Below are 107719 nucleotides of genomic sequence, written 5' to 3'. Positions count from 1 at the left end.
TAACATCAACCCTGAGACGAGGCCCGCACTCCGCTAATTTACGCCGCGACTTGTGCCAAATGTTCTGACGACGGACACCATTCAACCGTGTCCGAGAGAACTCCCCGCACTTGGGAAACAGGAACGCCCTTGCGAATGAGGCCGGCTGCATGCTCGCGGACTTGTCTGTAGCCTTCGTCGAACTTTGCCTTGTTTCGAAGGTCTGCTTCGTACTCAATCGTGGTCGAGCCGATGAGATTGTCGATGAAACGGTTTGCGTCCGTCCCGGCTCCTGTGGCGATCTTAGTGAGTGCCTCAGCGCCCTCGCCGTAGTGATCGATCCAGCGTTCATCGGCCTGCTCAGGAAAAATTCTTCTGAGCCAGGAATGAAACTCGCCTCTTAGGACCGCTTCCACCTTGGCTTGCTGACGTAGCGCCGAACAGCGAGCGATTGCTTGCCGCGCCTGTTCGATATCCGCTGTCATGCCACCCCCTTGAGTCGACGATCAATTGAATATGCCAAGCCTTCGTAAAGCGCGGCGGCAATTTCTGCCCTTTCGGTGTCCGTTGCCGAGGGGAACACCGCGGAAAGCACCAGCTTGTCGATCGCGTCCAGCGCGTCACGACTTGGACGTGGCTTCCAAAGTGCCGCGAGGTCTCGGGTGGCGGTCTCGCCGAGTTTGGGAAGGCGCAATTTACGGAGCTGAACAGCTTCGAGTTTAAGGGCGCCACCTCCGAGCGGCGTTCCGAGCGCTTCCATATTGGCGCGGCACCATGCGCTGTTTAGAAGCGAAGCCAACGCGCCGGTCGGCCACTGCATGCCCTTCGACCAAAAAGTGGAAAAGTTGGCATCGATAAGGACGACCGGCTCCACGTTGGCGAAGACAGATGGTTCATCGTGATTAATTCTGGGGGCGAAGGCCTGCGGCATATGACGCGGCTGAAAATCCGGAAGCATGTACCAAAAGCGCGGCGCAATTCCTGGGCGTGCGGCCCGGACATTAGTTCTGACGGCGGATAATTTCGGGATCGGTTTCCCGCCTGCGATTTGCTTGTGTGCAGCACTCGCAACATAGCTCGCGAGTGTTGGTGGCATCTCCTGCGGCAAGGCATCCCCCGCAATCGGACTTGCGCGCTTGAGCGTTTCAAGGTCGTCAGGATGAGCCCACTGGCGCAGATCGAGAACACGGGTGTCTGGCATGTGCCCTTTACAAAATTGCGGAAGGTCAGCCTGGCGATGCATAACCGGACGAAGGGAGGCCTCCGGGACTTCAATCACATCTCCGCCGAAGGCTGGGTCGATTTTGACCGCTTGGGTCCCGTTGCGGGGCTTCCCGACCGCACGAACGTAGAAGAAGCGGTTCCCCCCTGTTCTTAATCCTTGCCCTACCGAAACCCCTGCTTCCTCGAGCGATATAACAGCGGGCTCGGGCTTGTCCGCGAGAAGTGCGGCGATCGCTTCGGGAATGAGAATGGGCGTGGAATGGTGGCTGGCGGTCCCAGCCTGCGAACTAAACGGCTCAAGATGAGCCAACCAGCTGCGGCGCGCGTCTTGGTGCTTAAGGTCAAGCCACTCTTTGGTAAGATCGAATGGTCGTCGCGCTATCCCAAGCGGCAATTCGCAGTCAGCGGCGCGAACAGCAAACTGAGCTTCCGGGAAATCTCCGGGAAATGCGGCGCCCAAGAGCGAACTCTCTGCGGCGGCCTCTGGAGAAACTTCGAGCCATGGGATGGTGCCAAGATGCGTCCTTTCGCTAATTGGCACAGCAGCCTCATCGTCGGTCAGCCGTCGCGCAACGATCAAGTGAGTGCGTACTAAAGCGTCGGAAAACCAGCCGGACTGCGTATCTTCAACGACTGCCTCGATCCGGAAGCACCTGAGCATGAGATAGCGAATAATGTCCGCGTATTCCCGCGTTCTCCAGGTCGCCGGCACCACAAGGGCGAGGCGTCCGCAAGGCCGAACCAGCATCGCCGAAAGGAGCCATGCGGGAACAGAGAGGTCCGCTAAGCCGGAGTATTTTTCCGACAGGGCCGTCCAGACTCCTTTTGACGCCGACGGCGCCAAATCCTCGACACGTTGGGCAAGATTTTTCCGGACGCCCTCGGCGCGACCATTGAGCGATTGATAACGGACGTAGGGCGGGTTGGTAATGACAAGGTCATACTGTCGCACCGGCAAGCGGAGCGTGTTAGAAAAGGCGTCGCCGGTAACGGTGTCGCTCTCGAATGTGCCGCCGGGAAGAAGGGCGCATAACCGCGTCTTACAAAATGTCGCTGTCGATCGATCGTACTCGATTGCGTCCAAGCGCTCGATCTCAATATTGCGCGCGGCTGCCGCCTCTTGAACTGCGTCAAGAAGATCGCCCGTTCCCGCAAAGGGGTCGAGGATCGTGCGCGTCTCCGGCTCCAATGCGAGATGTGCCAGTACGCGACCTAACGGAAGGCCGGTAAAGAACTGGCCGAGGCTTTTGCGCTGAGCGCTCGGTAGCTCCGCCTCATGGTGACGGGCTTGCTCACGGAACTCGGCTATTTCACTAGGCACTGACAAATTCGCTCGCTTTCGTTGTTTCGCGTGCGTTGTGCCACCGGTAGAACTCGTCGGCATCGAGTGGGATGTCCTGGTCGCGTGTCAGGAAGTGGCTCACCAACCTCGAATAGAGTCGCTGCGCACTTTGCTCTCCCACCCCGAGGCTGGACGCCGAAACGCTCAGGCGCTCAGCGACGGTCCAAACGCAATCCTCATCAATCGCCGCGGCACTTCGTGCCTTGGCGAGAAGAAGAACAGGATCGCCTCTGACAGCGCCGGCGGTCGTGACCTGCTTGAAGCTGCCCTGGGTCTTGTCGAGAACGCCCGCGCACTCGACGCCAAGCCCGGCATCCGAATAGGCGCCGCGGAGCGCGTTCCACACCTCGGCAGATGCAGAATGAAAGACCAGCGTAGCCTTACCCTCTGGCTTGAGGATGCGATTGGCCTCAGAAAGCGCGTCGGTCAGCAACTCCTGATATTCACGAATGGACTTTTTCTGGCTGCTGCTGACGATTGCTTCGTCACGGCGGTCGGTAAACTCTCCGAGCCAGGCCTCATTGATGAAGTTGATTTCGGCGTAGGGGATGTTTCCTCCGAAGGGCGGATCGGTGAAAACATAGTCGATGCTGCCGTCCGGCAAATCGACCTCGCAGCTCGAATGCTGATGGACGCTTACGCGCCCACGCCTGCCATAGACCACTCCAAAGGCATCGGATATTGTTTTGAGTTTGCGGCGGAGTCCGGCAAACAGGTTTTTCTCGACCGGTAAACCGCTGACGTAGAGCACCCCCGGTTGTGCGCTGGTCACGACCAGATCCTTCTGGCCGGATTTTGCGACAACCCGCGTCATGATGGTTGCATGCGCCGCATTGTAACTGAGCAGCCAGAACCGCAGAGCCCCCCGGATCGCTTCGGGATAGCGACCTGCGGCCTCCCACAAGCGGCCAAAGACGATCAGGTTGCGGCGCGTGTAAAATTGATGAAGGTGGGTGATGCCCTTGTGATAACCGCGGCGGTACAGATCGCCCCAAGGGATCAATTGCTTTGGCACGCAATCGGGAATGGGCTCCGCTTCGATCTGAGCAATCAGCTCAGAGTCGGCCTTGCTGGCCGGCCGAGACCACCGCGATTTTCCAGTCGATCCGTAAATGCGGGCAATGGTGCGTGACCGCCTTTCGACGCTCGCGTCGATGACGTCGTCCCAGGAATTCTCTACGCTCCGCGTCGCCTCATCCAAAGGCGCTTCACAGCCGCACATCTGGCAACTGAAAGTGGAGCGGATTCTGGCGGGAGCCAGTGACACGCTCGAATCCCAAAGACTTGTCTCGCCCTGGCAATCTGGACACGTCAGGAAATCACTCCAGACGGCATGTCTCAGAGCACCTTGGCGTCCCTCGGGGTCAAGCGCGCCGTACATCCAGCCGCAAGCCGCTTCGACTGATTTTAGAATGTCGGCGGCAGCTTTTCGAAAGGCGCGGGGCTCTGGGGGGTTGCTGAGTGTACGTCCTACGAAAGAGCCAAGCGCTCCGATCTCATAGAGAACCGCATTCCGGGCGCCCCATTCGACGTTGAGTCCCAACCGATCGGCCTCGGCTCGCAGCTCATCTGACGGGTTTTCGCACAGAAGGGCCGCGAGGCCGGTGGTGCCGCTCCCTGCGAATCCATCAAAAACGGTGTCGCCCGGACGCGTGTGAGCGGCAATGAACAGGGCAATGGCCTCGGGGGAAATCTTTGTCGGGTAAGGGAAGGCACCGTAGAGAGGACCGCTCCGGCTGGCCGGCAAAGCGCGCTCGTATAGAGCGGTAATTTTGGGGAGCACGTCTGCTGAATTAATCTTACTCTTGGCGCACCTCATCTGACCTCCACGCGGCTTCTTGCTTTTAATGTTCATTTTGGCGCCCCTATTTGACTTTTTGATCCCGGAGAGACGCAAGTTCCGGACGCTGTCTCACGAGAGCGTCTTCCCTGCCTCTACCCATAGCAAGATAAACGCCTCCCGTTTCCCCATTTTTCTCTAGGCCTGCCTCGTTGGGCGTTCTCTATATGTTCAAACTGACACAAATTTGTGCCGCTATCAATATATTGATTTCCCTTCCTTTCACGCAGGCGGGACCGAGGGTGCCGTAGCGGCGTGCCTTCTGTAGAGCTAAAGAAGTTTCGCTACCACAGCCATCGCGGGAGCGAGGGTGCTTCTGTTAGCAGGAGCAAGGCTATACCCCGAAGTCGATTGCCCGGACCTTTTCGCGAGACAATTCACGCTCGGATTCACGCGCCGGCTGCTCGCCACGACCCTTCGAAACTCCCAAGGCTGCGGCATCTCGCAGGCGTTCGGTCACCTCCAGCGCAGACGCCTTCTCTCCCTTGTTGCGTACCACCGCGCCTCCCAGCTTCGCCGCGCTGTCGACTACCAGCGTCAGGTGATCGCGCAGACGGGTGACGGTGACCAGGAATGTCTGCTGGTTCGAGAGATTGCGCTCGCGGCTGTCCATGACGGCAATGCCGCGATCGGATGTCAGCCCTTGCGCCATGTGCGCGTTGAGCGCGTAGGCGAGATCGGCCCGCCTCAGCATCGGGTCCCCCTCTTGCAGCTGGAGGTGCTCGCCCTTGGATGTCTCCACCGTCACCCGACCCCGCTCGATTGAAACGACTTTGGCGCGGTCGGCGTTGAACAGTCCGCGTCGGTGATCGTTGCGAGTCCAGCGGATTCGGTCGCCCCGATGAATCTCTAGCTGACGTTGCTCGAAAAGAGCCAGATTGTCGTCCTTGCCGGCCTTCCGCATTCGTGCGGGCCTGAACGCATGCTGCCGACCGCGCTCATCCTCAAGCCGAACGATGCCTTTCGCCTCGTCGATGTCGCCAACAGCATATTCGCCGCGTCTGAGCCCCAGAGTACGCTCGGGCTTTGCGACCTCGAGCACCATGCCGGGCCGGTAGGCGGCAAGATACCGCAGCTCCTCGCGGGTCAAGTTCACCCGATCGAGCACTTCGAGCGCGATCTTCTTAGGGCCGATCTCCCCGTTCGCCTGGAGGCCGCGCTGGACCGCCTCGTTGACCGCAGAGCGAAGGTTGCGGCCCGAGGCATATATCGCCGTGCGCTCGCGCTCGGAGGGCGGCAGCGAGAGCCAGCGCTCGGCAGCCACGATCGCGCCATCACCTTGGGTTTCAACGGTGTGCCCCTTGAGATGGTCCAGCGCCGATCGCACGAGACCTGCCTGCGCGGCCGCCTGCGCCTGCCGCAGAACCGGGTCGCGGCCGCGCAGATTGGTGTTCATCTCCGCGCGGGCGATTCCGCCCTGCTGGAGAAGCGCGAAGGGCTTGCCGGCATCGACCGCACCGAGTTGGCGGCGGTCGCCCATCAGGACCAGGCGGTGCACGCCGGCCAGATTGGCGATACGGATCAGCTGTTCCTTGTCGGCGTTCGAGACCATCGAGGCTTCGTCGAGGACCAGGACATGGTCCTTTAACGCCGCCTTTGCTTCGATTTGACGGGCGTCATTCCCCGGCTCGTCGATCAGCGTGCCCCAGTCCTTTAGGAAGCGGGCGAGCGTCTGCGAGCGAATGCCCGTGTCGCGCTCGAGCATCTGCACCAGCGTGTTCTGAACCGCGAGGCCGATCACCGGATGTCCTTCTTCGCGCAGCACTTCGGCTACAGGCTTCAATACGCTCGACTTGCCCGCGCCAGCCACGCCCTGGATGGCGATCGTGCGGTCGGTCGAGGACAGGATGAGTCGCGCGGCGCCAAGCTGCCCCTCGTTGAGCTTGAATCCATGGTTGATTTCGGCGGAAGCCTGAACGCGGCTTTCCGCTTCGCTGGCCCCGGTACCTGGCTTGATCGCGCCACTGCCTTCGGCCGCCCAGGCAAGGATGCGCGTCTCGAGTTCAACTGCCTCGCGGCTCGCGACCCAGCCCCGGTGCTCCCCGGTCCCCTCCAGGAGATACCCCGAGCGAACCAGCGAGCGGACTGCGGTTTCAACATGACCGATCGTCGTGGGCAGCCCGAAATCGAGCGCGGCCTTGTAGAGCGCTTCGCGCTCGAAGCCGGCCTCGCGCTGCGAGAGATGGCGCACACCCGAGGCGACCGCCTGCGCCGCCGCGATGGCTTCGGGGCCTTTCTTCCAGACATGGCTCGGCACCAGCGGGTCGCGCTCTTCGCCAGAAATGCGCGCGGCAAACGCCCGCAGGCGAGCGATACCCCGCTCGACCAGTGTGACCGGGCGCGCGGCCTCGCGCTCCTGCCGCGCGGCCCGCAAATGCGAGACTTCTACCAGCGGCTCGAGGTCGAGTCCGATCTCCTTCGCCGCCTGATCCCAGCAAACGGCGAGCGCGCCGCGGTCCTTGATCGCCGCCTTGGCCGAACGGGTGGCGAGAGCGGCAATCCGCCCGGCCTCCAGTCCGGAGCCACGACGCGCATCGAGCACCTCCTGCCGCCGGGTGGAGAAGGCCATCAGCTGTTCGCGACTGATCCCGCGCGCCTCGAAATTGCCGTGCTTGAGCGCCGGACCAGCCTCGTAGCCGAGCTTTTCGACGCTCGTGCGAAAGCGCGCCATCGCGATCGAATTGAGGAGCGTGTTCAACGACCACAGCCGGTCGTTCTTGAGCGTGCGCCACACTCCGTCGGGCCCGCGGGTCACATTGGCGACGACCGCATGAAAATGGAGGTTGGGCTCCTGGTTGCGGTTGGTGTCGTGCTGAAAGAGACCGATGGCAAGGTTGCCGGTGGCGACCGTGCGCACCTGCCCCTTCTCGACGAGCCGGGTTTCGGCAGCGTTCTTCTCCGCCCAGGCGAGCGTCTCGATGACCGCTTCGCGGTAGGCTTCGACGATCCGCTCGTCCTTGCCGAGGAGAGCCAGCAGCGACCAGCTCTTGGGCAGCGAAAAGGTGAGGTCGGTGCCCGGCCGATGCCATTGGCCGGGATTGCCGACGCTCGATCCGTCGGGCAGCTCGCCGCGCAGTAGCGCATTGAAGGCTTTGGCCTCGACGCGGCCCTTCAGGCCCAGCAGATCGGCGCCTTTGCCGATCCACTGGCCCGACCGGTCGGCATCGGCTCTGGCGTAATAGTTGTCAGCGGCGAAGTAGCTCGCCGCAGCCGACGGCGAGCGAACATTGGCGACAGAGAGCATCGGCGGCGGATCCCATTTGGCCCCTCGAGCCTCCCGCCAAGCGATCAGATATCGGGCCCGATGTCGCCCAAGTCGCGCTCCTGCTGTTCGCGCGCGGCGCCTCCGAGCAGCGCACGCTGCTGGTCCTCCTGTTGCCGGTGGTCGGTGCGGTTACGGTCCCGGGCCGCGTCCTGCGCTGCTTGCGGATCGGGGACATCCGGGCGCGACGGCTTGTCAGTCATGCTGGGCCTCACCCCTGAGCTCTCCCTGGCTTCGCCGAGCGGCAATTCGGATTGCGCGTGGGTGGGGTTCTCCGGCCTGGCGCTCGACCTCGATGCAAGCCGCGCGACAATTGCCGGATCGGTGGGCAAGAACGGCCTGGCCGAGGCTTGCTTGCCATCTCTGCCCGATTTCGGCGCGTTCGACTGTGCCGCTCGCTTGCTTCGCGAACGAGCCTTCTGCGGATCGTCCGATGGTCCATCCTTGCGCGCCAGACGGCGCGGCTCACCGCCCTCGTCGTCGCTCCCTGCGCGATGCTCCGCGTCTTCCTGAGTATCAGGACGATCGGCGTCGCTACCGTGTTCCGCGCGGGCTCGCGGCAGCATCTCTCGGGCGATGAAGCCTTCGGCGACCCGGGGCCACTCGCGCGGTGTCAGCGTAACCGGCGCTGCCGGGAATCCGTCCGGAAACTTGATGAAGCCCGAGAGGCTGGGAAGCTCCATGAACTCGTCGGGAAGGAGGAGCGGAACGACCTGCCGGCGCGGCGTCAGGCTAACCGCGTCGCGGGCGTTGTTGTAGCCATAGCTGTAGCCTTCTTCCATCTCGCGGACTTCGCGGTGCCCGACGACATCGGAGCACCAGGTCGCGGTTTCGCGGTCTGCCGTTGCGAGAATCAGCTTGGTTCTGGCGAGCGAGGACAGGGTCATCGCCATGTTCTCGCCGTAGACCTCCTTGAGCTTGGCGAAGGCATGCACGCCGGTGACGATCGCGCCGCCGAAATTGCGCGCGGTCTGCAGACCCTTCTCGAGCGACGGCAGGCGGTGCAGCGCCCCGAGCTCGTCGATCAGGAACCATAGCTTGAGGTCGCGCGTCCGCCGCCCGGTCATCAGCGTGTTGATCGCGGTATCGAGCCACAGCGTGAGCAGCTGAGAGAGCACGCTCATGTCGACATAGCGCGCTGAAAGGAACAGCAGCGAGCCCGGTTCGCATGTCCCCCTGACCCACTTGCGGATCGAGAACGGCTCACCGTCCGATGGCAGCATCTGCATCGCCTTGGCGTTGACGTTGAACACCGCGCGCACCGATTCTGCCATCTTGGCGGCGCTTGGCGTCGTGATCGGCCCGGCCATCGTGTCTTCTAGCAGCTTGTGCAGATCGGACAGGTCGGCGTTCATCAGCTCGTCGGCAAGCGCTTGGTTGCTGCCCCGTCCTTGCTCGGCGAGCTTGATGCAGGTCTCGACGAACATGGTGCGCGCGGCGAGCACCCAGAACTGCTCAGAGCCGCCCCCGTCGTGGGGCACGAGCGATTCAGCCGCGGAATGGAGTTCGGCGCGCGAGGTACAATCGTTGAACACGCTCCAGGCGGGGCAGCGGGCGTCGAGCGGGTTGAGGATGACGTCGCGATCCGCTTCGTAGAACGTCTCGATGAAGGCCCCGGTGAGGTCGAAGATCACCGCGCGCTCGCCCCGCTCGCGGATTTCGTCAACGAGTTCGGTGAGCGCCACAGTCTTGCCGGTGCCGGTGGTCCCGACAAGCATCGCATGGCTCTGCTCGCGTCGCCACGGCCAGCTCACGCCGCCGAGATGCGCGGGGGTATAGAGGCCCGCTTCGCGCAATGATGCGCGACCGGCCAGACGCCATGACCAACCCATTTCGCTGCCATATTCGCGCGCCCGTTCGCGGGCGTTGTGGCGGGCGATGTCGCGCTCCAGTTCGGGCAGCGTTGCGAGCGAAGAGCCGCGCACATGCTTCTTCTGTTTCGAGCGCTCGCCGAAGCGTTCGGCAATCCACCAGAAGGCGATGAACAGCGGGACGAGGACCATGCTTGCAACCAAGAACGTACTCCGCAGGGCCTCCCCGAATGCGGCGACCGCGGCGCGCATCGGCGGGTACTGGGTGACGACCGACATGGGAAAGGCGGCGGTCTCGCCGTTGCCCAGTTTGAGGTGCACGAGCTTGCCGGGATCGAACTCCATGAAACCGTAGGCGGAGGCGTAGAGATGCATCCACAGAAGATAGACCTCTTGCTCGCTGAGCGAGGATTGGACCTCCCACCAGCCAAGACCGAGAATGACGAGCACGGTGACAAGCAGCGGTCCCTTGAGGCCCGCCGCAAACATGAAGCCGAAGTGGCCCAGCAGCTGGCTACCGCGGGTGAAGTTGACGAGATTATGCTTCATGCTCGCCTCCCTTGCCGGAAGCCGGAATGAGACCGAGCCGCTCGAGCCGGCGGTGATAGGCAGCCAGCGTACGCTCCCTCAGAGACCCGTCGGAATGGTGGGTCAGCAGCGCGTCGAGCGCGACTGTGGCGAACACCCTCTGCCGCTCCGGATCGGCCCCGGTGGGGCGCAGAAGCGCATCGTTGTCACGGGTCCAGGCGGCGACCAGCAGGTCGCGCACGACGATGCTGACGCTGACCTGCTTGAGGCGCACCTGGTCCCTGATCCAATCCGCGATAAGCGGCGGAACATAGCTCTGCAGACTTTGATGACGTTGCACTTTTCCAAGCTCCTTGAACGATAAGGAACCTGGTTCACCCTGCGGAAGGCGAGGATCAGACTAAATCACGGGCAGCCTGTAGGAAAACGGAAAGTTCGCCCATCTGTTCAGAGGCTTATGGCAGAGTGATTTGCCCGCAAATTGCGAATCCGCTTCATGCATCACCGGCAAATCAGTTGCTGCATCTCGCGAAATCGAGATGTATCCCATTGAAGAGACAGTGAAACATCCGGCAGCACCGCTGCGTACGGTGTGCCTGTCAAGTTCCAATGTGTGCGGGGCTTTTCAGGAGGCCCTGAGTTCCGTTCAATGGGTTGAATTCTAATCCTTATTCTTGGAGCGCGAGCAATTGTGTCCTCGTAGGGAAAAGCGAGATTCAGGGCGAAAATGCCGGTGGGCTACCAACTGGCCTTAGTTATGTGAGAATCCCCCTCGGCGGGTCATTCCCCAGGCGGGCCAATTGCCCGGTCGTTTGAGAGGATCATAGGGACCAGATAGCCATCACCGGACTGTCCCAAGATCGAATGGAGATGAGGTGCAGAACGATCGGGAATACCCATCTCTCCTAACCCTGCGAACAAGAAAAAAGGCAGGAACCGTTCCCGGTCCCCGCCCTGATCCTACGGTCAGAACTCATCGAGCATTGCCCCATGAACCGTATGCACCACGCGCGCTGCAAGATGCGCAGGAAGCGCGTTGTAGTCACCCTCATCCAAAGCAAAGTATCCGAGTTCTCGGTCCTCAACGATATGCTGATCGAAGAAGCTGTGCAACGCCCGACGCTCTGCCACAGCCAGCGCGGCAAAGTAGCGTTCCGAGTTCGAATTGATCCGAGCAATTGAAGCCATTGTATCCTCCTGATGTCTGCCGTTGACGGCAGGAGCAGGACGGATGGGCGTGCGGCCGGCGGGTCAGGGATCGCCCACTTGGGCGACCGCGAAGCGGCGGTAGGGGTAACGATTTTGTCGGACCGTAGCGTAGCGAAGGGGAGTCAAAATGGTGGGACCCTGCCGTCCTTGACGCGCCTGTTGCACGGCCATCAGAATGGGAGAACGTGAGCCAGGCCCCTCCCCTCCGGTCCCAAGCTAGATAGCTCCCGAGACCTTCTGCGCGACCTCTGTCAGCGTCGCCTGCAGGCGGTTGATCTCCGATAGGCTGGTCCCGCTGGGCACGTATCGCGTCACAAGAAATTCGCGCGACTGCGACATGGCATGCAGGTGTTCCCGCGTCCGCTTCCGCAGCACCAGCCCAAGCTCGACTGCGAGGTCCGCCCTTGCCGCGAGGTTGTGCTGGAGACCCCGGACCTCGCCCGCGCTGTGACCCGATCGGAGAAGGAATGCGTTGAGGTAAAGCTCGACCGCATGAATCGCGACCATGCGAAACGGCGCCCGCGACCTGGGTTCTCCGGGCCGTCCATTCTGCACGAGAAGCTGGGCCGCGATCCGATACTCATTTGCAAGTGCCACAACCTCGGCTGCAGTCGCGGCCTCACCCGGATAGCAAACGATCGCCTGGTCAGTCATGGCGCTCTTCGTAGCACCGCTTTTGCAAACGATTACTGAAAGTTCTTCGGCGTTCCATACGCGAGGAAGGGGCCCTGTCCGGCTGGGACAGGACCCCTTCGGGAGGCGAGATCGAGGTGAGAGTTCAGTCGATCTCGGGAGCGTCCTGGTTGTCGTGATCGTCACCGCTGCCGTTGCCGCGCGAGAGGAAGTCGACCTTGTCGGCGAGGATCTCGCTGCCGTAGCGCGTGCCCCCGTCCTTGTCCTCCCACTGGGTGTAGTGGATGCGGCCCTGAACACTGACCAGCTGGCCCTTGGAACAGTACTGGCCGACGGTCTTGGCGAGGCCGTTGAAGCAGGTAACCCGGTGGAACTCGCTTTCCTTGGCGGTGTAGCCGTTCTCGTCCTTGTAGGTCTTGCCGTCCTTGTCCCGCGCAGGGCGATCGGTGACGACAGTGATCCCGGTGACATTGGTGCCGCCCTTGGTCTCGCGGGTGTCGGGATCGCGGGCGATGCGGCCGGTAATGATGGCGATATTGGTCATGATGGTAGTCCTTCAGTTCCTTAAACCGGAGACCATCTCCGGCTTGCGAACATCCAGAAGAAGCAGGGCATGGGAGGACTGCACCGCAGGGGCAAAGCTCCAAGGGAAACCTGTTCATGACGGGTGGTGCGGGCAGGCAGCGCAGCTGCCAACACGGCCGGAAAGGAACGGGTTGCCGTCCTCAGCTGACCTGGTTCAGGACTGTTCGCGACTAAAGCCGGATGGGTATCGGGTGTGGGTCTGCAGGCTCACTTGACCTTTCCTGCAATCAGCTAACGCCATCGCCCTCCGATGCCTCCAGGAGATCCATGAAGTTGCAGGCTGCTTCTCGGTCTTGCTCGTTCTCGAACGCCACATCGAGATCGGGGGCTGACCCGAACATGTGCAGGAACGATCACAGGGCAAAGTGCTCAGCGGCAGCGTAATTTGAGGCAGATAAGTCCGTACTGCGCCCTCTAGGTAGCCTTTCGACATGGCTCGCATCGTCCTTAAAAGTGGTCGTCCGTCGGGCCGATGGACCGCAGTGCAGGAGCAGGATCAAAACGCCGTCGCTGCTGGTGAATCGGAAGTCGCGGTTGGCACGCGCATCGCTGCATAGTTCAACGATGACCTGGGGCTCGTACTAGCGGCCTGTCCAACATGCGCTGCCACTTGATCACATGGCTACCGCGCTGGCCCCGAAAAGCGCCTCGATTTTGGCATGGGCCCCAACCCCGAGGTCAGCCACAATCAGCTTGTCTTTGGCGCGCGAGCAACAAACATAGAAGAGGTGGCGGGTTCTCCGCTCCCGGCTTTCGCTGGTGTCGGTTCCTGCCAGCAGCTTGCCAAACGAGTATTGGTTCCAGTTCGCGCCAGCGTCATCCAAAACCACGATCACGTTCTGAAATTCATCGCCTTTCACGCCGTGTTTGGTTGAGAACGGCATGCTGTTTTCCAGCACGGCGCGGTAACGACTGACTTCCAGATAGGGCACCGCCAGAAGAAGATCCAGAAAGGCCTGATGCGCTGCCTCGGGCGATCCTGCCTCGGCAGCCACCACAGGGCCTGCCACGGCCGCTTCCAAGTCATCAAGGAGTGTGACCAATTGCGCTGCCCGCAGATGCATTAAGATTGCTTCAATCGTTCCTCCGGCATCAATTAGTTTGATGAGGTCATCTAGGGCCGCCTTCACTCGCGCCTTCTCGGCTGCCCCCGCGATCGGGATCGGGCGTTCCTTCAATGAACTGATAGCGCGCCCCACCCGCCCTTCACGCCAAGCAGTAATAAATGGCTCGACTTTTTTAAGGAAGAAGGCTGCAATCGGGTCTTCGCCGCTCTGAAACTTATCTTGCGTAAAGCTTCCCCGACTGGCGAAGGCTGCCAATAGATCGGCATATCCGGCCTTGCGGGCGATAAGGCGGTGAGTGAGGAATAGAACCTTCAACTCGCCCTGTACACTCCAGCCGAAGACATCCTGCGCTTTCTGGACGGCGAGTTCGGCAATGTCCGCGTCCGGAGCCGTGCCGGTGAGACTGACATACACCGCGCCCCCCGGTAAATTGGCACCCGCTGGCTCCTGCTGAATGTCAGTTCGGACCTTGTTGAGAACGTCGATCACCGCCTTGGAGCACCGATAGTTCTCCTCCTTCTTGATTTGAACCAGCTGTGCCTGCTGATCGGCCGACAATTCGCCGACCCCTCCCGAATAGATGTTCTGCATCTTGTCGCCAAAGAAACCGATCAGCGGGGGATGCTCTGTCTTAAGAAGATGATCCAACAGGGCGGAGACAACCAGCGGATCAGTGTCCTGGTATTCGTCTACAAATATGAACGGGAATCGAGCGGCGACCACTTTCGATAAAAGCGGATGGTCGTGGAACATAATGTGAGCCACGCCCAAAAGGTCGTCGTGAAAAATTCGGCCTTCCAAGAAGTTTGCGCCGCGATCGGAGTAGGCGATCGTCGGTACCGTCTTTAAAGCTTCTGCCAATTCCTCCTGATCTTGCTTTCTGCGGCTGCTTGCAGGCAACCGGTCATTGAACGCAAGAAGGGCGGGCCTCAGCTCTTTCTGAAAGTTTTTGATCGAGGCCCATAAGAAGTCGTGGATCGTTGAGACCACAAACAAGGGGTCGTGCTCTGTACGCTCGATGATCTCATTCTTTGCTACATTCGTGAAAGTAATGCAGGCCACACGCTGGCCTTCCCCGATAACGCTCGAACGGTCCGGTCCTCGAATGAAATCAAGAGCGCGAATGAGGGACGATGTTTTGCCCGAGCCCGCCCCGGCGTCGATCAGGAAGCTCTGTCGCGTGTGCAGACAATCCAGGATTTTTTCGTCCGCTTCCGTCATCATTTTGCGGGATGCTCGGCCAGCCATTGGAGGCCTTGTTGAATATAGAGGGGAATCTCCCAGCCTGGTGCGCCCATCAGATCGAGGGCGAAATCGACCTTCCCGAGCTTGCCGCTCAACTCCCACGCTTGTGCTGTCAGGCCTGCGTCTATCGCTTTCTTGACGGCAGCCTTAGTCGTGCTGAGCTTGGCATGATTGTCAGTCAGCCAAGTGATGTTGGCGTAGATGAATGCTTCCTCGAATGAACGACCACAATGCCCGTCCTGGGTGACCTGATAGGCAACCCGAATGCAGCCTTGCGTCTTGGCCGCATTATCGCAGGCTTGCAATTCTTCGACGGTTTCCTTCTCGGGAATCCATTTGCGGAGACAGGCGTTGCTAGTGCTTTTCCCCGTCGCGACCGGGCATTTTTTTCCTCCGTCATCGACCGAGTCCAGGTCGGTAATGATCAGGCTCGGAATGCCAAGAAAGTCGATGATCGGCTTAAACTTATGGGCGTGCCCCCCGCCCACCTCAGAAATGCTGACATACTGACTTCCGAGCGTCTCGCAGCCAGCCACCTTGGCTTGCTCCTCAATCATCATTGGGAGCAGCAGCCGCTCGACCTGGCCTTCCACGAAGATGGCCTTGTCCGCGAAAAACAGATCGCAATGAGTCAGTCGAACATAGCGGCGCAGGAAGTCGAGAAGGTCGGGGTTGTGTGGTGGCAGCGGTAGCTGCGAAAGGTCCTGCATGACGACCTGACGGCCAACCCTGCGGAAATAGCGCACGGGCTCGAACTCAGAATGAGCGATCATGTGGGACGAGTGTGTGGAGAGCAGAACTTGTGCTGTCGTCCCTCCGTCCGTTTCCAAAACCTTCGAAATCTCGCTGATGAAAACCGTCTGCATCTGCGGGTGCAGGTGCGCCTCGGGTTCTTCAATCGCGATTATATGAACGCGCGGCTTGTCGCCCATCGTCGCGTCGATCGCAGCGCGGAAGGACTCCAGCTGCAGGACAATGTAAATCAGGTTTTTGTAGCCGAGCCCGTTATATTTTTCGGGCAGCTCGAACTCCTCCATTACTCCTTCTTTTTCGGCGTGTTCGCTGGCATAATATATTCGCGCATTGTCACGGTAAATTGTTTCTGCGCTCAGTTCAGCACGTACCCTCAGGTCCGGCGCTTTTTGGCCTGGCGGATAGCCAAAACTCTGAAGGCGCTTCGTCAAACGGCCAAAGGCTTTGCCGTACATCCCCGTAAGGTCGCCTGCGCTCGCCGTGAGTGCATCTTCGATCGCTTGATAACCGGCAGCGTCATCGACCCGATAGAAGCGTTCGTAATGATCGTGGAGAAGTTTTGAGAGCTTCGCGGACCGGCTTCCCTCATCGTCATCGACGTGCCGCTGAGCGGGCACGATGTCGATGCGCAGTAGGGATTTCAGCAAATTGCCGTCTTCGAGTTGTTCCACTTCTTTGCCGTCAGGGGACACTTTGAAGAAAACGCGTTTGAAATGATCTCTGAACGTCTCTTTCAGATAGTCGCACAGCGAGACGTCTTTGCGAGGCCTGGCCCCAAACTCGTCGAGAAGCTTTTTCGCGTTCTCCAGTCGATAGTCGATCCGCATGCGCACTCTGCTTGTGCCAGGCGTAAGGTCCATCAAAAGCTTGGTGGCTGCAACGAGGTCGGCGGGATCTTCGCCATAGGAAAAGGTCAGATCGAGCCGCATACGCGGTGTAAGCCGCCTAAGCAGCTCAATCTTCTTTTCTGGATCAGCTTCAGCCGCAACCTTTCGCTCGATCCGCTTCAGGTCCCGGTGGCGAAGCTGAGAGAGGTCGTGGAAGGAGATTTTAGGAGCCTCGGCTCCTTGCCCGATAAACAGCCGGAGAGCCTCCATTACTGAGGTTTTCCCGCTATTGTTCGGCCCCACCAAAATGGTCGTCGTTTTGTCCTGGGCGAGATCGATTGAGAGTCGGCGCAGCAACCTGAAGTTTCGGATCTTAATGTTCTCAAGGCGCATGCGGTCATTATCTCAAATGGCTCGAAGATCTCGAAGGTGACTGTAGGGCCATCCTGACACAAGGGGGAAGTAGTTTGCTATCGAATTGAACCGGAATCGCCTGTCACTCGATCCCGGGTGGCTTGATGAATTCCGTGATCAGCCGGCGAGCGCGGTGCACTGATCGCTAAACGGGTCACCTGGCTACGGTCCGCTTTCGGTCCAAGGCGTGGCATATCCCGCTCGGGCTCCTTTCCTCTGGGCTTCGAGGCAGACCTTGGGCGTGGGACGCGGTCGTTCATTGTGCATGACAATCACAGTTTGGGTGTAAGTCGATGTAAGTTCGGCTACTCCACTCAAGGTATGGAGGGTCTTAGTGTTCCAAGGCGCATTGTTCACTCGTGATTGGCTGAAGCAAGGGGTCACCGAATCCCCTGAGTGGCAGAATCTCGAAATTAGTGAAGTTGAGCAGCTCTACGAAAGCGCCCAGCATTTGCTGCATGAACATTCAGGCCACAAGAAGCCAACCGAAGCAGAAACCGAAGACCAACTTATTTATCCGCTGCTCGAATTGCTGGGCTGGCAACACAAATCCGTTCAACAGAACATGACGACAAAGGGACGCAAGGACGTTCCCGATGCCTTGCTTTTCGCCGATGGCGACGCCGCAGAAAAGGCGAAGACACTCGAGCCATGGCAACGCTTCCGTCATGGCGCTGCTCTTGTCGAAGCGAAGCGCTGGAACCGCCCGCTCGATCGCGAAGGGCAAGGCGACCAGGGTGTTCCGTCGACCCAAATCATGCATTATCTGCGCCGCGCTGCCGTCGTGGCAGATGGAAAGATGCCGTGGGGCATTCTGACTAACGGACGGCACTGGCGGCTCTACTACCAAAACGCTCTTTCTGTCGCTGAGGACTTCTTCGAAATTGACCTGGGCAAGGTCTTTGGTCTGCCCGGATGCGAACCGGATCTACTCGACGAACCGATCGATCCAGATTACGCATTCCGATTGTTCGTGCTGATTTTTGGTCGCGAAGCGTTTCGTCCGAGCGAGCAGGGCCGCAGCTTTCACCTGATCGCGATCGAGGATGCGCGCCGGTGGGAGGAAAGGGTCCGCAAGGATCTGGCAGATACGGTGTTCGAAACCGTCTTTCCCGAACTGATTACTGCCATCTCGTTGGCAGACCCGGATCGCCCCGAGACGCTCGATGATGGCTACGCCGAGCAGGTTCGCCAAGCGGCCATGTTCCTTCTCTATCGTCTATTGTTTGTGCTTTATGCCGAAGATCGGAATCTGCTCCCCGACGAGCGCGGTCCCTACGCGGACTATTGCCTGACCCGTCTTCGAGAGGAGATCAAGGAACGGCATGTGCAAAGGCAAGCACAGCTCGCCCGCAGCACTGCCTACTGGTCGCGCCTCGAGACAATTTTCGGCGCAATTTCCGAAGGCGACGATGATCTTGGCATTCCGCCCTACAACGGCGGCCTGTTCGCAGCGGAAGGCAATTCGCTACTCAGTCGCATCAAGCTGTCGGACGAGACGCTAGCCAAGGCTATATTACCGCTCTCACACCGCGAGGAAGAAGGGCGGCTTCGCTACATCAACTACCGCGACCTTTCGGTTCAGCAGCTCGGCTCGATCTATGAATCGATCCTCGAATACGGTGTCGAGATCGAGGAAACCGGGACCGTCCGACCGCGCTCGGACAACGAGGCACGGCACCGCTCGGGTTCGTATTACACACCAGAACCGCTCGTATCGCTGATCATCGAAAAAACGGTCGGCCCGGTCGTCGAAGAGAAGCGCGAGGCATTCGAAGCCGCTCTAGCAAGCGGCGCAAAGGGTGATGACCTTCGCGCACACGATCCGGCCATGGCACTGCTTTCGCTCCGCATCGTCGACCCCGCAATGGGAAGCGGGCATTTCCTCGTCAGCTTGGTCGATTGGCTTTCGGACAAGGTCTTGACCGCAGTCGGCGATGCCGAAAGCATGGCCGAGGGCGATTATACTTCTCCTCTCGTGAAGCTCATTGCCGAGTTGCGAGAGGGGATCGTCGCCAACGCGCGGGAGCATTACTGGCCGATCGTCGAAGACCAGCTGGATGACCGCCATATCGTGCGCCGCATGGTACTCAAGCGCTGCGTCCACGGGGTCGATCTCAACCCGATGGCCGTGGAGCTCGCCAAGGTCGCGCTCTGGTTGCACAGCTTCACCGTAGGTGCGCCGTTGTCGTTCCTCGACCATCATTTGCGGTGCGGTAACAGCGTGCTTGGCGCGTGGGTGCGCCCGACGATGGACTGGATGCAAGAACGCGGTGCCCTTATTTCCAACCGCCACCTCGCCCCGCTCGCCAACATCGTGCGCGAGATGGAAAAGATCGAAGGGCTGACCGACACCGACATTGCTCAGGTTGACCAGTCGAAAAGCCTCTTCACCACCGTCTCCGAAGCCAGCGCTCCGCTCGAAGCGATCCTCGATCTGGCAAAGGCGGATGATCTGATGGGCGTTCTGGAAACGAATGTCCGCCGACCCCGCGAACCGGCTGATGCCATTCGCAAGGATGGTGACAAACGCCTCGCCGACATGCGCAAGGCGCTGGCCGACAGCACCGACGAAGCAAAGGCGGAAAAGGCGCGGGTCGCGCTCGAAAAGGAATCTGCGAAGATTGACCGCGCGGTCGCCAAGGCGCGCGAAGCCGAACGCAAGTTCGACCGGGCTGAAGCGATGAAGCTGGTCCACGAAGGAACCTTCGGCGATCCCAGCCGGATCGCAAGCGGTGAAATCGAAGTGCTCGCAGCCGACGCGCGAACCGAGCTAAGCTTGGATGCACCAGAGCCGGTCCAAGGCAGTCTGATGCCGAGCCATAGGCCCGATGATCGCCGCCGCGCGCTGGCAGACAGCCTAGTGCGCGAGGCGCGCGCAATCGCGGCTGAACAGCGGTTCTTCCACTGGGAAGTGGCCTTCCCCGGCGTATGGCGCGACTTGTCCTCTTCGGGTCGGTCAGGCGGGTTCGATGCGGTCATTGGCAACCCGCCTTACGTCCGGCAGGAAGAAATCTCCCCGATCAAGCCCGCCCTGTCGAAAGCCTTCGACACCTATGCCGGCACCGCCGATCTCTACGTCTATTTCTACGAACAGGGGACCAAGCTGCTCAGGCCCGGCGGGCGAATGGGCTATGTCGTCACCAACAAGTGGTTGAAGGCTGGCTATGCAGAGAAGCTTCGGCGGATGTTCGCCGAGGATGTGTGGGTCGAATTTCTGGCCGATTTCGGCCACGCGCCATTTGTTCCCGGATGCCGACGTCTTTCCATGCGTCATCGCAGTGCAGAAGCCCGATGCAGACGCTGTGCCCGAGCAATACGATCTTGCGGTAATCCCGCGTGACGATGTTCCGCGTGAGGGTCTGTCGGCAGCAGTCCACGCCGCGACCTATCGTGCCGAACGCTCCGACCTGACCGAAGAAGCATGGGTGCTGGAGCCGCCAGACGTAGCCGCCCTGCTCAAGAAGATTCGTGAGCGCGGCGTATCGCTTGAGGAATATGCCGGGGCTAGTCCGCTTTACGGCGTGAAGACGGGCTTCAATGAGGCATTTCTGATCGACACCGCCACACGCGATCAGCTTGTTGGCGATGACCCGAAAGCAGCCGACATCATCAAGCCCTACCTGCGCGGTCAGGACATTGGCCGCTGGCTGCCGGAGTGGAACGGGCTCTGGATGATCTTCGCTCGGCGAGGTATCGACATTGAAGAATATCCGAGCGTACTTCGGCATCTCGAGTCTTTCCGAACACAGCTAGAACCCAAACCAGCTAATTGGCAGCCTCCGAAGAAGGATGCGAAATGGCCAGGTCGGAAGGCCGGAAGTTATCGCTGGTATGAGATTCAGGATGCTGTCGACTACTTTGAGGATTTTGACCGCCCGAAGGTCCTTTTGCGGCGCATCGCTTTCTATGCCCAAGTCTGCACTGACCAAGGCCAATACATGGTCAATGACTCAGCTTTGATACTGCCGACCGTTGATGAATGGATCGTCGCCTGCCTCAACTCACCGATCGGCTGGTATTTCCAATTCAAAAAGTTCCCGCACAAGAAGGATGAGGCGCTCGCTTTTGATATTCCTTATATCCGTGAGTTCCCAATTCCGCAGCTTGAACACGGAAAGCGGGAAGCGTTCCAAGATAATGTTGAGTGCATTAAGACGAACACCGCCATCGTGGAAAAAGCGGATCGAGCCATTGCTGACTGGCTTGGGTTCGAGTTCCCAAGAGTTACTAGCACCGCCCTTTCCGAGGCCAGCAAGCTCGACAGCGACGGCTTTGTCTCAGCGGTCCGCGCCGCCCTGCCCAAACGTGAAGGCTTGACCCCGACCCAACTCCGTCGGCTGCGCGAAGCGTTTGCCGAGACCGCCGAGCCTGCCCGGCAGGCACGGATCGAATTGCTGGCCCATGAGCGCAGCCTCGCTGCCATGGTCGAGCGCGCCTATGGCCTGACCGACGAGGAAGTTGCTCTCATGTGGCGCACGGCCCCGCCCCGCATGCCGCTGGCCCCTCCACCCGGGTTAGATCTAAGCGATGACACTGGTGACTGAACTACTCTAGGTTTTTGCTGTCACTGCTAAAGTCCGCAACCGGCGCACTTCCTGACCTTTCCGCAACCGAACTCCATTGGCTGACTGTGGGCCGGAAGCAGAATGGCGGCTCTAGAGCGGCCAAACCCAAAAAGCGGACTTAGGATGCGCCGACTTACACGCACACTGTTGGAAAAGTTCGTCAGTGCTCGCTATCGGGCTCTATGGCCACGACACCAACAGCAACAAACGCAACGAAGAAGGGGCACTGTCCCACCTGCGATGGCGAGCGCACCTGCGAAATCCACGGCTCGATCTACAAGGCTTGGGACTGGGAGGACAAGCAATATGGCCATTCGGTCAACGGCGGTGTCGACCACTCTCTGCTCGAATGTCAAGGGTGCGAGACGGTCTTCTACGAAACTTCCAGCTGGAACAGCGAAGACACCGATCACTACTACGATGCGGCGGGGCAGGAGCAGTATGAGCATCCGAGGGAGATACAAACTTATCCGAAGCCAGAGGCCAAGACGAAGCCGGTATGGTTCGACGCCATGCAAAAGGCTGACCCCCAGCTGCGCAATATCCTGAGCCAGATGTACGTAGCGCACGACAACCAGGCACACATCCTCACGGCGATAGGACTCAGAACGGCACTGGACCGTGCAACCGAAGTCATCGGCATCGACCCGGCCAAGACATTTGATGAGAAACTGAACGAGCTGCGCAACGGAGGGTGGATCGGGCAAACTGAGCGGGACATCCTCGGCGTTGTTACGGATGCGGGTAATGCGGCTGCGCATCGCGGCTGGGAGCCCGACAGTCAGGAGGTTTCCGAACTGCTCTCATCGCTAGAGGTGTTCCTCCATCGCGCTTTTATCGTCGGCCAGAAGGCATTAGGCATCAAGAAAAGTATTCCCGCAAAACCCGAGCGGCTGCTCGCCGTTGGGAAGAAGACTACTCCCTGACCACAATTGGGGCCGGAAGCGGAAAGGCAGCTTTTATATCTTTGAGCGGATTAAGCGGACAGCGACTGCTGACCGAATCGCAAGCCGGTGCATTAGAGAATGGTCTGGAGAAACCCCTCTTGGAATAGACTTTTGCCGTCGTTAAAACGCACTTGCAGGACAGCCAACACGGAGCCGAGAGCCACAAAGTAAATCGGTTTACTATTTAGCGCGCCTTTCCTACCATCCAGTGATGGCGAGAGAAACCTTTACGATTGAGGGCGCAGGCGCAATTTCTCTTACAGCCGAGGCTGAGGGGGATGCCTACGCCATACCCGTCCTTCTTGCGCACGGCGGCGGGCAGACACGGCGCGCGTGGAGAAGGGTGGTCAGCGAGCTGGCTCAAGCCGGCTTTCGCGCAATCGCCTTCGACATGCGCGGTCACGGAGACAGCGATTGGTCGCCATGCGGAGCTTATGAAATGCGCGACTTCGCGGCGGATCTGGTCGCTGCAGCGTCGCGCCTGGACCAGAAGCCAGCGCTGGTCGGCGCTTCACTGGGCGGGCTCGCCGGACTGATTGCCGCAGGGGAGCTTGCTCCAGGTAGCTTTGCTTCACTCACATTGGTCGACATTGCCCCGCGCATGGAGCCTAGCGGTGTGATGCGCGTGGTTGGTTTCATGGAAGAGCATGTCGATAGCGGCTTCGCCTCACCAGAGGAGGCGGCCGACGTGATCGCTCGCTACATGCCGCATCGTCCCAGGCGGGGCGCGAGCGATGGTCTGAAAAACTATCTGAGGCAGAAGCCGGATGGGCGCTTCTATTGGCACTGGGACCCTGTGTTTATCCGTAATATAATGTCAGCCAGACAAGGCGACCCAGACAGCCAAGAACGTCAATCGGCAATGCTGAGCCAAGCTGCGGCGAATCTCACGCTTCCGCTTCACCTCATCCGAGGCGGCTCTAGCGATCTTGTTTCCGAAGAGGCCGTTTTGCATCTGCGACAACTCGTCCCCCATGCAGAATACACCGATATTGCCGATGCCACGCACATGGTCGTGGGCGATGCGAACGATGCCTTTTCCGCCGCTATCGTCGATTTCCTAGGGCGCCATCACTCTCGCGATACGGCTCAGCCACAGGGGACGAGGGAGCTATGATCGATCGAGAGCGCTTGCAGGAAATGCTGCATATAGCGCCGTTTCACCGATGGCTTGGGCTGGAGATTGCAACATGCTCCGACCAGGGAATCGCGATCACCATGCCATGGCGCGAAGAGATCGTGTCGAACCCTATGATTGGGTCGGCGCATGGAGGGATCCTGGCTTCACTGGTCGACCTCACCGGGCTTTATACTCTGCTTGCGGCGGGCGTCGCGGCGAGAGCGACGGCCGATCTGCATGTCAATTACCACCGTTCTGCAACCTCAGGACCTCTCACTGCTCACGGACAGATCGTGAAGCTCGGGCGACAGATTTCGGTGGCGGAAACCCGGGTTCTCGAGCCCGACGGCAAGTTGGTCGCCAGCGGCAGGGGCGCCTACTTCTCGTCAACCGGATCAATTGATCAGCGCGGCGGGACTATTGATCTCGAACAGGCTCTTGCCACCCAAGGCCCAGCGACTTCTGCAGCGCAATCCACGCCAGCGTAAGGGCGCCTTTTGCCCGGACGAGGTCTGCTGAGGCCTGCTGCTGTTCTCGCAGGGCCCGGTTGAGGTCAGCCTTCGAGATCGCTCCTGCAGCAAAACGTTGGCGGTTCAGGTCCGCCGCGACGTCAGCCTGCTTCTTGATTTGCATACTGGCAGCGAGCGCAACACGCTGCTGGCCGAAGCGAGCCAAGGCACGTTCGGCGTCTTGCAGTGCCAGAAGCACCGTCTGCTGGTAATTGGCGACTGCTTCGTTGCGCGCCGCCCCGGTTTGGTCGATCGCAGCGTCTACCCTGCCGAAATCCAGAAAATTCCACTGGAGGCGCGGGATCGCGAGTGCGGAGAATTCGCCGACATCGACAACGTCGTCCAACGAGGATCCGCCGAGGCCCAGGATCCCTGTGAAGGACAATTTCGGGAACCGCGCCGCCTCGGCCACCCCGATCCGCGCCGTCGACGCGGCAAGAGACCGTTCGGCCGCCCTTATGTCAGGCCGACGCGCCACCAGGCTTGCCGGATCGCCAATCGCGACCTGCTCTGGCGGCATGGGAATGGAGCGCACAGTCGTGAGCGCTGCATCAGCTGATCCCGGCACCTGTCCGGTCAGTATAGCGAGCGCATCAGACAGGACTGCGATATCCGCTTCAGCTTCGGCAAGTTGTGACTTGAGCACCTCCAGTTCGGCATTCGCGGTGCCTACCGGGAAAAGCGGCAATGCACCGCGCTGATAGCGTTGGTATGTCAGCGCCAGGATCTCTTCCTGCAACGAAATCTGCGCCTCAAATTGCTCTGCGCGGAATTGGGCCTCCCGCAAATTGACGTAGGTGCTGGCCACTTGGGCAGTCAACTGGACCTTTGCGTCCTCTGCATTGGCTACCGTTGCAGCAGCTTGGGCATTGCTGGCCTCAATACGCCTGCGCGAGCCACCGGCAAACTCCAGCTCCCAGTTCGCGTTAAGGCCCACATTGTAAAAGCTGAGCGAGTCATCGGTTTCTGCGTCAGGATTGGTTTGCTCTGACGGGGGGGGCGCCCCGCCTTGAAGGTCGAGACCAGGAAGCCGGCCCTGCACGGTAGTGGCCTGTGCCCCAAGCGTTGGCATTCGACCCGCACGGTCTTGCCTGATGGATGCCCGTGCCTGAGCAATGCGCGCCTGCGCTGCGGCGAGCGAGGGGTTGCCGGACAGCGCAGCCTCCACCAGCCGCGTCAACTCGGGATCGCCGAGCAGCAGCCACCATTGAGCGACAACCGGATCAGATGCGCTCACATCGCTGCCAGCGCGCACAAAGCGAGCGCCCGTGTCTGCTGACACAACTTCCGGGGGGCCTGCATAATCGGGCCCTGCCGTGCATCCAGCTAGCAAGGCGAAAGTGACAAGCGGAGGTAGCAAGTGGCGCATAATCTCGGGCTCAGTGCATCGAAAGGGAGACATTTTTCGGGAGCGGCTTGAGGAACAGGGCAAGCGGGACCGTCGCGAGTGTGAGAAGTCCCATCACCAGAAAGACGTCATTGTAGGTCATGATGAACGCTTCGCGCTGGAGAGTGCCGCCGAGTGCCGCCATCGCTCGTTCCATATCGCCCAGGCTTCGCGCCAGTCCGTCGAGATAGGTCTGCAGCGAAACGCTGTTCGCATTCAGCGTTTCTTCCATGCGCCTCGTATGGTGCCAAATTCGCTGGTCCTGGAACGAAGCGAGGGCCGAAAGGGCGAATGATCCGCCAAGATTGCGGGCCGCGTTGAAAATGCCCGAGGCATCGCCCGCGTCTTCCTTGGCCACCGACGCAACCGTTGCCTGATTCAGGAACATCATCGCAAGTATCATTCCGGCCCCGCGGATAAGCTGACTTTCAGTGAAGACAGCGCCGCCGGATTCGGCAGTCAGACTCGTGCTGACAAAGCAGCTGATCGCCATCAGCAGCATTCCGGTGCCGACGGCAATGCGGATGTCCACCTTGCGGATCATCAGGGGCAGAACCGGCATCAGGAGAAAGGCCGGGACACCCATCCAGAAGATGACCAGTCCCGTCTGAAAAGCATTAAAGTCAGAGATGATCGCCAGAAACTGCGGAATGACATAGGTCGAACCATACATCACCATGCCCAGGGCGAGCGCCATGATCGCGACGCTGGCGAACTGTCGATTGAGCAGAAGCCGAAGTTTCAAGACCGGCTTGCTTGCTTTCACTTGTCCGTAAATCAAACAGGCAAAGCCGATAATGGTCACCACCGTTAGCCAGCGAATGAGTGAGGACTCGAACCATTCCTCATGGTGCCCTTCCTCGAGTACAACAGTCAGACCGCCCAGTCCGAGGATCAGCCCGAGAATGCCAGCCCAATCGGCGTCCGTGAGATATTCCCACTTGGGCTTCTCGTGAGGCAGCCCGATAAACAGCAGGAGCAGCAGGGTTGCGCAGACTGGCACATTGACGAAAAAGGCATAGTGCCAGCTCAGGTTCTCGGTCAGCCAGCCGCCGATCAATGGCCCCATCACGGGGCCAAGAACCACAGTCATGCCGAACAGGGCCATTCCGATTGGCTGTTGGTGCGGCGGCAATCGTTTAGCCACAATAGTCATTGCGGTCGGAATGAGGACACCGCCCGTGAAGCCCTGGCCCGTGCGGCCGATGATCATGGTAGTAAGGTCGGTGGCAACCCCGCATAGCACCGAAAAAGCGGTGAACGCGCTGACCGCTATAATGAGAAGGGTTCGCAGACCGAACAGCCGTTCCAGCCAGGCGCTCAGCGGAATGACGACGATTTCAGCGACAAGAAACGAAGTTGCGATCCAGGTTCCTTCTGTCCCGCTGGCCCCGATCTCGCCCTGAATGACCGGAAGAGCCGAATTGACGATCGAGATGTCCAGCGTGGCGAGCATGGCGCCAAGCGCGCCCGCGGCCACAGCGACCCAGGCGGTAGCGTCTGCGTTCTTTCGGCTCCCGGCCGGCCCGATCGAAGTGTCCTGCGCTGCCAGTATCTCGGTCATTGAGTCCGACTCGAGATCTCTTCCAATTCGCCGGCAGCATTCCGGGTGTCGACAACAGCCACAACCGACATGCCGGGAACGAGCAATCTACGCACTTCAGGGGGAGCATCGATAGCGATGCGGACGGGTATCCGTTGAACGATCTTGGTAAAGTTGCCGGTGGCGTTTTCGGGGGGGAGGATGGAAAATTCCGCGCCCGTTCCTGGCGATATGCTGTCCACTCGTCCCGCGATCTCAAGGTCTGGCAGGGCGTCAACTTCGAGCCTGACGCTCTGGCCGGCCCGGATGAGGCCGACCTGAGTTTCTTTGAAGTTCGCGGTCACGTAGATCGCGCTCACCGGAACAACCGTCATCAAACGTTGACCCGGTTGCACGAACTGGCCCACCCTCACCGAGAGATCGCCGACGCGGCCGGCCTTGCTGGCGCGCAGCAAGGTCGATTCAACCGTAAGGTCGGCTGTTTCCAGCTGAGCGCGAGCAGCGTCCGCCTGCGCCTGGGTCTGGCTGATCTGCTCGAACAGGGTCCCCCGGCGAGCGGTCGCGGCAGCCACCGCCGCCTGCGCAGCGGCGAGTTCGGCCCGCGCCTGCCGCGCCTGCGCCTCATACTGGTCTAGCTTTTCCCGCGGTTCGGCTCCTGTCGCGACAAGGGGCCGATATCGCGCCACCTGGTCGTTCGCGAGGTCGAGTGCTGCGCGCGCGGCGGCGAGTTGGCCCCGCGCCTGGCGAATGGCTGCATCCTGTTCGGCTACCTGAGAACGGATTGTGTCGGCACCGGCCAGGGTCGCAGCGATCTGTGCGCGCGCCTGTTGCGCTTGCGCCTGATAATCCCGCAGATCCAGTTGTACGAGGGCTCCGCCGCGAGCAACTTGCTCGTTCTCCCCCACGAAGACCTCTTCGACGTATCCCGCTACCTTGGAAGAGATAACGACGCTGTCGGCAGCGACATAGGCGTTATCGGTCGACTGCATGTACTGTCCGTAGGTTACGTGCCGGTAGTACCACCAGATCCCGCCAAGCAGCACGGCAAGACCAACGATGATTAGCACGATGCGCAAGCCACGCCGCGATTGCGGTTTCGTTGGGGTTGTGCCCTCCTGCTCCGGTTGGTTGGAGTTATCGGTCATCTGATTCTTTCGGCAGCCTCAGTAAAAGGTGAACGCGTCTCGCGCCCTATGAGCCGTGAGTCAAATAGTAAAGGCGTTTAGCAGTTTGCATTTGGGCATCCGAGGCTATCCGACTACACAGCGCTATGGATGAAAAACCAGATACCATGTCACGGTCTCAGCGTCGGCAGAAGGTCATCACCGATGATGACCGCATTCTCTATCTTATGGACGAGATCAGTCGCGGCGCGCGCAGAGTGTACGATGCGAGGGTCGCCAGGATCGGTCTCAATCAGACACAGTGGAGGATCATCGGACAACTTCTTCGCGATCCTGCCCTTACGCAGGCTGAAATCGCCAAGAAACTGGAACTGGAATCGGCGACCATCGGCCAGGCGGTTGCAGGTCTTTGCGCACGCGGGCTGATGAAAAGGCTTCGAGCTGAGACGGATCGGCGAGCGTGGCAGCTCATCCTCACGGAGCAGCTTGACGATCTGCTGCCCGAACTGAGAGGCTCCGCGGATGGGCTTCATGATCTTCTTTGGCGCGACATTGCCGCCGACGAGAAGCGAACGTTGCAGCAGATTCTTGAAAGGGTATCGAAAAATCTGGACCAACTCCGGGCCGAGGCTGAGTAAAATCATGGCATCGCCCCCGGATAAGCCTATCGGCAGCATCGCTCGCGCCGCGGAGATCGGCCAAATCCTAATGAGGCACGGCGCGAAAAATCTCGCCGGAGCCCTCGGATTTATTCCCTCTTCGAGCAATGTCATCGATCCTCGCGAATTTCGTCCGGCCGCAGTTGTCGCGTTCCTCCGTGACATCGGGCCAGTTGGTATAAAGCTGGGGCAGCTCCTCGCCACCCGAAGCGATCTGTTTACCGAACACTGGATCACGGCATTCTCAACCCTGCACGATCAGGTGTCGCCAGTGCGCTTCGCAGATATCGAGCCCGTACTTGCTTCAAGCTGGGGTGAGGACTGGCGGAACGACTTTGCGCAGTTCGACGAACAGCCTTTGGCGTCCGCCTCGATTGCACAGACCTATTCCGCCAAGCTACAGGACGGTAGCGAGGTCATCGTGAAGGTTCGCCGCCCGGGCACCGCCGCGCGCATGGAAGCCGATGTGCGCCTGCTTGTGCGTCTTGCCGAGATCGCAGAAGCACGCTCGCCTGACATCGCGCGTTACCGGCCAGTCGAGTTTCTGCGGACCTTCGGCCGCAATCTAGCCTGGGAGATGGACCTCGCTGCGGAATCCCGAGCCTGCGAGCGGATCGGCGCATATCTCGATACCATCGGCGTCAGGACCCCGGCCATCCATTGGGAACTGACCGGGCTGCGGGTGAACGTTCAGGAACGCCTGTACGGCAGGCCCGCGTCTTCGCTGGGCAGCCCATCCGGCGACCCGCCGGTGGCGGCTTTCGCTAAAAGCTATGCCAACGCTGTCCTGCGCATGATCATCCTGAACGGCGAATTCCACGGCGACCCTCATCCCGGCAATGTTTTCCTGATCGGCGAGCAGGATGTCGGCTTCATCGACTTCGGATCAGTCGGGACGCTCACCAAGACGAGGCGCGACGAGATCGTTCGGCTCGTGCTTGCGATCGCTGGCGAGGAAACGAGCGAAGTCGCGGATGTCCTGCTCGCATGGGCGGGGGCGCCGAAGGTGGATCGCGATGCGCTCGCGGTGGATCTCGATCATTTGATCGGAGAGTTCAGGGGGACCGTGCTTTCTGGAATCGAGTTCTCGCAAATTTTTTCCCGCGTTTTCGATCTTTTGCGGGATTATCAACTGGTCCTGCCACCCGATCTGGCCATCCTTCTGCGTACCTTGCTTACGGCAGAGGGTGTCGTCCGATCACTGGCACCCGACTATAACATTGCCGAGGACACCCGGCCGATCATGACGGAGCTTTTCGCCGAGCGGTTCTCGCTCGCTAGCGCTCGGTCGGGTTTGAAGAAACTTCGCGGTCAGCTGCTGGGGTTGTCGGCGTCCTTGCCCGACATACTTGCCACTGCGAACTCGATCGCAAAGTCAGGATATGTGCCGGTTCAGCTCGATCCGCTCAGTATCGAGCAACTCGCAGGACTTCGCAATGAGCGTCAGTCCTTGAAAGGCCCTCTAGCTGCCGCATTGATCGTGGCTAGCGCATTGCTTGTCGATCAATCCTGGCTTCTGGCTGGCGGCGCGCTTGTGATTGCTGGGGTGGTGCTCATCCGAAAATCATAATGAAGGAGCAACTTAATTCGTGCACGGTCACGTTACGGCAAAGCCGAACTTAATGAGGATTTCATACGCCGCACTTCAGCGACCAAGACGCATCGCGAAAAAAATTTTTCGACCTATTGCGATTGAAGGCTTATTTTCCTCAATCAGACGAAACTATGGAACGGCAGCTTTCAGGCTTGTCCTCGCCTGACTTTATGGCCGCTATTAGGGCGCATTGCTGCCAAGCGAATTAGACCCCACGACATTGAATTCGAATCTCTGGAGCGCGAAATCTCACTGACGCCAGGGGGCTTCGGATAGCGCCAGTCTGCACGCGATTTCATCACCAATTTCGGTCGCAGCCTCAAGGAGGGAGGTATCATCCAAGTGTGCATACCGAGCTGTTGTCGAAACCTGCCTGTGGCCAAGGAGGCTTCCAATCATCGGCAAAGTCTCGGATGATCGCGCTGCCAGGCTGGCATAGTTGTGCCTCAGATCGTGGAGCCTGACGTCATCCAGACCGGCATCACGCCGAAGCTTGCGCCAGAACCAGTCGATCGCTGAAACCGACTGCCCCTTGAACGGAAACACTAGCTCATCCTTCTTCCCACGCGGCAATCCATCGAGCACCGCCCTCGCCTCCTGGCCAAGCCAGACGATGCGCGGACCTGTCTTGGAATCGGTCAGTTTGAGCTTCCGCCCCTGAACCTCGCCCCAGGTGAGGTTGAGGATTTCGCCGCGTCGGCATCCCGTCAACGTGAGCAGTGTGACTACCGCCGCCTCGACGGGCTGGTCAGCGCGTCGGTCGACAAGGGCTTTCCCGAGCCGCGCCATCTCGGCGTCGCTCAGAAACCGTTCGATCTTGCGCCCCCTGTTCTTCTTCACGCCTCGAAAGGGGTTTGAATGCTCCGGAATATAGCCCCAGGCCTCGGCCTTGGCGAACATGGCTTTCAGAATTTCCATGGCGCGGTTTGCCGCGCCCGGCCCTGCCGAGCGCGTTACCTCCGCGTGCCAGCGCACCGCATCGGCATGATCGATCTCGTCGATGAACTTGCCCGCAAACGCATGGTCGAGATGGGTGCGGCGGTAGATGTCCTGGATCTCGCGCGTGGACTTCTTCCAGGTCGGTGCCGCCACATCCCAATACGACTGAAGGAACGCCGCATAGGTCGGCGTCTTCGTGCCGCGCTTCTTCTTGTCTGCCGGGTTCTGCCCGAGCTCGATCCGGAGGATCAGCCGGCGGGCAACATCCTTAGCGATGCGCTCGGTAAGGATGGCGGCATCGCCGATCGTTATCAACCGCTGCTTGCCACCGATGGTCCGCTGGAGGACGTAGCTCTTGCGTCCTGAGCGGTGGATGCGCTCGCCAAAGCCCGGAAGCACGTAGTCAAACCTCGTCCGGCGCTTCCCAGCCTCTCCCGGAACAACGCGCGCGAGTTCCTCGGCCAGGATATGCTTCAGATCGTATCCGGTCACGCCGCGATGCCCAGCGCACCGGCGAGGCTCGAACAAATCCGGTCGGCGCTCTCCGAGATGATGTCGTCTGCAAGATGCGCATAGCGCGCGGTCGTCTCGGGAAGCGCGTGCCCCAACAGCTTGCCGATGGTCGCGAGTGGAATGCCCTTGGCAATGGCCGCTGAGGCAAAGCTGTGGCGAAGATCGTGGAGCCGGACATCGGGAAGAGCGGCCTTGCGCCTGATCCTGATCCAGTGTTCTCCAAGATTGATTGGTCCCTCCCGATGCAACGCCGGAAAGACAAGCTGGTCGTCGGCCCGGCGGTCGAGGCCACTCAGAATTTCGATCGCTTGCGGGTTGAGATAAATGGTCTTCGGGCCGGTCTTGCTGTCGGGTAGCGCAAGTCGAGGAATCTGGACGTAGCGCCAGCGCAAGGTCGCAATCTCCGAAGCACGTGCACCCGTGTAAACGAGCAAGAGAAGCGCGGGGATCACGAACGGGTTCGCAAACTCGTGATTGGCCAACGCGCGCCCGAGCCTGCGGTATTCGTCGGCGGAAAGGTAGCGCTCCGGGAGCTCGCGCTTGAAGCGGGACACACCGCGACACGGGTTGGAGCATTTGGCGCGATACCCGAGCTTTTCCGCATACTGCATCATGACAGATATGATCGGGATGGTGCGATTGAAGCTCCCTTCCCTCTTTGTCATGGTGTCGCGCCAGCGGTTGATGTCTGACCGTGCGATCATGTCGACCGGAAGTTCGCCGAAATGCGGAATGAGCAGCTGATCGATGCGCGAGCGCGAGCTCGTCCTGGTCGACGGCTTCCAGTGCGGCGAATAGTCGGTCCAGAATTCCTCGGCGAAGTCGACAAAGAGCGGGACCTTTTTCTGCTCGGGCGCAGACGGCAGGTCGGCAAGCGTAGCCCTGATGAGCAATCTGCGCGCGGCAGCGCGCGCGGCGGGAGCGCCCAGCGCACCTGCCGCCACTCCCGCGCGTCCCAGCGTCACCATCCTCTGCACGCCTCGGGGCCTGTACTTCACTATCCAGCTAAGGTGTCCGGACTTGCGCTTGCGCAGTCCGAAGCCAGGCAGTTCATTATCCCATGTAATCCCGAGCGGAAGTGAGGCTCGACGGGCCACATGACCGGTCAGTTTCAGCTTATTGGATTGGCGTTTGTGGGTGACGGCTGTGCCTTGCCCACCCACAGATTGCCGGTGGGTTAGAAATTTCGAACTATCTGTTTTTACTAGGTTTTGCTCCATAAATGCAGCTTAGGCTGCGTACGGTGTGCCCACTGTTCCTCATTGCGCGGCCAGTGCCAGAGATTGAAGGCGCTGTGTTCCTGGGGGGGCATTTGCCGCCTTTCGCCTAAGGAGCGTGAGCAATCCCTCGTCGGCGAGATTTCAGGCAGCAGGAAATGAGTTCGACCCCGGCCCGACAAGAGATCGCACCTGCGAAAGAGGCGGCGGCAAAGGACTATGTGCGAAGCGGCCGGAACGGGGTCTGTCGTTTCGGCCCGCGCGCGCTGGTCCGACCCGCCGCCGGTTCGCAAGTGCGCGCGGGGCCCAGAACAAGAAGATCGCGCCCTCAGGAGCGCATCGCCAGATTCGCGGGACAGAGCGCGTCCACAGCCCCGCTCCGCATCCCCGAACCATCGTCCGGCGAGCATGAAAAAAGGGCGAAGAACCGTCGCCGGTTCCCGCCCTCTCTTCATCCTCAGAACTCGTCAAGCATTCCCCCGCGCACGGTGTGGACCACCCGGTTCGTCAGGTGCGCCGGCAGGGCGTTGTAGTCGCCCTCGTCGAGCGCGAAGTAGCCTAGGGTCTTGTCCTCGACGATATGCTGATCGAAGTAGCTGTGCAGCGCGCGCCGTTCGGCAACCGCCAGTGCTTCGAAGTAGCTATCCGCGTTCGACGCGATTGGAGCAAGTGAAGCCATGATATCCTCCTGATGTCTGTCCTTGAGACGACAGGAGTTCGGCCGATGGTCTTGCGGATCCCGGGTCCAGGATCGCCCTCCGGGCGACCGCGTCAGCGGCGGTGGGGGCAACGATTTTGTCGGACCGCAGCGAAGCGAAGGGGAGGCAAAATGGTGGGGCCCCGCCGTCCTTGACGCGGGAGCCGCAAGACCATCACCATGGACGATCCGTGAGCCAGGACCATTCCCCACCTCTCGAACAAAGTGAGGGCCGACGAGAAGCGCAGAAAGCTCTTTCCTACACCCCGATGAGCCCGGCAGACTGAATGGTGGAGGCATCAAAGAGGGGACGAGGAAAGGACCCCACGAATGCCCACGAAACGAAGCGCGATCGATGCATTGAGGAAGCTCGAAGCCGAGCGGAAAGCTCTCGACGAACGGCAGCGCGAACTGGAAGAGAAAGCCGCTCTCGAGCTGGGGCAGCTGGTCCTCGGGTCAGGTGTCGAGGCGTTCTCGAAAAAGGGCCTCAAACAGGCCAGCGAGATGCTCGGCAAGCTCGGTGAAGCCGAAGCGCTCCGGCGGCTGGGAAGCGAACCGGCTGCATCCGGTCGCAGCGGTACGCCCGCTGGGTCCTGAGCAACACGAGAAGGAGCCCTGCCGCGCTTGCGGCAGAGCCCCTTCGTCGATCGCCGGTTGATCGATGTCAGTCGATCTCGGGCGCGTCGCGGTTGTCTCCGTCGCCATCCCTGGCGTTGCCGCGCGAGAGGAAGTCGACCTTGTCGGCGAGGATCTCGCAGCCGTATCGCTTGACGCCATCCTGGTCTTCCCACTGGGTGTAGTGAAGCCGGCCTTGGACCGAGACGAGCTGGCCCTTAGTGCAGAACTGTCCGACGGTCTTGGAGAGGCCGTTGAAGCAGGTAACCCGATGGAATTCGCTGTCCTTGGCGGTGTAGCCGTTTTCATCCTTGTAGGTCTTGCCGTCCTTGTCGCGCGCGGGGCGGTCGGTGACGACGGTGATGCCGGTGACGGAGGTTCCCCCCTTGGTCTCGCGGGATTCGGGATCGCGGGCGAGACGGCCGGTGAGGATTACGAGATTGGTCATGTGACTGGTCCTTCGGTGTGCCAAACCGGAAACCATTTCCGGCTTGCGAACATCCAGAAGAAGCAGGGCATGGGAGGGCTGCACCGCAGGGCCGTCAGGCCCAAGGGAAACGCCTTTTCAAGGGGTGGTGCGGGCAGGCAGCGTAGCTGCCAACACGGCCCGAAGGCAAAGGCGTTGCCGGCCTCAGCTGACCTGATTCAGGACTGTTCGCGAAGAAGCCGGACTGGGTTCGGGTGGCTGGACGAAGGCGCCCTGGACCCCGCTCTCCTATCCGCCCGGTCCCTCGCCCTCGCTGGCCGCCAGCAGGTCCATGAAATTGCGGGCCGCCTCCCGGTCGTCAGCATCTTTGAACGCCGCCTCAAGGTCAGGCGCGGAGCCGAGCATGTAAAGCAGCGCCCACAGGGCAAAGCGCTTGCCGCGGTCCTTTTCGAGGCCGAGATCGACCTGACAGCGCTCCAAGCCCGCGGCCAGCACATCGGGACTTACCGCCGCAAGATCGGTGGATGAGAAGTATCGTTGCAGCAGGTCGTCCAGGTCCATGATGAAGACATAGCGTCATTTCGCGGAGTCTGAACCCGGGGCGTTTGGAAGAGCCATGTGAAGCGCACGAAAGAGTCGCGGGTCGGCCAGCGAAGCCGTGGGCGCTGAATCTGCGCCTCCGAATACCAGGGAGCTGCTGAGCGTCGAAAACCCCGATGGGGCTACTGATTGACGGTGGGTGCGCATCGGCCGGTGATCCAAACCGCGCCTACCTGCCACCAGTCCGCCCAGCTTCGACATCCACGGCGCACCGTAACCTGTAAAGCGCCTTACCCATCCGCCTCACGACGCGTTGCCGCGAAATGCCGAGCTCCTCGCCGATATCGCCGTAGGTCCAACCATCAATAACGCGCCGCAAGATGATTGCGCGGTCGCGGTGCCTCGACCCAGCCAGCGCCTCGCCAACAACTTGCGGCGTGATCCATGAGAGACTGCTTTCGTCCATGCGATTAGGCTGACGAGAAATCTTTCGCCTGCCTATTCCCAGAAAGGGGGTATTGCCGGGCTCTCCGTCGTCAAGGCATCATCGGCTGTCCAAGTGTGCTCGCTTGGAAGGCGCAGAGATGATGCTGGTGCGGGTAGGCGCGTGAGAACGCCCTCTTGAGTGCGGAGGTGAGCGCTTCCCAAGCCCGGACAGCGTCATCTGCTGCGTCACTCGGCAACGAACTTGGTGTCGTCGGAAATAGCCCAAAAGTGCGTCATCGGGCTATTGGCTTGTAAGCTGCACGATGGCCTTCCAAAATGGCGCAACAGCGGGTGAATTTCCTCGCGCTCAAGCTTCCGGTGCGCGCCAGTGGGTCCCTGCGACGTTAACGCGCACTCGACAGATGGCGACAAGCAGTCAGCGGTCTTCTGGCCGCTACAGCGCGATCGAAGGGCGTGGCCTCAGTCGGTGCCAGGCTTTGTCCCCAGCGGACCGCGGCGATCGACGACCGTGATCCGGCGTGCCTTGGCTTCGATGACGAGACGCTCGGTGACGCCATTACCGGGAAAGGCGATCACGTAGCGCGGGGTCATCGCCAGCATCTGCTCGTTGCGCTTGAACCCGGCCCGGGCACCCAACCTACGATCGAGACCGAAGGTCAGTTGCTGTACCTCGTGGCGTTCGGCCCAGGCGGCTGCAAGCCGATCGGCGCCCTTGCCGTCGCCGCCATGGACGAGGAGCATATCAGGCACCTGCTCGCGCACTCGGTCGAGCGTGGCCCAGATGTTGTTCGCATAGCTCGTCGCCTCCTCGGTCGTGGCGAAACTGGCGCGGCCTCCGGCGAAGACCACGGCGGTGCCTTCGGGCGTGAGCGCGGCGCGCCGACGTTCTGAGCGGATCTTGAGGAAATCGCGCGCATCGATGACCGCAGAGGTCAGGTTCTTTCCGTGCGCTACGCGCGAGCCTGACATCGGCTTCCACGACGCCCCGGTTTCTTCGCGGTAAAGCATCGCCGCGATCTCGCGCATGTGCTCGAAAGCAAGCACGCTGGCTTCGGCCGCCTGCGCGCGCTCGACTTGCTCTTCAAGGTTGCTCGAGTGGACTTCCGAGCCATCGGCCGAGGCAAGCAGCGCCCGGATCTCGTCGCTCGCGCGATCGACCTGCGCGGACTTGCGGGTTGCCGCGCGGTGGAAGAGATTGACGAAGCCCCAGGCGATGTCCTCGGCATCGGCCTCGAGCGCGGTGTCGGCGAACAGAGCGAACATGTCCGACCAGACGGCCGCGAGGGTTTGCTCGCTCGCCTCTTCGGCGGGAAAATCTGTTTCGTTGAAGGGTGCGGGTTGAACCGAAAAGCCGGCCAGATCGAGTCCGGCAAGCTGGGCGGTGAAGCTGTCGTACATGGGTCATTTCCTCCTGAGCGAAGGCGACTGCCGCAGGGGAAGAGAGAAGTTTCCTGCGGCCTGTTCGCCGGGCCCGGAAGGGACCGGGTCAACGGGGTCGCCGCACCGCGCAGCGGGAAACCCCGCAAGGCAAGGCTGGCGCGGGCCACACGGGCCGCAGCCTTGCGCGGGTTGCGGCGGACCCGGACCGGTCCAGGGCCCGCGCGAGCGAACAGGACAGGCAGGAAATCAGACTCCGGCAGGCCGCGCAAAGAGGGACCACGCGATTCGAGCTTCAGCCGAGCGAAGGCAGTCCGAACTGCTCGGCCGTGAAATCCAGCACCTCGCCCGAAGGAAACGCAGCCAGTGCAGTGAGGCGCCGGCCTTCCAGGCGCAGGTGCCAGCCGCGTCCGTGATCGGGCTCGGCCTTGGCAAAGCACGCGGGATCGAACAGCGCGAGATTGATCCCCAGCGGATCGCGTGCCGACGGCGAGCGGATCGCCTGCCCTCCAGCGGCACGAGCAGCGTCGGCGAAAACCTGACACGCGGAATAGTCGAGCGGGTCGACCCAGCGTTTGCTGTCGCGCGACAGAGGGGGCCGCGTGGTGTCAAGAAGTCGGGTGATGGAGACAGGAACGGAGAAGCTCAGATACTCGCTTGTGCGGTTCCCGGGGACAAAACCCGGCGAGCGGCTGATGAAGCGAAGCCGCCAGTAGGCGGTTTCGGTGATCGCGGTCTGCTCGGTCTCGCTGGCGTAGAAGATGCCGGGGCGCTCGTTCGCGCGCCGAAATCGGCTGGCCACCCCGTGGCCGTAGCGGAAGGGCGAGGCGAGAAGATAGTGCAGCCCGCGCGCTGCCCTGGGCAGATCAGGTTTGGCCGCATCGGCGAGTTCCTCGAGCCGCTTTTGGTCATCAAGGTTGGCCGCAAGCCGATTGGTCGAGATGCGATGCTGCGCCTCGACGACACGCCAAACAGTCCTGCGGTAACGGCGCAGCTCAGACGCGAGCGCGGTGGGCGTCCACATAGTCGCAAACCGTCATGAGACCCTTGAAGCTGTCGATCAGGTCAAGAGGCCGTGCCTCTAGGTCGAGATTCGGGGTCGCGAGCCAGGCTCGCGCAGCCAGATCGTCGCTGCCGAGCAGCGCATCGAGCGAGCGGAACAGGCGCAGCAGAAACTGGCCGGCTTCGAACGACTTGCTGGCCGGATCGAGCTCGGATTTGCCCGCGCGCAAACGCGAGACGGTGGCCTGAGACAGCCCGAGAACCGACCCAAGCTTGGCATTGGTCAGACCCCAAAACTCCGCAATTCTGGCGATCGCGGTGGTCAGGACCTTGCTATCTCCCACCTCAACTTCAGCGGCTCTCGTCGCCATTGGCGCATCCTTTCATATGCACAATATAGCACCTAACTACTCATTTGAACAGGCTTGCGCTCGAAGATCGCATCGCCATTCGAAAGCTGCCCAATCATGCGGAGCTCGCCGAATGTCGCTTCGAACCGGCTCGCTACCTGCGAAAGCCAGCGCTGTGCCCGCCCGGATCGCGGATGATAGGCATCGGCATCCCGGTACTCACCGTCGTCGCGCTCGACGAGCCAGATGGCGACAAGGTCGCAATAGGTAGAGATCCCGCAATCGGCAAAGGAGTTGCGCAGCAGGATTCGATCTTCGCGGCCGCGCCACCCGTCGCAGGGTGCAACAGAGGGGAAGGTGCTGCGCGCAGTCTCGATAATTTCCTCGACCAGATACTCATATTCCCATTCCCAATTATCCTCGTCTTCGATCTCTAAAGTGCGGAAGGCGACAACTGCGTCGGACGGATAGCTGACAGAACGTCCCATCATGCACCCCCTCAAGCCGCTTCGGCGAGATCGGCTGCCGCAGCCTCGCTACCGGTACCCGAACGCCCTCCGAGCCTCAGGATGAGGCTCGCCGCCTCCTCTGCTTTGGCAGCGGCGGTCAGGATGGCCCGATCGTCGGATTTCAGAAGCTCGAGCCAATGCGCGATGTAGCTCGCATGATGATCGAGATGCGCAACCGGCAGACCGAGCTCGGCGCCCAGGATCGCGGCGGACAACTCCGCCACCAGTTCCTCGGCCGCGTAGGACTCGCTTCCAAAGCGATTCTTGAGATTCCGGCCGAGGCGAGAGCCATGCCCGGTCCAGTGCGAGAGTTCGTGCGCCAGCGTTGCGTAGTAGTGGTCGTAGCCATCGAACAGCGCCGCCGGCGGCATCGTAATCCGATCCAGGATGGGCTCGTAGTAGGCTTCGGCCCCTTGATGCCGAAGTTCGGCGCCGACCCCTGAAAAGAAGGTGTCGAGCCGCCCTTCCCGCCCGGCAGGTTCGACCGGTTCGAGTTCATGCTTGGCACGATACATGCCGGGCAAGCCGTCGCACTGATCGGCGTTGAAGACCGCGTAGGCCTTGAGAACGCGTCGCGTCTCAGTGCCTTCTTCCCCATCATCGCCTTCGACATGCTTGTCATAGCTCTTGTAGAAGATCGCGATCGTCGATTTCTCGCCCTTGCGGACCTGCCCACCAAGCTTCTGGCACTGCCGGTATGTCATCCAGTAGGGCGACAGGAATCCGGCAGCTTCGGCGATCATCCACAGCCAGAAGGTGTTCATGCCCCGATAGGGTGTGCCGCAGCTGCGCAGGGGTCGTGCTACCGGCACCCCGCGCCATGGCTTTACCCATGGCCTGGTTCCCCGCTCGAGTTTCTCGATAATCGCAGAGGTGATTTGTGCGGCAGGGGATTGCCCGCCGCTGCGGCGTTTAAACCTGGACATGAGATGTCTCCCGATTGCCGGAACGAGGTTGTCCCGTGGCAATCAGGAGAAGCCTTCTTTCCTCTCATCTGGACGTCGTGTCAGCTTTGCGCTCTGCGACGAATAGTGCGGAGAGACTGTAGAGCTCGCCTATGAGTACCCTGTGTGAGGCCGGCGCTCCGCCTTGAGCGGCGCGGCGCGGGGAATATCTGCTATCCAGCCCCGCAGCATCCGGACGGCGAGCCGGATTGTTGGGCTTCCTGAATCGGCGGGCACGGAACATCTGCGAAGGAGCAGAAGACGCAACAATCGCCGGAGAGCGGTCTAAGCTTCACGCCGCAATGGCGACAGTCGTAAAAAAACCAGCAGGCATCGGTCGGCATCGTTTCGACTGAGGTGCCGCCGCACTTGGGACATGTGATGGTAGAGGTGGTCTGCATCACGCCCCGCCCAGCACGCGCATCAGCGGCTGCTCGATAAAACCCCACAACGCGCTGATAACGACGATCACCGTCGCACCCACGAGCATCGCCAGCGTGGCTCGACTTGGCGCCGGCACCGCACAGTCCGCGTAAGCAGAGCAAGCGCGATGCTTGCGCAGGTAGAGCATCCAACCCGCAATGATCAGAACCGAGGCGATGATTGTCATCGGCCATCGGTAGGGGACGAATATAGCGAGACCGCCTGCTCCGAGCCCTAGCCCGGCGAGCGCGAGAGGCAGCACGCAGCACGCAGCAGCAGAGAACAGGGCGGTCAAGCTGGCCACCGTTCCCACGGCAGCGACGCCTCGCTCGGATCCCTGCAGTCGGATAACGGAAGGGGCACTTCGATCAGTCAGCTCTCGTCTCCAGCGCGATTCGGCGCTATGTGCCACCTGTAGTCGCTACAGGATCAAGGAGTTTCTGCGTGGGCGGTCTTTCGATAGGCGAACTCGCCCGCCGCACAGGCGTGCATATCGAGACAATTCGCTACTTCGAAAAAGTTGGCCTCCTCGCCGAGCCCGATCGAACCGAAGGCGGCCACAGGGTCTTTACCGACCAGCATGTCAGGGCACTGAGCTTTATAAAGCGGGCGAGGGAGCTGGGCTTCACGCCTGGCGAAGTGCGCGCCATCCTTGAACTGGGCGGCCCCGAGGAGGCGTGCTGCGACGAAGTTCGCGAAATCGCGGTTCATCATCTGGACCAGGTCAGGCGCAAGATGGCGGATCTCGAACGACTGGAGCGGCTGCTCGCCTCGACGGTCGAGCGCTGTTCGGGTGGGCACGTGCCCGACTGTCCCGTCATCGACATGCTGGATGGCGTTGCCCCCTAGAGCATGTAGCCTACGTCCGACGCCCCGGTAGGATAAGCAAACATGGTGCTCTTCAGATCATCGGCGGTGAGGTTGTGCCGAAGAGCCAGGGCGAAGATGTTGATGATCTCGTCCGCGTGAGGACCGACGAGGTGCGCACCCAGAATTCGACCGGTGCCTTCCTCGACGAGCGTCTTGTATCCGTAGACCGGCTCGGCAAGCCGCCTCGCCGTGTACCAGCGCGAAGCGCGCTCGCATTTCAACCGGAATTGCGCTCCCGATCTGCGCGCCTCGTCCTCGCCCATGCCCACAGCGGCAATCGGCGGAAGCGTAAAGGCAACACTCGGCACGCCCCGATAGTCCGGCGTTCGCTGGTTGCCTTCGAGCAGGTTGCCCGCGACCACCTTCGCATCATGGCTCGAAACAGGCGTCAGCGGCGGTCCCTGCTGGGCAGCGTCGCCTGCCGCATAAACTGCCGGGTTGGTCACGCTTTGCAGGTACTCGTTGAGTTTGAGCCGGCCTTGAGCGACAGCAACACCTGCGGCTTCGAGGTTCAGGCGGTCGAGTGCAGGGGTCCGGCCGGCGGCGTGAACGACCAGGTCCGCCTCCACCGCGATGCTGTCGTCACCCCTTTCGCCATGCACGACAAATCCGCTGTCTTTGCGCTCGATCGCAACCACAGTCGTATCGGTCATGACTTGCACTCCGATACTGTCGAACGACTCCGTCAGCCAGCCGACAAGCTCCGGCTCGAAATGCGTCAGCATGCGCGGACCGCGCTGGATCACCGTCACCTTGGCGCCAGCGCGTGCGGCAATGTGGGAAAACTCCGCTGCAATGTAGCCGCCGCCGACCAGGACGATCCGACGTGGCAGTTGCTCCATGGCCAGGAAGAACTCATTGTCGACCAGATGGTCCTCGCCCGCGATACCGAGCGGCACGGGTGCGGCGCCCGAGGCGATCAGAACATGACGGCCGCTTAGCTCTGCTGCGTCGACCTTGAGGGAGTTCGGGCCGGTGAACTGGGCCGCACCGTGAAAAGTGTCGATGCCCTTATCGCGGTAGCGGTGCTCGTGCTTCTCCGGCACGGGATCGGTAAAGGTGCGCTTGAAACCGATCAATTCCGGCCAGTCGATCCGCAAATCACCGTCGACGCCGTGTCCGCTCATCCGGCGCTCCGCATCGATGACCTCCGCGCCCGAAACGAGCATCTTCTTGGGGTCGCAACCGCGCAAGGCGCAGGTGCCGCCAAACGGCTTCTCGTCAATTACAGCAACCGTCCAACCTGCAGCGCGGACCCGCGTCGCTGCGACCATTGCCGCCGTGCCAGTGCCGATGATGATCAAATCGTAGTGCATTTGCGCGCTCCTCAAGAAGAGAACAATGCTGTAGTTGGTACGGGTTCCCTCAGAGGATCAAAGACTGTCCGCTTACATGCATCGCGCTCGTCGATTGCGGGTGACCTTGAAGGCCGGCGCTGCAATCAGTTTTGAATGAGGCGAATGAGGGTTCCGTCCGGATCGATCAGGGCTCCGATCAGGAGACCGCCATCTTCCTGCTGCGGCGGCTGAGCCCGGGGGTGACCCCAACATTGCTCTGGCACGCCAGCGTCTAAACACACCGAGTAAAACGCGGCTACGTCATCAAGCCGAAGACAGCAGCTGAACCAGCTTTCGGCTGGTTTCAGGTCTGGATGTGGGAAGAACTCCAGGATCACGCTGTCGCGCTTCAAGATCATCCAGCCGTCATCCCGCCAGCCCTGCTCGAACCCCAACTTGGTGTAAAATTCGGAGGTGACCTCAAAATCCCTCGACGGCAGGTTGGCTGTGGCGTGATCGATCTCACATCCCCTCGCTGCTCATCATGGAGCTCTAGGCAATGGTTCGCAACGGTTCTCCTGCTGAATATCTAGCGAGGACGTTTCATCCACTAGGTGGAACTGCTGACGCTTCAAAACTTGGCGAAAACGACTAAAGGCGGCCCGTCCAAAAATGGACGGACCGCCGACCGCGCAAGCCGATCTGTCAGGAGGTTCAGGCAGCTTGCTCGGTCAATTCGTCGTTGGCGTCTTCCGACCGAGCAGACGTTTCATCGTTGCCGATGGCTTCTTCCTTGGGAGTGCCGAAACGCATCGCGGCCGGAACCCAAGCCAAAGCCTGCTGCTTCACCTCCGCCTCGCCGATGAACTCGCCCGAGAAGATGCGTTCGGCCGCCGATGCGAGATCGGCCTTTTTGGAACCGGCATACCGGCTGACAAGCTCGGGCCCGCCCACGGCATCGAAGGCTTCGAGGATGCGCGCTTTCGGCACGCGATCGAAGAAGTTTGCCGCTGTCGGCCTCCACCAGTGCGCCATCTCGATCTCGAGCAAGGCGCCCAGCGCGTCGTGAAGAGGAAGTCCGCGATCGCCGTCGCTGTTGAGGCTGGCAATGAGCGTACGGGCGACCACGAAGCCAAGCCACAGGCTGCGCGCATCTTCGGGGAGTGCCCGAAAGGCAGCAAATCGCTCGACGTCCGAAGCGCCGGCGCGCCAGCTTTCGTCGAGCGAACCAGTGAACTCCGCCAGCGCCGCACTCGCCGGAGCATCCTTGGCTTCAAATCCCGAGACCGGGCCGCTCTCAGCCGGCCCAGAGATCGTGACCGCCTTTTTGGCGCGCCAGTCGTGACCATCGGCATCGGCCAGCGTGAAGATCATGAGGTCGAGCGCCAGGCCGGGGTCGTTGGCGAGATGGATGGCGAGGACATCGCGGCGCTGCATCGCCAGTTCGTCGAGCAGTCGCTGCGAATAGGTAGCAGGCTTGCTCGACGCCTCACCGCCATCTTCGACGGGCTCGATGATGCCCTCGTCGGACTGCGCCACCTCGCCTTCCGTGTAGTACTGCGGAACAAGAGTAGGCTCGCCACCGCGCGACAGGACCAGGAATGCCCCCGCTTCTTCCTTCAGATCGTCGGCAAGCACCGGCGGGCGATCGTTGAGCGCTCGCATGGCCCGATCGATGCGAGCCAGTTGCTCCTCGGCTCTCGCGACCTCCTCCTCGCTGCTGTCCTCGTCCTCGAGGACTGCCGCTTCACGGTCGTAGTCCGCCTCGAGTACTGAAAGTTCCTCGGCTTCCGCTTCATTCAGCGGGGCCGGCTCGGCGGAAAGGCGGCTGAGTCCCTCGATCAGATCGTGGCAGACATAGGCCCCCAGCGTCGGACGGACCCACGCTAGGCCGAGTTCCCGCGCTTTGAAGCTCGCTGCCTCCTCCATTTTCTTTTGAGCGAGACCCTCGAGCAGCGCGATATCGACCCAGCTCTCGCTGGCATCGTCGTCGAAAAGCTCGCGCTCGATCCGCCCGCCGGCTTGGAGATAGGCCTCGCGGCCAACCAGGATCGCGCGCGGGTCGCTGCCGCGCACGGTCGCGTCCAGCACCATTCGCCGGATCGTGTCGGGCGTGACCTGATACCAGGCGTCCTGCAGCTCGGCGAAGACATGCGCTTGCCGCTCGGTATCCGAGACCGCGCCATAGGCCTTGGCCATGTCGAGGGTGATCGCGCCTTCCGCCAGCGCTTCGAAGACGCACGGCGCAAGCGAAGCGAGCCGCAGTCGGCCCTCGACGAAGCGGACGGTCAGGCCGAAGCGCCGGGCGACGTCCTCGGTCGTGGCGCCCGCCTCGATGATCGCGGCGAAGGCCTGCGCCTCGTCGGCTGGATTCATGGCTAGGCGCTGGAAGTTTTCGGCCAGGCTTGCTTCGCGCACTTCGCGTTCGTCACCCTCGATGACGAGGCAGGTCACTTCGTGGGTTGTGGGAATTGCGCTGTCCTCCGCAAGCGACTGCAACGCGGAAAGCCGCCGGCCACCGGCCTCGACTTCGAACTTGCCGCGCGTGGCCTTGCGTACGACCAGATTCTGGAGAAGGCCGCGGGCGGCGATATCGGCCTTGAGCTGGGCATCGGCGATGGCATCGCTCACCTTCCGGACGTTGCGGGGGCTCGGAACGAGCTTCTTCAAGGGAATGGACTGGATCATCGATCGTCTCCTGATGGATTGAACGAACCGGTGCGGGTGCATCCCACAAGGCTCGCAAATCCAAGGCACTCTCTTCTCTCTGCTGCGGGACGTGCTGCCGCTGATCAGGGGGCAAGCGCCTCGAGAATGGCCGGCGCATTGGCCACCGGCACGAACAGGCGCGTCCGGTAGCGGATGATCTCGGTGAAGCAGCCCTTGGCCTTGTACCACTCGAGCCGATCGGGCGCGAAGCCAGTCAGCTCGATGCGCTGCTCACCGCCGACGAGACTGCGCTTGACGGTCAGCGGATCATGGCTCTGCAAGGTCTGCGCGGTGCCGCTCGACAGGACGAGAGCGGCCAGCTCACCAGGGGCAGGCAAGACCCGGTTTCCGAGGCCGAAGGTCTGCGACACCTTTGCGATATCCGCGGCCGCGACCTCGCGGCCAATGATGGAGGTGCCGTCGGCCGAGACGATACGGGTCACGCGCACGTGATCGCCGGGCAGGCGCTTCCAGACCGGGAGTAGCAGCCCGGTTGCAAGGTGCATGCGTTCGCGGACCGGCTCCTTGGCAGCTTCGATCTCTTCCGCGCGCCAGAGACGTTCGAACGAAGCCGGATCGATGGCCTCCCAGGCGCTTTCGGCGAGCGCCTCGCGGGTCCAGTTGGCGGATTTGAGCGGACGCAGCAGACGCCGCCGCTCGATCACACTGCCGTCGTCGGCAATCAGGCGTCGCGCGGAGACGCTGAGCGCTACCCGCCCCGAACGGGCATTGTGCAGTGGTATGCCACCAGGCGAGCCAATGTCATGCAGCCGCGCGAGCCGCTCGAAGCGCAGGGGCCGCAAGTGCCGCTCGATCTCCAGAGAGAGGAGGCGGGTTTCAGCGCCGGTGAGCGGATCGATCCGAAGGATCTGATCCGAAACTATTCGACAGCTGTCGACCTTGAACGTTTCGAGCCCGAGATCGAGTGTTCCTGCCTCTCGCGCAGCTTCTATGCGCGCTTCGATCAGTGCAAGATATTCGTCGAAGATCGCGTTCTGCAGCGCGATCGGCAGCGCGAGCACGCGGTTGAGCCAGCGCTGGATCGAGGGCAGGTCGTCCGTAAGACCGCCCTCGGGACCTTCAAGCCGTAGGCCGGTCTGGCGCACGAAGTCGGCGAAGCTCGTCGCTTCGAGCTTGCCGTCATAGAGCAGGTGGAACCAGCGACTGAGGGCATCCTTGGCATAATCGCTTTCCAGATTGTCGGCCGGATCGAACAGGTTCTGTCCACCCGTTTGCCGCTGTCCGCGGGTGAGTGCGCCGAGGCTGTCGAGCCGCCGCGCGATCGTCGAGATGAACCGCCGCTCACCCTTCACATCCGTGGTCACAGGTCGGAACAGCGGCGGGGAAGCCTGGTTGGTGCGATTGGTCCGCCCCAGCCCCTGGATCGCGTTGTCGGCGCGCCACCCCGGTTCGAGCAGGAAATGCACGCGCCGCTGCCGGTTCTGGCAATCGAGGTCGGCGTGATAGGAACGGCCCGTTCCGCCGGCGTCGGAAAAAACCAGGATGCGCTTGGTGCCATCCATGAAGGCCTGAGCCTCGGCAACATTGGCAGACCCGCCGCGGCGTTCGAGCCGCTGCTGTCCGTCCCGCCCCAGGACCAGTCGTCTCGTCCTGCCCGTCACTTCGGCGACGTTGCCGGTTCCGAAGTGTTCGATGATTGCATCGAGCGCGGTTGCGATCGGCGGCAGGGCGCAGAGCTGTTCGATCAGCGCATCGCGCGCGGCGACGGCGCGCGGGCACATGACCGGATTGCCGTCGTCGTTGCTCATCGGTTCGGAACGCAGATTGCCGTCCTCGTCGGTGAAGACCTGCATCAGGCGAGTGGGGAAGCTCTTTGCGAGATAGTCGATGACATACTCGCGCGGCGAAAGATCGATATCGAGCGCTTCGCGTTCCTCGGGAGTGAGATCGGCCAAGCGGCGGTCGAGCATCGCCTCGGCGGTCGAGACCAGCTGCACGACGACCGAGTGGCCGGTCGCGAGCGACTCCTCCATCGCGGGGACCAGGCTCGGGAGTTTCATCGAGAGCAGGAGCTGCGCAAAGAACCGCTGCTTGGTGCCTTCGAAGATGGAAAGCGCGGCGGCCTTCGCGTTGCGGTTGAGTGTGTCGCCGCTGTCCTCATCGACTATCCGCGTCGCCTGAAGCACCTCATCGAGATTGCGATGAATGATCGCCCAGGCTTCGGCATAGGCATCGTAGATGGCGATCTGCGCACTGGTCAGACCGTGCTCGAGAATTTCGTACTCGACTCCCGCGAAGGACAAAGCGCGGGAAAGGTATAGGCCCTGAGCCTTGAGATCCCTGGCGACGAGCTCCATCGCCGCGACACCGCCTGCCCGGATTTCGGTCGTGAACGCCTCATGTGTCGGGAAAGCGGTTTCGGCTCCCCACAAGCCGAGGCGGGTCGCATATCCGAGATTGGAAATGTCCGAAGCGCCGGTAGCCGAGGCGTAAAGAATCCGGGCGCGCGGAAGCCGGTTCTGCAGTCTTAGCCCGGCCATACCCTGTTCGGAGCCTTTAAAAGCGCCGCGCGCATTACGGCTGCCTATGGCGTTGGCCATCGCGTGGGCCTCATCGAACGCGATCACGCCCTCGAAATCATCGCCAGTCCAGGCGAGGATCTGGTCAAGCCGCGTATCGTCTGCGCGGCCCGAGCGAAGCGTCGGATAGGTAATGAAGAGGATGCCCTGGGACCAACGAACCGGTACTCCCAGCTTCCAACCGGAGAGTGGCTGAATGTCGAGGCGCATACCGCCAAGTGCTTCCCAGTCGCGGCGGGCATCTTCGAGCAGCGCCTCATTCTTGGTAATCCAGATGTGTCGACGTTCGCCGTCAAGCCAGCGATCCATGATCACCGACGCGATCTGCCGTCCCTTTCCCGCTCCGGTGCCGTCCCCGAGGAAAAAGCCCTGACGATAACGAGCTCCATCCTCGGCCTGCTCGAGCGTGGTTCCTTCCTGAGTGGCTCGGAAGCGCCCTGGCAGATCGTGCGAAAACGCCTCGCAGGCATAGACGAGCGTTTCGAGTTGGGCTTCGGAAAGCAACTCGCGTGTTCGCCAGTCGGCGGGCATCTTTGGGCGCACTGTCGGTATCGGAGCCGCGACCGACCCCATCGCGATGGACTCCACGAGCGGCGTCGGATGGACCGGCGCGCCTTCGATCCGGATCCGGCTCGGGCGATAGGGAAGGTAGATCCCTGTCTGCTCCGGAACGGGAGCGGGCTCATCGAGGGTAGCATAGCCGAGCTCTTCGAACGGCTCGCCAGGTACGGGGCGAGTAGCAAACGGAGCCGCGGGCCGGGCCTTTGCTGGTTTTCTCAAAGTGCCGGTCGCGGGCCGCGCGGTCAGCACGGCAAGGTCCGGAGTATCGCGAGCGCGCGACGGGAGTCGGCCGATCAGCGTTGCCAGATCGGACAAATCGTCCGCTTCCGCAGTGACCACCGGTTTGTCGTCGATGGTCTTGTCGAACACCACCATGCGCACGGGAACGCCTGTGCCGTTCCTCCGGAACGCGCCGGCGATGCGCACATCGAGCCGCAGCCTGGCATCGCTCGACGAGCTGGCGAAGCGAGACGCATCGAAACCTTCCGGCATGATCGCGACGAGGCGAGCGGCGCTCTTCGAGAGACGGAACGCGCTGCGAAGGTGGCGCAACGCCGTTGCCGCACTGACCCCACGCTCGCGACTGCGCGCAAACGGCGGATTCATGAGGACTATGGTTGGCGGCCTGTGGGTCAGGAGATGATCGATGACCTCACCGTCGTGAGCGGTCACTGCTGCATCGGAAAACAGATGGGCAAGTGACTGTCGGCGAGCAGGATCGATCTCGTTGAGCGTGAGGTCGGAGCCTTGAACAGCCGGCCATAGGGCAAGCGCGCCATTACCTGCCGAAGGCTCGAGGGCCTGATCGGACGAGCGAAGCTGAGCCGCTTGCGCCATGAGCCAGGACAGCATGGGCGGGGTCGAGAACTGCTGCAGCTCGATCTGCGCCTCGCTACGCACATGGCGGGGGGGCAAGGCGGTTTCGAGCCAATCAAAGCGCGCGTCCGCTTCATGGATCGCGGTACCGAGCGTAATCCGGCCGTGAGACTTCAGCCACAGGAGCGCGCCGATCTCGATCGCATCGTTGTAGTCGTCGATGGACCAACCCGTCCCCCAGGTCTGGATCCCGGTCTCTTCGGCAAAGAGCGCAGAAATGGAGCTACGCGTAAGATGGCAACCGTCGGCCAGACGAGAGGCTATCCGTTCGCCGATCGTCACCGCCAAGGGCTGGGCACGAGGTTCAGCATCGGGTTCTAAAAGTTCGAACTGAGGCATTGTTGGTCCTCCTGATGGAGGCATCGGGCACGAAGCCTTCTGCCGATCACGAGGCCAAAGCTTTCTCTTCTCTACGAAGCCCGCTTGCGGGCGAGCCAGTTCACCAGTTCGTCGTTCCAGTCGGTGTCGCGCCTTGAAGGACGCCGGACATGGATGGTCCGGCCTTCGAGCGCATGGCTCTGGAGCGCGCGTTCCACCGCCACTTGGCCGCCTGCATCGTAATCGACAAAGAGATGGAGCTCGGTGACACTCTCGGGGATCGAGACGAGCGCAAAGCGCTCATTACCAAGCGTTGCCCAGCACGGGACGCCGGTGAGTGCGCGAGCTGAGAGCGCGCTTTCAACACCTTCGGCGATGCCCAGCACTCCATCGATCGCAGGGAACAGTCGCACGGCGGCTGATCGGAGCGCACCGAGTGCACGCTTCGGGCCGTCGAATGCCGCGAGCCTGGGCGCCTCCGCATCGAGAAATGTTCGGTGAATAGCGATTGGCCCTTCGTCGAGGCTGACGGCTGCAATCATTGCTGGAATGAATTGCGCGCGGCCTTTGGGCCCTAGAGGCGTTCGGGAGTTGAAGCGCAGCGCGGGCGAGACAGCCGTGATACCCCGCGCTTCGAGATAAGCTTTGGCCGGGCTGTCGTTCAGGGGCGAGGCGCCATGCCATGTCCGGAGCGCACCCCGCGAGGGCAACCGCTCAACCGTCGATTCTCCGGCATTCGGCGGAAGGCCGCCGAACAGCTGCGCGGGCGAAAGCCCCTCCCTTCTGAAAGCGTCAATCACGCTCGCTTGATCGCAGCCGGCAAAGCAATGGAACAGGATAGCACGTCGTCCCAGGGTGACGCCGAGCGAAGGGGTGCGATCATCGTGCGCCGGGCACCGGGCCATTCCCTTTGAACCAGACCAGCGGCCGCCGCGGCTTTTGCAGAGCTGGCGTGCAGTTGCTTCGAGAGATTGTGTGTTCTGACCTTCACTTCGGGACTGCATCGGAAGACTCCGTATCGTCTGCTCGCTTCCCCCAGCGCGGCCTCCCCTCTTTGCGGTGTTCTAATCGCTTTCCTACAGGCTGGTGTTCTTTTTATGTTCTCTTGCGATTCGGTGCAATCGAGGAGAACGCGAAATGGTAAGGCGGTTCATTGCAGGCTTGATCTGTGCAGCGAGTCTGACGGCTGGCGAAGGAGCATTCGCTCAGGATTTTCGAATTTTCGATCACGACCATGGCCTCAAGGAGGAACCGGGCGCGGAAAGCTTCAGCGGCGAGAGCAATCGACGTTCGGAGCAAAGTGCGCTTGCGTTCCGCGCAGTCGTCCCCGGCTATCGGGAGACGATCTACCTGCCGCTCATCCGCGAAGCCGAATTAAGGCATCGGCTGCCGCCGCGGCTACTTCAGGCTCTGATCTGGGCGGAATCCCGCTTCAACCCGCTTGCGGTCAGTCCCGCGGGTGCGGCAGGTCTAGCGCAACTGATGCCGGCCACCGCCCGCGAACTCGGCGTCGCAAACCGGCATGATCCGCAGGAGAATATCGAGGGCGGTGCGCGCTATCTCAGACAGATGCTCGATCGGTTTGGGTCGGTGCATCTCGCCCTTGCCGCATACAACGCTGGACCCGGCGCGGTCGCCAAGGCAGGCGGGATTCCAAGGAATCGCGAGACGCCTGGTTATGTAAGAAGCGTTCTCGGCCGCTGGATGAGTTACGCCAACTGATGACGACCAATCGAAGGCGCATGACCGGCCGGCTCGAACTCGGCCCGCGCGGTTATGCAATCGTGACTGAAGCCGGTGATCACTGGGTGCTCGAAGGTTGCGAGCCCGACTGTGACTTGATTGGCGCCCAGGTTACGGCCGAGGGTGAGAGCCACGGCTTGGATCGCCTGCGGACAGATTGGATCGGCACGGCCAATGGCTAGCTGCCGAGTCGCGATTGCCCGCCTGACTTGGTGAGCAAAATTAGCCGACGTTCAACTTCAGCAAGTCCTGCCGCGCGAACATTCTTAGAATTCACCGGGTGACAATGCGGAACCTGGAAACGTAGCGGTGAATCCTAGGTGAATCCTTTTGCTGCTGCTGATGCTCAGCTTGCTCCGGACAACCCGCCTAAGCCATTGAAAAGAGTGGTGAGCCCTGCTGGGTTCGAACCAGCGACCTACTGATTAAAAGTCAGTTGCTCTACCGACTGAGCTAAGGGCCCGACCATGCGGCGCAGTTACGCAGGCGCGGCGCGTGGGTCAAGACGCTTGCTTCAAAACTCTTGCGCAAAGATGGCCGACCGACAATCCCGACACCGGATCGCGCCAGTCCCGCGCAATATCGCAGGCGGGCCGCAGCACGAAAGCGCGCCCCCGGAATTGCGCATGCGGAATGGTGAGCCGCCGGTCGCTCCAGCGCCCCCCGGACCATAGCACGATATCGAGGTCGAGCGTACGCGCGCGCCATTTTTGCCCGACCCTGCGCCGTCCGAAATCCCCTTCGATTCCATGCAACAGGCTCAGCAACGCCGGCGGGTCTAGCATGGTTTCCACCACCACCGCCGCATTGGCATAGCGGCGAAGCGACGGGCCGACAGGATCGCTCGGCATGATCCGGGACCGCGCGATCACCCGCGTCTCCCCCGTGTTCAGCCGCGCCATCGCGGCCGCGACGACGCGCGGCGGTGCGCCCGTGGCGGCATGCCGCACATTGCTGCCCAGCGCCACGAGATAGCGCCAGGGCGGTTCAGACATCCTCGGCAAGCCGCCGGTAAAGCTCGGGCCGGCGGTCGCGGAAAAATCCCATGCCGGCCCGGTGCCGCGCCGCCCGCGAAAGGTCGAGCGCGGCGGTGAGCACACCGCTTTCCTCGCGCCCGAAATCGGCCAGCATGTCGCCCCATTCGTCGCAGATGAAGCTGTGGCCGTAGAAGGTCTGCTGCTCGCCTTCGCGGCCGATGCGGTTGGCGGCGATGACCGGCATGCAATTGGACACCGCATGGCCGATCATCGCGCGGCGCCACATGCGGCTGGTGTCGAGATCGGCGTCATAGGGTTCGGACCCGATGGCGGTCGGGTAGAACAGGATTTCGGCGCCCATCAACGCCATCGCCCGCGCGGTTTCGGGATACCATTGGTCCCAGCATATGCCGACGCCGATGCGCGTGCCGAACAGGTCCCACACCTTGAACCCGGTATTGCCGGGGCGGAAATAGTATTTTTCCTCGTATCCCGGTCCGTCGGGAATATGGCTCTTGCGATAGGTTCCCATGATGTCGCCATCGGCACCGATCATGGCCAGCGTGTTGTAATAATGGTGGCCGTCCCGCTCGAAAAAGCTGGTCGGGATCGTTATTTTCAGCGTCCGGGCCAGCGCGCGCATGGCGATGACCGAGGGATGCTCGATCGTGGGGCGCGCGAGCGCGAAGAGCGCCTCATCCTCCTCCCTGCAAAAATAAGGCCCGGAAAACAGTTCGGGCGGCAGGATGATCTGCGCACCTCTGGCGGCGGCATTCTCCACCAGCGCGGAAATCTGTCCGATATTCTCCTGCTCGTCATGCGAGGCGAGCGTGCATTGCAATGCGGCGACGGTGATCTGTGTCATGCGCCCTCAGATATGAACCCGCGCGGGCGAAGTCCACCGCCGCCGCGATTGCATCACGGACGCTTGCGGAACAGCAAGGTCATCCGGTCACTCTCGCCGATGGGGCCGAGCTCGGCCTGACGCTCCGATGCGAAGCTCGGGGCGAGTTCCCACACGCCCTTGGGATGATCGGCCGTGTCGCGCGGATTGGCGTTGATCTCGCTCGTCCCGACAAGATCGAAACCATGCGCCTCAACGAGCGCGATCACATCCTGCTGCCGCAGATAGCCCATGTTGCCGTCGGTGTAGGACGCAGGCGCCCACGGTTTTGCCCGGTGCTGAACGATACCGAGCATGCCATCGTCGGCGAGCAATTCGCGGATCCTGGCCAGCTCTCCGTGAAGGACGCCCGAACGGTGCAGATTGTGCATTTCGCGGAAGATCAACGCGCGGTCCACCGTGCCTTCATAGGCGTCGAGCGCCTCGTCATCCGATGCCATGGCCGTCATCGGCGCGCCCGAAAGATTCCATTCCGGCGCGCTTTCGGCGAACTTGCCCGGCAGGCCGGCGAAATATTCGGCAAAGCGTTCGTTATCGGAATTGGACGCATCGGGGGTGAGGCCGATGTAACGCCCCTCCGCTCCCAGATAGGGGGCCAGCACCCGCGTGTACCAGCCGCCGGCGGGCATGTAATCGATCACCGTCATCCCCGGCTTCACATCAAAGAACGCCAGCGTTTCGGCGGGATGGCGATAGGCGTCGCGCGCGCTGTCCTCCGCCCGGACGGGGGCGGACAAGGCCGCCTGCATGGCGGGGTCAGCGGCGGCTGCCATCGTTCCCTCCCCATGATGGTCCGCCATGGCGGGCGCGGCCAGGAGCGCGAGCGGGGCGGCGGCAAGCAGCATTTTCATGGACAGGATCGTCATCGGGTTTCCCTTCCCTCAATGGTTCGGCAATCGTTGCAAGGGCGCAGACTAGGCCCGCCATGCGGCAAGGCAAGCGCCATCTCGGCGCGTGTGCTGGCATTCGTGCGCCCGCGTTCCTATCTCTGCGGCCAAAGGAGACTGACGATATGGCAGAACAACAGGCAATCATCGCGGGCGGATGCTTCTGGTGCACAGAGGCGGTGTTCAACGATGTCATCGGCGTGAGCGAAGTGGAAAGCGGCTATATCGGGGGCGACACCGCCGACCCGACCTATCGCGAAGTGTGTTCGGGCAAGACCGGCCATGCCGAGGCGATCCGCGTGACCTTCGATACCGACACGATCGGCCTTGCGCAGATCTACGACATCTTCCTTGGGACGCACGATCCGACGCAGCTCAACCGGCAGGGCAACGATGTCGGCACGCAATATCGTTCCGCCATATTCCCGCTCGACGAGGCGCAGGAAACCGAGGCACGCGCCGCCATCGAACGCGCGCAGGCCGACCAGTCGGAAAAGATCGTGACCACGATCGAGGAGCCGACCAAATGGTACCCGGCGGAAGATTACCACCAGGAATATTGGGAAGGCGAAGGCCAGCGCAATCCCTATTGCATGGCGACCATCCCGCCCAAGCTCGCCAAGCTGCGCAAGAGCTACGCCAATAGCGTGAAGGCGAAGAACCCGGCCTGAGCGCCTGAGGCCAAGAGCCGGCGATGAGGGAGCCGGCGATCAGGGGGCGGCGAACCGGGCGATGAAAAACCCGTCCATGCCGCCCCCCATCGCGCCGGTTCCCGCCATCGTGCCCGGATCGGTGCGGAGCCAGCCTTCTGCGGTCGGCTCCAGTCCCGCCGGCAATTCGCCGGGCGCGATGGCATCGGTCGCAAGGGTGGAGGCGCGGGCCTGCGCCTCGCCCTCCTCCGGTTCGAGCGAGCAGACCGCGTAGATCATCCGGCCCGCAGGTTTGAGCCAGCCAGCAGCGCGGGCAAGAAGAGCCGCCTGCAATTCAGCGAGTTCCGCGATCTGGTTCGCGCCCACGCGGTGCAGCACGTCGGGATGACGGCGGCAGGTGCCCGTCGCACTGCACGGCGCGTCGAGCAGGATCGCATCGAAGCGGGCATCAGGCTCCCAGTCGAGCGCATTCGCCTTCACCACATCGGCGCCAAGCCCCGTACGCGCCAGATTGCGCTCCAGCCGTTTCAAGCGCCGGTCCGAAATGTCGAGCGCCGTCACCTGCCAGCCATTGGCGGCGAGCTGCATGGTCTTGCCCCCCGGCGCAGCACACAGGTCGAGCACGCGCCGCCCCTCGCCTACTCCAAGCAGATGCGCGGGCAGCGATGCGGCGAAATCCTGCACCCACCACGCGCCATCGCCGTAGCCCGGCAACGCCTCGACCGCGTACCCCCGGGCAAGTCGCAGCCGCCCCGGCGCCAGTACGGCGGCATCCAGACGCTCGGCCCACGCCTGCGTATCGTCGGCAACCGCAAGGGTGAGATCGAGCGGCGGCGGCTCCGCCAGTGCGGCACCGATCGCCTCCACCCGCTCCGGCCACGCCGCGGTCCAGCGCGCCCGCACGCGTTCGGGCAACGTCGGCGATTCGGGGAGACGCCCCTCGCCCTTCAACAGGGCCGAGAACACGCCGTGCGCCAGCCGCCGCGGCCCGCCCCCGAGCAGGGGCAGGCCCGTCGCAATGACGGCGTGGGGCGCGCTCTCCAACCGCCACGCCTGCGCCAGCATCATGCGCAGCACCATGCGCGCCTTCGCATCCTCGGGAAGGGGCTGCCGCGTGGCGCCGTCAATGGCGGCGTCGAGATCGGCGGTCCAGCGCAGCACCTCCGCCGCGATGGCAAGCGCGAGCCCCGCATCGGCATTGCGCAGGTTGCGCGTGGCCGAAAACGCGGCATTGTCGAGCGTCTCCCCACGGCGGAACACGGCATCGAGCATGCGCAGCGCGGCGCGGCGGGCGGGCAATCCGGTGGTATCGGTCATGGCCTCGCCTATCGCCCCGCATGGCAAGGCTGGCAATGATCTTTCGCCGCGGCCCTGCATTGCGCGCGCGCCCGTCGGCACCCATATTGCAGGCATGACCGATCGCAAGACAGCAGCGGCCAGGCCGCCCGAGCCATTTCGCAAGCCCGATTACTGGACCGACGATCCTGCGCCCGAACCCGGCCCCGGTTCGCGGCACGAGGATGCGGAGCGCCCCGATCCGACGCGTTTCGGCGACTGGGAAAAGGATGGCGTCGCGATTGATTTCTGATCGCGGCGCGCCCGACCCTCAACCGTCGATCGTCTTCAGCTCGGGATGATGCTTTTCGAGGTGGCGGCGAATGATGCGCAGGTTCTTCGTGTTCGAACGGAAGAAGAAATCGAACGCATCGCCGACCAGCGGCACCGCCCCCAGCGCCGTATCGATGCCGATATTGCCCGCCATGCGCCATATCTTCCATTTCGGGATACCGAGATTGCGCGCCTCCCAAAGGATATAGCTGCCCATCGCGGCCGCCATGAGATCGCCGAACACCGGGATCAGCCCGAGAATCGCATCCAGTCCGACCGGACGGTTCATCCCCGGCACGGTAAAGCCGCGCTCGAGCATGCGCTCCAACGCCTCCACGCGTTTCAGGACCGAGGCCGCATCGGTGCCGAGCCCCGGCATCTCCATACGCATGCGCTCCGCCCGTCCGGGCCGGTCCGCGCCCGCGCTCTCTTCATAAGGCGTGGGCCTCCCGACGACGGGTGGACCATGGGGCGGAACGGGGCGATCTTCGGTCATGGGTGTTAACTGGGGCCGCGCGACAGCGCCGACAAGGGGTGCACGCCCCAGCGATTGACGGCAAACCCCTCAAGCCCGCCGCGCACCAGCGAAAAACGCACCGGCGGGCCGAACGGCACGAACACGTTCTGCGCGCTCAGCAACGCCTCCGCATTGGCGAGCAGGAGCGCGCGGATGGCCGGGTCCGGTTCCGTTCGGGCCGAGGCGACGAGCGCATCGGCCTCTTCGGAGCAGAGCGCGTCGGTCACCGTGCAGTTGAAGCGGTTGAGATACCAGTCCGCGCGGTCGTAATCGGCGACCTCGTCGATCAGGCGAAGGTCGGCATCCGCATCATCCGCCATGCGCAGGGCGATCCCCACATTGGCGAGATCGCTCCGCAACCTTTCGAACAAAATCTCGCCGCCCCGCCCCGGCGGCAGCGCTACGCTCACCGCCGGTCGCGGCTGTCCCGATGCGCGCCAGCGGGCAACCTGGCCTGCGGCGACGGCCTGCCTTTCCTCGAACGCGAGCCCGTCCCACCGCTCGGTCACCATGCCGGTGTCGCCGGGCAGGCCGGGCGCGACGAGCCGCGTGGTCGGCACCCAGCCGCCCGCGATACCGAAGGGCAGGATCAACCCGTTGCGATCGATCGCCATGGCAAGAGCCTCGCGATTGGCGGATAGCGAAAGAAACCCGTCCTCCCGCCGCGCCACCGACAGCCCGAACAGGCCAACTACCGGATCGAGCCGGATCGCACCCTGAAGCAGACCGCCAAGCTCGACATGCGGCAAGGCATCGATGGCACCGCCGAGCATGACATTGGCGCGCCCCGCCTGGAATATGGCGACCGCCCGTTCCGGCTCGGCGATGAGGAGGTTGAGCGGGCGCGCCTGCTCTTCGGTGCCATCCTCTGCAAGACGGCGCGCCCCGTCGAGCACGAGCATGTCCCGCTTTTCGTCCAGCGACAGCCCTTTGTCCGTGGCGGAAATATCGGCGAGCGACAATTGCGGCTGTGCCATGAGGTTCAGGAATTCGGGGTTGGGCGCGGTCAGGCGTATCTCGATCACGCGGCCGGTGCGCGCGACGACCTCGTCGATGATGGCAAGGTCGAGACCGAAGGCCGTGCCGTCCTGTGCGGCGATGGCCTTGCGCAGCGCATCGGCCACCGCTTCGGCATCGCGGGCGCGTTCGGTATCGGTTTCCCTCGGACCGGGCCGTTCCCCCAGCCGGAAAATATAGCTAAGCCCGTCATCCGTCACGATCCAGCGTTCGGCAAGGCCGGGCTGTATCAACCCTTCTGCGTCAAAGCTGACAAGACCGTCGTGCGTGGCGGCGCGGATCATGCCGCCCGCCGCCGTGAAGCCGCGCGTGTCGGCCAATGTCGCGTCGCGCCCACCCACGATCGCGATTTCGAGCACGCCGTCCCGGTCGGCCCCGCACGCGGCCAGCGCAGCGCAAAGAGCGATCGCGGGCGCAGCATGGAAAAGAAACGCGAGATTGCGTGCGGAGGGAAGATTCATCGCGCCATCGTAACAGCACGCCCCCCACCGGTCAGCAGCCAAATGCACGCATGCGATGCACGCGCCGAGTTGAAAGGGTCAGCTTGGCGAGACGTTGCCGAGCGCGCCTTCGCGCGGGGCGGGTTCGCTTTCGTCGATGGGAAATTGCACCAGCGACGAATCGATTTCCGTGTCGAACGCGATGCCGCAGCGATCGCCGGCGGACCACGCAACCTGTCCCGCGACCCAGCCGATCCGCGGCAGCGTCACCCAGATCGCCTGTCCGCGCGTCACGCGCATCGCCCCTTCGGCAAGGGTACCCGCATCGGAGATATTGCGCAGCTTCACCCGATAGGGCGCACCGTCGCGCTCCAGCCGTACCTCTGTGACGAGGAACAGCGATTCGCGCTCATGACGCCGGGAATTGACGCCCTTGGCGGTCATCTGGGTGCTGTCGCCTTGTGTCATGTGCCTATCCCGAATGCAGCCGCCGTTGCCCGCGGTTTGAAAAGAAGTGTCGCACACACTCCCGCCAAAAGGTTAAAGTAAATTTAACGAAGCGGGATACCAGAGCACAGCGCATTCTGCCTTTCCGATGTGCCAAACAGGCACAGTCCCCGCCGCACCCGCCTGCCCCCGCCGGTTCAGTCGTCGCGGGAGATTTTTTCGCGACGCTCGTGCGCTTCCTGTGCCTCCACCGTCATGGTCGCGACCGGGCGCGCGATCAGCCGGCCTATGCCAATGGGATCGCCCGTCACCTCGCAATAACCGTATTCGCCTTCGTCGATGCGGCGCAGGGCCGAATCGATCTTGGCGATGAGCTTGCGCTGCCGGTCGCGGGTGCGCAGTTCGATGCCCCAATCGGTCTCGCTCGAGGCGCGATCATTGAGATCGGGTTCGCGCAGCGGTCCGTCCTGCAATTGCTGCAGCGTGCCGGCCGATGCGTTGAAAATCGAATTTTTCCATTCGGTCAGCAGGCTGCGAAAGAATTCCTGCTGATCCTCGTTCATGTATGGCTCGTCCGCGCTCGGGACGTAATCGCCCTCCACCTTGCGGCGCGCCTTGGCCAATACGTCCAGTTCCGATCCAACCCCGTCCATTTCACATTCCTCGCCATCGCGACACCGGCCGGGCGCGTGGCCCCGGCCTTCCCCATGGCGCGGCGCTATAGTTACAAGCCATACCGCGCACAAGCATGCTGATGGCCCATCGCGTAGCCCAGCCTCCCTTAAGCTTTCCCGAACGCCGGGAAATCCATCCATTTCGGTCGCGAAAGTGAAATACCGTCACGCCGCGGCAACGCGAGCCGCGTAATCTGTGGGTCATAACAAAGCGTTTTGCCGGAGTAGAGCCCATGCAACGAGCCCGCGTTAACCTCTTCTTGATCCACATGCGCAAGCTTGTCCCTGCCGCGACCCACGGGGTGGCGGGAAGGTTTGGCACTGTTTTACGAGGGGCTGACGACATAGGGTATTCCAACCAATTCGAACCGCACGACACGGCTATCGTTTCGCACATCGGCGGCCGCGGTCCGGGAGTCGCCGTGGTGGTCGATCAATGCCTGACTGCCTATGCGGCGGGCGATCACAATGCGTTGTTCGACCTCGGCGTGGTGTTTTCAACGGGTTCCAACGGTGCGCCCCGCGATCTGGTCGAGGCGCACAAATGGTTCAACATCGCCGCGGCGGCAGGCCATGAAGAGGCGGCGATCAGCCGTTCCGAAATCGCCGAGGAGATGAGCAGCCGCGAAATCGGCGAAGCACAGCGCCGGGCCCGCGCGCACATGGCGACGATGATGAAACGCGCCGCCTGAGGCTCCGATCCGCTAGCCGCGCTTGAACGGGGCCATGCCCTGCAGGGCGGATTTGCTCGCGTCGATGCCCTCGCTTTCCTGGCGCAGGAAATCCGCGACGGCGCGGCGAAAGTCGGGGTGGGGTATGAAATGCGCCGAGGTAGTGCGTACCGGTTCGTACCCCCGCGCCAGCTTGTGCGAGCCCTGCGCGCCGGCCTCGACCCGCGAAAGCCCGCGTGCGATGGCGGCATCGATCGCCCGGTAATAGCAAAGCTCGAAATGCAGGAACGGCTTGTCGACGAGCGCGCCCCAGTAACGACCGTATAACGCATCCGGCCCGATGAAATTGAGCGCGCCCGCCACCGGCGTTCCATCCTCGAATGCCAGCATCAGGAGCACATCCTCGCCCATGCTGGCGCCGATCAGATCGAACGCCTCCCGCGTGAGGTAGGGCGTGCCCCATTTCCGCGCGCCCGTATCCTGATAGAACTGCCAGAACGCGTCCCAGTGTTCCGGGCGGATGTCATCGCCGACGAGGTCGCGGATTTCGAGTCCTTCGACCGCGCGCGCGCGCTCCTTGCGGATGGCCTTGCGCTTTCGCGAGGCGAGCGAATCGAGAAACGCCTCGAAATCGGTGTAGCCGCGATTGGTCCAGTGAAACTGGATATCGTGACGCAGCAGCCAGCCGGCCCGTTCGAACAATGCCTGCTGTTCCGGCGCGACGAAGGTGGCATGCGCGGAGGACAGCCCTTCGCTTTCGCAAAACCGTTCAACCGCGGCGAGCAGCGTGAGCGCAACGTCCTCGTCCGCGGCAAGGACGCGCGGCCCGGTTGCGGGCGTAAACGGGACGGCGATCTGCAATTTGGGATAGTAGGATCCGCCGGCCCGTTCCCACGCATCGGCCCAGCCGTGATCGAATACATATTCGCCCTGGCTATGCGCCTTTAAATAGGCGGGCACCACGCCCAGCATCGGCGCATCGGGCGACTCCCCGGCGTGAAGCGTCATCGGCAAGGGGGTCCAGCCGCTTCGCCCGCCGACGCTGCCCGATTGTTCAAGCAGGGTCAGGAAACGATGGCTGGTGAACGGGTTGCCATCATGGTTCAGCGCGTCCCATGCCGCTGCGTCGAGCGCACCGACCGAACCGTTCAAGCGTATGGTCGCGCTCTTGTTCACGCGATACCCTTGTCTTCCGCGATGGGCGCATCGCAGCTGCGTTGCGCAAGCTTTCGCTGCTTCTTCGTGCGCACGGTCCAGGTGAGCGCGATCATGCCGCGCGCCCTTTGCCGGGCGATGAAGGGATCGGGAAGGTCGCGAATGTCACATGCAAGGAAGTCGGGTCGCGACCGCGTGATTGCAAGCGATCGCGCGGTGCGAAAGGCGAATGCGCCGCCGGATTCGCGATATTCGCGCCGCCCCGTCACAAGCCCGCGCGGACGGTTGGGCACCACATCCGCGAACCAGCGGACGATGTCCCGGTCAAAGCTCATGATCGCCGCCTTTCCGCGATAATGGCGCAGCGCCCGCGCCACCGAGCGGCACAAGCCCTGCGACGGCATGGTCTTGTGCGACTTGATCTCGATCAGCACCGGAACCCGCCCCGCGACCCGGCGCAGCAAGGTTTCCAGCCGCCACAGCGTGCCGCCGCCACGCAGGCCGATCGGCTCCAGCCCGGCAGCGTCGAAATCGCGCAAGGCTCCGGTCCGGTCGGTCAGCCGCTCCAGTGTCCAGTCGTGGAAGACCATGGCATGGCCGTCGCGGCTCGCCTGCACATCGCATTCGATGCCGTATCCGCGTGCGACGGCCGCCTCGATCGCAGCGCGGGAATTTTCCGGGCAGCCATCGCCGTGCAGGCCGCGATGGGCATAGCGCCACTCGCCGAGCCAGCGAAAATCCGCCCGCGTCGCCACGGGTTCAGCCGGCGCGGATCTGCAGAATAGCGTCAATCTCGACCCCGGCGCCCAGCGGCAGGACCGGCACGCCCACCGCGCTGCGAGCGTGGCGCCCCGCCTCGCCCAGAACGTCGAACATCAATTCGGAAGCCCCGTTGGCGACCTTCGGCTGATCCGTGAAATCCGGCGTGGAATTGACGAAAGCGCCGAGTTTGACGACGCGCTCGATCCTGTCGAGAGCGCCCAGCGCCTTTTTCGCCTGCGCCAGGATCATGATGCCGCACGCACGCGCCGCGGCCACCCCTTCGTCGAGCGAAAGCGATTCGCCGAGCCGCCCCTTCACGATATCGCCATTCACGAACGGAAGCTGCCCCGAAATATGCAGCGTGCCATTCGCCTCGACCGCCGGAACGTAGCTTGCGACGGCGGCGGCAGCTTCGGGAAGGACGATGCCGAGCTTGGCCAGCCGTGCCTCGATTTCGGTTTCGGTCATGCGTTTTCCTTTTCCATACGGTCGAGTAGCCAGGGCAGCGCCGCGTCCCAATCATCGATCCGCGCATGGGCATCGCCCGCCTCGAACGCGCAATCGACATGGGCGGCGACACCCGGTTCGCCCACGAAATGCAGGCGCGTCACATGCGGCGCAAGTTTGGCGACCGAATTGTGGTGGACCGAAAGATCGTCGATGAAAAATGCGCGCCTGTCCTCGCCGCGCTCGGCCAAGATCTTGGCGAGGGCTGGACCCTTCGGCCCCTGATTGGTGTAGACCGGCACGTCGAGGCCGAGAGCGCGCAATTGGTTCGTCCGGGCGTCGGCGCGAAAATCGTTGAGATTGGTGAGCACGACGACCTCCGCCTGCTCGGCCAGCGCATGCATGGCGGCGATGGCGCCGGGCACTTCGTCCTGCCGGTGCATCTCGGTATCGAAAAACCCGTTCAGCAAGCGCCACATTTCTTCCTGCTCGAGCGCGGCGTCGCTGCCCCGTCGCCGCATCCCGTCGAGAAACCCGCGTGACAGGTCGAATTCGACATCGTGCGCCTCGTCCAGCCAGTCGCGGAAATGCACGACCATGCGCAGCAGCACCTCATCGCAGTCGGTGATGACCAGCGGCTTGCTCATTCGTAATTCCTTCCACCCAGGGCGTGGCGTGCCGCGATGATGCGTCCCGGTTCGCATTGCAAGGCATCCGCGGCGGCCAGAAGATCGCTTTCGTGATTGGCAAGAAAATCGAGAACGGCGAGCTGCACACCGCGTTCCCGCAATCCCTCGCGAAGGAAATCCGGCGTCAGGCCGGTCAGCGAAAGCAGGCGTTCGGCCCGCGTGTCGTCCGCGAGAACCCAAGAAAGCGCCAGCAACGCCGTCATTTCGGCGTCATCAAGGTCTATTTTCGGATCAATCATTGCCAAAGGTTCATCTGTGGTTCATTTTCGGAGCGAACGATCTTCGCGATCGGCGCGTACCACCGATAGGGGACCGATGTGACGAATAGGGTGTTCGTTGTCGAGGACAACGATCTTAATCGCAAGCTTTTCTGCGATCTTCTGGTCGCACATGGCTATCTCGTCGAATCCAATGCGGACGGCAATGATTTCGTCGAGCGGGCCGCCGCCTTCGCACCCGATCTGGTGATCATGGACATACAGCTTCCCGAGTTGTCGGGCATTTCGCTGATCGAGGCGATGCGCCGCGATGCCCGGCTGGAAAGCGTGCCGGTCCTCGCGGTGACAGCCTATGCCGGAAAGGGTGACGAGGAGCGGATCCGCGTCGCGGGCGCGGAAGGCTATCTGGCGAAGCCTGTTTCGATCGCGGCATTCATGGCGGCCGTCACCCGGTTGCTGCAGGGGTGCGTCGCGGCCTGAACCCCGCGCGATACCCGCGGCTCGCAATGCATCGCGAGGCCTGTCCGCGCGCGCTCCGGATCGCCGCGAAGCTTGACAGCGGCGCCGCGCCCGGCTTTGCCCGTCGGCCAGACGCAGTTTGCCGGAGATTGTCCACGCCATGGACCGCGAAGATACCAAGGCCCGCATCGATACGCTCATCGAGCCGTTCAACAAGAAGAACGTCGAGATCACCGAAAGCACCAGCTTTGCCAACGATCTGGAATGGGACAGCCTGACCGTCATGGATTTCGTCGCGGCGGTGGAGGATGAATTCGACATCATCATCAGCATGAATCAGCAGGCCGAGATCGAGAATTACGGCCAGCTGGTCGATGCCGTGGCCAAGCTGCGCGAAGGGTAATCCCATGACCGAAGCGAGCGCACAGCCGCACAAGCCCGAGCCCGTCGCGGAGCCGGACGGCGCGGTCGCCGATCTGTTCAGCAAGTTCGATCCGTTGATGAAACAGCGCCGCGAACTGCTCGACACCGGGGTGACCGATCCGTTCAGCCTGGTGATGGAGCGCGTGCTTTCGCCGGTAACGGCGGTCTGCAACGGGCGGGAAACGATCCTGCTCGGCACCTATAATTACATGGGCATGACCTTCGATCCCGACGTGATCGAGGCGGGCAAGACCGCGCTCGACGATTTCGGGTCGGGCACCACCGGCAGCCGCGTGCTGAACGGCACCTATAGCGGGCACCGCGAATGCGAGGATGCGCTGCGCGAATTCTACGCCATGGATCATGCCATGGTCTTCTCGACCGGGTATCAGGCCAATCTCGGCATCATTTCGACGATTGCGGGCAAGGGCGATTACATCGTGCTCGACATCGATTCGCATGCGTCGATCTGGGACGGATGCGCGATGGGTCAGGCCGAGGTCGTACCCTTCAAGCACAATGACATCGATGCCATGGAAAAGCGGCTGAAGCGCATTCCCGAAGGCGCGGGCAAGCTCGTCATTCTCGAAGGCGTGTATTCCATGCTGGGCGATGTGGCACCGTTGCAGGAGATGGTTGCCGTCGCGAAGAAACATGGCGCGATGGTGCTCGTCGACGAAGCGCATTCGATGGGCTTCATCGGTCCGAACGGGCGCGGCGTCGCCGAAGCGGCGGGCGTCATGGACGACGTCGATTTCATCATCGGCACATTCTCGAAGAGCGTCGGCACCGTCGGCGGTTTCTGCGTCTCCAACCATCCCAAGTTCGAGATCATGCGGCTGGTCTGCCGGCCCTATGTCTTCACCGCGAGCCTGCCGCCGTCCGTGGTTGCGACGGCCACGACCTCCATCCGCAAGCTCATGCATGCGGGCGAGAAGCGCGAGCATCTGTGGACCAATTCGCGGCGCCTGCATCTCGGCCTGCAGGAGCTGGGCTTCACGCTCGGCACCGATGCGCCGCAGAGTGCGATCATCGCCGTCATCATGCCCGATCTGGAGCAGGGCGCCGCCATGTGGGAAGCGCTTTTGCGCGAGGGGCTTTACGTCAATCTCGCCCGGCCGCCGGCGACGCCTGCGAACATGACACTGCTGCGCTGCTCGCTCTGTGCCGAACATTCCGAAGAACAAGTCGGGCAGATTCTCGCCATGTTCGAAGCGGCGGGCAAGGCGGTCGGGATCATCTGATCCCGGCCTGCCCGGCGTTCATGGTGCGTCGCTGCGTTGTACGCTGGTCGCCGCTTCGCAGGCGCTGGCCGGACCTTCCCCGTCCCCGCCGATGAAGGACAGCGCGACGAAGCCGCCGACCAGAAGCACGATGAAGACGGTGGTGAGAAGCCCCAGATATTTGTCGATGAACCGCTTTATCGGGGCGCCGAAAACGCGGAACAGAATACCCACCGTCATGAAGATCAGCGCCCTGCCCGCGATGCTCGCCAGCACGAAGGGGACAAGCGCCATCTCGATGAAGCCGGCCGTGATCGTCAGCAACTTGAAGGGCACTGGCGTCGACCCGGCGACCAGAATGATCTCCCAGTCCTTTTCCCGGAGATAGCACGCCGCGATCGGGAACTTGTCGGCAAGACCGAGCGCGCCGAGCAGCGCCTGCCCGATCAGCTCATACAGAAAATAGCCGATCGCATAGCCGAACAGCGCCCCGACGACCGAGGCCGCCGTCGTGATCGCGGCATAGCGGATGGCCCGCTCCGGCCGGGCAAGGCACATCAGGCCGAGCAAGGGATGCGGCGGTATGGGGAAAAAGCTCGATTCCATGAAGGAGATCAGCGCGAGCCAGCGTTCGGCATGCCGATGCCGGGCCTTTTCGACCGTCCATTCGTAAAGATCGCGAAGCAGGCGCATGGCTCGTCAATTCCCCAGTGAAGCGTCGCCTTAGGCAATATCGGCTTTCAGTGACAGAGCGAAAACCGGTGCTTATAACCTATATGGCACTTTTATATTGACATCGTCACGCTCTTTGGTTAGGAAAGAAGAACATCGCGATAGACCGAGTCGGCGGCCGGGGGGACGGCGCCGATGTTCACGCGGTGTCAGCAACATCGGAGAACGCCATGCCCAAGGCAAACCAGGACAACACGTCGGTTCCGGCAAAGGACTGGCGCCCGGCTTTTCTCGAAAAGCTGTCGCAATCGTCGAATGTGGCTTTGTCTGCCCGCGCCGCGGGCGTCGATGTCAGTACCGTCTATCGCGTTCGCCGCACCGAGGCCGCCTTTGCACGGCAATGGTTCGATGCGCTGTGCGACGGATACGATGCCATGGAAATGGATCTGCTGCACCGGCTCCGGGCGGGCGAGCTCGACGGGGGCGACGCCAAGACACGCAAGAAACGCCGGTTCGACAATGCCAACGCCCTGCGCCTGCTCGCGGCGCATCGCCAGTCGGTCGGCAAGGCCCGCGCCCTTCGCGACCAGAAGGACGAGGAAGCGACGCTGGCCTCGATCAATGCGAAGCTCGACCGGATGCGCGAACGCATGCGCGCCGCCGACGAATTGCTGGGAAGTGATGGCGAACAAAATGGCAACATTTCGCCGTCCGATCACGGATGAGGCTCGCCGACAGGCTCAACTGGCTGCTCACGCTTCCGGCAAAGGACCGCCTTACCGTCCTCGATCTGTTCGACGATGCAGAGCGGGAGGAGCTGCGCTGGCACTGGGAACTTTGGGCGAGGCCCGAACAATTGCCGCCGCCGGGAGACTGGCGGACGTGGCTCATCTGTGCCGGGCGCGGGTTCGGAAAGACCCGCGCCGGCGCAGAGTGGGTCCGCATGGTCGTCCGCCGCAACCCGGAGGCGCGTATCGCGCTCGTCGGGGCGTCGCTGGCGGAGACGCGGGCGGTAATGGTGGAAGGGGAAAGTGGAATACTGGCCACATCCCCTCCCCATCGCCGCCCCGTTTTCGAACCCTCGCTGCGCCGGCTGACCTGGCCGACGGGGGCGCAGGCGTGGCTTTATTCCGCCGCCGAGCCCGAAGGCCTGCGCGGTCCGCAGCATAGCCATGCATGGTGCGACGAGATCGCGAAATGGGAGATCGCCGGGGAGCGGGCGACGCGGGCGTGGGACAATCTGATGCTGGGGCTTCGGCTTGGCGAGTGTCCGCAGGTTCTGGCGACGACGACGCCGAAGTCCGTCGAATTGCTCAAACGGCTGATGGCCGGCGAGACGACGGGCGAAACCATCGTCACGCGGGGCACGAGCTATGAGAATGCGGCCAATCTCCCGGCCCGCTTTCTGAAGGATATTCGCGCCGATTTCGGCCGCAGCGCCATCGGGCGACAAGAGCTTGAAGGCGTATTGCTCGAGGATGTCGAGGGCGCCTTGTGGACCCGCGACATGCTCGAAAACTGCCGCGAGACGGCGGGGGTCGCCATGGAGCGCGTGGTCGTCGGCGTCGATCCGCCGGCCAGCGCGAAAGGGGATGCGTGCGGTATTGTCGTGGTCGGATTGGGCACCGACGGCATCGCACGCGTCCTGGCCGATTGTTCCGTCGTCAAGCCCACGCCCGAACAATGGGCGCGGGCGGCGGCGGGGGCGGCGCGCATGTGGAACGCGGACCGCGTCGTCGCCGAGGCCAACCAGGGCGGCGCGATGGTGGAAAGCGTCATGCGCGCCGCCGATGTGAACCTGCCGATCAAGCTGGTCCATGCCAGCCGCGGAAAGGTCGCGCGCGCCGAACCGGTTGCCGCGCTCTACGAAGCGGGGCGCGTCCGCCACCAGGGCGTGTTCGCCGAAGTCGAAGACGAAATGTGCGCGCTGGTGTCCGGGGGCGAATATCACGGCCCGGGCCGGTCGCCCGACCGGGCGGATGCGCTGGTCTGGGCGCTGACCGAATTGATGCTGAGTCCATCCGGACGCCCGCGAATCTGGGTGCAATAGGAGCCTTTTATGTCATTTCTCGAAACGCTGGGCGCGGCCTTCAAGGCCGCCCCGGCCGCGCGTCCGCCTCTGGCGCCGCCCTTCGCCTCGCCCTGGCTGTTCGCCGATGCGGGGCCGGGGGCTGCGCCTTACGAATACCGCAATTCGGTAAGCTCTGCGTTCCTGGACAATCCGGTGGCGCAGCGCGCCGTGCGCATGGTGGCCGAAGGGGTGGCAAGCACCCCGCTGGCGCAGACCGACGAGACGGTGATGAAACTCGTCGCCGCGACGAGTGCGGGGCAATCGCTGCTCGAAACGCTGGCCGCGCAGGTTCTGCTTCATGGCAATGGCTATGTGCAGATCATCAAGGATGCCACCGGCACGCCTTGTGAACTGTTCGCGCTGCGCCCTGAACGCATGACGGTGGATCCCGGCCCGGATGGCTGGCCCCGGTCGTGGCGTTATCGCGTGGGCGAAAACCTCGTGACGCTCCCGGTGGAGGATGACACGCAGCATCCCAATGTCGTGCATATCCGCACCTTCCACCCAGGCGACGATCATTACGGCGCAGGCAGCCTTTCGGCGGCGCATCAATCGGTCGCCATTCACAATGCGGCGGCGCGCTGGAACCGGATGCTGCTCGAAAACGCGGCGCGTCCCTCCGGCGCGATGGTCTACGATGCGGGGGACGGGTCGACCCTCACCTCGGAACAGTTCGAGCGCTTGAAGGCGGAACTCGCCAGTGCATTTCAGGGCAGCGGCAATGCCGGGCGGCCCATGCTGCTCGAAGGTGGACTCAAATGGCAGAGCCTGTCGATGTCGCCGGCCGACATGGATTTCGCCACGCTGAAATCGTCGGCGGCGCGCGATATCGCGCTCGCCTTCGGGGTACCGCCGATGCTGCTCGGCCTGCCGGGGGACAACACCTATTCCAACTATCGCGAGGCCAATCGCGCGCTGTGGCGGCTGACCCTGTTGCCGCTGGCGAAGAAGATCCTCGATGCGTTGAACGAGGCGCTCGTCGCCTGGTGGCCGGAGGTTTCGCTGCGGGTCGATCTCGACCGCGTGCCGGCGCTTTCCGAAGACCGGGAGAAGCTGTGGAGCCAGGTCAACGACGCCGATTTCCTGACCGAGGATGAAAAGCGCGCGATGCTGGGCCTGCCGCCGCGCGAACCGGCGGTAGAGAGCGGCAAGCCCGGAAAGGACGGTACCAAATGAACCGTGAAGACATGCTTGCCCGGCTCATCGCGCAGGCAGAGGACACAGGCGGCGATCTGGTGACGATGCGCGCCGTCGTGGAGGAGGCGAGCGAGCTTGGCGCGGCGCGCGTGTTGACCCGCATGGGTCTCGACGATGCGACCGCGCATGGCGATCTTGCCGAATTGCGCGAATTGCTGCGGGCCTGGCGCGATGCGAAGCGCAGCGCGTGGAAGGCCGTGATCGAATGGACGGTGCGCGGGATTCTCGCCCTGCTGCTGTTTGCCATTGCCATGCGTCTCGGCGCGGGGGAGATTTTTCGATGAGACTGGAAACCGCAATTGATGCCTCGGCGCTCCCGCCGGCGCTGACCCGCATGCCGACGGACGATTTCGGCGCAATCCGATTTGCAGGCTATGCCGCGCTCTTCGATACGCCCGATGCCGGCCGCGATGTCATACGCAGAGGGGCTTTTTCGCGCAGCCTTGCGCAACGCAGGCTGAGCGGCGAGGCCGTGCCGCTCCTGTGGCAGCACCGGCCCGACCAGCGTATCGGCTGGGTCGAGAGAATTACCGAGGACGAACGCGGTCTGCGGGTCGTGGCGCGGATCGACAATCCCGACAGCATGGCCGCGAAACTGCTTCGCAAAGGGTCCCTCTCCGGCCTGTCATTCGGCTATCGGACCGGCGCGTCATCGACGACCCGGCTCGACGATGGCGGTGAAGGACGCGAGTTGCAGGTCGTCGATCTTTTCGAGGTCAGCCTCGTGACCCGGCCCATGCAGCACGGCGCCCGTGTGCATTTCGTGACCTGACCGACCGCTGCGACCGCAGCCCGATTTTTCCCCATTCGCTTCGCCAAGCAAGCGATGCCCATGCCGCCCGCCCGCTTGCGAGCGGCACCCCGAACGGCCGCCCCCAAAGGCGGCCTTTTTCACGTGCGAAAGGTTATTTGCCCCATGGATATGGAATACAAGACGGAAAGCCTCGACGCTTCCTTCGACATCGTCGCCCGTCAGGACGCCGCCGACGACAAGATCAAGACGCTGCGCACCGATGTCGACGAGATCCGCAACAGGCTCGAAAAGGTGAGCCGGGCCGCAGCGCGCCCCGTGCTCGACGGCGGGCAGCCCGCCCGGACCGCAGAGGTCGAAGGGTTCGTGGACGGCTATCTGCGCAGCGGCCGTGAAACCGAGCTGAAGAGCATGTCGGGCATGGTGCCGGGCGATGGCGGTTATGCCGTGCCGCGCGAAATCGATGCCATGATCGCCCGCACGCTTTCCAATATCAGCCCGATCCGCCAGATCGCGCAGGTCGTGCAGACCGGCACGGCCGGCTATCGCAAGCTGATCACGGCGGGGGGCACCGCCTCCGGCTGGGTCAGCGAAACTGCGGCACGGCCCGAAACCTCGACGCCGGCGTTCCACGAAATCGCTCCGCCGACCGGCGAGCTTTTCGCCAACCCCGCGGCGAGCCAGGCCATGCTGGACGATGCCGGTTTCGATCTCGAAATGTGGCTCGCCGGAGAGATCGCGGCGGAGTTTGCACGGGCCGAGGGCAGCGCCTTCGTTTCGGGCACCGGTGTCGATCAGCCTTCGGGCTTTCTCAATTCGCCGCTGTCCACGCTCGACGATGCGGCGCGCGGCTTCGGCGCGTTGCAATATATCGGATCGGGTGACGATATCGGTTTCGATGCGGAACCCGAAGCACGGCTCATCGATCTCGTGCATACGCTCAAGGCCTCGCATCGCCAAGGTGCGAGCTGGGTCATGAATTCGTCCACGATGGCGGCGGTGCGCAAGCTGAAGACGACCGACGGCGCCTTCCTGTGGCAGCCCGGCATGGTCGAGGGCCAGCCGGACCGGCTGCTCGGCTATCCGATCGTGGAGGCGGAGGACATGCCCGATATCGCGGCCGGCGAATGCCCGATCGCGTTCGGCAATTTCCGCGCCGGATATCTGATCGCCGAACGCTCGGCGACCGCGATCCTGCGTGATCCGTTCACGCACAAGCCCTTCGTCCACTTTTACGCGACGAAGCGGATCGGCGGGCAGGTGCTCGATTCCGAAGCGATCAAGCTGCTTCGCATCGAGGCTTAATCCGGACCCTGTCGGAAGCTCTCGCTTCTGCCGGGATGCGTGTGTGTCCCCTTCGCGCATTCCGAACTGATGCGCCCGTGCCTTGGCCCGAACGCCAATGCACGGGCGCATTTTTTTGCCCCAACCGACACGAAAGGCTGCCCATCATGAAGCGCGCCATCATCGCGCCCGTGCCATTGCCGGCCTCGGCCCTTGCCGAACTGAAGCAATGGCTGGGCATCAACACCACGCGCGAGGATGCGCTGCTGACCGCCCTGCTCCACTCTGCGCTCGATATTTGCGAAAGTTATACCGGCTTGCGCCCGATCGAAGCCTATTGCGAAGAGATCTGGCCCACCCGGACAGAAACCGCGCCCGGACAGTGGCAGACATTGTCGACACGGCCGGTGCAGCGCATCGCATCCATCGAAACCGTTTCTCCGGACGGGGTTCGCGCCCTGCTTCCATCCGATTCCTGCGCCATGGAACTGGATGCCGACGGAACGGGACGGTTCCGTATCATCGACGCCCATGGCGCGCGCCGCGTGGCTGTGCATTTCACCGCCGGGATGGCCCCGGGATGGAACGCGCTGCCGGATGCGTTGCGCCAGGGTGTCCTGCGGCTTGCGGCGCATCACCATCGCGCCCGCGATACAGGCGACGGAACGCCCGCTCCGCCCATGGCGGTGACCGCTTTGTGGCACCCGTGGCGCCGGATGCGACTCATATGATCCGCGCCGACATCATCTTCGATACGGCGCGCCTTGTTTCGGCGGGCCTGAACCGGGCGCGTGTGCGCCGCAAGACTGGCCGCCGCGTGCCGCCAGAGGAACGCTGGCGCCGCGCTGACTGGCTGTGGCCGGACCTTGCCTTCCAAGATCGGGAGAGTTCCGATGGAAATTGAACTGCGCAGCGTGATGCTCAACGCCTTTGCCGAAAATCCGGTCCTGTCCAGCGAGCTGAACTCGATCACGGAGGAGGCGCCTGCTCGGGCGAGCCTTCCCTAGCTCGCCATCACGACGAGCGCCAGCACCGACTGGAGCCACAAGACCGGGCGCGGGCGCGAAATTCGCGTCGCGGTGGAATTGCAATGCCGCGGCGACGATCCCGCGACGGCGGCACTGCTCGTCCGCCGCATCGAAAAAGCGATCGAGGATATTTCGGAAGAGCAGGACGGCTTCACCATCGTGAGCGCGCATTTCCTCCGCGCCCGTACAGAGCAGCGCCGTCCCGCCGTCCGCGCCATTCTTTTCGAATATCGTTTCCGCCTTCTGGCGCACTGACCCTTTCCCAACGGAGAACACCCCATGACCGCACAAAAAGGCAGCGCATTCCTGCTGAAGATTCGCAATGCCGAAAGTCCGGGAAGCTATCGCACCGTCGCTGGCCTGCGCACGACGCAGATGTCGATCACCAGCGACGCAGTCGTCATCACTAGCAAGCTGTCGGGCGGATGGCGCGAATTACTTTCGGGTGCAGGCGTACGTCAGGTTTCCGTCAGCGCCGCCGGCATATTCCTGGGAAGCGAGGCAGAAAACGCCATGCGGGATCACGTTCTCGCCGGCACCATCGACGATTACGAACTGAGCTTCGAGGATGGCGCGCGCATGCAGGGCCGTTTTCTTGTACAGCGGCTTGATTACGCCGGGGATTTCAACGGCGAGCGCAATTATACCGTCTCGCTCGAAAGCAGCGGGCCTGTCGTCGCGGTGCCGGCATGATGCCCGGCGAAACGGCGAATGCCGCGCGCGGCGAGGCTACGATCGAGATTGCCGGTCGCAAGCGCCGCCTGCGCCCGAGCTTCAACGCTCTCGTCGCAGCCGAGGATGAGCTTGGCCCGCTGTTCGAACTCGTCGAACGTGCGGGCGATGGACGGCTGAAGCTGGCCGAGATGACGGCGCTGTTCTGGCACTGTATCGCCGATCGCGGCGATATCGGGCGCGAGGACGTCGGCGAGGCCATCGCCGCGCAGGGGCTTGCCGCAAGTGCCGGCCCGCTTCGCGCGATCCTCGCACAGATCCTCCAGGGCAGCGGATGAGTGGCGCGCGGGAGGGGACATTCGCCTCGGTCGCCGACCGGCTGTGTGGTCATTGCGCCATGTTGCTTGGCTGGCGACCGGCCGAATTCTGGGAAACGACGCCGGCCGAACTGGCCTGCATCCTGACCGCGATGCGCAGCCCCGAAACGGGCGCGGTAGAGCCGCTTGCACGCGATGAGATGCAACGGATGATGGAGCGCGATAATGGATGAAGAACTCGACACCATGCTGATCGACGTGCGGGCCAGCACGCAGGGTTTCGCCAGCGATATCGCCAAGATGCGCGCCGATTTCGATACCACGCTGACCGCGGGTTTCGACCGGGCGGGGAGCGTGCTCGAACGCAGCCTTCTCGGTGCGATCCGGACGGGCAATCTCGGATTCGAGGATCTGAAACGCACCGCGATGCGGGTTCTCGACGATATTGCCGGGCGTGCCCTGCGCACCGGTCTCGATCAGATTTCCGGCGGGGGCGGCGGCGGATTGCTCGGGATCGGAACGGGCCTTCTGGGCGCCGTGCTCGGCCTGCCGGGGCGGGCGACAGGGGGCAACGTGTCGCCCAACATGCCATATCTCGTGGGCGAGCGCGGTCCCGAACTGTTCGTACCGACCAGCGCAGGGCGGGTGGAAACCGGCACCGCCTCCGCGCCGGCACGCGATGTGCGCGTGTCCATCAATCTCGTGACCCCGCCCGGAAGCAGCTCCGCGCAAAGCCTGCAGCGCTCCAGCCGACAGGTGGCAAGCGCAGTGCGCCGGGCTTTGCTGACATAATGAAAGAAAGGGGGCCATCGTGGCTTATTGGCTCGCAAAGAACCGCAAGGGGCAGGAAACCGACTATATTCAGCGCTTCGATCCCCGTTTCTGGACGGTGAATTTTCCACGCCCGATGATGGCGGCGGTGACGACGACGGCTGTCGATGCCCTGCGCGTCGATTGCACCTTCTACCGGGCCGATGACCTCACCGGGCTGATCTGGGACAGCGTGGATACGATCGATCATCCGCTGACCGCCTATGCCACGAACCGGGATTACCGGCGGCTGAAGCTTTCGTTTCGCTGGCGCTCGACGGGGATCATGCCGCTGGACGCGATAAACGGGCCGACGCTGACGATCGAGGGGCGCGACGCTGGCGGCCAGGCTCGCGCCTGGTATGTGCGCCTCTGGAACTACGCGCAGGGCACGCCGCAGGACGCGCGCATCACGCTCGATTTTTCCGATCTCGCCGGGGGATTTCTGCTTCCGGCGGAGGCGGATCCGGTCCATTGCGCGGATATCGACCGGCTTTTCTTCTCGCTGGTTCCGCCCGGATACGATCCTGCGGGTGGGGATCTGCCGGGCGCGGTCGAAAGTTTTGTCGAGATCAGCGATATTACGGTGGATGGCGCAAACGCCGTTCTGGAAATCGGCGACGTGATGGTCCCGCCGCACGGCATCGGCATGTGCACCGCCTTCGACGATAGCGGCACCCAGACACCGGCGCGCCTGATCCGGAATATCCGGGCTCTCGGCTATCGCGGGGAAATCGTCCACTACATGGGAATGAGCCATTATTTCCGGCTCATCGCAGCAGGAGATGCGCAATATCGGGTGGATGATCAGGCTCCGGCTTTGAACAATGCCGCCGCCGCCTGGCATCTGGCTTTCTTCGCCGAATGTCGACGGACGGGATTCGAACCGATCGCGTCGCTGTCTTACGAATTGCTGGCCATGCATTGCCCGCCAGAGTGGCAGCAGCGCGACGCGGATGGCAATCCGGCTCAGACCGGCTGGGAGCCGCCCTCATCGCTTTTGTCACCGGCCAACGATGAGGCGATGAGCTATCTTCAGCGGGTCGGCCGCGCGGCTGCCGACCTGATGAAACGGGCCGGCGTTCCCGTGCGGTTTCAGATCGGCGAACCGTGGTGGTGGATGTTTTCGGACGGACGTATCTGTCTATATGACGATGCGGCGGTGGCTCGTTTCGGAGGGAATCCACCCCGCATCGACACGCTGACCGCTCCGCTGGACCAAGCCCAGAAACAGCTTCTCGACACGGCAGGTGCGCTGCTTTCTGCATCCACGAAAGCTTTGGGAGAGGCTGTACGCGACGAGGCGGGGGGCGCAGTCGATCTGCGGCTCTTGGCGTTCTTGCCGACCGTGCTGGACCCCGCGATGCCCGAGGCCCGGCGTGCGAATCTCCCCATCGGCTGGGCCTACCCGGCTTTCGACCGGCTCCAGCTCGAGGATTATGACTGGCTCACCGCCGGGCGTGCCAATCTGCGGGAAGAAGCATACGCCGAAACGGATGCAAGGCTTAAATATCCGAAATCCTTGCAAGATTACCTCTCGGGCTTCGTCCTCCTCGCACGCGATGCGTCGCGCATGTGGCCGCTCATCGACGAAGGGCTGGACGAGGCGGCCAAACGCGGCGTGCCCCGCCGCTTCGTATGGGCATCGCCGCAGGTCATGCGCGATGGTTACGTTCGCCTCGCGGGAAGCGGGCCTGATGATGACGAAGGGAAAGATGACATGAAAGCCTTCGACGATATTCCTTACCCTCTCGCACTTGGCAACGGCACAGCCGTGATGCCGGAATTTTCGACCAGCATCGTCGTGACCGCTTCGGGACACGAGCATCGCAATACCTTGTGGTCCGATGCGCGTCTGAAATTCGACGTGGGACCGGGCATTCGCTCGGAACACGAGCTTGGCGTCCTGCTGTCGTTCTTCCGGGCGCGGCGGGGTGCCGCGCGCGGATTTCGCCTGCGCGATCCCAACGACTTCAGCTCCATGGCAATGTCGGGTACGCCGACGCCGTATGACCAGCTTCTGGGTATCGGCGATGGCGTTCGCACGCGTTTCGAACTTGTGAAGCATTACGGCGTGGGAAGTGATGCTCAGATCCGCCGCATCACCCGACCGGAGCCGGGCACTGTCATGGTCAGCGTGGACGGAGTGGAAACCGATGCGTGGACGCTCGATCACCTCGGCGTCATACGCCTGGACAAGCCCGCACCGCGGAATGCCGATGTGCGCGCCGGCTTTCTCTTCGACGTTCCGGTCCGGTTCGCAGAGGACCGGATCGAGGTGAATAGCGCGGTCTTTGCAGCCGGTGAAGCGCCCAGCGTGCCGCTCATCGAATTGCGGGAGGCGGTATGACTCGTCACTGGTTTTCCGGCGAGCTGGAAACGGTCGCGAGCTACTGGCGTGTCTATCGTCGTGACGGGGTGACGCTTGGCTTCACCTCGCATGACCGGGATCTTCTCATCGACGATATTCGACACCGTAGCGCCCCCGGTATGGTGCCATCGGCAATCCGCATGACCGCGCAACTCGACCCGGACAGTGCCGAAGTTCAGGGCGCACTCGATCACCGGGCGATCACTGGCAGCGATCTCGTCGCTGGCCGTTACGATGATGCCAGGGTCGAAATCGGGATCGTCGATTGGGAAAATCTGCAACACGAAATCCTTTTTACCGGCATGATCGGACGGGTTGCGCGCGATGGGGAAGCATTCGAGGCCGAACTGACATCGAGCAAGGCCCGTTTGGCGATTGATCCCATCCCGCGGACAAGTCCGACGTGTCGGGCGCTTTTCTGCGGTCCTGGCTGCAATCTTTCGAGTGCGCGTCATAGCCACGAGACAAAAATCATCGCGGTCGATAGCAGCCAGAATTCCATTTCCATATCCGGCCAGATGACCGCCGCGGACTTTCTCGATGGCACACTGCGATGGCTGGATGGCGATGCGGCCGGCGTCGTTCATCGGGTCATCGCCGTCGATGGCGGCAGGCTTTTGCTCGACCCCGACATCCCGGAGGACATCGGCCCGGGGGCACGCGCACTTTTACGCGAAGGGTGCGATCATCGGCTCGAAACCTGCGCCGAAAGATTTGGCAACGCCATCAATTTTCGGGGCGAGCCATTTCTTCCAGGTAACGATCTGCTCACGCGCTATCCGGTCCCGGGATCGTGATCGGCGAACAGCTTGCGCATGCCGCGATGCAGTTTTTGGACGCCCCGTTTCGAATTCACGGCCGCGATCCGGCCACGGGACTCGATTGCATCGGGCTGCTCCACGCGTCGCTTTCGGCAGTCGGAAGGGCGCCGCAACTGCCCGTGGGCTACAGGCTGCGAAACGACGATATCGAATGCTATCTCGGCTATGCGGAGAAATGCGGACTATGGCCCGCGGATGGAGACACGCCGGGCGACGTCGTTCTGGCCTGGGTTCATCGCATGCAGCCCCACGTCGCGATCCGCGGCTTTGGCCCTGATTTCATTCACGCGCACGCAGGTTTGCGCAGGATCGTTGCCGGCCCGATCGATCCGGGGTGGCGCATAGCCCATCGTTGGCGCCTTTCCCGATAACGAAGGAGAACGAAAGATGGCTACATTGGTACTGACGGCCGTCGGCACGGCTCTTGGCGGTCCGCTGGGTGGGGCGCTTGGGGCATTGGCCGGACGGTCCGTCGATCAGGCGATCATCGGCACGCCTTCGCGGGAGGGGCCGCGGCTCAAGGACCTCTCGGTCACGATGTCGAGCTATGGCCAGCCGCTGTCCCGCATTTTCGGCACGGTGCGCACAGCTGGAACGATCATCTGGGCGACCGACCTCGTCGAACGCAAGGAAAGCACCGGCGGCGGTAAGGGACAACCGGGAGTTACGAGCTATTCCTACTCGGTGTCTCTCGCCATCGCCCTGTCGAGCGCGCCAATCGAAGCGGTCGGGCGGATCTGGGCCGATGGCAATCTGCTGCGCGGCAGCGCGGGCGACCTGAAAGTCGGCGGCGGCATGCGGCTCTATCGCGGATATGGCGATCAGCCGCTCGACCCGCTTATTGCGAGCGACAGGGGAAGCGGTCGTACGCCAGCCTTTCGCGACATTGCCTATGTCGTGTTCGAGGATCTCGATCTTTCCGAATTCGGAAACCGCATTCCCGCGCTTACATTCGAAGTCGTCGAACGTGGCGGCGACATCAGGCTGATTGACATGATCGGCGGTGCTTCGGGCGAGGTGAATGTGGAATTGCCGGGACTGCGTGGATTCAGTCACGAAGCGGGTTCCTACGCCGCACTTCTCGAGGAACTGTCGACTGCCTATCCCCTTGCCTGCGATACCCGCAATGAAACGCTCGCTCTCGTCGATGCGACACCCGATCATTCGCGAACGCCGGTTGTCCTGCCGCCGACCGCGATGGGCACCGACGACGATTTCGGGCGGCGGACCGGCATCTCGCGTCAGCGGGCGGCAAAGTCTGACCGCACGCAGATCGCTCTTCGCTATTATGACAAGGACCGCGACTACCAGCCAGGCCTCCAACGCAGTGGAGGCAGAGCGGTGGCCCAGGGGCCACAAACGATCGAATTTCCTGCCACGATGCATGCGAACGACGCACGACGGCTCGCCGACCGCATCGCGGCGCGAAGCGATGCGCGCCGCGAAACGATGGCCTATCGGATCGCAACGATACATCCTGATATTCGGCCAGGCGCGCATGTCATCGTGCCCGGTGAGCGAGGGCTCTGGCAGGTTCTGTCGTGGGAGTGGCGGGAAAGCGGCATCGAGCTGGAGCTCGAGGCCCTTCGCACGGTCGGTCAGATTGGAAACATGCCGACCGGCGCGACCGGACAGGGAAATCCGGCGGTCGACCGGATCGGTGGATCGACATCACTGGCTGTGTTCGAGCTTCCCTGGGATGGCATCGGGCCATCCGACGTACCGACGGGATACGCCGCGACATCGTCCGATGCGGCGGGGTGGACCGGCGCTGCACTTTATAAAAAAACGGGTGGCGGCGCGCTTGCATACGTTCGGCCGGCGCTGCGCAGCCGCGCGGTGATCGGGACGCTGACAACGCGGCTGCGGGCCGCCTCCCCCCACATCGTTGACCGGGATGGCGGCGTGGTCATCGAATTGCTGCCAAGCGACGAGGCACTTGTTGATTGTGACATGGCGTCGCTTGCCGACGGTGCCAATCGTGCCCGAATCGGATCGGAAATCGTCCAGTTCGCAAAAGCAACCGCCCTTGGCGATGGGCGCTGGCGGATCGAACAATTCCTCCGGGGACGCGGCGGCACCGAAGCCGAAATTGCCGGCCACGAACCGGGAACACAATTCGTGCTTCTGGATGAGCGGCTGACCCCGCTTCCGCCATCCGCAATCGACAACCCGGTGCCCGATGCGATCGTGGCGCTGGGCAATTCGGACCCGGAGCCGGTGGTCGCACCGTTTGAAAATGCGGGCCTGTCGCTGAGGCCGCTTGTCCCCGTTCATGGCCGCGCCGAAACATTGGCCGACGGCTCGATCTTGGTGAACTGGGTCCGCCGGGCGCGAGGCGGATGGCAATGGCTTAATCAGGTCGAAACACCCTTGAACGAGGCAAGCGAGGCTTACGAAATCTCGGCGCGAACAGCAGAGGGCGATACTCTTTTCTGGGAAACCAAGACATCCAGCCTTCTGATTTCACCGCTCGACGCCGAGCGGCTTGCGCCCCTCAGGACGATCGAAATTCGACAGCGCGGGCGCGTTTCGTTGTCGCTGCCTCTCGTGCTCGCATTGCCCGCAGCACCTTGAATTTGAAAGGAATATCCCATGACCGAACCGGTGACGTTCGACGAGAGCACCCCTCGTTTTGCCTTTCCCATGCTCTATGCCGCGCAGGCGCAAAAGGAATATTTCGTCAATGAAGCGCTTTCGCGTGTCGATGCCTTGATGCAATGCGTGGTGGAGGGGATTGCCTCCAGCGAACCGGCAACCCCGCAGAATGGGCAAAACTGGATTGTAGCCAATGCAGCGAGCGGAGCGTTTCAGGGACAGGACGGCAAGATCGCCTGTCGTCAGCAAGGGCAGTGGCTTTTCGCCGCGCCAAGCCCGGCCATGCTCGTATTTGACCGCACGCTTGGCAAGCAGCGCCGGTTCGACGGAGAATGGGTCTCTGCGCAGGAAGTCGAACTGCCTGGCGGCGGACCTATCGTCGACACCGAAGCCCGGGCCGCCATTGCCGCGCTTCGCGAAGCGATGGTCCGCGCGGGCATTCTGACAGGTGGGCAAGAAATTGTATCCTGACGGGAACGAAGCGCCAGATCGTTGGTTTTGCCCGATAACGTGAGGGTAGAATTTAAGCCTATTGTCGAAGTGACCGCCCTGAGAACTTGGTGATGCGCAAATGCAACGCATTACAATTCTTCGGCGCTTGCGTGCGTTTATAATGGACGATAGAAGCTGCATCGTGGCCTCTATCAATAGTTTGGATAATAAGGGGAAACGCTTATGCGTAAACTCGTAATAGGCATGGCAATGGCCTCGACAGTCATCGCCTCGCCGGCTTTTGCCCGCGACAATGCATGGTATGTCGAACTGAATGCCGGTCCGATGATTGTCGAAGACATGGACTTCGACATTGGTGCCGTTGATAACGCGGCAAGTGCCGATTTCGAATATGGCGGTGATTTCGGTGGCGCGGTCGGTTACGACTTCGGCATGTTCCGTCTCGAAGCGGAAGGCGCCTACAAGAAGGCCGACATTGACGAGCTGGAATCGAATTCCTCGATCCCGAGCTTTGGCAACGACGATTTCGTGAATGGCGTTTTTGACGCCAACGGTTCGGTTGACGTGCTTTCGTTCATGCTGAACGGCATGGTCGATTTCGGCGATGACGATGGCCTTCAAGGCTTCGTCGGCGGCGGTGCTGGCGTTGGTCGTCTGGATGTGGACGGCACGGTCAACAGCAACGGCCCCGGCTTCCTCGACGATTCCGACACGCGTTTCGCATGGCAGGCAATCGCCGGTGTGCGTGCCGCTCTGACCGAAACGATCGACGTCGGCCTGAAGTATCGTTATTTCAATCTCGACGGCGCCGATTTCATCGACAGCGTTGGTCGCGACACGTCGGGTGATTTCACCTCGCACTCGCTGCTTGGCACGCTGACCTTCAACTTCGGCATGGCGCCGCCGCCGGCTCCGGTCGCACCGCCGCCCCCGCCGCCCCCGCCGCCCCCGCCGCCGCCGCCCCCGCCGCCGCCGGCTCCGGTCGCGGAATGCAACACCGGCCCCTATATCGTGTTCTTCGATTGGGATTCGGCCGAGGTTACGCCGGAAGCAGCGACCATTCTCGACAGCGCGATCAATGCCTATGGCAATTGCAACCGCGTTCCGATCATGCTGGCTGGCTACACCGACCGTTCGGGTACGGTGCAGTACAACCAGGGTCTGTCGGAGCGTCGTAACCAGTCGGTTCGCTCGTACCTCACGGCGCGCAGCATTCCGGGTACCGCTATCACTAGCCAGGCGTTTGGTGAGGCCAACCCGCGTGTTCCGACTGCGGACGGTGTCCGTGAACTTCAGAACCGCCGGGTGGAAATCACCTACGGTCCGGGTTCGGGCATGTAAGCAGCCGATCACCATCGGTAAAAGAAAGGGGCCGGAGAAATCCGGCCCCTTTTTCGTTTTTCTAGTCAGGATAATCGAGAGGGTCTTCAGCTCCTATCTTTCGAAATCCATCTCTCCGCAAACGACAACTGTCGCATAGCCCACACGGCCTGCCATCGGAACGCGGGTCATAACACGACCAGCTCAACGCCGGGTCGAGCCCAAGGCGCAATGCCTCCGCTGCGATCTCGTCCTTTCCCAAGTGCTGAAGGGGCGCCTGGATGCGAAAACGGCTCCCCTCTGCCCCCGCCTTTGTCGCGAGATTGGCGATATCTTCAAAAGCGGAGATAAATTCCGGTCGACAATCGGGATATCCGGAATAATCCAGAGCATTCACCCCGATAAAAATGTCCTCCGCTCCGATCGTTTCCGCCCAAGCAAGGGTAAGCGACAAGAACACAAGGTTTCGGGCCGGCACATAGGTCACGGGGATCGTATCGCCCAGACCGTCCTTTGGCACCGCAATGTCATCGGTAAGCGCAGAGCCTCCGAAAACACTCAGATCCAATGGCAGGATACAATGGCGGGTGGCGCCCAGGGTCTGAGCGATCCGGGCTGCACTTTGCAGTTCCCGCCTGTGCCTCTGATTATAATCTATTGTGAGAGCATTGATGGCATAGCCAAGCTCTTTCGCGATGCCTGCCGACACCATGGAATCGAGCCCGCCTGACAGCAGGACGACCGCCGGTTTATAACTTCCGTTGTTTTCAATCATTCCAAATCGCTACCGTTCGACACCATGCCATGCAAGCAGGGGCGTCAAACTTCGATCCGGAATACCTTCGAACAAAACGCACAGTCGACGTGAACCAGACCATCATCGGCGCGCATTTCGACCCGTTCTTCTTGCGGAAAGCGCGAAAGCACGTCGATGTAATGTTCGGCCGTGCATCGACATCCACGCACCAGTGCAGGCATGGGCTCGATGGGTATCTCGCTCTCTTCGTGGAACAGACGCCACAAGATTTGCTCGATCGTCAGCGACGGATCGACCAGTTCGGAATGCCGAACGCTCCCACCCATGACGGCGATATGTTCCCAGTCCGGGTGGTCCATCTTCACGTGGAGCCGCTCGCGGCCTTCTTCGCCCTGCGGCAAATGCTGAATCAGCAATCCACCGGCGATACAATGCGTGCCATCGAAACGGACCGCCACGCGCATGATCGTCGGGACTTGCTCCGACTGTCTGAAATAACTCTCGCACGCTTGAGCAAGATCGGCCCCGTCCAGCGGCACGATACCTTGATACCGCTGCTTCTTTTCTGCCAGATCGAACGTCATCGCCAGATGCGCATCCTCACCGAAAAGATCGCGGAGAGCCATATTCGAACCATGCGCCGCCAGGCTTTCCGCGTCGTATTTGACGTAGCCGCGCACGGCCCCATCGCGGTAATCGCATACCAGCAGGTCGATCAGTCCCGAAGCCGACTGTGCCTGCATGGTTAGCTGACCGCCTTCCCCTTTCAGAAGCGACCCCATGAGAGCGGTCAGAATCAGGGCTTCTGCAAGAAGATGACGAATCGGCGGCGGGTAATCGTGCGCCGAAAGGATGGTGTCGAGAACCGGCCCCATCCGGACGCAACGCCCGCGAGCGTCCCGATCGGGAATCGAAAACGCGACGAGCGAATCGAAAACGGATCCCGGCATTTCGATTTCAGTCACAACCGCCCCAACGCCCACAGCAGGATCGACTTTTGTGCGTGAAGCCTGTTTTCTGCCTCGTCCCACACCCAGGACCGCTCGCTTTCGAAGACGTCCTGCGTCACCTCGTCGCCGACATGAGCTGGCAGACAGTGCAGGAATCCTGCATCAGTCTTTGCGCATCCCATGAGTTCCGCATTGACCTGATAGGGCTGCATCGCCGCAATCTTTTCATCGGCCATCGCCTGCCCCATGGATACCCAGGTATCCGTGACGAGAATATCTGCATCCCGAGCTGCGACGCGCGCGTCGGTCACGACATCGATACGCGCACCCTTTTCCCTGGCGAAGGCGAGGAATTCAGCGGACGGGGCGAACCCATCAGGAACGGCGCACCGCACATTAAAGCGCATAAGGCCCGCTGCTTCTAGGATCGAGTGCAGCACGTTATTGCCGTCACCAAACCAGGCTAGCTCCAATCCTTTCAGCGGCTTTCCATGCTCAACGATGGTCAGCAGATCCGCGACGATCTGACACGGGTGCGAACGATCGGTGAGGCCGTTGATCACCGGAACGGTCGCGTGGCGCGCCATTTCCTCGACCTTTGCATGATCGTCGGTGCGGATCATGATCGCATCGACCATCCGCGACAGCACGCGCGCCGTATCGGCGATACTCTCGCCGCGTCCCAGCTGCATGCTTCCTGCTTCCATGATCAACGACGTGCCGCCCAATTGGCGCATCGCCATATCGAAGGAGACACGCGTCCGGGTCGAGTTCTTCTCGAAAATCATGGCGAGCGTGTGCCCGGCCAAGGGTGCATCGGCATCGGGGCGCCCCTTTGCCCAACCGGTCCGGTCGGATTTCCTCGACTTCGCCTCGTCGATCATGCGCGTTATCGCGTCTGATCCTGCGTCGGACAGATCCAGAAAATGCCGAACGCTCACGGCTTGTAATCCGAAGCGCCAGCAGACAGCTTATCCATGAATTCATCGATATGCGTGTCTTCGATGACCAGCGGAGGCAGGATCCGGACGACGTTTTCACCCGCCGCCACGGTGAGCAGTCCATGATGGTCGCGCAGATGCGCGACGAACGGCCGGCTTTCGACGGTCATCCGCACGCCGAGCATGAGGCCGAGACCACGCACTTCGCAGAACAGTTCGGGGTAATTGCCGATGAACTGCTCCAGCCTGCCACGCAGCTTCTGTCCCATCTCGCTAACGTGGGCAAGAAATGCATCGTCGGTGACGACATCCATCACCGCGCTTCCCGCCGCCATGGCGAGCGGATTGCCGCCGTAGGTGCTCCCGTGCGTACCGAAGACCATGCCCCGCGCTGCCTTCTCGGTCGCGAGACAGGCGCCGAGCGGGAAACCACCGCCAATGCCCTTTGCCGTGGCAAGGATATCTGGCTCGATGCCGAATTGCTCGTAGGCATACATCGATCCCGTCCGCGCGACGCCGCACTGCACCTCGTCGAGGATGAGCATCAGATCATTCGCATCCGCAATATCCCGAAGCCCCTTCAGGAACGCATGATCGGCGACGCGGATACCGCCCTCCCCCTGCACCGGCTCGACGAGGAAACCCGCCGTATGCGGCCCGACCGCCGCCTTCGCAGCGTCGAGATCGTTGAATTCGACGTAGCGGAAGCCGGGCAGAAGCGGCTGAAACCCCTTGTGCATCTTTTCCTGATTCGATGCGCTGATCGTGGCCATCGTCCGCCCGTGGAATGCCATGTCGAAGGTGATGATCTCGAACTTTTCGGCGGAACCTTCCGACTGGTGATAGGCACGTGCCGTCTTCATGGCCGTTTCGACCGCCTCGGCACCGGAATTGGTAAAGAATACCGTGTCCGCAAAGGTCGCGTCGACCAGCTGCTTGGCGAGGCGTTCCCCCTGCGGGCTGCCATACAGGTTGGACACGTGCATCAAGGTATCGGCCTGCTTCTGTATCGCGCCGATCAGTCCGGGATGGGAGTGGCCGAGCAGGTTCACCGCGATCCCGCTGGCAAAATCCAGGAAGCGCCGTCCATCCTCCGAAACCAGATGGCAATTGTCACCACGCACCGGACGCACGTCGCAGCGCGGATAGACGGGCATCAACGGGGTGATCGACATGACATGGCTTCCTTGTATGATATTGCTGGCTTGTATTCCGATGCCGGACCCGCACCGAGTCCGACAATTTCAGAAACGACAAATGGCGACACCTGCCGGTGCCGCCATCTGCAACTCTCTAGATTGTCGCAAGCGCGGGGTCAAACCCTGCACGCAAGCGCTTTCAATCAACCCTGCACGGGGACCAGATTGACGGCCGAATGCTTGCCCCGGCGGTCAACTTCAAGGTCAAATTCCACCCGGTCGCCTTCGTTCAGCTCGCGAAGACCCGACCGTTCCACCGCGCTGATGTGCACGAACGCATCCGCCGCGCCATCGTCGCGGGTGATGAAGCCGAAGCCCTTCATCGAATTGAAGAACTTGACCGTGCCCGTCGCCTTTTCACCGGTCAGCTCGCGCTGCGGCGCTTCGCGCTTGGCCGGACCGCCCGCGCTCGGCGGGACAATGTCGCCGACGACCTGAATGTCGGCGGCCGAAACCTTGCCGCCGCGATCGACGAGATTGAATTCCAGTTCCTGCCCTTCGCCCAGGCCTTCAAGGCCGGCACGTTCGACCGCGCTGATGTGAATGAACACATCTTCGCCGCCATCATCGCGCTGGATGAAGCCAAAGCCTTTTTGCGAGTTGAAGAATTTCACCGTGCCGCGGCCCGTGCCGACCACCTGTGCCGGCATGCGACCGCCGCCGCCACCAGCACCGCCGCCGCGGAAACCGCCACCGCCGCCGCCGCCGGGGCCGCCGCGGTCGCTGCCGAACCCGCCGCGGTCATTGCCAAAGCCGCCGCGATCACCATAGCCGCGATCTTGGCCGAAACCGCTCCCGCGATCATGACCAAAGCCGCCGCGGTCTCCCCCGAAACCGCCGCCCTGCGAGAACGGGTCGTAGCTGTCTTCGCCAAAACCTTCGCGCTTGTCGCGACCCCTGCCGCGCCGACCTTTATCAAAACCCATAAACCGAAAACATTCCCAAATCGCGCCCTAAGCCTATCATCCCATGGCGAGCGGACGGGGCACGCCATGCGATCGGACCCCGCATCGTTGATGAAGGATTCCCACTGACATTCTTTTTCATAAATCATTTTGGAACCAATAGCGAATGATTTGCGCATGACATCGGCAATCCTCGTGCAGCGCGGCGCCGGCAGGCGAAATTTTCGATGCGCGCGTGCCATCGCCGCCTTGCGCAAACCGTCGCATCTTGGCAGGGGCAAGCGGTGGATATCCTTTCGCTTCTCTCCGATCCGTCTGCCTGGGCGGCCCTGCTGACGCTGATCGTGCTCGAGGTCGTGCTCGGCATCGACAACCTCGTTTTCATCGCGATCCTGTCGAACAAGCTGCCGGCCGAGCAACAGCAGAAGGCCCGCCGCATCGGTCTCATTCTCGCGCTGGTCATGCGAATCGGTCTGCTCATGCTCATCGGCTGGCTGGTGACTTTGCAAACCCCGCTTTTCGATCTCGGCCTTCGCGGCGCGCCCGGCCCGCATGGACAGCCGACATTCGAAACTGCGTTTTCGGGCCGCGACCTCATCCTCTTGGCGGGCGGGCTGTTTCTCCTCTGGAAAGCGACCAAGGAAATTCACCACAGCATGGAGCCCGAGGACAATTCGGGGGACCTGCTCGATAAAACGAAGGGCGCGGCCGAGCTTACGTTCACCGCCGCCATCGTTCAGATCATCGCGCTCGATGTGGTGTTTTCCATCGATTCGATCCTGACCGCGGTCGGCATGACCGATGAAATTCCGATCATGGTGACGGCCGTGGTCATCACCGTCGGCATCATGCTCGTGGCGGCGGACCCGCTTGCGCGCTTTATCGAGAACAATCCGACACTCGTCATGCTCGCCTTGTCCTTCCTCGTGATGATCGGGCTGGTGCTCATCGCCGATGGTTTCGGGTTTCACGTGCCGAAGGGCTACATCTATGCGGCGATGGGTTTTTCCGTCGCGGTCGAGGTGCTGAACATGGCCCAGCGTAATCGCCGCCTCAAGAACAGCGCCGCCAAACAGGAAATCGCATGACCCAGTTTCGCAAGATCGACGACCGTTTTTACGCAAGCCCGCAGATTTCGGCAGACGACATCGCCGCAGCCGCCAAGCTTGGCATTACCGCCATCGTCAACAACCGCCCCGAGGGGGAGGATGCGGATCAGCCCGAAGGCGAAACCATCGCCGCCGAGGCCCGCGCCGCCGGGCTGAACTATGTCGCGATCCCCGTCACCCATGCCGGTATCGGACAGGGACAGGTGGATGCCATGCTCGCCGCCGTGGAGGATGCCGACGGGCCGGTGCTGGCCTATTGCCGGTCGGGCACGCGTTCGACGATGCTGTGGGCGCTTGCCGCCGCGAAACGGGGCGATCCGCCGGCGGTGATCGCATCGAAGGCCGCGCAGGCCGGATATGACGTGTCGCCCATCCGTCAGATGATCGACATGCTGTCGGCCGGCCGGGCGGAAAGCTGACCGCCTTGATCTAAAGGGCGTTGTTGCCCGTCTCGTTCGTGCGGATCCGAACCGCCTCGGCGAGATCGAAGACGAAGATCTTGCCGTCGCCAATTGCCTGCGTGCTGGCGACGGACTGTATCGTCTCGACCGCCCGCTCGCCGAGCATGTCGTCGGTCGCGATCTCCAGCTTGACCTTCGGCACCATGTTGACCGCATATTCGGCGCCGCGATAGATTTCGGTCTGGCCCTTTTGCCGGCCGAAGCCCTTCACCTCGCTCACGGTCATGCCCGCAATGCCAAGGTCGGCAAGCGCGGACCGCACCTCTTCCAGCTTGTGCGGCTTTATGATGGCGATGATATATTTCATAGTCTGCGCCTTTTGCCTGGCCTTGAATGCGGGACACCGGTTCTGACGGCGCGGCGCCAATATCGCAACCCCTGCATGATATGCGAAAAAAGAGGCCGGAAGCGTGATGCTTCCGGCCCGAGTTGCGTTCGCAGGAGGAACGCGTGGAGGCGGAGAGGGGTGAGGAGAGGAGAAAGCCCCGCCCCGCCAAGAAAGATGTCAACGCGCCTCAGCGATTGACGAACTCCGGATAGGCATCGACACCCACCTCGACACGGTCGAGGCCGAGCATCTCTTCCTCTTCGGTCGGGCGCAGGCCGATGGTGAATTTGAGCGCGAACCAGACGATGGCGCTGGCGATCGAGACGAACACGCCGGTGGCGAGAACGCCGATGAGCTGCGCCATGAACGGCACGTCGCCATTGGTGAGCGGAACGATCAGCGTGCCCCAGATGCCCGCACAAAGGTGGACGGGAATGGCGCCGACGACATCGTCGATCTTCAGTTTGTCGAGCAGCGGAACCACCGCCACCACGAGCGCGCCGCCGATGGCACCGATGAAGAGCGCGGCTGGCACGCTCGGCGTGAGCGGCTCGGCGGTGATCGACACCAGACCGGCCAGCGCACCGTTGAGCGCCATGGTCACATCGACCTTCTTGTAAAGGATCTGCGTGAGGACGATCGCGGTCACCACCCCGGCGCAGGCCGACATGTTGGTGTTCACGAAGATTTTCGACACGTCGGACACGTCGCCGACCGTTCCCATGGCGAGCTGCGATGCGCCGTTGAACCCGAACCAGCCAAGCCAAAGGATGAAGGTGCCGAGCGTCGCCAGCGGAATGTTGGTGCCAGGGAAGACCATGACCTTGCCATCGGCGCCATATCGGCCAAGCCGCGCGCCTAGGATCAACGCCCCGGTCAGTGCCGCCCAGCCCCCGGTGGAGTGCACCAGCGTCGAGCCGGCGAAATCGGAGAAGCCCATCTGGTCAAGGAAGCCTGCACCCCATTCCCAGCTCACGACGGTGGGATAGATGATGCCGGTCAGGATCACGGTAAACAGCAGGAACGGCCACAGCTTGATCCGTTCGGCCAGCGTGCCCGAAACGATCGACGCGGTCGTGGCGCAGAACACCATCTGGAAAAACCAGTCGGACGCGACGGAATAGCCCGTCTCGACATCGGCCTCACCCACACCCTGCATCGGGTAGATGATCCCCGAAAGACCGAAATAGCCGTTGAAATCGCCCGGATAGGCGATGTTGTAGCCGATGAACCAGAACATGATCCCGGCAATCGCATAGAGCGCGATATTCTTGAGGCACTGCATCGACACGTTCTTCGTGCGGACGAGGCCGGCTTCGAGCATGGCGAAACCCGCCGCCATCCACATGACGAGGAAGCCGCCGATCAGGAACAGCAAGGTGTTGAGGATATAGGCGGTGCCCCCGCCCACGGCGACGGCTTCGACCGCCTCGGCGCTGCCCTGCTGGGCAAAGGCGGCGAGCGGCGCGGCCACGGCGGCCGCAGCGATCCCGGCTGCGCCCAGTTTTGCATAGATGCGATACATGTTCGAAACCCCCTGTTTCAAAGCGCGGTGTCGCCGGATTCGCCCGTGCGGATGCGCGTGGCGGCGGCAAGGTCGAGGACGAAGAGTTTGCCATCGCCGATGGAATCGGTGCTTGCGACCTGTTGAATCGTTTCGACGATCTGCGGCGCGAGCGAGTCGGCGGCCGCAATTTCCAGCTTCACCTTGGGAAGCATGTTGGTCGAATATTCCGCACCGCGGTAAATTTCGGTCTGCCCTTTCTGACGACCGAACCCCTTCACCTCCGACACGGTCATGCCGGCGACGCCGATGCCGCTCAGCGCCTCACGCACCTCGTCCAGCTTGAACGGCTTGATGATGGCAATGATGAATTTCACGCCTATCCCCCTCGATTGCTCGACCGGCCCGTCGCCGGCTCCCCAGCACATAGCAAGGCGCGTGCCAGTAACGGACTCGGCCGCGAAAACAGGGTGTTGCGTAAAATGGCGGTAAAGGAATGGTTAAATCCGGCGCCTCTCATTTGGGCAAGGCGCATCGCCTGCCCATTTTTTGGGCATTCATAGCCGTCAACCGTCGCAGTGCAGCCGCGCCCACACGGGCAGATGATCGGATGCGCGCGAGGCGAGCGCGGAGTGATGCACCCCCGTGTCCACGCAATCCCATTCGGACGATGCGATGATTCGGTCGAGGCGGGCAAGCGGGCGGCGCGCAGGAAAGCTGCGCCCGCTGTCGAGCACGGTCCAGTCGCCGTCGAACACGCGGAATACCCCGCCGCGCCCGGCCCATTCATTGGTGTCGCCCATCAACACGGTCGGGCATTCCTCGCACCCGCCGAGATGGCTGAGCACGGCCTCCGCCTGATGCCTCCGGCGCAGGCCCGACAGGTCGAGATGCATGCCCACCACCCGAACGCGCTGCCCGTCGATCACGGCATCGAGCCGGATCGCGCCGCGCGGCTCCAGCGTGGGCAGGGCGATCGTGGCCGCCTCGATCACCTCCACGCCTTTCCGAACGAGAAAGCCATTGCCGTGCCACCCCATCGACAGCGGCCGGGTATCGAGCGGGACGGCGCGATAGGGCGAATCCTCCACCCGCGCGCGCGGCAGAACGCTTTCGCGCGTCCCGAAACGCCGGTCGCATTCCTGGAGCGCGATGATGTCCGCGTCGATCTCGTGCAGCACCGCCAGAATGCGATCCGGATCGCGGCGCCGGTCCAGCCCGACCGCCTTGTGGATATTGTAGCTGGCGAATTTCAACTGCACGGCTGGCCTAACGCTCCTTCGTAGCGGAAAAGGTCAGATCGGGATTGCGTTCCTGCTGATAGCCGACATCCCACGCCGACTTTGCCATGAACACGAAATCACCGTCGCGGTCCTTCGCCAGATTGGCGCGGTTGTATTTCTCGAACTCGTCGAGCGCCTTTTCATCGCCCCGGATCCAGCGCGCGGTATCGAACGGCGCCGGCTCCAGCATCGCCTCCACCTTGTATTCCGCCTCCAGCCGGGACACGAGCACCTCGAGCTGCAATTGCCCGACCACGCCGATGATCCATTGCCCGCCAAGCTCGGGGTAGAACACCTGGATCACGCCTTCCTCCGAAAGGTCATCGAGCGCCTTTCGCAATTGCTTCGTCTTGGTCGGATCCTTCAGGATCACGCGGCGCAGGATTTCGGGCGCAAAATTGGGCAGGCCGGTAAAACGGATGTCGTTCTTCTCCGACAGCGTATCGCCCACGCGCAACGTGCCGTGATTGGGGATGCCGATGATGTCGCCCGGAAAGGCGGCATCGGCAATCTCGCGATCCTGCGCGAAAAACATGATGGGCGAATGCACGGCGATCGGCTTGCCAAGCCCGCTCGGCGTCAGTTTCATGCCGCGCTTGAACGTGCCCGACACCATCCGCATGAACGCGATGCGGTCGCGGTGCTGCGGGTCCATGTTCGCCTGTACCTTGAAGATGAAGCCCGAAACCTCGTCGCGGGTCGGGGCCACCTCGCCCGCCTCGGTCGGCTGGGGCCGGGGCGGCGGGGCAAACGCGCTGATCGCCTCGATCAGTTCGGTCACGCCGAAATTCTTGAGCGCCGACCCGAAATAGACCGGCGTCAGGTCGCCGCCGCGATAGGCGTCGATATCGAATTCGGGGTAGCCGATCTGCGCAAGCTCGGCCTGCTCTGCGAATTCCTCGGGCATTTCGGGATCGGCGTCCCGCTTGCCGAGAAATTCCTTCGACGGCCCTTCGGGACGCGCGGCTTTCCCGCTCGCGAAATCGAGCACGCCTTCGAACCGGCCGCCGGTGCCGATGGGCCAGCTCATCGGACACACGTCGAGCGCGAGCATGTCGGCCACTTCATCGAGCAGTTCGAACGGTTCGCGCCCTTCGCGGTCCACCTTGTTGACGAAGGTGATGATCGGCACCGAGCGAAGCCGGCACACCTCGAACAGCTTGCGGGTCTGCGGCTCGATGCCTTTCGCGGCGTCGATCACCATGATGGCGGAATCGACGGCGGTCAGCGTGCGATAGGTGTCCTCGGAAAAATCCTCGTGCCCCGGCGTGTCGAGCAGGTTGAAGGTGATGACGTTGCCATCGGCATCCGTCCGCTCGAACGTCATGACCGAGCTTGTGACCGAGATGCCGCGCTGCTGCTCGATCTTCATCCAGTCGGACCGGGCACGCCGCGCCTGCCCGCGCGCCTTGACCTCGCCGGCCAGGTGGATTGCGCCGCCGGTAAGCAGCAGCTTCTCGGTCAGCGTGGTCTTGCCCGCGTCGGGGTGGGAGATGATGGCGAATGTGCGCCGCTGCGGAATGGCTGTCATGCCCCGCGCTTTAGGGGCGCGGGCGCATGGTAGCAATATCGCGTATCGCCGTCGCGGAGTTCAGCCCTCGTCGCGGGCGACGTTGAAGCCGTTGAAGCTCTGCGTAACCGGCATCAGTTCGAGCCGGTTGATGTTGAGATGCGGCGGCAGCTGCGCCACCCAGAGCATCGTTTCGGCAATATCGCCGCCCGTCATCGGGTCCGCCCCGCGATAGAACGCATCGGCCGCCTCCCGGTCGCCGCCATTGCGCACGAAGGTGAACTCGGTATCCACCATGCCCGGCTCGATATTGGTGACGCGCACGCCGGTGCCGTGCAGATCGGCGCGCAGGCCGAGCGAGAATTGCGTCACGAACGCCTTCGTCCCGCCATACACGTTGCCGCCCGGATAGGGGTATGTGCCCGCCACGCTCGACAGGTTGATGATCGCGCCCTTGCGTTCGATCAGCAGCGGCAGCAGTCGGTGCGTCAACCCGACCAGCGCGGTCACGTTGGTCTCGATCATCGTGTGCCAGTCGGACAGGTTCGCCTCGACCGCCGGCCCCGAACCCAGCGCCAGCCCGGCATTGTTGATGAGCAGATCGATCCCGGCGAACCGTTCGGGCAGACCGCCGATTGCCGCATCGCGCGCCGCCGCATCGCGAATGTCGAAGGCCAGCGGCAGGACCGCCTCGCCCAGATCCTGCGCCAGCGCGTCGAGCCGCTCCTGCCGCCGCCCGGTCGCGATGACCTGCCAGCCTGCGCCTGCAAACGCGCGGGCCGCAGCCTCGCCGATACCCGCCGTCGCGCCCGTGATCAGAACCGTTCTTGCCATCTCAGCCTCTCAATACCGCGCCGCGCTTTGCCGCCGCCGCAACGATGGCATCGCTGATCGCTTTCAGATCGTCTTCGGTGAAACTCGCCTGGTGCGGCTGAAGCACGACCTCGACCGCGATCGACTTGTGCCCCTCGGCGACGCCGGCCCCGCGGAATTCGTCGAAGATACGCGCCTCGACGACATGCTTCTTGTCCGCGCCCTTCACCGCCTTGACCAGATCGCCGGCGGCGACCTCGTCAGGCACGAGAAATGCGAAATCGCGCATCACCGATTGCAGCGCAGGCGGGGCGTAGGACGCACGCGTGAAGCTGCGCTCGCCCTTCTTCGCCGGAATCGCGTCGAGGAAGATTTCCACCGCCATGACCGCGCCATTGAGGTCGAACGCCTTCGCGATCCGCGGGTGCAGCGTGCCGAACCGGGCGAGCACGTTCTTCGGCCCGAGCCGCAGCGTCGCCGACTGCCCGGGATGGAATTGTTCGCCCGCCTCGTCCATCACCTGCAGGTTTTCGACCGGCGCGCCCGCCGCGTCGAGCAGGGCCATCGCCTCCGCCTTCGCATCGAAGGCATCGAACATTCGCGCCTTGCCCGCTTGCCAGCCGCGCGACGATTTCTCTCCCGCCATGACGAGGCCGAGCGTCAGCCGTTCGTCACTCGCCCCGCCCTTGCCGCGCAGATAGCGGCGGCCGATCTCGAACAGCCGCACGCTGTCCGCGCCGCGCGCCATGTTGCGCTGCGCCGCCATCAGCAGGCCGGGGATGAGCGAGGGGCGCATCGCCTTCATGTCCTCGCTGATCGGATTGGCGAGTACCCAGGGCTGGCCATCCGCGAAAGCCTCGGCCACCGGCATGGGGAGGAAGGACCAGGTCACCGCCTCGTGATGGCCCCGTGCGGCGGCGGCCCGCCGAACGCGCCGTTCGCGCGCCTGCTCCGGCGTGACGGTCGGCTGCGCGACGCCCTCTGCCCGGTCGAGGGCGACCGAGGGAATCGCGTCCAGCCCATGAATGCGAATGACTTCCTCAACCAGATCGGGGGCGCCATCGACATCCGGGCGCCACCCCGGCACCGCCACGATCCAGTGGTCCTGCGTCTGCGTCACGGTAAAGCCTAGCCGCTCCAGAATGTCCCGCTGCGTCGCGTGCGGGACATCCATACCGCCCAGCGAACGGGTCAACGCCGGATCGAAAGCGACCGTCCTGTCCGCGGCGGGCGGTGCCCCCACATGGCGCACCTCGCTCGCCTCTCCCCCACAAATGTCGAGGATCAGCCGGGTCAGAAGTTCCAGCCCGTCATTCACGAAACCGGGGTCGATACCGCGCTCGAACCGGCTGCGCGCATCGCTGGTGAGGTTCAGCTTCCGCCCGGTCAGCGCGATGCGCACCGGGTCGAAATAGGCGACCTCCAGCAATATGTCCGTCGTCGCATCGGTGCAGGACGAATGCTCGCTCCCCATGATGCCCGCGATATCGTGCACGCCCGCCTCGTCCGCGATGACCAGCATCGTATCGTCGAGCGTGTATTCCTTTTCATTAAGCGCGGTGACGGTTTCCCCATCCCTCGCCCGCCGCGCCGTGACCGCGCCCGACAATTTCGCCAGATCATAGGCGTGGCTGGGCCGGCCATAGGTCAGCATCACGTAATTGGTGATGTCGACGAGCGCCGAAATCGGCCGCTGGCCCGCGGATTTCAGCCGCGCCTGCATCCAGTCCGGGCTCTGGCCATTGGTCACGCCGCGAATCGCCCGCCCGTAAAACGCGGGACAACCGTCGCGATCCTCGATCCGGATGTCCACCGGACACGGCCCCTCGCCCGCAACCGGCGCGGCATCGACCGGCTTCAACGTGCCCAGCCCCGCCGCGGCCAGATCGCGCGCGATGCCGTAAACGCCCATGCAATCGGGCCGGTTGGGCGTGATCGCCACGTCGAACACCGGATCGTCGAGCCCGGCATAATCGGCGTATTCCGTGCCCACGGGCGCATCGGACGGCAATTCGATGATGCCGTCGTGATCCTGCCCCATGTCGAGTTCGCGCGCCGAACACATCATGCCGTTCGATTCGATACCGCGAATCGCCGCCTTGCGCATTTCCATGCCGTTCGACGGCACCACCGCGCCGGGCAGGCCCAGCACGCCGACAAGCCCCGCCCGCGCATTGGGCGCGCCGCAGACCACGGTGAGCGGCTGGCCATCGCCGCTGTCGACCGAAAGAACCTGCAGCTTGTCCGCGTCGGGATGTTTTTCCGCCGTCAGCACCTTCGCCACGCGAAAGCCGGCCAGATCCTCGGCCGGGTTTTCCACGCCCTCGATCTCCAGCCCGATCGCGGTCAGCTTCGCGGCAATCTCGTCGACGGTCGCATCGGTGTCGAGATGATCCTTCAACCAGGACAGCGAGAACTTCATGCCGCCACTCCCACGCCGCCGGAGAGCGTCGGCACGTCGAGCGCCGCGAATCCGTAATGCTTCAGCCAGCGCAGATCGCCATCGAAAAACGCGCGCAAATCATCCATCCCGTATTTCAGCATGGCCAGCCGGTCGATCCCGCAGCCGAATGCAAAGCCCTGCCATTCATCGGGGTCCAGCCCGCAGGCCGCAATGACCCGGCGATTGACCATCCCGCTGCCCAGCACTTCCATCCAGCCATGGCCCGGCTCGTCGCCCGCCCCGCCGATGACACGGCGGCCCTTTTCATGGCTGTAGCCGACATCGACCTCCGCCGACGGTTCGGTAAAGGGAAAATAGCTCGGGCGCAGGCGCAGCACGATATCGTCCCGCTCGAAAAACGCCTTGAGGAAGGTTTCCAGCGTCCATTTCAAATGGCCCATGTGGATGTTCCGGTCGATGACCAGCCCCTCGATCTGGTGGAACATCGGCGTGTGGGTGGCATCGCTGTCCGACCGGTAGGTGCGGCCCGGCGCGATGATACGCACCGGTGCGCCGCCTTCGACCATGGACCGGATCTGCACCGGCGAAGTGTGGGTGCGCAGCAGCATCGCGCGCCCCTCGTCATCCTTGTCCGGGAAGTAGAACGTGTCGTGCATCGCGCGGGCCGGATGGGTGTCCGGCATGTTGAGCGCGGTGAAATTGTGCCAGTCGTCCTCGATCTCCGGTCCCGTCGCGACGGCAAAGCCCAGGTCCGCGAAGATTTCGGCCAGCTCGTCCATCGCCTGGCTGACCGGGTGGACCGAACCGACCGGGACATCGGCGGCTGGCAGCGACAGATCGACCGTCTCGCCCGCAAGCTTCGCGTCGAGCGCCGCCTGCTCCAAAGCGGCCTTGCGCGCCGCGACCGCGTCGGTCACCTCGGCGCGCAGGCCGTTGAGCTTCGGTCCTTCGACCTGGCGCTCCTCGGGCGTCATCTTGCCCAGCGTCTTCATCAAAAGCGAGATGCTGCCCTGCTTGCCCAGAAACGCAACCCGCACGCCGTCGAGCGTGTCGAGGGTCCGGGACGCGGCAATCTGCGCCATTGCATCGGCGCGCAGCTGATCAATATCGGCCATCGTATCTTTCATTGGTCTTCGGCAAGGTTTGTGCCGCGCTGTCTAGCAGGGCCGAAGCAAAGGGCAACTATGGCCCGCCACGTCGCGAATCCAAAGAGTGACCCGCGCATCATGTCGAATGAAATGAAAAACTGCATGCCCCGCGAGGGCATGAACAATCGAGCAGAATCAAACCCCTTACGGCGTCTAACCGGCACTTTGTCTCCACGGTGGACTGCGGGTTACAAATTCTCGCTGTCTAACCTTTTGGCTGATCCACCGCCGAAGCGAAAAATAAAAACCCCCGCGAAGGCTGCAACCAACGCGAGGGCTAAAACCAAAAGCAAGGCAGCACTTGGCGATCGCAATCCTACCGGCAACGGGAGGGCTGTGCAATGACCGACCTGCACGCAATCGCATCTGTCATGGGCGGCGAGGTTCGCGGCAATCGCGCGTGCTTCCCGACGCCGGGTCATAGCAAGGCCGACCGGGGAAGCTGGGCGAGCCTTGCCCCCGGCGCACCTGATGGCGTCCTGATCCATTCCGCGAACGAGGGCGACCCCTTGGCGATCAAGGATCAATTGCGCGCGGCTGGCGTCCTGCCCCCACGGCTTTCCGGGAACGACAATATCCCCTGGCATCCGCCGATCGGGAAAGCCGAGCCTGCGCGCGACCATGCGGTGCGCTTGGGGAATGGACAGCGAATCGCTGCAACGTTCCAGTTTACGAACGGTGATGGCGAAACGATCTATCGCAAGCACCGCATCGAACCGGGCCGCGAAGGGCGGGCGAAAGAGTTCGCCTATGACCATTTGAACGAAAGGGGCGGCTGGGCATCTGGCAAAGGTGACCACACCGTTCCTTATCGCCTGTCCGATCTGGTGACAGCGAGTCGCGATCTGCCGATCTACATGGCGGAAGGTGAATCTAAGGCGGACAAGCTGGCGAGTTGGGGATTGCTGGCGACCTCGCATAAGGATTGGAAGGGCTACGAGTTCAGCGGCTATGTGAAGGGTCGCACGGTCTATATCCTGCCCGACAATGACGAGGCCGGGGCAAAGCTGGCTGAGAACGCGAAAGAGGCGATCGAGCGGGCCGAAGGCACTGCGCATATTATCGAACTGCCGGGCCTACCCGCGAAAGGCGATATTCTCGATTGGATGGGCACGCCGGATGACCTGCGCGAGCTGGTCGATAACGCCAATGCAGGCGATGACGATTGGCCCGAACTGGACCTTGCAGCATGCTCAACTCAAAAGGCGCCCGCCCGCGAATGGATAATCGAGGGCTGGGTTCCAAAGAACAAAGCGACGCTGCTGGCAGGCGATGGCGGTGTAGGTAAATCCCTGCTGGCGCAAATCAAGGCGACATGCGTCGCGTTTGGGCGTCCGTTCATGGGCCTAAAAACGCGGCAAGCGAACGCCGCTTATCTGAGCTGGGAAGACGACGCGGACGAACTGTGGCGACGGCAGGAATCCATTTGCGAGGTGCTTGGCATTCCCATGTCGGCACTGAGCGGCAAGCTGCGCCTTGTATCCTATACCGAAGAGGAAAGCCCGTTCCTCGCCACGGCTGATGATAATGGCCTACGCATTATGCCTCTTGGCCGAAAGATCGAACGTTTGGTTGAGCGGCTCAATATCGGGCTACTGATCCTCGACAACGCATCTCAGATTGCCGGGATAGACCATAACGCCGTCGACGAGGTTGCACCTTTCGCGCACTGGCTGGGCACGCTCGCCACGCGCCGGAACGGTGCGGTTGTCCTACTGCATCACACCAACAAAGCCGGGCAGGATTACTTGGGTTCGGTTGCCTACAATAACCAGTTCCGTTCGCGGATGCTGCTGGCAAGGCCCGAAGAATGCAACAACCCCGATCTGCGCATTTTGACAAACCCGAAGGCGAACTATGCACAGGCCGGGGGCGGAGTCAGCCTGCAATGGCATGAGGGCGCGTTCGTATTGGAAACGGAAGTTCCTGCCGACACCCGCGCTGAGATGGCAGAAACAATTAAGCTGAACGGCGATAACGAAACGTTCCTGCGATGCCTCCGCGCTCGCATGAAGACAGAAGGACGCGAAGTTGGGCCATCCATTGGACCGAATTACGCGCCCGCTCGCTTCGCCGAAATGACTGAGGCAAACGGGCTGAAAAAACAGGCGCTGGCGCGAGCAATGGAGCGCCTATTCCACATCGGCGCGATCAAGACCGAACAGGTCAAGCGCAAGGGCAACGATACGAAAACCATCATCGTGGAGGCTAATCCGGACGCTTCCGAACCGGCTTCCGAACCGCTTCCGAACACCGCTTCCGAACCTATCCGAACCCCCTTCCGAACCGTTCCGAACACACACCCTATATCTAAAGATATATCGGGGGCCGGGCCTGATGGCCCCCCGCCCCCTTATGATGATGACCTAGACGTTCGAAACGACCGGGAGGGATGGATCGGGCAAAGCTTTGCCGAAACCGCTGAACGCATTGAGAGGGCGAACCGATGACCGACCTTCGCACACTGATCGAGAGCTACACGCCAGAGCAGCGAGCGACCGCATTGCAGGTGTTGGACATGGTGAGCCGACCCCTCAATGTTCGCGAGATCGAGGCGCTGTTGCGTCATGGCGGCGTATCGAGGGCGCGGGCTGTGAAGCTGGCCGGGACGCTCAAGCACCTGCACGTCATCTCGATCATAGGAGACGTTCGTGGCTGACTGGCCTTACAACACCGCCAACTGGCAGAAGCTACGCAAGGCGCACTTGGCGATCGAACCGTTCTGCAAAGGCTGCGAGGCGATGGGGAATGCCTACGTCATCGCAAACACGGTCGATCATGTGGTGCCTATCAGCGAGGGCGGGCCTGCCTTCCCCGGTCATGACGGGCTGACCAGCTATTGCCCTGCCTGTCATTCAGCGAAGACGGCACGCGGAACGGAGGCTGGTGCCGTGCGATCGAGCAAGCCGCGCAAGGGATGCGATGCTGATGGCAACCCGCTCGATGCGGCGCATCCGTGGTCTGGAAAATCGCTCAGGGCTGACGGCCTAAGACCGCCCCTCGTCCCGAATAATCAGTTAGTTTACAAACGTAGTCGTATGGGAGGCCGCAATGGGCGCTAGGGGGCCGGGGTCCGGCAAGCTGAAAGCCGTGGCGGCGCGGGCCGTCGATACGAAACAGCCTTGGGAAAAGGAGGGGATGCCTGCCGCCGATCGAATGCTGGCGTTCCTGGGCACTTTGCCGATCGTGTCGGGCCTGAAAGCTGGCGAGCGCATGGAGGTGCTGGATTTCCAAGAGCAATTCGTGCGCGGGGTCTATGCCGAGAGCGATGGCGAGCGGCTGGTGCGCCTTGCCGGGCTGAGCGTAGCGCGCGGTAACGGCAAGAGCGGCTTGCTGGCGGGATTGAGTATTGGGCACCTGATGGGGCCGCTGAGCGAACCCTATGGCGAATGCTATGCGGCGGCGCTCGATCGTGAACAGGCTGGCGTGCTTTACCGCATGGTGAACGCCTACATCTACGAAACACCTTGGATGGCGGCGCGGGTCAATATTCGCGACCAGACGAAGGAAATCACCGACCACGAAACCGGCTCGATCTGGCGGGCGCTTACGTCCGACGCGAAGAAAGCGCATGGCCTTGCCCCGTCGTTCTGGATCGCGGACGAGGTGGCACAATGGCGGAGCCGGGAACTGTGGGACAACCTGCGCACCGGCATGGCGAAGCGCAATCATGCGCTTGGCGTGACCATCTCGACGCAGGCAGCGGACGATCTGCATTTCTGGAGCGAGTTCCTCGACGCGGAACCGATGCCGAGCATTTACACGCAGCTGCACGCGGCTCCTGACGAATGCGCGCTCGATGACCGGGAAGCATGGGCAATGGCGAACCCCGCGCTGGGGGCGTTCCTCAACGAAGCTGAGTTTCAGGACGCGGCGGCAATGGCGATGCGTTCGCCATCCTTTGCGCCCGCGTTCCGCCTGCTCAACCTCAACCAGCGGGTGGCGGCGGAAGGCCGGTTCATCGAACAAGCCGATTGGGATGCGAATGGCGATGCGTTCGACCCGATCGAGCTGGAAGGGGCGCGCTGCTATGGCGGGCTTGATCTGTCCAGCACGCGCGACCTGACCGCGCTGGCGCTGTATTTCCCCGATCACGGCAAGCTGCTGGCGTGGCACTGGTTGCCGAAGGACACGATCGCCTTGCGGGTGGAGCGCGACCGGGTGCCCTATGACCGCTGGGCACAAGAGGGCTGGGCCGATGTTACGGTTGGCAATTCGCGCGATGACCTCGCCATTGCGTTGCAGCTGGCCGACATTCGAAGCCGGTATGATGTGCAGGGGATCGCGTTCGATCGCTGGCAGATTGCGCGGTTGAACAAGCTGCTATCCGACGAGGGCATTGACCTGCCGATGACAGATTTCGTGCCGGGGTTCAAATCCTATGCGGCGGCTGTGGATGCGTTCGAAACGGCGGTGCTGGCGCGTAAGATGCAGCACAACAATAACCCGCTGCTGCGCTGGCAGGCCGGTAATGTGATTGTCGAAACCGACCCCGCCGGGAACCGCAAGCCCGCGAAAAACAAATCGCTCGATCGCATCGACGGGATCGTGTCTGCGATCATGGCTTGCGGTCTGGCCGCGACCGACGAAGGACCGGAAGTCTATCGCGGTGGCGGGGTTATGTGGGTTTAGTTACGTAACGCGAGGGCGTCTAGGACGAGGCGCACGCGGCGCAATGCCTCGCGCTGCTGCTTAGTTTCCGCTTTTTCAGGGTCAGCCAACGCTTTGAGTTCAGAAATCCCGGCATTCGCGATATAGTCCCGCCATGGGGCATCTTCGGGCTGGAGATCATCCCAAGCGGCGGCAAGGCCAAGAACCCATTGGTTCACGGTTTCAGCGACAGCCTCCGGCGTCTGGTGCGCTTGGGCTTTCAGTCTCTCGCGGTATCGCCGCTGTCGTTCTGCATTGGAAAGTGCCATGTGTTGCTAGTAACGGGTTGACGCTAGTAACACAAGGCTGTTAGTAACGCTCGGGCCAGACGGAAGCTACCAACGACCGTCCGGCCCTAACCACAACACGCTATTACGGAGCGAACTATGGCTACCAATATCCCTACAGGCGGAATCCGTCCTGTCACCCCCCAGCATACCCCGCCTTACGTCGCGTTCTTTCCCGAACCTGCGACGGCGCAATCTCGTTTCCTGATCCAAGGCTATGTCGATCGGGAGGAAATCGCGGCTGCGGTCGAGGCGCTGGTGGAGATGCTCGACACGATCGACGGCGACCCCGACCTTGAGGACGACGACCCGGCGGGGCAGTATGACGAGGACTATTACACCGGCCCTACCAAGCGCGGATATGGCCCCGGCTGTCCGATCAGCGAACCCGATCACGGCATTGACGATCTGCCGCAGGGCACTCCGGGCTTGGACTGCTGACAGGTTATCCCCCGCTTTGGCGGGCGGGGAAGCGTGATAACTTGCCACGGTCTAAAAACCGTGGTAGCTACTCATGAATGAAACGTATCCTGACTTTGACTCAGTTCACTCCCGCCGAGGCGGAGAGTATTACCGGCGTTAGCACCATGACGCAGCGCGACTGGCGGCGTCGGGGCGTTCTGACCAAGCGCGATGAAGGCCATGCACGTTACGACCTTTTCGACATGGGCGGCATGATGGCCACTAAGCTGCTTTCCGATCGCGGTGTTCCGCTGCTCGAAGCTGCCGACGTTGCCGAATGGTGCGGAATGGGAATCGGTTATCGCGCGCTTCTTTGGAACAACGCCTATGAGGGCGATCACGAGCGGACGAACGAAGCGCGTGGATTGCCAAATATGCTCTTGGCGCAAAACGCAGATATGTTTGAGGCCTTGCGTAAAGCGGCGAACATCGCGCGCGTCGAACTTCCCGATAACTTGGAGGAATCCCACCGGTGGGGAGATAAAGCCGAATGGCTGGCCCATCAGGTCTATCGCGACCGATTTAAAACCGGTTTGATTCCTGGTCAGTTGTTCATCTGGTGGGCGAACGGGCAGCATCTTTTTCACGAAAGTTTTGATAAGGCTCGTGATGAAATGACGAGCGGCGACCCCCGATTGGCTGGTCCCGCACTTGTGCTCGATTTTGAAAGTCTCGCCAGCACTCTGCTGACAAAAGCTGGACGCGCCTTTGTGCACGTCGAATTCCCCGAACTTCCGGAAAATCCGGATGCTTAATCATCGCCGCGAGGCAGACGATAATCTGAGCGCCGGGGCATGGTGCCCCGGCCACATAGAAGGGCTTATCATATGAAAACTGCGGACCTCATGGAACAGCGGGCGGCCATTGTGGACCGCATGACCGCTGCACACGACAAAGACGACAACGCCGCTTTCGAGACGGCAGAAACCGAACTGCGCAATCTCGATGGCAGGATTGACCGCCAGAAGAAGATCGAAGCCGCCGAGCGATCGGAGACGGGCCGCGTTCTGACCGGATCGACGGACGAACATTTGTCGAACGAACTGCGCTCCAAGTTCAGCCTTTGCCGTGCGATCGTCGGGCAGATTGCCCCCGGCACGGTCGATGATGGCTTTGAACGCGAGATGCAGGGCGAACTCGCCAAGCGTGCCGGTGCCGCCCCCAAGGGCTTCTATGTGCCGACCGAATGCTTTGAACAGCGCGCGGTGCAGATGACTTCGAACAGCGGCGCGATCCTGCCGACCGACTTTCGCCCCGACCAGTTTGTGTCGGCGCTGACCGCCACGGCGGCATTGACCACGATGGGCGCGACCACGCTGTCGGGCCTGACCGGCAATGTCGAAATCCCCCGCGAAACCGGATCGCCTAATGTCGGCTGGGTCGCGGAGAATACCGCCCTGCCGACCGGCAATGCGACCTTCGATAGCCTGACCCTTTCGCCGCATCACGTTGGCGTGATTTCGGAAATCAGTCGGAACATGGTCATGCAGACCAGCCCGAACATTGAGCAGCTGCTGCGCTCGATGATGGCGCGCGATATTGCCCTGGAGATTGACCGGGCGGGCCTGAATGGATCGGGCACGGGTGCAGAGCCGCTTGGCCTGCTGAATGACTCGGATGTTCCGGCGGTGCCGTTCGATACCGATGTGTTCACGACCACGGCGGATATGATCGTGGCAGCGGACCTCGCCAACGTTCCCGCCGGTCGCGGCTTCCTCGCTACCAACGGCATTCGCGGCGATCTGATGAAACTCCGCGATGCCGATGGCCGCGCCATCCCGATCGCCGAGCAGTTCCACAATGAGCCGGTGCAATTCACCAATCAGGCGCCGAGCGATCTTGGCGAAGGCACCAACGAACACGGGCTGGCCTATGGCAACTGGGCCGATTTCCTGATCGGCATCTGGTCGCAGCTCGACATTCTGGTGAACCCCTATGCAGAAAGCGCATATAGCAAGGGCAATCTCCTGATCCGCGCCATGGCGACGGTCGATTTCGGCGTTCGCCGTCCGGCATCCTTCGCCAAGGCAACGGGGATCATCATCTGATGGGCGCGGCGGCAACCCTTGAACGGCGGTTCACTGTCGAACTTCGCGCCGCTGGGCGCAGGATCGAGGGCTATGCCGCCACGTTCAACCGCGAGGCCGATCTGGGCGCATTTCGGGAGCGTATTGCCCCCGGCGCGTTCCGTTCGGCTTTGCACGGCGATGTTCTGGCCTTGCTGGATCACGACCCCGGCAAGGTGCTGGGCCGCACGAAGACGGGCACCCTCCAGCTGCGCGAAGACGACAAGGGCTTGGCGTTCGCGCTCGACGTTCCCGACACGGCGGCAGGCCGCGATGTTCTGGCGCTGGCCGAGCGCGGTGATCTTGGCGGCATGTCGTTCGGCTTCACCATTCCCGAAGGCGGCGAAGAATGGGACGGGCGCACGCGCACGCTCCGCTCGATCGGCTTGCGGGAAATCAGCGTCGTGAGCGCATGGCCTGCCTACGAGGGCACGGAAATTGCCCTGCGCAATCGTGGACATATGTCTACAACTGAACGCCGCCGTAGGGTGCTGGTGATGGCGGAGGCGGCACAATGGGCATGATCGACCGCATGGCGGCTTACATGGGCTTTGAACGCCGCTCCGATGCTGCTGACCCCTCATGGGGCGTGCTGGGATCGAATACCGGATATTATGCTGGCTTGAACGCGCGGGCAGCTGAAAACCTGTCCAGCGTGCTGGCTTGCGTCAACGTGATCGGTGAAAGCCTGGGCTATATCCCGGCGCTGGTTTATCGCCGCGAAGGCACGGCGCGTGTCGAGGTGCCGGCGCATCCGCTTTTGAAGCTGGTTCGCTATGGCGTCAACGATGGCATGACATGGCCTGATTTCGTGTCGCATCTGGTTTGCTCCACGCTGCTGACCGGCAATGGGCTGGCCGAAATTATCCGCAACGGTAACGGGCAGCTGGCCGGGCTGGTCTATATCCCTTGGGGCAATGTCACGGTGGCCGAGCTGTCCAGCGGGCGGCTGGCCTATGACGTAGGCGACGGCAGGGGCAAAGTGCGGCGGCTGTTGCAGGGCGAGGTTCTGCACCTTCGCGATCGCACCGATGATGGCCTGATTGGCCGTTCGCGCCTCTCACGCGCCGCCGATGCGGTGACAGGGGTGGATCTGGCAAACCGCCATGCCCGCCAATTCCTCGCCAACGGAGCATCGCCGTCCGGCGTTATCAAGCATCCCGGCGCGATGACTGCCGAACAGCGCAAGAACCTGCGCGAACAGTTCGACGCGCGCCACGCTGGCGCGAGCAATGCTGGCCGGGCGCTGGTCCTCGATGGCGGGCTGGAATGGCAGCAAGCGCAAATCTCGCCCGAAGACGCGGAACTGCTTTCGACCCGCAAGTTCGGGACCGAAGAAATCTGCCGCCTGTTTCAGGTGCCCCCGCCGCTGGTGCAGGATTACGCGCACAACACGTTCACGAACTGCGAAACCGCTGGCCGGTGGTTCGCCATGTTCTGCCTGTCCAGCTGGGCACGCAAGATCGAGGCGGAGTTTGCGCGTTCGGTGTTTCCGACCGGCGGGCCGTTCGAACTGGAACTGGACCTGTCGGGCTTCCTGCGCGGCGACCCGGCGACCCGCTGGAACGCGCACGCGATCGCGCTGACGAATGGCGTTCTGGACCCTGACGAGGTTCGGCAGGTGGAGGGGTGGAACCCGCGCGGCGATGTCGGCGGTAACACCCCGGTCGAAAGCGAGGTAAACCATTCCGATGACTGACCTTGTGACCCTGAGCGAAGCCAAAGAGTTTCTGCGCATCACGCACAACCATGAGAATGCAACGATCCTTTTGCTGGTTGCGGCGGCATCCGATGCGGTGCGCGATTTCGCAGATGCTTGGGACGGCATCGAACCCGTGCCTGCACGCATCAAGGTGGCCGTGCTGGCGCGTGTCGCGATCCTCTATGACGAGCGCGGCGACGTGCGCGAGAGTGAAGGGGAAAGCCGCTTGCTGGCACCGCTGCGGGAGGTTCGGCTGTGATGGCAATGGGTGGAAATGGCCGGTCTAAAGATTCGGATTCTGAGCGGAATGGGGCATCATAGGACCATGGCCGGACGCAAAGCCCTTATTCCACGCAAAATCATGGATCATGCCGCATCGGTATCAGTAGCTACGAACTCGATCATCGAAATCGAGGGAGCGGGCTTCAAGATGCGGATCACCCCGGCAAAAGGATTGGAGCATCTGGCGGGGAATGATGACCTCGATAACCGGCTAGGCGATTGGGCGGCGTCATGAAACAACCGGAGTATGTGAGCAAGTTCACCGACCGGCACGGCAAGGTTCGTTATCGTTTCCGCCGCAAGGGCTACCCCTCTCAGTATATCAGAGCACCGTTCGGCACCAAGGAGTTCGAGCGCGAATATGCCGCGTGCCTTGGTCAAGAAAAGCCTTCGATTGGCGCGGGCAGAATTAGCCCTGGCAGCGTCTCCGACGTAATCGCACGCTACTATTCCGATTCGGCGTTCCTCGACCTTCGGCCATCAACAAAGACCGTTTATCGCGGGGTTTTAGAGCGTTTTCGCAAAACCTTCGGTGACGATCCCATGCGGGCTTTCGACGCAAAACGGATTCAGACCATGATGAATGCGATGCGCCATAAGCCCACCGCCGCGATCCGGTTGCGTAAGCTTCTCGCCCAGCTGTTCACCATCGCACGACGTGAGGGCATCGTGCCGGGGACGTTCGACCCGGTCAAAGACACTCGCCCCCCGAAGGTGGAGACAGAAGGTTATCACCGCTGGAGCGAGGAGGAGCTTGCCCAGTTCGAGGCAAAGCACCAGCTGGGCACAAAACCCCGTCTGGCGTTCGCACTGCTGCTCTACGGCGCTCAACGGAGCGGGGACGTTCGATTTCTAAGCCGCGCTGCGATCGAGGGCGGGCGCATTCGTTTGAAGCAATCCAAAACCTCAAATGCGGTCAACGTGCCGATTGTGGAGCCGTTGCGCGAAGCGTTGGAGGCTGGACCGCTAGGCGACCTGCTGGTGCTCGAAAACAACCGGGGCACGGCTTACACCGCTAAAAGCTTCTATCAGATGGTGAAAACCGCCTGCATCGCTGCGAACCTTCCCCACTGCTCGCCCCACGGATTGCGCAAGGCTGCTGCCCGCCGATTGATGGAACGGGGCGTGGCGAACGAGGACGGCATGGCGATCACGGGGCACAAAACGGTTCGCGAATACCTGCGATATGCCGGGGATTCGGGAGACGAAGAGCGCGCCAACCGCGCGATGGAAAAGGCTTACGGAGTGTCTAACCCGTCCGAATAGTTAGACAAAGCACTACACTAGGCCTCGTGGACAAAGGGTATCCACAGTTTGACTGAAGCGAGCGCGACGAAGCCGAGGTAGGACTCCTTGGTTTT

The 107719-nt window shown here is 62.3% G+C and carries 110 protein-coding genes and 1 tRNA gene; 50 read left to right on the top strand and 61 right to left on the bottom strand.

What is annotated here, in order from left to right; translation table 11 throughout:
• Window positions 1-38: 38 nt before the first annotated feature.
• The 11 genes from Q0897_RS13380 to Q0897_RS13330 form a co-directional block, all read right to left on the bottom strand.
• A complete protein-coding gene (locus Q0897_RS13380) occupies window positions 39-464 on the bottom strand; it encodes a hypothetical protein (RefSeq protein ID WP_299309917.1) in 426 nt (141 codons plus the stop codon).
• A complete protein-coding gene (locus Q0897_RS13375) occupies window positions 461-2524 on the bottom strand; it encodes an N-6 DNA methylase (protein WP_299309916.1) in 2064 nt (687 codons plus the stop codon). Before Q0897_RS13375 ends, Q0897_RS13380 begins: the two co-directional genes overlap by 4 nt.
• The gene (locus tag Q0897_RS13370; RefSeq protein WP_299309915.1) at window positions 2517-4400 is read right to left on the bottom strand and encodes a DNA methyltransferase; all 1884 of its coding nucleotides are present in this window, start codon (window positions 4398-4400) and stop codon (window positions 2517-2519) included. Before Q0897_RS13370 ends, Q0897_RS13375 begins: the two co-directional genes overlap by 8 nt.
• Window positions 4401-4719: 319 nt before the next feature.
• Window positions 4720-7629, bottom strand: coding sequence for a MobF family relaxase (gene mobF / locus Q0897_RS13365; RefSeq protein WP_299309914.1), 2910 nt, complete (start codon window positions 7627-7629; stop codon window positions 4720-4722).
• 44 nt (window positions 7630-7673) lie between these two features.
• A complete protein-coding gene (locus Q0897_RS13360) occupies window positions 7674-10007 on the bottom strand; it encodes a type IV secretion system DNA-binding domain-containing protein (RefSeq protein WP_299309913.1) in 2334 nt (777 codons plus the stop codon).
• The gene (locus Q0897_RS13355; RefSeq protein ID WP_299309912.1) at window positions 9997-10326 is read right to left on the bottom strand and encodes a hypothetical protein; all 330 of its coding nucleotides are present in this window, start codon (window positions 10324-10326) and stop codon (window positions 9997-9999) included. The genes Q0897_RS13360 and Q0897_RS13355 overlap by 11 nt, the downstream gene beginning before the upstream one ends.
• 626 nt (window positions 10327-10952) lie before the next feature.
• Entirely contained in the window at window positions 10953-11174 is a 222-nt protein-coding gene (locus Q0897_RS13350) for a hypothetical protein (RefSeq protein ID WP_054525571.1), read from the bottom strand.
• A 237-nt stretch (window positions 11175-11411) separates the two neighbouring features.
• The gene (locus tag Q0897_RS13345) at window positions 11412-11849 is read right to left on the bottom strand and encodes a hypothetical protein (protein ID WP_054527753.1); all 438 of its coding nucleotides are present in this window, start codon (window positions 11847-11849) and stop codon (window positions 11412-11414) included.
• Window positions 11850-11973: 124 nt separating this feature from the next.
• Window positions 11974-12372 carry a single-stranded DNA-binding protein gene (locus Q0897_RS13340; protein ID WP_299309911.1) on the bottom strand — a complete coding sequence of 133 codons (399 nt, stop codon included), beginning with the start codon at window positions 12370-12372 and terminating at the stop codon, window positions 11974-11976.
• Between the two features lie 655 nt (window positions 12373-13027).
• On the bottom strand, window positions 13028-14704 hold the full coding sequence (locus tag Q0897_RS13335) for a UvrD-helicase domain-containing protein (protein ID WP_299309910.1): 1677 nt from the start codon (window positions 14702-14704) through the stop codon (window positions 13028-13030).
• Window positions 14701-16698, bottom strand: a complete 1998-nt coding sequence (locus Q0897_RS13330) for an ATP-dependent endonuclease (protein WP_054525567.1) — start codon at window positions 16696-16698, stop codon at window positions 14701-14703. Before Q0897_RS13330 ends, Q0897_RS13335 begins: the two co-directional genes overlap by 4 nt.
• 355 nt (window positions 16699-17053) lie before the next feature.
• On the opposite strand from Q0897_RS13330, the gene Q0897_RS13325 reads away from it, so the two are divergent.
• The 5 genes from Q0897_RS13325 (at window position 17054) to Q0897_RS13305 (ending at window position 23842) form a co-directional block, all read left to right on the top strand.
• The gene (locus tag Q0897_RS13325) at window positions 17054-20062 is read left to right on the top strand and encodes an Eco57I restriction-modification methylase domain-containing protein (RefSeq protein WP_299309909.1); all 3009 of its coding nucleotides are present in this window, start codon (window positions 17054-17056) and stop codon (window positions 20060-20062) included.
• On the top strand, window positions 20025-21266 hold the full coding sequence (locus Q0897_RS13320) for a TaqI-like C-terminal specificity domain-containing protein (RefSeq protein WP_299309908.1): 1242 nt from the start codon (window positions 20025-20027) through the stop codon (window positions 21264-21266). Before Q0897_RS13325 ends, Q0897_RS13320 begins: the two co-directional genes overlap by 38 nt.
• A 203-nt stretch (window positions 21267-21469) precedes the next feature.
• A complete protein-coding gene (locus Q0897_RS13315; RefSeq protein ID WP_054522875.1) occupies window positions 21470-22213 on the top strand; it encodes a DUF4145 domain-containing protein in 744 nt (247 codons plus the stop codon).
• 232 nt (window positions 22214-22445) lie between these two features.
• The gene (locus Q0897_RS13310; RefSeq protein ID WP_054525565.1) at window positions 22446-23351 is read left to right on the top strand and encodes an alpha/beta hydrolase; all 906 of its coding nucleotides are present in this window, start codon (window positions 22446-22448) and stop codon (window positions 23349-23351) included.
• Window positions 23348-23842, top strand: a complete 495-nt coding sequence (locus Q0897_RS13305; protein ID WP_082379178.1) for a hotdog fold thioesterase — start codon at window positions 23348-23350, stop codon at window positions 23840-23842. The genes Q0897_RS13310 and Q0897_RS13305 overlap by 4 nt, the downstream gene beginning before the upstream one ends.
• Here Q0897_RS13305 and Q0897_RS13300 read toward each other — a convergent pair.
• The 3 genes from Q0897_RS13300 to Q0897_RS13290 all read right to left on the bottom strand — a co-directional run bounded on the left by Q0897_RS13300 (window position 23772) and on the right by Q0897_RS13290 (window position 27938).
• On the bottom strand, window positions 23772-25232 hold the full coding sequence (locus Q0897_RS13300) for an efflux transporter outer membrane subunit (RefSeq protein ID WP_082400327.1): 1461 nt from the start codon (window positions 25230-25232) through the stop codon (window positions 23772-23774). The two genes, Q0897_RS13305 and Q0897_RS13300, sit on opposite strands and share 71 nt — an antisense overlap.
• A gap of 10 nt (window positions 25233-25242) precedes the next feature.
• Window positions 25243-26706, bottom strand: a complete 1464-nt coding sequence (locus tag Q0897_RS13295) for an MDR family MFS transporter (RefSeq protein WP_231680678.1) — start codon at window positions 26704-26706, stop codon at window positions 25243-25245.
• A 104-nt stretch (window positions 26707-26810) separates the two neighbouring features.
• Window positions 26811-27938 carry an HlyD family secretion protein gene (locus Q0897_RS13290; protein ID WP_054527104.1) on the bottom strand — a complete coding sequence of 376 codons (1128 nt, stop codon included), beginning with the start codon at window positions 27936-27938 and terminating at the stop codon, window positions 26811-26813.
• Between the two features lie 125 nt (window positions 27939-28063).
• Here Q0897_RS13290 and Q0897_RS16120 point away from each other — a divergent pair, with 125 nt between their 5' ends.
• Both Q0897_RS16120 and Q0897_RS13280 read left to right on the top strand, forming a co-directional pair.
• Window positions 28064-28555, top strand: coding sequence for a MarR family transcriptional regulator (locus tag Q0897_RS16120; RefSeq protein ID WP_054527105.1), 492 nt, complete (start codon window positions 28064-28066; stop codon window positions 28553-28555).
• 4 nt (window positions 28556-28559) lie between these two features.
• Window positions 28560-30146 (top strand): AarF/UbiB family protein, encoded by a 1587-nt coding sequence (locus tag Q0897_RS13280; RefSeq protein ID WP_138619420.1) that lies wholly within the window; start codon window positions 28560-28562, stop codon window positions 30144-30146.
• Window positions 30147-30419: 273 nt separating this feature from the next.
• Here the strand turns inward: Q0897_RS13280 and Q0897_RS13275 are convergent, their stop codons facing one another.
• From Q0897_RS13275 to Q0897_RS13265, 3 genes are all read right to left on the bottom strand, one after another.
• Window positions 30420-31601: a site-specific integrase gene (locus Q0897_RS13275; protein ID WP_054522892.1), complete on the bottom strand. Its 1182-nt coding sequence runs from the start codon at window positions 31599-31601 to the stop codon at window positions 30420-30422.
• Window positions 31598-32590: a site-specific integrase gene (locus Q0897_RS13270; protein WP_299309907.1), complete on the bottom strand. Its 993-nt coding sequence runs from the start codon at window positions 32588-32590 to the stop codon at window positions 31598-31600. The genes Q0897_RS13275 and Q0897_RS13270 overlap by 4 nt, the downstream gene beginning before the upstream one ends.
• A gap of 706 nt (window positions 32591-33296) precedes the next feature.
• Entirely contained in the window at window positions 33297-33518 is a 222-nt protein-coding gene (locus tag Q0897_RS13265) for a hypothetical protein (protein ID WP_299309906.1), read from the bottom strand.
• A gap of 348 nt (window positions 33519-33866) precedes the next feature.
• Between Q0897_RS13265 and Q0897_RS13260 the strand changes: the two genes are divergently transcribed.
• Window positions 33867-34133 carry a DUF6437 family protein gene (locus Q0897_RS13260; protein ID WP_299309905.1) on the top strand — a complete coding sequence of 89 codons (267 nt, stop codon included), beginning with the start codon at window positions 33867-33869 and terminating at the stop codon, window positions 34131-34133.
• Window positions 34134-34200: 67 nt separating this feature from the next.
• Here the strand turns inward: Q0897_RS13260 and Q0897_RS13255 are convergent, their stop codons facing one another.
• The 10 genes from Q0897_RS13255 to Q0897_RS13215 form a co-directional block, all read right to left on the bottom strand.
• On the bottom strand, window positions 34201-34599 hold the full coding sequence (locus Q0897_RS13255) for a single-stranded DNA-binding protein (protein WP_160611769.1): 399 nt from the start codon (window positions 34597-34599) through the stop codon (window positions 34201-34203).
• A 267-nt stretch (window positions 34600-34866) separates the two neighbouring features.
• Window positions 34867-35139 (bottom strand): hypothetical protein, encoded by a 273-nt coding sequence (locus tag Q0897_RS13250; RefSeq protein WP_188053671.1) that lies wholly within the window; start codon window positions 35137-35139, stop codon window positions 34867-34869.
• A 208-nt stretch (window positions 35140-35347) separates the two neighbouring features.
• Window positions 35348-35584: a sigma factor-like helix-turn-helix DNA-binding protein gene (locus Q0897_RS16115; RefSeq protein ID WP_366519937.1), complete on the bottom strand. Its 237-nt coding sequence runs from the start codon at window positions 35582-35584 to the stop codon at window positions 35348-35350.
• Between the two features lie 440 nt (window positions 35585-36024).
• Window positions 36025-36963, bottom strand: coding sequence for a DUF2493 domain-containing protein (locus Q0897_RS13245; RefSeq protein WP_299309904.1), 939 nt, complete (start codon window positions 36961-36963; stop codon window positions 36025-36027).
• Window positions 36964-37237: 274 nt separating this feature from the next.
• Window positions 37238-37966 (bottom strand): RES family NAD+ phosphorylase, encoded by a 729-nt coding sequence (locus Q0897_RS13240; RefSeq protein WP_299309903.1) that lies wholly within the window; start codon window positions 37964-37966, stop codon window positions 37238-37240.
• Window positions 37938-38315, bottom strand: a complete 378-nt coding sequence (locus tag Q0897_RS13235) for an antitoxin Xre/MbcA/ParS toxin-binding domain-containing protein (protein ID WP_188053663.1) — start codon at window positions 38313-38315, stop codon at window positions 37938-37940. The genes Q0897_RS13240 and Q0897_RS13235 overlap by 29 nt, the downstream gene beginning before the upstream one ends.
• A 32-nt stretch (window positions 38316-38347) precedes the next feature.
• The gene (locus Q0897_RS13230; RefSeq protein ID WP_299309925.1) at window positions 38348-38782 is read right to left on the bottom strand and encodes a hypothetical protein; all 435 of its coding nucleotides are present in this window, start codon (window positions 38780-38782) and stop codon (window positions 38348-38350) included.
• An 11-nt stretch (window positions 38783-38793) separates the two neighbouring features.
• Window positions 38794-39729, bottom strand: coding sequence for a zincin-like metallopeptidase domain-containing protein (locus tag Q0897_RS13225; RefSeq protein WP_299309902.1), 936 nt, complete (start codon window positions 39727-39729; stop codon window positions 38794-38796).
• A 191-nt stretch (window positions 39730-39920) separates the two neighbouring features.
• On the bottom strand, window positions 39921-40148 hold the full coding sequence (locus tag Q0897_RS13220; protein WP_120717174.1) for a GDCCVxC domain-containing (seleno)protein: 228 nt from the start codon (window positions 40146-40148) through the stop codon (window positions 39921-39923).
• Entirely contained in the window at window positions 40148-40357 is a 210-nt protein-coding gene (locus Q0897_RS13215) for a hypothetical protein (RefSeq protein WP_299309901.1), read from the bottom strand. Before Q0897_RS13215 ends, Q0897_RS13220 begins: the two co-directional genes overlap by 1 nt.
• 257 nt (window positions 40358-40614) lie before the next feature.
• Between Q0897_RS13215 and Q0897_RS13210 the strand changes: the two genes are divergently transcribed.
• A complete protein-coding gene (locus Q0897_RS13210) occupies window positions 40615-41019 on the top strand; it encodes a helix-turn-helix domain-containing protein (RefSeq protein WP_057883273.1) in 405 nt (134 codons plus the stop codon).
• On the opposite strand, the gene Q0897_RS13205 is transcribed toward Q0897_RS13210, so the two are convergent.
• The 5 genes from Q0897_RS13205 to Q0897_RS13185 form a co-directional block, all read right to left on the bottom strand.
• Window positions 41016-42356: an NAD(P)/FAD-dependent oxidoreductase gene (locus Q0897_RS13205; protein WP_299309900.1), complete on the bottom strand. Its 1341-nt coding sequence runs from the start codon at window positions 42354-42356 to the stop codon at window positions 41016-41018. The genes Q0897_RS13210 and Q0897_RS13205 overlap by 4 nt on opposite strands.
• A 125-nt stretch (window positions 42357-42481) precedes the next feature.
• A complete protein-coding gene (locus Q0897_RS13200) occupies window positions 42482-42838 on the bottom strand; it encodes a bleomycin resistance protein (RefSeq protein ID WP_299309924.1) in 357 nt (118 codons plus the stop codon).
• 193 nt (window positions 42839-43031) lie between these two features.
• Window positions 43032-45005 (bottom strand): ParB/RepB/Spo0J family partition protein, encoded by a 1974-nt coding sequence (locus tag Q0897_RS13195; RefSeq protein ID WP_299309899.1) that lies wholly within the window; start codon window positions 45003-45005, stop codon window positions 43032-43034.
• Window positions 45006-45109: 104 nt separating this feature from the next.
• Window positions 45110-49342: a strawberry notch family protein gene (locus Q0897_RS13190; RefSeq protein WP_299309898.1), complete on the bottom strand. Its 4233-nt coding sequence runs from the start codon at window positions 49340-49342 to the stop codon at window positions 45110-45112.
• A 71-nt stretch (window positions 49343-49413) separates the two neighbouring features.
• The gene (locus Q0897_RS13185; RefSeq protein WP_299309897.1) at window positions 49414-50325 is read right to left on the bottom strand and encodes a toprim domain-containing protein; all 912 of its coding nucleotides are present in this window, start codon (window positions 50323-50325) and stop codon (window positions 49414-49416) included.
• Between the two features lie 133 nt (window positions 50326-50458).
• Here Q0897_RS13185 and Q0897_RS13180 point away from each other — a divergent pair, with 133 nt between their 5' ends.
• Together Q0897_RS13180 and Q0897_RS13175 are read left to right on the top strand one after the other, a co-directional pair.
• Window positions 50459-51043: a lytic transglycosylase domain-containing protein gene (locus Q0897_RS13180; protein ID WP_299309896.1), complete on the top strand. Its 585-nt coding sequence runs from the start codon at window positions 50459-50461 to the stop codon at window positions 51041-51043.
• Window positions 51044-51063: 20 nt separating this feature from the next.
• A complete protein-coding gene (locus Q0897_RS13175; RefSeq protein WP_299309895.1) occupies window positions 51064-51246 on the top strand; it encodes a DUF5818 domain-containing protein in 183 nt (60 codons plus the stop codon).
• A 205-nt stretch (window positions 51247-51451) separates the two neighbouring features.
• Here Q0897_RS13175 and Q0897_RS13170 read toward each other — a convergent pair.
• The 4 genes from Q0897_RS13170 to Q0897_RS13155 all read right to left on the bottom strand — a co-directional run bounded on the left by Q0897_RS13170 (window position 51452) and on the right by Q0897_RS13155 (window position 53811).
• Window positions 51452-51527: transfer RNA gene (locus tag Q0897_RS13170), tRNA-Lys, on the bottom strand.
• A gap of 37 nt (window positions 51528-51564) precedes the next feature.
• On the bottom strand, window positions 51565-52059 hold the full coding sequence (gene folK / locus Q0897_RS13165) for a 2-amino-4-hydroxy-6-hydroxymethyldihydropteridine diphosphokinase (protein ID WP_299309894.1): 495 nt from the start codon (window positions 52057-52059) through the stop codon (window positions 51565-51567).
• Window positions 52052-52906, bottom strand: coding sequence for an N-carbamoylputrescine amidase (aguB, locus tag Q0897_RS13160; protein ID WP_299309893.1), 855 nt, complete (start codon window positions 52904-52906; stop codon window positions 52052-52054). The genes folK and aguB overlap by 8 nt, the downstream gene beginning before the upstream one ends.
• A gap of 53 nt (window positions 52907-52959) precedes the next feature.
• On the bottom strand, window positions 52960-53811 hold the full coding sequence (locus tag Q0897_RS13155; protein ID WP_299309892.1) for a hypothetical protein: 852 nt from the start codon (window positions 53809-53811) through the stop codon (window positions 52960-52962).
• Window positions 53812-53957: 146 nt separating this feature from the next.
• Here Q0897_RS13155 and msrA point away from each other — a divergent pair, with 146 nt between their 5' ends.
• Window positions 53958-54503 (top strand): peptide-methionine (S)-S-oxide reductase MsrA, encoded by a 546-nt coding sequence (gene msrA, locus Q0897_RS13150; protein WP_299309891.1) that lies wholly within the window; start codon window positions 53958-53960, stop codon window positions 54501-54503.
• 39 nt (window positions 54504-54542) lie between these two features.
• Here the strand turns inward: msrA and Q0897_RS13145 are convergent, their stop codons facing one another.
• Window positions 54543-55799 carry a methyltransferase domain-containing protein gene (locus tag Q0897_RS13145; protein ID WP_299309890.1) on the bottom strand — a complete coding sequence of 419 codons (1257 nt, stop codon included), beginning with the start codon at window positions 55797-55799 and terminating at the stop codon, window positions 54543-54545.
• 94 nt (window positions 55800-55893) lie between these two features.
• Between Q0897_RS13145 and Q0897_RS13140 the strand changes: the two genes are divergently transcribed.
• Window positions 55894-56070 carry a DUF1674 domain-containing protein gene (locus Q0897_RS13140; RefSeq protein ID WP_202086229.1) on the top strand — a complete coding sequence of 59 codons (177 nt, stop codon included), beginning with the start codon at window positions 55894-55896 and terminating at the stop codon, window positions 56068-56070.
• 18 nt (window positions 56071-56088) lie between these two features.
• On the opposite strand, the gene Q0897_RS13135 is transcribed toward Q0897_RS13140, so the two are convergent.
• From Q0897_RS13135 to dksA, 4 genes are all read right to left on the bottom strand, one after another.
• Window positions 56089-56481, bottom strand: a complete 393-nt coding sequence (locus Q0897_RS13135) for a DUF4112 domain-containing protein (RefSeq protein WP_299309923.1) — start codon at window positions 56479-56481, stop codon at window positions 56089-56091.
• 110 nt (window positions 56482-56591) lie between these two features.
• Entirely contained in the window at window positions 56592-58085 is a 1494-nt protein-coding gene (locus Q0897_RS13130; RefSeq protein ID WP_299309889.1) for an ABC transporter substrate-binding protein, read from the bottom strand.
• 78 nt (window positions 58086-58163) lie between these two features.
• Entirely contained in the window at window positions 58164-58532 is a 369-nt protein-coding gene (locus tag Q0897_RS13125) for a PilZ domain-containing protein (RefSeq protein ID WP_299309888.1), read from the bottom strand.
• A 176-nt stretch (window positions 58533-58708) separates the two neighbouring features.
• Window positions 58709-59164 carry an RNA polymerase-binding protein DksA gene (gene dksA / locus Q0897_RS13120; protein WP_202086237.1) on the bottom strand — a complete coding sequence of 152 codons (456 nt, stop codon included), beginning with the start codon at window positions 59162-59164 and terminating at the stop codon, window positions 58709-58711.
• Window positions 59165-59454: 290 nt separating this feature from the next.
• On the opposite strand from dksA, the gene Q0897_RS16110 reads away from it, so the two are divergent.
• Window positions 59455-59877 carry a hypothetical protein gene (locus Q0897_RS16110; protein WP_366519936.1) on the top strand — a complete coding sequence of 141 codons (423 nt, stop codon included), beginning with the start codon at window positions 59455-59457 and terminating at the stop codon, window positions 59875-59877.
• A 12-nt stretch (window positions 59878-59889) separates the two neighbouring features.
• On the opposite strand, the gene Q0897_RS13110 is transcribed toward Q0897_RS16110, so the two are convergent.
• Genes Q0897_RS13110 through Q0897_RS13090 form a run of 5 tightly spaced genes read right to left on the bottom strand, consistent with a single transcriptional unit; the run spans window position 59890 to window position 63148 of the window.
• Entirely contained in the window at window positions 59890-61032 is a 1143-nt protein-coding gene (locus Q0897_RS13110; protein ID WP_299309887.1) for a GNAT family N-acetyltransferase, read from the bottom strand.
• Window positions 61029-61766 carry a glycerophosphodiester phosphodiesterase family protein gene (locus Q0897_RS13105; RefSeq protein ID WP_299309886.1) on the bottom strand — a complete coding sequence of 246 codons (738 nt, stop codon included), beginning with the start codon at window positions 61764-61766 and terminating at the stop codon, window positions 61029-61031. Before Q0897_RS13105 ends, Q0897_RS13110 begins: the two co-directional genes overlap by 4 nt.
• Window positions 61767-61770: 4 nt before the next feature.
• Window positions 61771-62241 (bottom strand): RidA family protein, encoded by a 471-nt coding sequence (locus Q0897_RS13100; RefSeq protein ID WP_299309885.1) that lies wholly within the window; start codon window positions 62239-62241, stop codon window positions 61771-61773.
• Window positions 62238-62867: an HAD family hydrolase gene (locus Q0897_RS13095; protein ID WP_299309884.1), complete on the bottom strand. Its 630-nt coding sequence runs from the start codon at window positions 62865-62867 to the stop codon at window positions 62238-62240. The genes Q0897_RS13100 and Q0897_RS13095 overlap by 4 nt, the downstream gene beginning before the upstream one ends.
• Window positions 62864-63148, bottom strand: coding sequence for a DUF3572 domain-containing protein (locus Q0897_RS13090; protein WP_299309883.1), 285 nt, complete (start codon window positions 63146-63148; stop codon window positions 62864-62866). Before Q0897_RS13090 ends, Q0897_RS13095 begins: the two co-directional genes overlap by 4 nt.
• A gap of 78 nt (window positions 63149-63226) precedes the next feature.
• Between Q0897_RS13090 and Q0897_RS13085 the strand changes: the two genes are divergently transcribed.
• From Q0897_RS13085 to Q0897_RS13075, 3 genes are all read left to right on the top strand, one after another.
• A complete protein-coding gene (locus Q0897_RS13085; protein ID WP_299309882.1) occupies window positions 63227-63607 on the top strand; it encodes a response regulator in 381 nt (126 codons plus the stop codon).
• Window positions 63608-63746: 139 nt separating this feature from the next.
• Window positions 63747-63989: an acyl carrier protein gene (locus tag Q0897_RS13080; RefSeq protein WP_202086253.1), complete on the top strand. Its 243-nt coding sequence runs from the start codon at window positions 63747-63749 to the stop codon at window positions 63987-63989.
• A gap of 4 nt (window positions 63990-63993) precedes the next feature.
• Window positions 63994-65253 (top strand): aminotransferase class I/II-fold pyridoxal phosphate-dependent enzyme, encoded by a 1260-nt coding sequence (locus tag Q0897_RS13075; protein WP_299309881.1) that lies wholly within the window; start codon window positions 63994-63996, stop codon window positions 65251-65253.
• Between the two features lie 18 nt (window positions 65254-65271).
• Here Q0897_RS13075 and Q0897_RS13070 read toward each other — a convergent pair whose 3' ends face one another.
• Complete coding sequence (locus tag Q0897_RS13070) at window positions 65272-65919, bottom strand: YqaA family protein (RefSeq protein WP_299309921.1); 648 nt, start codon at window positions 65917-65919, stop codon at window positions 65272-65274.
• Between the two features lie 215 nt (window positions 65920-66134).
• Here Q0897_RS13070 and Q0897_RS13065 point away from each other — a divergent pair, with 215 nt between their 5' ends.
• The 19 genes from Q0897_RS13065 (at window position 66135) to Q0897_RS12975 (ending at window position 81618) form a co-directional block, all read left to right on the top strand.
• Complete coding sequence (locus Q0897_RS13065; RefSeq protein WP_202086255.1) at window positions 66135-66629, top strand: hypothetical protein; 495 nt, start codon at window positions 66135-66137, stop codon at window positions 66627-66629.
• A complete protein-coding gene (locus Q0897_RS13060) occupies window positions 66626-67954 on the top strand; it encodes a terminase family protein (RefSeq protein WP_299309880.1) in 1329 nt (442 codons plus the stop codon). Before Q0897_RS13065 ends, Q0897_RS13060 begins: the two co-directional genes overlap by 4 nt.
• Window positions 67955-67963: 9 nt before the next feature.
• Window positions 67964-69151 carry a phage portal protein gene (locus Q0897_RS13055; protein ID WP_299309879.1) on the top strand — a complete coding sequence of 396 codons (1188 nt, stop codon included), beginning with the start codon at window positions 67964-67966 and terminating at the stop codon, window positions 69149-69151.
• Window positions 69148-69456, top strand: a complete 309-nt coding sequence (locus Q0897_RS13050) for a DUF6127 family protein (protein WP_202086258.1) — start codon at window positions 69148-69150, stop codon at window positions 69454-69456. The genes Q0897_RS13055 and Q0897_RS13050 overlap by 4 nt, the downstream gene beginning before the upstream one ends.
• Window positions 69457-69506: 50 nt before the next feature.
• Window positions 69507-69944: an HK97 family phage prohead protease gene (locus Q0897_RS13045; protein WP_299309920.1), complete on the top strand. Its 438-nt coding sequence runs from the start codon at window positions 69507-69509 to the stop codon at window positions 69942-69944.
• A gap of 144 nt (window positions 69945-70088) precedes the next feature.
• Window positions 70089-71228 (top strand): phage major capsid protein, encoded by a 1140-nt coding sequence (locus tag Q0897_RS13040; RefSeq protein WP_299309878.1) that lies wholly within the window; start codon window positions 70089-70091, stop codon window positions 71226-71228.
• A gap of 146 nt (window positions 71229-71374) precedes the next feature.
• Window positions 71375-71938, top strand: a complete 564-nt coding sequence (locus tag Q0897_RS13035; protein ID WP_299309877.1) for a head-tail connector protein — start codon at window positions 71375-71377, stop codon at window positions 71936-71938.
• Window positions 71935-72111, top strand: a complete 177-nt coding sequence (locus tag Q0897_RS13030; RefSeq protein ID WP_202086262.1) for a hypothetical protein — start codon at window positions 71935-71937, stop codon at window positions 72109-72111. The genes Q0897_RS13035 and Q0897_RS13030 overlap by 4 nt, the downstream gene beginning before the upstream one ends.
• A gap of 109 nt (window positions 72112-72220) precedes the next feature.
• A complete protein-coding gene (locus Q0897_RS13025) occupies window positions 72221-72490 on the top strand; it encodes a hypothetical protein (RefSeq protein ID WP_299309919.1) in 270 nt (89 codons plus the stop codon).
• 24 nt (window positions 72491-72514) lie between these two features.
• Window positions 72515-72928 carry a phage tail protein gene (locus tag Q0897_RS13020; protein WP_202086266.1) on the top strand — a complete coding sequence of 138 codons (414 nt, stop codon included), beginning with the start codon at window positions 72515-72517 and terminating at the stop codon, window positions 72926-72928.
• Entirely contained in the window at window positions 72925-73245 is a 321-nt protein-coding gene (locus Q0897_RS13015) for a gene transfer agent family protein (protein ID WP_299309876.1), read from the top strand. The genes Q0897_RS13020 and Q0897_RS13015 overlap by 4 nt, the downstream gene beginning before the upstream one ends.
• Complete coding sequence (locus tag Q0897_RS13010; protein ID WP_299309875.1) at window positions 73242-73457, top strand: phage tail assembly chaperone; 216 nt, start codon at window positions 73242-73244, stop codon at window positions 73455-73457. The genes Q0897_RS13015 and Q0897_RS13010 overlap by 4 nt, the downstream gene beginning before the upstream one ends.
• Window positions 73450-74016 (top strand): tail tape measure protein, encoded by a 567-nt coding sequence (locus tag Q0897_RS13005; protein WP_299309874.1) that lies wholly within the window; start codon window positions 73450-73452, stop codon window positions 74014-74016. Before Q0897_RS13010 ends, Q0897_RS13005 begins: the two co-directional genes overlap by 8 nt.
• 19 nt (window positions 74017-74035) lie before the next feature.
• Complete coding sequence (locus tag Q0897_RS13000) at window positions 74036-76384, top strand: DUF2460 domain-containing protein (RefSeq protein ID WP_299309873.1); 2349 nt, start codon at window positions 74036-74038, stop codon at window positions 76382-76384.
• Window positions 76381-77202, top strand: a complete 822-nt coding sequence (locus Q0897_RS12995; RefSeq protein ID WP_299309872.1) for a DUF2163 domain-containing protein — start codon at window positions 76381-76383, stop codon at window positions 77200-77202. Before Q0897_RS13000 ends, Q0897_RS12995 begins: the two co-directional genes overlap by 4 nt.
• Entirely contained in the window at window positions 77199-77597 is a 399-nt protein-coding gene (locus Q0897_RS12990; protein WP_299309871.1) for a hypothetical protein, read from the top strand. Before Q0897_RS12995 ends, Q0897_RS12990 begins: the two co-directional genes overlap by 4 nt.
• A gap of 16 nt (window positions 77598-77613) precedes the next feature.
• Window positions 77614-79803, top strand: coding sequence for a phage tail protein (locus tag Q0897_RS12985; RefSeq protein ID WP_299309870.1), 2190 nt, complete (start codon window positions 77614-77616; stop codon window positions 79801-79803).
• Between the two features lie 18 nt (window positions 79804-79821).
• Window positions 79822-80295, top strand: a complete 474-nt coding sequence (locus Q0897_RS12980; protein WP_299309869.1) for a DUF2793 domain-containing protein — start codon at window positions 79822-79824, stop codon at window positions 80293-80295.
• A gap of 204 nt (window positions 80296-80499) precedes the next feature.
• On the top strand, window positions 80500-81618 hold the full coding sequence (locus Q0897_RS12975; protein ID WP_299309868.1) for an OmpA family protein: 1119 nt from the start codon (window positions 80500-80502) through the stop codon (window positions 81616-81618).
• 61 nt (window positions 81619-81679) lie between these two features.
• Here Q0897_RS12975 and queC read toward each other — a convergent pair whose 3' ends face one another.
• The 5 genes from queC to Q0897_RS12950 form a co-directional block, all read right to left on the bottom strand.
• The gene (queC, locus tag Q0897_RS12970) at window positions 81680-82372 is read right to left on the bottom strand and encodes a 7-cyano-7-deazaguanine synthase QueC (RefSeq protein WP_299309867.1); all 693 of its coding nucleotides are present in this window, start codon (window positions 82370-82372) and stop codon (window positions 81680-81682) included.
• A 44-nt stretch (window positions 82373-82416) separates the two neighbouring features.
• The gene (locus tag Q0897_RS12965; protein WP_299309918.1) at window positions 82417-83304 is read right to left on the bottom strand and encodes an Hsp33 family molecular chaperone HslO; all 888 of its coding nucleotides are present in this window, start codon (window positions 83302-83304) and stop codon (window positions 82417-82419) included.
• 11 nt (window positions 83305-83315) lie between these two features.
• Window positions 83316-84245, bottom strand: a complete 930-nt coding sequence (gene argF, locus Q0897_RS12960) for an ornithine carbamoyltransferase (protein WP_299309866.1) — start codon at window positions 84243-84245, stop codon at window positions 83316-83318.
• Window positions 84242-85420, bottom strand: coding sequence for an aspartate aminotransferase family protein (locus tag Q0897_RS12955; protein WP_299309865.1), 1179 nt, complete (start codon window positions 85418-85420; stop codon window positions 84242-84244). The genes argF and Q0897_RS12955 overlap by 4 nt, the downstream gene beginning before the upstream one ends.
• 167 nt (window positions 85421-85587) lie before the next feature.
• Window positions 85588-86370 carry a cold-shock protein gene (locus Q0897_RS12950; protein ID WP_299309864.1) on the bottom strand — a complete coding sequence of 261 codons (783 nt, stop codon included), beginning with the start codon at window positions 86368-86370 and terminating at the stop codon, window positions 85588-85590.
• Between the two features lie 263 nt (window positions 86371-86633).
• Here Q0897_RS12950 and Q0897_RS12945 point away from each other — a divergent pair, with 263 nt between their 5' ends.
• Window positions 86634-87437, top strand: a complete 804-nt coding sequence (locus Q0897_RS12945; RefSeq protein WP_299309863.1) for a TerC family protein — start codon at window positions 86634-86636, stop codon at window positions 87435-87437.
• The gene (locus Q0897_RS12940) at window positions 87434-87877 is read left to right on the top strand and encodes a TIGR01244 family sulfur transferase (RefSeq protein ID WP_299309862.1); all 444 of its coding nucleotides are present in this window, start codon (window positions 87434-87436) and stop codon (window positions 87875-87877) included. Before Q0897_RS12945 ends, Q0897_RS12940 begins: the two co-directional genes overlap by 4 nt.
• 10 nt (window positions 87878-87887) lie before the next feature.
• On the opposite strand, the gene Q0897_RS12935 is transcribed toward Q0897_RS12940, so the two are convergent.
• From Q0897_RS12935 to pheS, 8 genes are all read right to left on the bottom strand, one after another.
• Entirely contained in the window at window positions 87888-88226 is a 339-nt protein-coding gene (locus Q0897_RS12935) for a P-II family nitrogen regulator (RefSeq protein WP_299309861.1), read from the bottom strand.
• Window positions 88227-88434: 208 nt separating this feature from the next.
• Window positions 88435-89772, bottom strand: coding sequence for an ammonium transporter (locus Q0897_RS12930; protein ID WP_299309860.1), 1338 nt, complete (start codon window positions 89770-89772; stop codon window positions 88435-88437).
• A 17-nt stretch (window positions 89773-89789) separates the two neighbouring features.
• Complete coding sequence (locus Q0897_RS12925) at window positions 89790-90128, bottom strand: P-II family nitrogen regulator (protein ID WP_202086306.1); 339 nt, start codon at window positions 90126-90128, stop codon at window positions 89790-89792.
• A 189-nt stretch (window positions 90129-90317) separates the two neighbouring features.
• Window positions 90318-91013 carry an endonuclease/exonuclease/phosphatase family protein gene (locus Q0897_RS12920; protein ID WP_299309859.1) on the bottom strand — a complete coding sequence of 232 codons (696 nt, stop codon included), beginning with the start codon at window positions 91011-91013 and terminating at the stop codon, window positions 90318-90320.
• A gap of 7 nt (window positions 91014-91020) precedes the next feature.
• Complete coding sequence (locus Q0897_RS12915; protein WP_299309858.1) at window positions 91021-92565, bottom strand: peptide chain release factor 3; 1545 nt, start codon at window positions 92563-92565, stop codon at window positions 91021-91023.
• A 60-nt stretch (window positions 92566-92625) separates the two neighbouring features.
• Window positions 92626-93378, bottom strand: coding sequence for an SDR family NAD(P)-dependent oxidoreductase (locus Q0897_RS12910; protein ID WP_299309857.1), 753 nt, complete (start codon window positions 93376-93378; stop codon window positions 92626-92628).
• Window position 93379: 1 nt separating this feature from the next.
• Window positions 93380-95779 carry a phenylalanine--tRNA ligase subunit beta gene (gene pheT, locus Q0897_RS12905; protein ID WP_299309856.1) on the bottom strand — a complete coding sequence of 800 codons (2400 nt, stop codon included), beginning with the start codon at window positions 95777-95779 and terminating at the stop codon, window positions 93380-93382.
• On the bottom strand, window positions 95776-96876 hold the full coding sequence (gene pheS / locus Q0897_RS12900) for a phenylalanine--tRNA ligase subunit alpha (protein ID WP_299309855.1): 1101 nt from the start codon (window positions 96874-96876) through the stop codon (window positions 95776-95778). The genes pheT and pheS overlap by 4 nt, the downstream gene beginning before the upstream one ends.
• A 374-nt stretch (window positions 96877-97250) precedes the next feature.
• Here pheS and Q0897_RS12895 point away from each other — a divergent pair, with 374 nt between their 5' ends.
• The 4 genes from Q0897_RS12895 to Q0897_RS12880 are packed head-to-tail and all read left to right on the top strand — an operon-like array spanning window position 97251 to window position 101541.
• The gene (locus Q0897_RS12895) at window positions 97251-99359 is read left to right on the top strand and encodes an AAA family ATPase (RefSeq protein WP_299309854.1); all 2109 of its coding nucleotides are present in this window, start codon (window positions 97251-97253) and stop codon (window positions 99357-99359) included.
• Window positions 99356-99568 carry a hypothetical protein gene (locus Q0897_RS12890; RefSeq protein ID WP_299309853.1) on the top strand — a complete coding sequence of 71 codons (213 nt, stop codon included), beginning with the start codon at window positions 99356-99358 and terminating at the stop codon, window positions 99566-99568. Before Q0897_RS12895 ends, Q0897_RS12890 begins: the two co-directional genes overlap by 4 nt.
• Entirely contained in the window at window positions 99561-99971 is a 411-nt protein-coding gene (locus Q0897_RS12885) for an HNH endonuclease signature motif containing protein (protein WP_299309852.1), read from the top strand. Before Q0897_RS12890 ends, Q0897_RS12885 begins: the two co-directional genes overlap by 8 nt.
• Complete coding sequence (locus tag Q0897_RS12880) at window positions 99961-101541, top strand: terminase TerL endonuclease subunit (RefSeq protein ID WP_299309851.1); 1581 nt, start codon at window positions 99961-99963, stop codon at window positions 101539-101541. The genes Q0897_RS12885 and Q0897_RS12880 overlap by 11 nt, the downstream gene beginning before the upstream one ends.
• Here Q0897_RS12880 and Q0897_RS12875 read toward each other — a convergent pair.
• Window positions 101538-101828, bottom strand: a complete 291-nt coding sequence (locus Q0897_RS12875) for a hypothetical protein (protein ID WP_299309850.1) — start codon at window positions 101826-101828, stop codon at window positions 101538-101540. The two genes, Q0897_RS12880 and Q0897_RS12875, sit on opposite strands and share 4 nt — an antisense overlap.
• 117 nt (window positions 101829-101945) lie before the next feature.
• Here Q0897_RS12875 and Q0897_RS12870 point away from each other — a divergent pair, with 117 nt between their 5' ends.
• The 8 genes from Q0897_RS12870 (at window position 101946) to Q0897_RS12835 (ending at window position 107624) form a co-directional block, all read left to right on the top strand.
• Complete coding sequence (locus tag Q0897_RS12870; protein ID WP_299309849.1) at window positions 101946-102287, top strand: hypothetical protein; 342 nt, start codon at window positions 101946-101948, stop codon at window positions 102285-102287.
• A 77-nt stretch (window positions 102288-102364) separates the two neighbouring features.
• Window positions 102365-103063, top strand: coding sequence for a hypothetical protein (locus Q0897_RS12865; RefSeq protein ID WP_299309848.1), 699 nt, complete (start codon window positions 102365-102367; stop codon window positions 103061-103063).
• A 72-nt stretch (window positions 103064-103135) separates the two neighbouring features.
• Window positions 103136-104356 (top strand): phage major capsid protein, encoded by a 1221-nt coding sequence (locus Q0897_RS12860; RefSeq protein WP_299309847.1) that lies wholly within the window; start codon window positions 103136-103138, stop codon window positions 104354-104356.
• Window positions 104356-104898, top strand: coding sequence for an HK97 family phage prohead protease (locus Q0897_RS12855; RefSeq protein ID WP_299309846.1), 543 nt, complete (start codon window positions 104356-104358; stop codon window positions 104896-104898). The genes Q0897_RS12860 and Q0897_RS12855 overlap by 1 nt, the downstream gene beginning before the upstream one ends.
• On the top strand, window positions 104889-106073 hold the full coding sequence (locus tag Q0897_RS12850; RefSeq protein WP_299309845.1) for a phage portal protein: 1185 nt from the start codon (window positions 104889-104891) through the stop codon (window positions 106071-106073). Before Q0897_RS12855 ends, Q0897_RS12850 begins: the two co-directional genes overlap by 10 nt.
• The gene (locus Q0897_RS12845; protein WP_299309844.1) at window positions 106066-106335 is read left to right on the top strand and encodes a head-tail connector protein; all 270 of its coding nucleotides are present in this window, start codon (window positions 106066-106068) and stop codon (window positions 106333-106335) included. The genes Q0897_RS12850 and Q0897_RS12845 overlap by 8 nt, the downstream gene beginning before the upstream one ends.
• 66 nt (window positions 106336-106401) lie before the next feature.
• Entirely contained in the window at window positions 106402-106593 is a 192-nt protein-coding gene (locus Q0897_RS12840; RefSeq protein WP_299309843.1) for a hypothetical protein, read from the top strand.
• Entirely contained in the window at window positions 106590-107624 is a 1035-nt protein-coding gene (locus Q0897_RS12835; RefSeq protein ID WP_299309842.1) for a tyrosine-type recombinase/integrase, read from the top strand. The genes Q0897_RS12840 and Q0897_RS12835 overlap by 4 nt, the downstream gene beginning before the upstream one ends.
• Window positions 107625-107719 lie beyond the last annotated feature (95 nt).

This window comes from uncultured Croceicoccus sp., from assembly GCF_947496385.1.
Classification (GTDB): Bacteria; Pseudomonadota; Alphaproteobacteria; order Sphingomonadales; family Sphingomonadaceae; genus Croceicoccus.
The sequence above is the reverse complement of the archived record's forward strand: the minus strand, read 5'-3'. Positions and strand labels throughout refer to the sequence as shown.

Bases quoted from the DNA above. Each gene is read 5' to 3' on its own strand.
- Q0897_RS12845 (WP_299309844.1), top strand. From the start codon at position 106,066: ATGACTGACCTTGTGACCCTGAGCGAAGCCAAAGAGTTTCTGCGCATC.
- Q0897_RS13335 (WP_299309910.1), bottom strand. From the start codon at position 14,704: ATGATGACGGAAGCGGACGAAAAAATCCTGGATTGTCTGCACACGCGA.
- Q0897_RS12880 (WP_299309851.1), top strand. From the start codon at position 99,961: ATGGGCGCTAGGGGGCCGGGGTCCGGCAAGCTGAAAGCCGTGGCGGCG.
- Q0897_RS12840 (WP_299309843.1), top strand. From the start codon at position 106,402: ATGGCCGGACGCAAAGCCCTTATTCCACGCAAAATCATGGATCATGCC.
- Q0897_RS13245 (WP_299309904.1), bottom strand. From the start codon at position 36,963: ATGTACGACAGCTTCACCGCCCAGCTTGCCGGACTCGATCTGGCCGGC.
- Q0897_RS13235 (WP_188053663.1), bottom strand. From the start codon at position 38,315: ATGGCGACGAGAGCCGCTGAAGTTGAGGTGGGAGATAGCAAGGTCCTG.
- Q0897_RS12895 (WP_299309854.1), top strand. From the start codon at position 97,251: ATGACCGACCTGCACGCAATCGCATCTGTCATGGGCGGCGAGGTTCGC.
- Q0897_RS13005 (WP_299309874.1), top strand. From the start codon at position 73,450: ATGGATGAAGAACTCGACACCATGCTGATCGACGTGCGGGCCAGCACG.
- Q0897_RS12860 (WP_299309847.1), top strand. From the start codon at position 103,136: ATGAAAACTGCGGACCTCATGGAACAGCGGGCGGCCATTGTGGACCGC.
- Q0897_RS13180 (WP_299309896.1), top strand. From the start codon at position 50,459: ATGGTAAGGCGGTTCATTGCAGGCTTGATCTGTGCAGCGAGTCTGACG.
- Q0897_RS13060 (WP_299309880.1), top strand. From the start codon at position 66,626: ATGAGGCTCGCCGACAGGCTCAACTGGCTGCTCACGCTTCCGGCAAAG.
- Q0897_RS13340 (WP_299309911.1), bottom strand. From the start codon at position 12,372: ATGACCAATATCGCCATCATTACCGGCCGCATCGCCCGCGATCCCGAC.
- Q0897_RS13280 (WP_138619420.1), top strand. From the start codon at position 28,560: ATGGCATCGCCCCCGGATAAGCCTATCGGCAGCATCGCTCGCGCCGCG.
- Q0897_RS12950 (WP_299309864.1), bottom strand. From the start codon at position 86,370: ATGGGTTTTGATAAAGGTCGGCGCGGCAGGGGTCGCGACAAGCGCGAA.
- Q0897_RS12890 (WP_299309853.1), top strand. From the start codon at position 99,356: ATGACCGACCTTCGCACACTGATCGAGAGCTACACGCCAGAGCAGCGA.
- Q0897_RS13080 (WP_202086253.1), top strand. From the start codon at position 63,747: ATGGACCGCGAAGATACCAAGGCCCGCATCGATACGCTCATCGAGCCG.
- Q0897_RS13100 (WP_299309885.1), bottom strand. From the start codon at position 62,241: ATGACCGAAACCGAAATCGAGGCACGGCTGGCCAAGCTCGGCATCGTC.
- Q0897_RS13125 (WP_299309888.1), bottom strand. From the start codon at position 58,532: ATGACACAAGGCGACAGCACCCAGATGACCGCCAAGGGCGTCAATTCC.
- Q0897_RS12865 (WP_299309848.1), top strand. From the start codon at position 102,365: ATGAAACGTATCCTGACTTTGACTCAGTTCACTCCCGCCGAGGCGGAG.
- Q0897_RS13135 (WP_299309923.1), bottom strand. From the start codon at position 56,481: ATGCGTATGGAGATGCCGGGGCTCGGCACCGATGCGGCCTCGGTCCTG.
- Q0897_RS12995 (WP_299309872.1), top strand. From the start codon at position 76,381: ATGACTCGTCACTGGTTTTCCGGCGAGCTGGAAACGGTCGCGAGCTAC.
- mobF (WP_299309914.1), bottom strand. From the start codon at position 7,629: ATGCTCTCTGTCGCCAATGTTCGCTCGCCGTCGGCTGCGGCGAGCTAC.
- msrA (WP_299309891.1), top strand. From the start codon at position 53,958: ATGGCAGAACAACAGGCAATCATCGCGGGCGGATGCTTCTGGTGCACA.
- Q0897_RS13230 (WP_299309925.1), bottom strand. From the start codon at position 38,782: ATGGGACGTTCTGTCAGCTATCCGTCCGACGCAGTTGTCGCCTTCCGC.
- Q0897_RS12870 (WP_299309849.1), top strand. From the start codon at position 101,946: ATGGCTACCAATATCCCTACAGGCGGAATCCGTCCTGTCACCCCCCAG.
- Q0897_RS13045 (WP_299309920.1), top strand. From the start codon at position 69,507: ATGCCGACGGACGATTTCGGCGCAATCCGATTTGCAGGCTATGCCGCG.
- Q0897_RS13195 (WP_299309899.1), bottom strand. From the start codon at position 45,005: ATGATCCAGTCCATTCCCTTGAAGAAGCTCGTTCCGAGCCCCCGCAAC.
- Q0897_RS12980 (WP_299309869.1), top strand. From the start codon at position 79,822: ATGACCGAACCGGTGACGTTCGACGAGAGCACCCCTCGTTTTGCCTTT.
- pheT (WP_299309856.1), bottom strand. From the start codon at position 95,779: ATGAAGTTCTCGCTGTCCTGGTTGAAGGATCATCTCGACACCGATGCG.
- Q0897_RS13310 (WP_054525565.1), top strand. From the start codon at position 22,446: ATGGCGAGAGAAACCTTTACGATTGAGGGCGCAGGCGCAATTTCTCTT.
- Q0897_RS16115 (WP_366519937.1), bottom strand. From the start codon at position 35,584: ATGGACGAAAGCAGTCTCTCATGGATCACGCCGCAAGTTGTTGGCGAG.
- Q0897_RS13380 (WP_299309917.1), bottom strand. From the start codon at position 464: ATGACAGCGGATATCGAACAGGCGCGGCAAGCAATCGCTCGCTGTTCG.
- Q0897_RS13330 (WP_054525567.1), bottom strand. From the start codon at position 16,698: ATGCGCCTTGAGAACATTAAGATCCGAAACTTCAGGTTGCTGCGCCGA.
- Q0897_RS13185 (WP_299309897.1), bottom strand. From the start codon at position 50,325: ATGCAGTCCCGAAGTGAAGGTCAGAACACACAATCTCTCGAAGCAACT.
- Q0897_RS13065 (WP_202086255.1), top strand. From the start codon at position 66,135: ATGCCCAAGGCAAACCAGGACAACACGTCGGTTCCGGCAAAGGACTGG.
- Q0897_RS13260 (WP_299309905.1), top strand. From the start codon at position 33,867: ATGCCCACGAAACGAAGCGCGATCGATGCATTGAGGAAGCTCGAAGCC.
- Q0897_RS13175 (WP_299309895.1), top strand. From the start codon at position 51,064: ATGACCGGCCGGCTCGAACTCGGCCCGCGCGGTTATGCAATCGTGACT.
- Q0897_RS13220 (WP_120717174.1), bottom strand. From the start codon at position 40,148: ATGCAGACCACCTCTACCATCACATGTCCCAAGTGCGGCGGCACCTCA.
- Q0897_RS13215 (WP_299309901.1), bottom strand. From the start codon at position 40,357: ATGACAATCATCGCCTCGGTTCTGATCATTGCGGGTTGGATGCTCTAC.
- Q0897_RS13140 (WP_202086229.1), top strand. From the start codon at position 55,894: ATGACCGATCGCAAGACAGCAGCGGCCAGGCCGCCCGAGCCATTTCGC.
- Q0897_RS13300 (WP_082400327.1), bottom strand. From the start codon at position 25,232: ATGCGCCACTTGCTACCTCCGCTTGTCACTTTCGCCTTGCTAGCTGGA.
- queC (WP_299309867.1), bottom strand. From the start codon at position 82,372: ATGATTGAAAACAACGGAAGTTATAAACCGGCGGTCGTCCTGCTGTCA.
- Q0897_RS13305 (WP_082379178.1), top strand. From the start codon at position 23,348: ATGATCGATCGAGAGCGCTTGCAGGAAATGCTGCATATAGCGCCGTTT.
- aguB (WP_299309893.1), bottom strand. From the start codon at position 52,906: ATGACACAGATCACCGTCGCCGCATTGCAATGCACGCTCGCCTCGCAT.
- Q0897_RS12835 (WP_299309842.1), top strand. From the start codon at position 106,590: ATGAAACAACCGGAGTATGTGAGCAAGTTCACCGACCGGCACGGCAAG.
- Q0897_RS13250 (WP_188053671.1), bottom strand. From the start codon at position 35,139: ATGGACCTGGACGACCTGCTGCAACGATACTTCTCATCCACCGATCTT.
- Q0897_RS12855 (WP_299309846.1), top strand. From the start codon at position 104,356: ATGGGCGCGGCGGCAACCCTTGAACGGCGGTTCACTGTCGAACTTCGC.
- Q0897_RS13050 (WP_202086258.1), top strand. From the start codon at position 69,148: ATGAACCGTGAAGACATGCTTGCCCGGCTCATCGCGCAGGCAGAGGAC.
- Q0897_RS12850 (WP_299309845.1), top strand. From the start codon at position 104,889: ATGGGCATGATCGACCGCATGGCGGCTTACATGGGCTTTGAACGCCGC.
- Q0897_RS13010 (WP_299309875.1), top strand. From the start codon at position 73,242: ATGAGTGGCGCGCGGGAGGGGACATTCGCCTCGGTCGCCGACCGGCTG.
- Q0897_RS13020 (WP_202086266.1), top strand. From the start codon at position 72,515: ATGACCGCACAAAAAGGCAGCGCATTCCTGCTGAAGATTCGCAATGCC.
- Q0897_RS13055 (WP_299309879.1), top strand. From the start codon at position 67,964: ATGTCATTTCTCGAAACGCTGGGCGCGGCCTTCAAGGCCGCCCCGGCC.
- Q0897_RS13315 (WP_054522875.1), top strand. From the start codon at position 21,470: ATGGCCACGACACCAACAGCAACAAACGCAACGAAGAAGGGGCACTGT.
- Q0897_RS16120 (WP_054527105.1), top strand. From the start codon at position 28,064: ATGGATGAAAAACCAGATACCATGTCACGGTCTCAGCGTCGGCAGAAG.
- Q0897_RS12985 (WP_299309870.1), top strand. From the start codon at position 77,614: ATGGCTACATTGGTACTGACGGCCGTCGGCACGGCTCTTGGCGGTCCG.
- Q0897_RS13360 (WP_299309913.1), bottom strand. From the start codon at position 10,007: ATGAAGCATAATCTCGTCAACTTCACCCGCGGTAGCCAGCTGCTGGGC.
- Q0897_RS12915 (WP_299309858.1), bottom strand. From the start codon at position 92,565: ATGACAGCCATTCCGCAGCGGCGCACATTCGCCATCATCTCCCACCCC.
- Q0897_RS13015 (WP_299309876.1), top strand. From the start codon at position 72,925: ATGATGCCCGGCGAAACGGCGAATGCCGCGCGCGGCGAGGCTACGATC.
- Q0897_RS13370 (WP_299309915.1), bottom strand. From the start codon at position 4,400: ATGAACATTAAAAGCAAGAAGCCGCGTGGAGGTCAGATGAGGTGCGCC.
- Q0897_RS13205 (WP_299309900.1), bottom strand. From the start codon at position 42,356: ATGCACTACGATTTGATCATCATCGGCACTGGCACGGCGGCAATGGTC.
- Q0897_RS13295 (WP_231680678.1), bottom strand. From the start codon at position 26,706: ATGCTCGCCACGCTGGACATCTCGATCGTCAATTCGGCTCTTCCGGTC.
- dksA (WP_202086237.1), bottom strand. From the start codon at position 59,164: ATGGACGGGGTTGGATCGGAACTGGACGTATTGGCCAAGGCGCGCCGC.
- Q0897_RS12875 (WP_299309850.1), bottom strand. From the start codon at position 101,828: ATGGCACTTTCCAATGCAGAACGACAGCGGCGATACCGCGAGAGACTG.
- Q0897_RS12975 (WP_299309868.1), top strand. From the start codon at position 80,500: ATGCGTAAACTCGTAATAGGCATGGCAATGGCCTCGACAGTCATCGCC.
- Q0897_RS13090 (WP_299309883.1), bottom strand. From the start codon at position 63,148: ATGATTGATCCGAAAATAGACCTTGATGACGCCGAAATGACGGCGTTG.
- Q0897_RS13270 (WP_299309907.1), bottom strand. From the start codon at position 32,590: ATGGTGACGCTGGGACGCGCGGGAGTGGCGGCAGGTGCGCTGGGCGCT.
- Q0897_RS13145 (WP_299309890.1), bottom strand. From the start codon at position 55,799: ATGACCGATACCACCGGATTGCCCGCCCGCCGCGCCGCGCTGCGCATG.
- Q0897_RS16110 (WP_366519936.1), top strand. From the start codon at position 59,455: ATGCGCAAGCTTGTCCCTGCCGCGACCCACGGGGTGGCGGGAAGGTTT.
- Q0897_RS13075 (WP_299309881.1), top strand. From the start codon at position 63,994: ATGACCGAAGCGAGCGCACAGCCGCACAAGCCCGAGCCCGTCGCGGAG.
- Q0897_RS12955 (WP_299309865.1), bottom strand. From the start codon at position 85,420: ATGTCGATCACCCCGTTGATGCCCGTCTATCCGCGCTGCGACGTGCGT.
- Q0897_RS13345 (WP_054527753.1), bottom strand. From the start codon at position 11,849: ATGACTGACCAGGCGATCGTTTGCTATCCGGGTGAGGCCGCGACTGCA.
- Q0897_RS13095 (WP_299309884.1), bottom strand. From the start codon at position 62,867: ATGAGCAAGCCGCTGGTCATCACCGACTGCGATGAGGTGCTGCTGCGC.
- Q0897_RS13290 (WP_054527104.1), bottom strand. From the start codon at position 27,938: ATGACCGATAACTCCAACCAACCGGAGCAGGAGGGCACAACCCCAACG.
- Q0897_RS12965 (WP_299309918.1), bottom strand. From the start codon at position 83,304: ATGCCGGGATCCGTTTTCGATTCGCTCGTCGCGTTTTCGATTCCCGAT.
- Q0897_RS13190 (WP_299309898.1), bottom strand. From the start codon at position 49,342: ATGCCTCAGTTCGAACTTTTAGAACCCGATGCTGAACCTCGTGCCCAG.
- Q0897_RS13255 (WP_160611769.1), bottom strand. From the start codon at position 34,599: ATGACCAATCTCGTAATCCTCACCGGCCGTCTCGCCCGCGATCCCGAA.
- Q0897_RS12910 (WP_299309857.1), bottom strand. From the start codon at position 93,378: ATGGCAAGAACGGTTCTGATCACGGGCGCGACGGCGGGTATCGGCGAG.
- Q0897_RS13225 (WP_299309902.1), bottom strand. From the start codon at position 39,729: ATGTCCAGGTTTAAACGCCGCAGCGGCGGGCAATCCCCTGCCGCACAA.
- Q0897_RS13035 (WP_299309877.1), top strand. From the start codon at position 71,375: ATGAAGCGCGCCATCATCGCGCCCGTGCCATTGCCGGCCTCGGCCCTT.
- Q0897_RS12930 (WP_299309860.1), bottom strand. From the start codon at position 89,772: ATGTATCGCATCTATGCAAAACTGGGCGCAGCCGGGATCGCTGCGGCC.
- Q0897_RS12940 (WP_299309862.1), top strand. From the start codon at position 87,434: ATGACCCAGTTTCGCAAGATCGACGACCGTTTTTACGCAAGCCCGCAG.
- Q0897_RS13240 (WP_299309903.1), bottom strand. From the start codon at position 37,966: ATGTGGACGCCCACCGCGCTCGCGTCTGAGCTGCGCCGTTACCGCAGG.
- Q0897_RS12935 (WP_299309861.1), bottom strand. From the start codon at position 88,226: ATGAAATATATCATCGCCATCATAAAGCCGCACAAGCTGGAAGAGGTG.
- folK (WP_299309894.1), bottom strand. From the start codon at position 52,059: ATGTCTGAACCGCCCTGGCGCTATCTCGTGGCGCTGGGCAGCAATGTG.
- Q0897_RS13040 (WP_299309878.1), top strand. From the start codon at position 70,089: ATGGATATGGAATACAAGACGGAAAGCCTCGACGCTTCCTTCGACATC.
- Q0897_RS13130 (WP_299309889.1), bottom strand. From the start codon at position 58,085: ATGAATCTTCCCTCCGCACGCAATCTCGCGTTTCTTTTCCATGCTGCG.
- Q0897_RS13030 (WP_202086262.1), top strand. From the start codon at position 71,935: ATGATCCGCGCCGACATCATCTTCGATACGGCGCGCCTTGTTTCGGCG.
- pheS (WP_299309855.1), bottom strand. From the start codon at position 96,876: ATGGCCGATATTGATCAGCTGCGCGCCGATGCAATGGCGCAGATTGCC.
- Q0897_RS13350 (WP_054525571.1), bottom strand. From the start codon at position 11,174: ATGGCTTCAATTGCTCGGATCAATTCGAACTCGGAACGCTACTTTGCC.
- Q0897_RS13265 (WP_299309906.1), bottom strand. From the start codon at position 33,518: ATGGCTTCACTTGCTCCAATCGCGTCGAACGCGGATAGCTACTTCGAA.
- Q0897_RS13155 (WP_299309892.1), bottom strand. From the start codon at position 53,811: ATGACGATCCTGTCCATGAAAATGCTGCTTGCCGCCGCCCCGCTCGCG.